Origin of the sequence: Bradyrhizobium aeschynomenes (assembly GCF_013178945.1) — a bacterium.
Taxonomy (GTDB): Bacteria; Pseudomonadota; Alphaproteobacteria; order Rhizobiales; family Xanthobacteraceae; genus Bradyrhizobium; species Bradyrhizobium aeschynomenes.
Window position 1 is genome coordinate 227661 of sequence record NZ_JABFDM010000008.1, and the last position, 88850, is coordinate 316510.

The 88850-nt window shown below is 65.8% G+C and carries 81 protein-coding genes and 1 tRNA gene; 49 read left to right on the forward strand and 33 right to left on the reverse strand.

Annotated features, from left to right (window positions below):
- Nucleotides 1–219 precede the first annotated feature (219 nt).
- The 11 genes from rpoZ to HL666_RS23520 all read left to right on the forward strand — a co-directional run bounded on the left by rpoZ (nt 220) and on the right by HL666_RS23520 (nt 10129).
- Nucleotides 220–612 (forward strand): DNA-directed RNA polymerase subunit omega, encoded by a 393-nt coding sequence (gene rpoZ, locus HL666_RS23470; protein WP_006612728.1) that lies wholly within the window; start codon nt 220–222, stop codon nt 610–612.
- 168 nt (nt 613–780) lie between these two features.
- On the forward strand, nt 781–3087 hold the full coding sequence (locus tag HL666_RS23475; protein ID WP_172183873.1) for a RelA/SpoT family protein: 2307 nt from the start codon (nt 781–783) through the stop codon (nt 3085–3087).
- Nucleotides 3088–3169: 82 nt separating this feature from the next.
- Nucleotides 3170–3937, forward strand: coding sequence for a pyridoxine 5'-phosphate synthase (locus tag HL666_RS23480; RefSeq protein WP_172132730.1), 768 nt, complete (start codon nt 3170–3172; stop codon nt 3935–3937).
- Entirely contained in the window at nt 3934–4353 is a 420-nt protein-coding gene (gene acpS, locus HL666_RS23485) for a holo-ACP synthase (RefSeq protein WP_172132729.1), read from the forward strand. Before HL666_RS23480 ends, acpS begins: the two co-directional genes overlap by 4 nt.
- A gap of 285 nt (nt 4354–4638) precedes the next feature.
- Nucleotides 4639–5400 (forward strand): signal peptidase I, encoded by a 762-nt coding sequence (lepB, locus tag HL666_RS23490; protein WP_172114035.1) that lies wholly within the window; start codon nt 4639–4641, stop codon nt 5398–5400.
- Nucleotides 5397–6503 (forward strand): ribonuclease III, encoded by a 1107-nt coding sequence (rnc, locus tag HL666_RS23495; protein WP_172183875.1) that lies wholly within the window; start codon nt 5397–5399, stop codon nt 6501–6503. Before lepB ends, rnc begins: the two co-directional genes overlap by 4 nt.
- Nucleotides 6493–7419, forward strand: coding sequence for a GTPase Era (era, locus tag HL666_RS23500; RefSeq protein ID WP_172114037.1), 927 nt, complete (start codon nt 6493–6495; stop codon nt 7417–7419). The genes rnc and era overlap by 11 nt, the downstream gene beginning before the upstream one ends.
- 2 nt (nt 7420–7421) lie before the next feature.
- A complete protein-coding gene (locus HL666_RS23505; protein ID WP_172183877.1) occupies nt 7422–7802 on the forward strand; it encodes a hypothetical protein in 381 nt (126 codons plus the stop codon).
- A 152-nt stretch (nt 7803–7954) separates the two neighbouring features.
- Complete coding sequence (gene recO / locus HL666_RS23510) at nt 7955–8701, forward strand: DNA repair protein RecO (RefSeq protein WP_172183879.1); 747 nt, start codon at nt 7955–7957, stop codon at nt 8699–8701.
- Between the two features lie 19 nt (nt 8702–8720).
- Nucleotides 8721–9707 carry a glutathione S-transferase family protein gene (locus tag HL666_RS23515; RefSeq protein ID WP_172183881.1) on the forward strand — a complete coding sequence of 329 codons (987 nt, stop codon included), beginning with the start codon at nt 8721–8723 and terminating at the stop codon, nt 9705–9707.
- A gap of 17 nt (nt 9708–9724) precedes the next feature.
- The gene (locus HL666_RS23520; RefSeq protein ID WP_172183883.1) at nt 9725–10129 is read left to right on the forward strand and encodes an ACT domain-containing protein; all 405 of its coding nucleotides are present in this window, start codon (nt 9725–9727) and stop codon (nt 10127–10129) included.
- A gap of 23 nt (nt 10130–10152) precedes the next feature.
- Here HL666_RS23520 and HL666_RS23525 read toward each other — a convergent pair whose 3' ends face one another.
- The gene (locus HL666_RS23525; RefSeq protein WP_172183885.1) at nt 10153–11199 is read right to left on the reverse strand and encodes a LysR family transcriptional regulator; all 1047 of its coding nucleotides are present in this window, start codon (nt 11197–11199) and stop codon (nt 10153–10155) included.
- Nucleotides 11200–11350: 151 nt separating this feature from the next.
- Here HL666_RS23525 and HL666_RS23530 point away from each other — a divergent pair, with 151 nt between their 5' ends.
- The 3 genes from HL666_RS23530 to HL666_RS23540 all read left to right on the forward strand — a co-directional run bounded on the left by HL666_RS23530 (nt 11351) and on the right by HL666_RS23540 (nt 15557).
- A complete protein-coding gene (locus tag HL666_RS23530) occupies nt 11351–13012 on the forward strand; it encodes an acetolactate synthase large subunit (protein WP_172183887.1) in 1662 nt (553 codons plus the stop codon).
- Nucleotides 13009–14610, forward strand: coding sequence for an FAD-binding protein (locus HL666_RS23535; protein WP_172183888.1), 1602 nt, complete (start codon nt 13009–13011; stop codon nt 14608–14610). The genes HL666_RS23530 and HL666_RS23535 overlap by 4 nt, the downstream gene beginning before the upstream one ends.
- A gap of 323 nt (nt 14611–14933) precedes the next feature.
- Nucleotides 14934–15557: a glutathione S-transferase family protein gene (locus HL666_RS23540; protein WP_172114045.1), complete on the forward strand. Its 624-nt coding sequence runs from the start codon at nt 14934–14936 to the stop codon at nt 15555–15557.
- Here the strand turns inward: HL666_RS23540 and HL666_RS23545 are convergent, their stop codons facing one another.
- From HL666_RS23545 to HL666_RS34010, 6 genes are all read right to left on the reverse strand, one after another.
- On the reverse strand, nt 15558–16346 hold the full coding sequence (locus tag HL666_RS23545; RefSeq protein ID WP_172114046.1) for an IclR family transcriptional regulator: 789 nt from the start codon (nt 16344–16346) through the stop codon (nt 15558–15560).
- Nucleotides 16347–16377: 31 nt separating this feature from the next.
- Entirely contained in the window at nt 16378–17139 is a 762-nt protein-coding gene (locus tag HL666_RS23550; RefSeq protein WP_172114047.1) for an SDR family NAD(P)-dependent oxidoreductase, read from the reverse strand.
- Nucleotides 17136–18869 carry an FAD-dependent oxidoreductase gene (locus HL666_RS23555; protein WP_172183890.1) on the reverse strand — a complete coding sequence of 578 codons (1734 nt, stop codon included), beginning with the start codon at nt 18867–18869 and terminating at the stop codon, nt 17136–17138. Before HL666_RS23555 ends, HL666_RS23550 begins: the two co-directional genes overlap by 4 nt.
- A gap of 10 nt (nt 18870–18879) precedes the next feature.
- The gene (locus HL666_RS23560) at nt 18880–20091 is read right to left on the reverse strand and encodes an ABC transporter substrate-binding protein (protein WP_172183891.1); all 1212 of its coding nucleotides are present in this window, start codon (nt 20089–20091) and stop codon (nt 18880–18882) included.
- A gap of 317 nt (nt 20092–20408) precedes the next feature.
- Nucleotides 20409–20627, reverse strand: coding sequence for a hypothetical protein (locus HL666_RS23565; protein ID WP_172114050.1), 219 nt, complete (start codon nt 20625–20627; stop codon nt 20409–20411).
- A gap of 218 nt (nt 20628–20845) precedes the next feature.
- On the reverse strand, nt 20846–20989 hold the full coding sequence (locus HL666_RS34010; protein WP_210262053.1) for a hypothetical protein: 144 nt from the start codon (nt 20987–20989) through the stop codon (nt 20846–20848).
- Nucleotides 20990–21926: 937 nt separating this feature from the next.
- Between HL666_RS34010 and parC the strand changes: the two genes are divergently transcribed.
- Both parC and HL666_RS23575 read left to right on the forward strand, forming a co-directional pair.
- The gene (gene parC, locus HL666_RS23570) at nt 21927–24179 is read left to right on the forward strand and encodes a DNA topoisomerase IV subunit A (protein ID WP_172109738.1); all 2253 of its coding nucleotides are present in this window, start codon (nt 21927–21929) and stop codon (nt 24177–24179) included.
- An 81-nt stretch (nt 24180–24260) separates the two neighbouring features.
- Nucleotides 24261–25217 carry a cation diffusion facilitator family transporter gene (locus tag HL666_RS23575; RefSeq protein WP_172132716.1) on the forward strand — a complete coding sequence of 319 codons (957 nt, stop codon included), beginning with the start codon at nt 24261–24263 and terminating at the stop codon, nt 25215–25217.
- Between the two features lie 12 nt (nt 25218–25229).
- Here the strand turns inward: HL666_RS23575 and chrA are convergent, their stop codons facing one another.
- Complete coding sequence (gene chrA / locus HL666_RS23580) at nt 25230–26621, reverse strand: chromate efflux transporter (RefSeq protein ID WP_172183893.1); 1392 nt, start codon at nt 26619–26621, stop codon at nt 25230–25232.
- Nucleotides 26618–27439 (reverse strand): chromate resistance protein ChrB domain-containing protein, encoded by an 822-nt coding sequence (locus tag HL666_RS23585; RefSeq protein WP_172183894.1) that lies wholly within the window; start codon nt 27437–27439, stop codon nt 26618–26620. The genes chrA and HL666_RS23585 overlap by 4 nt, the downstream gene beginning before the upstream one ends.
- A 211-nt stretch (nt 27440–27650) precedes the next feature.
- Here HL666_RS23585 and dmeF point away from each other — a divergent pair, with 211 nt between their 5' ends.
- The 4 genes from dmeF to HL666_RS23605 are packed head-to-tail and all read left to right on the forward strand — an operon-like array spanning nt 27651 to nt 30871.
- Entirely contained in the window at nt 27651–28640 is a 990-nt protein-coding gene (gene dmeF, locus HL666_RS23590; RefSeq protein ID WP_172183903.1) for a CDF family Co(II)/Ni(II) efflux transporter DmeF, read from the forward strand.
- A gap of 36 nt (nt 28641–28676) precedes the next feature.
- Nucleotides 28677–29081, forward strand: coding sequence for an arsenate reductase (glutaredoxin) (arsC, locus tag HL666_RS23595; protein ID WP_172132712.1), 405 nt, complete (start codon nt 28677–28679; stop codon nt 29079–29081).
- Nucleotides 29082–29101: 20 nt separating this feature from the next.
- Nucleotides 29102–30376, forward strand: coding sequence for an adenylate/guanylate cyclase domain-containing protein (locus tag HL666_RS23600; RefSeq protein WP_172109732.1), 1275 nt, complete (start codon nt 29102–29104; stop codon nt 30374–30376).
- A gap of 60 nt (nt 30377–30436) precedes the next feature.
- The gene (locus HL666_RS23605; protein ID WP_172109731.1) at nt 30437–30871 is read left to right on the forward strand and encodes a universal stress protein; all 435 of its coding nucleotides are present in this window, start codon (nt 30437–30439) and stop codon (nt 30869–30871) included.
- On the opposite strand, the gene HL666_RS23610 is transcribed toward HL666_RS23605, so the two are convergent.
- Nucleotides 30868–32094, reverse strand: coding sequence for an MFS transporter (locus HL666_RS23610; protein ID WP_172183905.1), 1227 nt, complete (start codon nt 32092–32094; stop codon nt 30868–30870). The two genes, HL666_RS23605 and HL666_RS23610, sit on opposite strands and share 4 nt — an antisense overlap.
- A 698-nt stretch (nt 32095–32792) precedes the next feature.
- Here HL666_RS23610 and HL666_RS23615 point away from each other — a divergent pair.
- Nucleotides 32793–34175, forward strand: a complete 1383-nt coding sequence (locus HL666_RS23615) for an Nramp family divalent metal transporter (protein ID WP_172109729.1) — start codon at nt 32793–32795, stop codon at nt 34173–34175.
- 85 nt (nt 34176–34260) lie between these two features.
- Here the strand turns inward: HL666_RS23615 and HL666_RS23620 are convergent, their stop codons facing one another.
- From HL666_RS23620 to hemB, 3 genes are all read right to left on the reverse strand, one after another.
- Nucleotides 34261–35037, reverse strand: a complete 777-nt coding sequence (locus tag HL666_RS23620) for an arginyltransferase (RefSeq protein WP_172109728.1) — start codon at nt 35035–35037, stop codon at nt 34261–34263.
- Between the two features lie 88 nt (nt 35038–35125).
- Nucleotides 35126–35674 carry an RDD family protein gene (locus HL666_RS23625; protein WP_172183907.1) on the reverse strand — a complete coding sequence of 183 codons (549 nt, stop codon included), beginning with the start codon at nt 35672–35674 and terminating at the stop codon, nt 35126–35128.
- Between the two features lie 162 nt (nt 35675–35836).
- Nucleotides 35837–36898 carry a porphobilinogen synthase gene (hemB, locus tag HL666_RS23630; protein ID WP_172109726.1) on the reverse strand — a complete coding sequence of 354 codons (1062 nt, stop codon included), beginning with the start codon at nt 36896–36898 and terminating at the stop codon, nt 35837–35839.
- A gap of 228 nt (nt 36899–37126) precedes the next feature.
- Between hemB and HL666_RS23635 the strand changes: the two genes are divergently transcribed.
- The 13 genes from HL666_RS23635 to HL666_RS23695 all read left to right on the forward strand — a co-directional run bounded on the left by HL666_RS23635 (nt 37127) and on the right by HL666_RS23695 (nt 48153).
- The gene (locus HL666_RS23635; RefSeq protein ID WP_172109725.1) at nt 37127–37594 is read left to right on the forward strand and encodes a DUF6163 family protein; all 468 of its coding nucleotides are present in this window, start codon (nt 37127–37129) and stop codon (nt 37592–37594) included.
- Nucleotides 37595–37953: 359 nt separating this feature from the next.
- A complete protein-coding gene (gene ldtR, locus HL666_RS23640) occupies nt 37954–38466 on the forward strand; it encodes a transcriptional regulator LdtR (RefSeq protein WP_008962376.1) in 513 nt (170 codons plus the stop codon).
- A 200-nt stretch (nt 38467–38666) separates the two neighbouring features.
- Nucleotides 38667–38891 (forward strand): hypothetical protein, encoded by a 225-nt coding sequence (locus HL666_RS23645; RefSeq protein ID WP_172183909.1) that lies wholly within the window; start codon nt 38667–38669, stop codon nt 38889–38891.
- 18 nt (nt 38892–38909) lie between these two features.
- Nucleotides 38910–39131: a hypothetical protein gene (locus tag HL666_RS23650; RefSeq protein ID WP_006612770.1), complete on the forward strand. Its 222-nt coding sequence runs from the start codon at nt 38910–38912 to the stop codon at nt 39129–39131.
- A 183-nt stretch (nt 39132–39314) separates the two neighbouring features.
- Entirely contained in the window at nt 39315–39719 is a 405-nt protein-coding gene (locus tag HL666_RS23655; protein ID WP_246741613.1) for a hypothetical protein, read from the forward strand.
- A gap of 185 nt (nt 39720–39904) precedes the next feature.
- Complete coding sequence (gene glyA, locus HL666_RS23660) at nt 39905–41209, forward strand: serine hydroxymethyltransferase (RefSeq protein WP_172109723.1); 1305 nt, start codon at nt 39905–39907, stop codon at nt 41207–41209.
- Between the two features lie 14 nt (nt 41210–41223).
- Entirely contained in the window at nt 41224–41709 is a 486-nt protein-coding gene (gene nrdR / locus HL666_RS23665; RefSeq protein ID WP_011927287.1) for a transcriptional regulator NrdR, read from the forward strand.
- Nucleotides 41706–42857 (forward strand): bifunctional diaminohydroxyphosphoribosylaminopyrimidine deaminase/5-amino-6-(5-phosphoribosylamino)uracil reductase RibD, encoded by a 1152-nt coding sequence (ribD, locus tag HL666_RS23670; protein WP_172183911.1) that lies wholly within the window; start codon nt 41706–41708, stop codon nt 42855–42857. Before nrdR ends, ribD begins: the two co-directional genes overlap by 4 nt.
- Nucleotides 42857–43465, forward strand: coding sequence for a riboflavin synthase (locus tag HL666_RS23675; protein ID WP_172183913.1), 609 nt, complete (start codon nt 42857–42859; stop codon nt 43463–43465). Before ribD ends, HL666_RS23675 begins: the two co-directional genes overlap by 1 nt.
- Before the next feature lie 184 nt (nt 43466–43649).
- A complete protein-coding gene (gene ribH / locus HL666_RS23680) occupies nt 43650–44141 on the forward strand; it encodes a 6,7-dimethyl-8-ribityllumazine synthase (protein ID WP_172109720.1) in 492 nt (163 codons plus the stop codon).
- A 1-nt stretch (nt 44142) separates the two neighbouring features.
- Nucleotides 44143–44652 carry a transcription antitermination factor NusB gene (gene nusB, locus HL666_RS23685; protein WP_172109719.1) on the forward strand — a complete coding sequence of 170 codons (510 nt, stop codon included), beginning with the start codon at nt 44143–44145 and terminating at the stop codon, nt 44650–44652.
- 185 nt (nt 44653–44837) lie between these two features.
- Nucleotides 44838–45830 carry a thiamine-phosphate kinase gene (gene thiL, locus HL666_RS23690; protein WP_172183915.1) on the forward strand — a complete coding sequence of 331 codons (993 nt, stop codon included), beginning with the start codon at nt 44838–44840 and terminating at the stop codon, nt 45828–45830.
- Nucleotides 45831–46032: 202 nt separating this feature from the next.
- Nucleotides 46033–48153, forward strand: coding sequence for a sodium-translocating pyrophosphatase (locus HL666_RS23695; RefSeq protein ID WP_172183917.1), 2121 nt, complete (start codon nt 46033–46035; stop codon nt 48151–48153).
- A 78-nt stretch (nt 48154–48231) separates the two neighbouring features.
- On the opposite strand, the gene HL666_RS23700 is transcribed toward HL666_RS23695, so the two are convergent.
- From HL666_RS23700 to HL666_RS23710, 3 genes are all read right to left on the reverse strand, one after another.
- Entirely contained in the window at nt 48232–49314 is a 1083-nt protein-coding gene (locus HL666_RS23700; protein ID WP_172183919.1) for a DUF2336 domain-containing protein, read from the reverse strand.
- Nucleotides 49315–49532: 218 nt separating this feature from the next.
- Nucleotides 49533–50540 (reverse strand): Bug family tripartite tricarboxylate transporter substrate binding protein, encoded by a 1008-nt coding sequence (locus HL666_RS23705; protein WP_172109715.1) that lies wholly within the window; start codon nt 50538–50540, stop codon nt 49533–49535.
- A gap of 156 nt (nt 50541–50696) precedes the next feature.
- Nucleotides 50697–51158, reverse strand: coding sequence for an outer membrane protein assembly factor BamE (locus tag HL666_RS23710; RefSeq protein ID WP_172109714.1), 462 nt, complete (start codon nt 51156–51158; stop codon nt 50697–50699).
- 130 nt (nt 51159–51288) lie between these two features.
- On the opposite strand from HL666_RS23710, the gene HL666_RS23715 reads away from it, so the two are divergent.
- From HL666_RS23715 to HL666_RS23745, 7 genes are all read left to right on the forward strand, one after another.
- Nucleotides 51289–51825: a ubiquinol-cytochrome C chaperone family protein gene (locus HL666_RS23715; RefSeq protein WP_172183921.1), complete on the forward strand. Its 537-nt coding sequence runs from the start codon at nt 51289–51291 to the stop codon at nt 51823–51825.
- A 5-nt stretch (nt 51826–51830) separates the two neighbouring features.
- On the forward strand, nt 51831–52454 hold the full coding sequence (locus HL666_RS23720) for a YceD family protein (RefSeq protein WP_172183923.1): 624 nt from the start codon (nt 51831–51833) through the stop codon (nt 52452–52454).
- 325 nt (nt 52455–52779) lie between these two features.
- Nucleotides 52780–53841 carry a phosphate acyltransferase PlsX gene (gene plsX / locus HL666_RS23725; protein WP_172183925.1) on the forward strand — a complete coding sequence of 354 codons (1062 nt, stop codon included), beginning with the start codon at nt 52780–52782 and terminating at the stop codon, nt 53839–53841.
- On the forward strand, nt 53838–54812 hold the full coding sequence (locus HL666_RS23730) for a beta-ketoacyl-ACP synthase III (protein ID WP_172183927.1): 975 nt from the start codon (nt 53838–53840) through the stop codon (nt 54810–54812). Before plsX ends, HL666_RS23730 begins: the two co-directional genes overlap by 4 nt.
- A 134-nt stretch (nt 54813–54946) precedes the next feature.
- Nucleotides 54947–55303: an integration host factor subunit alpha gene (locus tag HL666_RS23735; RefSeq protein ID WP_172109709.1), complete on the forward strand. Its 357-nt coding sequence runs from the start codon at nt 54947–54949 to the stop codon at nt 55301–55303.
- Nucleotides 55304–55417: 114 nt separating this feature from the next.
- Nucleotides 55418–55981 carry a MerR family transcriptional regulator gene (locus tag HL666_RS23740; protein ID WP_172109708.1) on the forward strand — a complete coding sequence of 188 codons (564 nt, stop codon included), beginning with the start codon at nt 55418–55420 and terminating at the stop codon, nt 55979–55981.
- 215 nt (nt 55982–56196) lie between these two features.
- Nucleotides 56197–56274, forward strand: a tRNA-Pro gene (locus tag HL666_RS23745).
- Nucleotides 56275–56298: 24 nt separating this feature from the next.
- Here HL666_RS23745 and HL666_RS23750 read toward each other — a convergent pair.
- Entirely contained in the window at nt 56299–56493 is a 195-nt protein-coding gene (locus tag HL666_RS23750; protein WP_172183929.1) for a hypothetical protein, read from the reverse strand.
- A gap of 205 nt (nt 56494–56698) precedes the next feature.
- Between HL666_RS23750 and HL666_RS23755 the strand changes: the two genes are divergently transcribed.
- On the forward strand, nt 56699–57574 hold the full coding sequence (locus tag HL666_RS23755) for a class I SAM-dependent methyltransferase (RefSeq protein WP_172183931.1): 876 nt from the start codon (nt 56699–56701) through the stop codon (nt 57572–57574).
- Nucleotides 57575–57684: 110 nt separating this feature from the next.
- Nucleotides 57685–58566 (forward strand): AraC family transcriptional regulator, encoded by an 882-nt coding sequence (locus tag HL666_RS23760; protein ID WP_172183933.1) that lies wholly within the window; start codon nt 57685–57687, stop codon nt 58564–58566.
- Between the two features lie 520 nt (nt 58567–59086).
- Here HL666_RS23760 and HL666_RS23765 read toward each other — a convergent pair.
- From HL666_RS23765 to HL666_RS23805, 9 genes are all read right to left on the reverse strand, one after another.
- A complete protein-coding gene (locus tag HL666_RS23765; RefSeq protein WP_172183935.1) occupies nt 59087–60646 on the reverse strand; it encodes an oleate hydratase in 1560 nt (519 codons plus the stop codon).
- 114 nt (nt 60647–60760) lie between these two features.
- Nucleotides 60761–62356 (reverse strand): oleate hydratase, encoded by a 1596-nt coding sequence (locus HL666_RS23770; protein WP_311976248.1) that lies wholly within the window; start codon nt 62354–62356, stop codon nt 60761–60763.
- Between the two features lie 149 nt (nt 62357–62505).
- A complete protein-coding gene (locus tag HL666_RS23775; RefSeq protein ID WP_172132695.1) occupies nt 62506–65952 on the reverse strand; it encodes a glycosyltransferase in 3447 nt (1148 codons plus the stop codon).
- A 246-nt stretch (nt 65953–66198) separates the two neighbouring features.
- Nucleotides 66199–67674: an ABC transporter ATP-binding protein gene (locus tag HL666_RS23780; protein WP_210262094.1), complete on the reverse strand. Its 1476-nt coding sequence runs from the start codon at nt 67672–67674 to the stop codon at nt 66199–66201.
- A 50-nt stretch (nt 67675–67724) separates the two neighbouring features.
- On the reverse strand, nt 67725–68408 hold the full coding sequence (biuH, locus tag HL666_RS23785; RefSeq protein ID WP_172109701.1) for a biuret amidohydrolase: 684 nt from the start codon (nt 68406–68408) through the stop codon (nt 67725–67727).
- Nucleotides 68409–68636: 228 nt separating this feature from the next.
- Nucleotides 68637–69563, reverse strand: coding sequence for an ABC transporter permease (locus HL666_RS23790; RefSeq protein WP_172132693.1), 927 nt, complete (start codon nt 69561–69563; stop codon nt 68637–68639).
- A 3-nt stretch (nt 69564–69566) separates the two neighbouring features.
- Nucleotides 69567–70676 (reverse strand): ABC transporter permease, encoded by a 1110-nt coding sequence (locus tag HL666_RS23795; protein WP_172109699.1) that lies wholly within the window; start codon nt 70674–70676, stop codon nt 69567–69569.
- The gene (locus HL666_RS23800) at nt 70673–71782 is read right to left on the reverse strand and encodes a BMP family ABC transporter substrate-binding protein (RefSeq protein WP_172109698.1); all 1110 of its coding nucleotides are present in this window, start codon (nt 71780–71782) and stop codon (nt 70673–70675) included. Before HL666_RS23800 ends, HL666_RS23795 begins: the two co-directional genes overlap by 4 nt.
- Nucleotides 71783–72270: 488 nt before the next feature.
- Nucleotides 72271–72426 carry a hypothetical protein gene (locus HL666_RS23805; protein WP_172109697.1) on the reverse strand — a complete coding sequence of 52 codons (156 nt, stop codon included), beginning with the start codon at nt 72424–72426 and terminating at the stop codon, nt 72271–72273.
- Nucleotides 72427–72644: 218 nt separating this feature from the next.
- Here HL666_RS23805 and HL666_RS23810 point away from each other — a divergent pair, with 218 nt between their 5' ends.
- Complete coding sequence (locus HL666_RS23810; protein WP_172132692.1) at nt 72645–73613, forward strand: SDR family NAD(P)-dependent oxidoreductase; 969 nt, start codon at nt 72645–72647, stop codon at nt 73611–73613.
- A 156-nt stretch (nt 73614–73769) separates the two neighbouring features.
- Nucleotides 73770–74159, forward strand: coding sequence for an endonuclease domain-containing protein (locus HL666_RS23815; RefSeq protein WP_246739084.1), 390 nt, complete (start codon nt 73770–73772; stop codon nt 74157–74159).
- Between the two features lie 23 nt (nt 74160–74182).
- Here the strand turns inward: HL666_RS23815 and HL666_RS23820 are convergent, their stop codons facing one another.
- From HL666_RS23820 to HL666_RS23830, 3 genes are all read right to left on the reverse strand, one after another.
- Nucleotides 74183–74662 (reverse strand): GcrA family cell cycle regulator, encoded by a 480-nt coding sequence (locus HL666_RS23820; protein WP_172183939.1) that lies wholly within the window; start codon nt 74660–74662, stop codon nt 74183–74185.
- 78 nt (nt 74663–74740) lie between these two features.
- Nucleotides 74741–74938 (reverse strand): hypothetical protein, encoded by a 198-nt coding sequence (locus HL666_RS23825; protein WP_006614936.1) that lies wholly within the window; start codon nt 74936–74938, stop codon nt 74741–74743.
- 1046 nt (nt 74939–75984) lie between these two features.
- Nucleotides 75985–76926, reverse strand: coding sequence for an acetamidase/formamidase family protein (locus HL666_RS23830; RefSeq protein ID WP_172183941.1), 942 nt, complete (start codon nt 76924–76926; stop codon nt 75985–75987).
- 130 nt (nt 76927–77056) lie between these two features.
- On the opposite strand from HL666_RS23830, the gene HL666_RS23835 reads away from it, so the two are divergent.
- The gene (locus HL666_RS23835) at nt 77057–77845 is read left to right on the forward strand and encodes a YdcF family protein (protein ID WP_172183943.1); all 789 of its coding nucleotides are present in this window, start codon (nt 77057–77059) and stop codon (nt 77843–77845) included.
- Here the strand turns inward: HL666_RS23835 and HL666_RS23840 are convergent.
- The gene (locus tag HL666_RS23840) at nt 77842–79689 is read right to left on the reverse strand and encodes a tetratricopeptide repeat protein (RefSeq protein ID WP_172183945.1); all 1848 of its coding nucleotides are present in this window, start codon (nt 79687–79689) and stop codon (nt 77842–77844) included. The genes HL666_RS23835 and HL666_RS23840 overlap by 4 nt on opposite strands.
- Before the next feature lie 186 nt (nt 79690–79875).
- On the opposite strand from HL666_RS23840, the gene HL666_RS23845 reads away from it, so the two are divergent.
- A complete protein-coding gene (locus tag HL666_RS23845; RefSeq protein WP_172183947.1) occupies nt 79876–80661 on the forward strand; it encodes a DUF169 domain-containing protein in 786 nt (261 codons plus the stop codon).
- 126 nt (nt 80662–80787) lie between these two features.
- Complete coding sequence (locus HL666_RS23850; protein WP_172183949.1) at nt 80788–81966, forward strand: saccharopine dehydrogenase family protein; 1179 nt, start codon at nt 80788–80790, stop codon at nt 81964–81966.
- Here HL666_RS23850 and HL666_RS23855 read toward each other — a convergent pair.
- From HL666_RS23855 to HL666_RS23865, 3 genes are all read right to left on the reverse strand, one after another.
- On the reverse strand, nt 81950–83233 hold the full coding sequence (locus tag HL666_RS23855) for an O-antigen ligase family protein (protein WP_172132685.1): 1284 nt from the start codon (nt 83231–83233) through the stop codon (nt 81950–81952). The two genes, HL666_RS23850 and HL666_RS23855, sit on opposite strands and share 17 nt — an antisense overlap.
- 87 nt (nt 83234–83320) lie before the next feature.
- On the reverse strand, nt 83321–84850 hold the full coding sequence (locus HL666_RS23860) for an undecaprenyl-phosphate glucose phosphotransferase (protein ID WP_172109687.1): 1530 nt from the start codon (nt 84848–84850) through the stop codon (nt 83321–83323).
- A gap of 153 nt (nt 84851–85003) precedes the next feature.
- Nucleotides 85004–86113, reverse strand: a complete 1110-nt coding sequence (locus tag HL666_RS23865; protein ID WP_210262055.1) for a glycosyltransferase family 4 protein — start codon at nt 86111–86113, stop codon at nt 85004–85006.
- Between the two features lie 385 nt (nt 86114–86498).
- On the opposite strand from HL666_RS23865, the gene HL666_RS23870 reads away from it, so the two are divergent.
- Complete coding sequence (locus HL666_RS23870; RefSeq protein ID WP_172183951.1) at nt 86499–88787, forward strand: GumC family protein; 2289 nt, start codon at nt 86499–86501, stop codon at nt 88785–88787.
- Nucleotides 88788–88850 lie beyond the last annotated feature (63 nt).

Below are 88850 nucleotides of genomic sequence, written 5' to 3' on the forward strand. Positions count from 1 at the left end.
GGGCAACAAAGGCGCAGTTGTGACGACGTAATGAAGCGTTTTCTTGTCCAAGGCCCGAATTCTGCGGGTCCGGACGGAGCGCCAGTCAAGGTTGCCGAAATCGGTACTCCTTGCACCTTGCCGGACCCTGACGCCAGTTTGGCCTTGCGAAAACCGGCCAGTCTCTATACCTAGCCCAGCATAATCAGCATATTAAGCACACAAAGGACCGGAGCGACAATGGCGCGCGTCACTGTGGAAGATTGTATTGATAAGGTCGACAACCGGTTCGACCTGGTCCTCCTGGCCGCGCATCGCGCGCGCATGATCTCGTCTGGATCACAACTTACAATTGACAGAGATAATGACAAGAATCCCGTTGTGGCACTCCGGGAAATTGCGGATTCGACCATTTCTCCCGAGGATCTGAAGGAAGAACTGGTGCATTCGCTGCAGAAGTTCGTCGAAGTGGACGAACCGGAGCCGGATACGGTGCCGTTGATCGGTTCGGCCGGTGCGAGCGTCGATGCCGACGACACCGAGGTCGCGGTCGAGCGCATGACCGAGGAAGAGCTGCTGAAGGGCCTCGAGGGGCTCGCTCCACCGGAAGAGCAGCCGGAAGAGGACGAGTGACGACGCGACCAGGTTCGCGCGGGCACCGATTAACTTGTGAGAATGTGAAGGCCCGGACCTCGTCCGGGCCTTTGCATTTGAACGTGATTCCGTGATTACCTCAGGGGCGCGGCGGGCGCCCGCGATCCGGCGGATTCGGTCACGAAGATAAAGGTTTAGTCATTTTCCATGGTGGTTGCAGGCCACACTCCTCAGCAGATGCAGGCGGCGGCCGAAACGGCCGCGTTGGCGCCTCCGCCGCCGGTCGAGCGGCCGCGTCCGCAGAAGCCGCGCTCGCGCATGATGCGGCAATACGATCTGGTGGAGCGGGTCCGCTCCTACAATCCAGATACTAACGAGGATCTCCTCAACCGGGCGTATGTGTACGCGATGAAGGCGCATGGGTCGCAAACCCGCGCGTCAGGCGACCCGTATTTCACCCATCCGCTCGAGGTCGCGGCCATTTTGACCGACCTCAAGCTCGATGATGCCACCATCGTCGCCGCGCTGCTTCACGACACGATCGAGGACACCGAGGCGACCCGGGCCGAGATCGACCGCTTCTTCGGGCCGGAGATCGGTGCGCTGGTCGAGGGTCTGACCAAGCTGAAGCGCCTGGAGCTCGTCTCGCGCGAAGCCAAGCAGGCCGAGAACCTGCGCAAGCTGCTGCTGGCGATCGCCGACGACGTGCGTGTATTGCTGGTGAAACTCGCGGATCGCTTGCACAACATGCGCACCCTCGAGTTCGTGCCCGAGGCCTCGCGCCGGCGCATTGCCGAGGAGACCCTCGACATCTATGCGCCGCTTGCCGGGCGCATGGGCATGCAGGAGATGCGCGAGGAGCTCGAGGATCTGTCGTTCCAATCGCTGGATCCCCAGGCCTACAGCGTCGTGAAGCAGCGGCTCGATGCCCTGGCGGATCGCAACCGCAACCTGATCGGCGAAATCGAGAGCCAGCTCGCGCGCAAGTTTCGCGATCATGGCCTGACCGCCCGCGTGTTCGGCCGTCGCAAGCGCCCATTCTCGATCTGGACCAAGATGGAGCGCAAATCGATCGGGTTCGAGCAGCTGTCCGACATCTTCGGATTTCGCGTCATCATGCCGGACCTGGAGTCCTGCTACCGCGCGCTCGGTATCGTGCATACGACGTGGCCGGTCGTGCCGGGCCGCTTCAAGGATTACATCTCGACCCCGAAGCAGAACGACTACCGCTCGATACACACGACCGTGATCGGTCCAGGCAAGCAGCGCGTCGAGCTGCAGATCCGCACCGAGGACATGGACCAGATCGCCGAGCTCGGCATCGCCGCCCATGCCTTCTACAAGGACGACATCGGCTCGCCGACGGAGCGGCTCAAGCGCGAATCGAACGCCTTCGCCTGGCTGCGCCACACCATCGGCATCCTCTCGGAGAGCGCCAATCCCGAGGAATTTCTCGAACACACCAAGCTCGAGCTGTTTCACGATCAGGTGTTCTGCTTCACTCCGAAGGGCAAGCTGATCGCGCTGCCGCGCCACGCAAACGTGATCGATTTCGCCTATGCCGTCCACACCGATGTCGGCAACAGCGCGGTCGGCTGCAAGATCAACGGCAAGTTCGCCGCGCTCTCCTCGGAGCTGCAGAATGGCGACGAGGTCGAGGTGCTGACCTCGGATGCGCAGTCGGCGCCGCCATCGGCCTGGGAGACGCTGGCCATCACCGGCAAGGCGCGGGCCGCGATCCGTCGCGCCACCCGCACCGCCGTGCGCGATCAGTATGCCGGTCTCGGCCGCCGCATCGTCGAACGCCTGTTCGAGCGCACCAAGCTCGAATATGCCGACGACAAGCTCAAGGGCGCGCTGCCGCGCCTGGCGCGCGCCTCGATCGAGGACGTGATGGCCGCGGTCGGCCGCGGTGAGATCAAGGCGTCCGACGTCGCCCGGGCCATGTATCCGGACTACAAGGAAGAGCGCGTCGTCCGCTACGGCGCGAAGAAGACGGCTGCGCCGGCCAGCGTGCCGAAGGCCGCGGCGGCGCCAACGGCGGAGCCCCATCGCGGTCCGTTCGCGATCCCGATCAGCGGGCTGAATTCCGGCCTGCCGGTGAAGTTCGCGCCCAATGGCGGCGCCGTGCCGGGCGATCGCATCGTCGGCATCGTGACGCCGGGCGAGGGGATCACGATCTATCCGATCCAATCGCCGGCGCTGAAGGATTTCGAGGACGAGCCGGAGCGCTGGCTCGATGTCCGCTGGGACGTCGACGAGACCACGCCGCAGCGTTTCCCGGCGCGCATCCGGGTCGAGAACGTCAACGAGCCCGGCAGCCTCGCCCAGGTCGCGACCGTCATCGCCGAGCATGACGGCAACATCGACAACATCAGCATGAGCCGGCGCTCGCCTGATTTCACCGAGCTGACGATCGACCTCGAGGTCTACGACCTCAAGCATCTCTCCGCCATCATCAACCAGCTGCGCGCCAAGACCATCGTCGCCAGGGTCGACCGGGTGAATGGCTAATCTGCGGGTTTGACCGCAGCGTTTCCTGCGGCGATGCGTTAAACCAGCAATCTCCGTTTCGAGAACTCTGCGAGCCCCGTCGATGTCCCATCCTCCGAAGCTGCGCCTCGGCGTCAATGTCGATCACATCGCGACGCTGCGAAATGCCCGCGGCGGGCGCATTCCGGATCCCGTGCGCGCGGCGCTGCTGGCCATCGAGGCGGGCGCGGACGGCATCACCGCGCATCTGCGCGAGGACCGGCGTCACATCCGCGACGACGACATGGCCCGTCTCAAGGCCGAAATCTCCAAGCCGCTGAATTTCGAGATGGCCGCCACCGAGGAGATGGTGCGGATCGCGCTGGCCACCCGGCCGCACGCGTGTTGCCTGGTGCCGGAGCGGCGCGAGGAGCTCACCACCGAGGGCGGCCTCGACGTCGTCGGCCAGCACAACGCGCTGGCGCCCGCGATCGCTCGACTGGGCGAGGCCGGCATCCGGGTGTCATTGTTCATCGCCGCCGACCCGGCTCAGATCGAGATGGCCGCACGCCTGCGGGCGCCCGTTATCGAGATCCACACCGGCGGCTGGTGCGACGCCATCACCGAGGGCCACGCCGACAAGGCGGCTGCAGAGTGGGAGCGGATCGTGGCTGGCGCCCGGCTGGCGCGGTCGGCCGGGCTGGAGGTGCATGCCGGCCACGGCCTGGACTATGCGACCGCCGAGCGGATTGCGGCGCTGCCGGAGATCGTCGAGCTCAACATCGGCTACTTCATGATGGGCGAGGCGCTGTTCGTGGGCCTCGCCGAGACGGTCCGGGCCATGCGCGCGGCCATGGATCGCGGCCGTGCGCGGCTGGGGACGGCAGCATGATCATCGGCATCGGCTCCGACCTTATCGACATCCGCCGCGTCGCCGAGGTGATGGAGCGGCACGGCGAGCGCTTCCTGAACCGGATCTTCACCGCGGCCGAGCGCGCCAAGGCCGAGCGGCGGGCCAAGAACGAGAAGATGGTGATCGCCACCTATGCCAAGCGCTTCGCCGCCAAGGAGGCCTGCGCCAAGGCGCTCGGCACCGGCATCCGCCAGGGCGTGTGGTGGCGCGACATGGGGGTGGTGAACCTGCCCGGCGGCCGGCCGACCATGCAGCTCACCGGAGGCGCCGCCGAGCGCCTGAAGGCGCTGACGCCGGCGGGACACGAGGCCCGCATCGATCTGTCGATCACCGACGACTGGCCGCTGGCGCAGGCTTTCGTCATCATCTCGGCGGTGCCCCAGGCAACGTCCTGAAGCCGCCCGGCGCGTGCCGAAAACAAAAATGCAATCGATTCCAGGGGCTTATGTAGTTTTGATGCGGCCCTTGATTGCGCGGCTGCGCGCAGTCGTCTAAAACCCCGCTCAAATCGAATGACTGCACCATGGGCGGATTCTGGGTCAAACCGGAGTTGGCCTTGACCACCAGAATCAGGACAGACTCCCTTAAGCCGCGGAACGATACGTTGTTCGCGGACGGAGGGGTGTTATGCAACGGCTGGCGAATCGTCGGACCATTCGCCCAGGGACAGTGAAAGAGCGATGAGCGTGACCTCCGGAACCAAGACTGAGAGCGGCCTCGGGGAAACCGTTCGGGTCGTCGTTCATGCCCTCCTGATCGCGCTGGTGATCCGCACCTTTCTGTTCCAGCCCTTCAACATCCCCTCCGGATCAATGAAGGCGACGCTGCTGGTCGGCGATTATCTGTTCGTCTCGAAATATTCGTACGGCTATAGCCATTTCTCGATCCCGCAGTCGCCGAACATCTTCTCCGGCCGCATCTTCGGCTCCGAGCCGAAGCGCGGTGACATCGTGGTGTTCCGGCTGCCGAAGGACACCGAGATCGACTACATCAAGCGCGTGATCGGTCTGCCCGGCGATCGCATCCAGATGCGTGACGGTCTGCTCTACATCAACGACGTGCCGGTCCAGCGCGAGCGCCTGAAGGATTTCGTCGGCGAGGACCCCTGCGGCACCGCCGATTCCATCGCGCGCGTGAAGGCCTGGAAGGAGACGCTGCCCAACGGTGTCAGCTACGAGACCTTGGATTGCTTCGATCACGGCCCTTACGATAATACGGACGTCTACACCGTGCCGCCCGGCAACTTCTTCATGATGGGCGACAACCGCGACAACTCGACCGACAGCCGCGTGCCGTTGGCGGTCGGCTACGTCCCGTTCGAAAACATCATCGGCCGCGCCCAGATGATCTTCTTCTCCATCAGGGAAGGCGAGCATGCCTGGGCGTTCTGGCGCTGGCCCATGTCCATCCGTTGGGAACGTCTGTTCAAAATCGTGCGATGATCGACGACTCACACGATATCCAGACCACGCAGGCCGCTGCGGCGAGCCCGCAAACCGGTGCGCGCGCCCTCGAAGCCGCGCCGAAGGCCGCGTCGCGGCCGAAGCCTGAGATGAAGGCAGAGCCCAAGAACGACGCCAAGAACGACGCCAAGCCTGACGCTAAGCCTGACGCCAAAGCTGAAACCAAGATCGAGCCGAAGCTGGAAGCCAAGGCGGAAGCGAAGACCGAGCCGAAGGTCGATGGCGGCGGCGAGCCGCCCGCCGGGATCATCCTGAGCGGATCGGACATCGCTGCACCGGCTGCGGAGACCGATCCCGAAACGGCGCCTCGCAGCAAGAAGGGCAGCCGCCGCGCCAAGAGCGCCGGAGCCGGGGCTGCGAAGAGCGCCAAGGCCGCCGAGAAGGCGGCCAATGCTGCGATCGAGGCACGCATCGGCCACCGCTTTTCGGACCCGTCGCTGCTCAGCACCGCCTTCACCCATGTCTCGGCGCTGAAATCCTCCAAGAAGCGCGGTGACAGCTACCAGCGGCTCGAGTTCCTCGGCGACCACGTGCTCGGTCTGATCGTCTCCGACATGCTGTATCGCTCGTTTCCCAGTGCCGACGAGGGCGAACTGTCGAAGCGGCTCGCCGACCTCGTGCGCAAGGAGAGCTGTGCCGACGTCGCCAAGTCGCTCGGTCTGCTCGACGACATCAAGCTCGGTGCGGTCGGCGCCGGCGCCGGGGCGCGGCTGCGCAAATCGGTGCTGGGCGATGTCTGCGAGGCGGTGATCGGCGCGATCTTCCTCGATGGCGGCTACACGGCCGCCGCAGGCTTCGTCGAGCGCAACTGGACCGAGCGCATGCACAAGCCGCGGCGTCCGCTGCGCGACCCGAAGACGGTGTTGCAGGAGTGGGCCCAGGGCAAGGGCCTGCCGACGCCCGTCTATCGCGAGGTCGAGCGCACCGGCCCTCATCATGATCCGCAGTTCCGGGTCGCCGTCGATCTGCCGGGCCTGGAGCCGGCCGAAGGCATCGGCGGCTCCAAGCGCGCGGCAGAAAAGGTAGCGGCATCCGTGATGATCGAACGTGAAGGCGTCAGCGGCGGCAGCAATGACGGCTGAGCAACAGGCCGTGCGGGGGGCCGATACCCGTTGCGGTTTCGTCGCGCTGATCGGCGCACCCAACGTCGGCAAATCGACCCTTGTCAATGCGCTGGTCGGATCCAAGGTCACGATCGTCTCGCGCAAGGTGCAGACGACGCGCGCGTTGATCCGCGGCATCGTCATCGAGGGCGCCTCGCAGATCATCCTGGTCGACACGCCCGGCATCTTCTCGCCCAAGCGAAGGCTCGACCGCGCGATGGTGACCACCGCCTGGAGCGGCGCGCATGATGCCGATCTCGTCTGCGTGCTGCTCGACGCCAAGAAGGGCATCGACGACGAGGCGCAGGCCATCATCGACAAGGCGGCTTCGGTCGCTCACGAGAAGATCCTGGTCGTCAACAAGGTCGACCTTGTGCCGCGCGAAAAGCTGCTGGCGCTGGTGGCCGCGGCCAACGAGAAGCTGTCTTTCGCGCGCACCTTCATGATCTCGGCAATCTCGGGCGACGGCGTCGACGATCTCAGGCGGGCGCTGGCGGAGATGGTGCCGCCCGGTCCGTTCCATTATCCCGAGGACCAGATGTCGGACGCGCCGATGCGTCACCTCGCGGCCGAGATCACCCGCGAGAAGATCTACTCGCATCTGCATCAGGAGCTGCCGTATCAGTCCACGGTCGAGACCGACAGCTGGACCGAGCGCAAGGACGGCTCGATCCGGATCGAGCAGACGATCTTCGTGGAGCGCGACAGCCAGCGCAAGATCGTGCTCGGCAAGGGCGGCGCGACGATCAAGTCGATCGGAGCGCAGTCGCGCAAGGAGATCGCCGAGATCACCGGCGTGCCGGTGCACCTGTTCCTGTTCGTGAAGGTGCGTGAGAACTGGGGCGACGATCCCGATCGTTACCGGGAAATGGGGCTCGAGTTCCCCAGGGAATGACGATGAGCGTGCCGCGCAACGTGTTGTGGTTCGAAGTGCTGCTCTACATCTCGCTGATGTTGGATTCGCTCTCGGTTGCCGTGTCGGACCGGACCCCGACCTTCGAGCGGACCGAGAGCATGATCACGACCGAGACCATTCTCAACGGCGTGGTGATCCTGCTGCTGTTCTATTTCGTCTATCTGGCGGCTCAGCGCCGCAAGAATTGGCCGCGCTGGGTGCTGCTGGCGGCGTTGGTTCTGTCGAGCATCTCGCTGGTGCAGGTCATCGGCCTGAAGGGCATGACGCTCGACGCCGGCATCGAGGTGATTTCCTGCGCGCTGACGACGATCGGGCTGTACTACTCGTTCACCGGCGACGCGCGCGGCTGGTTCGACGCCTGATGGCGGGAATGTAGGCAGGCCACGCGCAGCGTGTCCAGCTTCGCTCGCAAGGACGGGTGTTTGCGGAAGCATGGCGTGCAAGCTACGTTGTCCGCCGTCGCGCGATGGGCGCTTGGGTTTGAGCGCCCTGGATAGTAGAGACGACTTGCCCGATGGAATGGACCGATGACGGCATCGTGCTGGGCATCCGGCGGCACGGCGAATCCTCCGCCGTGCTGGAGCTGTTGACGCGCGAGCATGGCCGCCACCTCGGGCTCGTTCGCGGCGCCAGCGGCAAGCGCATGCGGCCGGTCCTGCAGCCCGGCAACACCGTGCGAGCGGTGTGGCGCGCGCGGCTCGACGAGCATCTCGGCATGTACGCGATCGACGGGCTGACCTTGCGCGCGGCTGAGCTGATGTCGGCGTCGCACGGCGCCTATGGTGTGACGCATCTGGCATCGCTTGCACGGCTGCTGCCCGAGCGCGATCCGCATGAGGACATGTATTTTCGGCTGGAACACGCGCTGAATGATTTCGACGACGCCGGCGGCGCCGCCGTCCACATCGTGCGGTTCGAACTCGCGATCCTGGCGGAGCTCGGTTTCGGGCTCGATCTGGAATCCTGCGCAGCAACCGGCGAGACCACGGACCTTGTCTATGTATCGCCGAAATCCGGCGGCGCCGTCTCGCGCAGCGCCGGGGCGCCCTGGGCCGACCGGTTGCTGCCGCTGCCGCCCTTCCTGCGTGAGAGCGAGGAAGACCATGGCTGGTCCGACCAGGACCTCGTCGACGGCTTCCGCCTGACCGGCCTGTTCCTGCTGCGCCACGTGCTGGAGCCGCGCGGGCAAGGCCACTCGGATGCCCGCGAGGGCTTCATCAATGCGGTCACGCGGGCCAGGGCGCGGCTGGCGCGGGCGTGAGCCCGGAGGAGAAAGCATCATGGGACTACTCGTCGACGGCGTGTGGCACGATGTCTGGTACGACACCGCAGCCTCCGGCGGCCGTTTCGTGCGCAAGGATTCCGCCTTCCGCAGCTTCGTCACCGCGGATGGACGTCCGGGGCCGAGCGGCAGCGGCGGCTTCAAGGCGGAGGCCGGGCGCTATCATCTCTATGTCAGCCTGGCCTGCCCATGGGCGCACCGCACCCTGATCATGCGCGCGCTGAAAGGCCTCGACGCCTTCATCTCGGTCTCGGTGGTGCACTGGCTGATGCGCGAGCAGGGCTGGACGTTTGCCGGCGGCCCCGGCGTCGTGGCCGATGACATCAATCACGCGCAGCTTCTCCATCAGGTCTACACCGCGGCCGATCCACGCTACTCCGGCCGCGTGACCGTGCCGGTGCTGTGGGACAAGGCGCAGCGGACGATCGTCAACAACGAATCGTCCGAGATCATCCGCATGCTCAATTCGGCCTTCGATGGTATCGGTGCCAAGCCCGGCGACTACTATCCGGAGGCGCTCCGCAGCGAGATCGACGCGATCAATGCGCGCATCTACGACACGCTCAACAACGGCGTCTACAAATGCGGCTTTGCCACCACGCAAGCCGCCTATGAGGAAGCAATCGGCCCGCTGTTCGCGACGCTCGACTGGCTCGAGCAGCGGCTGTCCACGCGCCGATTCCTGCTCGGCGATGCCGTGACCGAGGCCGACATCCGGCTGTTCACGACGCTGATCCGCTTCGACGCCGTCTATGTCGGCCACTTCAAGTGCAACATCCGCCGCATCGCCGACTATCCGCATTTGTCGGCCTACACGCGCGATCTCTATCAATGGCCCGGGATCGCGGCCACGGTGAGTTTCCAGCACATCAAGGGGCACTATTACGAGAGCCACCGCACCATCAATCCGACCGGCATCGTGCCGGTCGGACCGGAGCAGGATTTCGCCGCGCCGCATGGCCGCGAGCGGCTCGCCAAATCCTGACGGCCATGGCAGGCGAGATGGAAGGAGAGCGTCACCTCCGTGCATTGCTGCTGAACATGACGCCCGAGTTGCAGGATGGCGTCTTCGTGTTCTGCTGCCTCTCTCCCGGCGAGGCGCCTCCCGCGGCACTGACGCCGCTGATGCTGTTTCGGGAGCGCAAAGGCATCACGCTGATTGTACGGCGTGAGGAGGCCGAGCAGGCCGGGCTGTCCTATCAGTTCGCCGCCCGCCTGATCACGCTGTCAGTGCACTCCGCGCTCGACGCGGTGGGCTTCCTCGCCGCCGTGACCACGGCGCTGGCTGCCGCCGGCATCAGCGTCAATGCGGTCTCGGCCTTCCACCATGATCACCTGTTCGTACCGGAAGTTCAGGGAGAGCAGGCGCTGAGCGTTCTGCGGGAGATGTCCCATAGCCTCAAGTGATCTGCGCAGGGCCTGCGCGCCGGTCAGACTTTGCCCCTGCTGTGCTCACGTCTCGATGGAGGCGCCTTCTTGCGTGAGGGCGGCCGAGGTCGCTGCATGTTGCGTGCGGCGCGGGGGGCTGGCGGCCGGCGTGGTCCGGTCAGTGTTCGCGCGGCCTGCGCGCGCACCATGTCCATCAGCATCAGCGCCGCGGGCGACAGGGTCCGGCCCTTCAGGCGTAAGATGCCGAACTGTGCCAGCAGCAGGTCCGACGCGCGAGGCTCTTTCAGCTCGGCGACATTGAGCCGGACCAATTGACCGGAGGCAAGCTCGTGGGTGAGCACCGCATCTCCCGCGACGAGAACGATATCCGAACGGAATGCCATCTGCACCAGCAGACCCGCATTCTCGGATTCGAGTGCGACGTCGAAGCCGCGTCCGCCCGGTGCAGCGATCAGGTCGTCCAGTCGCCGGCTGAATTCCGGCGGCAGTGCGACGGAGGCGAAGTGCTGGCCGGCGAGATCGCGGGCGGAAAGCTCGCGCCGGCCTGCCAAGGGATGAGTTGGCCGACAGTAGAAGTGTCCGGGCAGACTTCCGAGCGGCTCGACGTCCAGGCTGTCGTCAGCGCGGATTTCGGTGATGTGCGCTAGAAAAAAGTCGAGCTTTCCCTGCTGCAGCACCTCCATCAGCATGCGCCAATTGTCCTGCACCAGTTTGATGCGCACGGACGGATGCTCGGAATACAGCCGTGCCATGGCGTCCGGCAGAAGGGTCAGGCCGGTGAACGCGCCCACGCCCACCGTCACCTGGCCGGCGTCTCCCGAGCGGAGCAGCCTGATCTCGCGGCCGAGATCGTCGGCGCCCGACAGCAGCGAACGGGCTCGCGCGACCAGCCGCTCGCCGACTGCGGTGATCTCCACCGAGCGCGAGCTGCGGTCGAACAGCCGCATTCCCGCGGCGTCCTCCAACGTCTGCAGGCTTCGGCTCAGGGCCGACTGGGTGACATGGGCGCGCTGGGCCGCCCGGGCGAAATGCCGCTCTTCCGCGAGATAGACCAGCTGCTGCAACTGACGCAACGTCGGCGTGTGCATTGATGATCCCAACTCATTGATCAAGCCATAACAATTCATTGGATTTCTGAGACGGTCAACCCCACAATGGTACAAACAATTGCGGGGAACGCCGGAGCGAGGCCGATCAGCTCGCGCTCGAGACAAGGCGTCGCCCTATAAGAGGCTTTTCATGCCCAACGGCGCGCAAGCTCTGCTACGGACCCTGGTCAATTCCGGCATTCGGGTCTGCTTCACCAATCCCGGCACGTCTGAGATGCATTTCGTTGCGGCGCTGGATTCCGCGCCGGAGATGCGCGCCGTGCTGTGCCTGTTCGAAGGCGTCGCGACGGGGGCGGCGGACGGCTACGCCCGCATGACCGGCATGCCTGCGGCCACGCTGCTGCATCTCGGCTGCGGGCTCGGCAACGGCCTCGCCAACCTGCACAATGCGCGCAAGGGCAAGGTGCCCCTGGTCAACATCGTCGGCGACCACGCCACCTATCACGTCCAGTATGACGCGCAGCTGCAGTCCGACATCGAGACCGTCGCGCGCAACGTCTCGCCCGGATTTGTCTGGACCTCGCAGGTCACCTCCGAGCTGTGCCGCGACGCGGTCGCCGCCGTGAAGGCGGCGTGCTCCTGGCCAGGGCAGGTCGCGACCCTGATCCTGCCGGCCGACGTGTCCTGGGGTGAGGGCGGCGTTGCCGAACCGGGACCGGTGATCGAGCCGCCGCCGGCGGCCGACGACGCCACGGTCCAGGCCGTCGCCGCGACGATCAAGGCCGGAGGCCGCAGCGCCATTCTGCTCGGTGGCACGGCGCTGCACGAGGATTCGCTGCTACCGGCTGCGCGCATTGCCGCGGCCTGCGGCGTCAAGATCTTCGCCGAGACGTTTCCGACGCGCATGCAGCGCGGCGCCGGCCTGCCGCCGGTCGAGCGCATCGCTTATCTCGCCGAGATGGTCTCGATCCAGCTCAAGGAGATCGATACGCTGATCCTGGTGGATGCCAAGGCGCCGGTGTCGTTCTTCGCCTATCCCGGCAAGAAGAGCTATCTGCCGCACGACGGCTGCCGGGTCATGACCTTGTCGACGCCGGCGCAGTGCGCCCCGGGCAGTCTGACCGCGCTTGCGGCGGCCCTCGGAGCCGAGACCGCCACGCCCCTGCTATCGGCTCCATGGCGTCCGGGACGTCCGCGCGGCAAGAAGCTCACGGCGGAAAAGGTCTGCAAGGCCGTCGGCCATCTGCTGCCCGAGAATGCCATCATCGTCGACGAGGCGATCAGCTCCGGTCTGATGCTGTCGAAGTTCACGGCGGGCGCGCCGCGGCATGACCTGATCACCTTGACCGGGGGCGCCATCGGGCAGGGACTGCCGAATGCCATCGGCGCCGCGATCGCCTGTCCGGACCGCCCGGTGATTGCGCTGATCGGTGACGGCAGCTCGATGTACACGATCCAGGCGCTGTGGACGATCGCGCGCGAGCGGCTCAACGTCACCGCCATCATCTTCAACAACGCCTCCTACTCGGTGCTCAATGTCGAGCTGGAGCGGGTCGGAGCCGAAGAGGTCGGACCGAAGGCCAAGGCGCAGCTCGACCTGCATGGGCCTGTCCTGAAGCTGGCGCAGATCGCCGACGGCATGGGCGTGCGGTCGACCCGTGTCAGCACGCCCGACGAATTCACCAATGCCTTGGAGGGGGCGCTGGCCCGGCCTGGTCCGCATCTGATCGAGGCCATGGTGCCGCCGGCCCTGAGCGGGCTCAAGCTGAAGCTGCTGCCGCATCTGCTCGGATCGCTCGACCGCATGCCGCTGTCGGTGGCGCGCATGCTCAAGCGCAAGATCGCGCCGTGAGCGCGATGCTGCAATCCGATGTCGTCATCGCCGGCGGCGGCCTCGCCGGCATCGTCACCGCGCTGGAGGCGCTGCGCGCCGGCAAATCGGTCGTGATCGTCGATCGCGACACGCCGGAACGTTTCGGCGGGCTGGCGCTGTGGGCGTTCGGCGGCATGGCGCTGGTCGGCACGCCCTTGCAGGCGCGCATGAAGATCCCGGATACGCCGGAGATCGCGCTGCGCGACTGGATCAGGTTCGGCGAGCTCGATGCGAGCGAGCACTGGCCGCTGCAATGGGCGCGCTATTACGTCGAGCATTCGCGTAGCCACGTCTATGACTGGCTCTCGTCGCACGGCGTGACCTTCATGCCGGCGGTGAACTGGGTCGAGCGCGGCCTTGTGGGCGACGGCAATGCGCTGCCGCGCTATCACATCGTCTGGGGCACCTCGCAGCGGCTGACGCGCGTGATGATCGATGCGATGCGCGCGGCGGACAGCGGCGGCCGGCTGACGGTGCTGCACCGGCACCGCGTCGTCAGCCTCGATCGCAATGGCGGCGCCGTGTCCGGTGTCATCGCCGTGAACGAGGAGACCGGCACCGAGATCCGCATCGCCGCGCCGCTGACGGTGCTGGCGATGGGCGGCATCAATGGCGGTCACGAACAGGCGCGTGCCAACTGGGTGCAGGGACGGCCGCTGCCGGCATCGATGCTCAACGGCGCGCATCCATTCGCGGACGGCAAGCTGCATCACCATGCGGCCGAGATGCTCGGTGCCGAGATTACTCACGCCGGCGAGATGTGGAACTACGCTGCCGGCATCCCGCATCCGTTTCCGCATTTCGACGGCCATGGCCTGTCGCTGGTGCCGTGCAAATCGGCGCTATGGCTCAACCATCGCGGCGAGCGCATCGGCCCGGCGCCGCTGGTCACCGGCTTCGACACCCATGATCTCTGTCAGCGCGTCGCGGCGCAGGAGAAGCCGTATACGTGGCATCTGCTGAACTGGCGCATCGCCGCCAAGGAGTTCGCCATCTCCGGCGCCGAGCACAACTTACGCATCCGCGAGCGGCAGATGCCGATGTTCCTCAAGGAGACGTTGCTCGGCAATCATCGTCTGGTCCGGCAGATGCAGCGGGAGAGCCGGCATTTCCTGGTCGACGAGACGCTGGCAGGTCTCGCCGCGAAGATGAACGCGCTGACCGGAACTGATGACGTGAAGCCAGAAGTGCTCCAGGCCACCGCCGACGCCTTCGACGCCAACTTCGCGAACGGCGACAAGCTCCACAACGACGATCAGATCCGCCGCATCCTGCACGCGCGACAATGGGGCCCGGACAAGCTCCGCACTTGCAAGCCCGCGCCGCTGCAGGCGCCTGGAGCAGGGCCGTACATCGCCATCCACATGCAACTCATCACCCGCAAGAGCCTCGGCGGCCTCAAGACCGATCTGCACAGCCGCGTGCTCGACGGGGCGGGCGCGCCGATCAGCGGCCTCTACGCCGTCGGCGAAGCGGCCGGCTTCGGCGGCGGCGGCGCCTCGGGCAAGCGCTCGCTGGAGGGAACATTCCTGCCGGGCTGCATTCTGACCGCGCGCGCCGCGGTGCGGGCCATGTGAGGAGCGCGGCAACGCCGGGCGATGTTCCGCAAGACAGGCGCGTCGCTCGTGAGCGGCTTGATCTCTCCACACGTCATTCCGGGGCGCCCGCAGGGCGAGCCCGGAATCCATACCCACAGGCTGTCGTTGCTTGGGCGAGATGGCCGTGGGCGTCTATCTCGGCTCCTCAATCACAGTCGTGGTTATGGATTCCGGGCTCGCGCTACGCGCGCCCCGGAATGACGACGGTGAGACAGTGTGCGTCATCACGATTTTTTCGCGAGCCCCTGTCGATCCGCCCCTCGCGCGTTCGTCTTCAAGGCATCAGCCATGGAGACCCCCTGATGAAGATCTACTGGATCAAGGCCCAGGCCCCGCGCCGCGTGCTGGCGCTGGTCAAGCATCTCGGCGTGCCGGCCGAGTTCATCGACATCACCCGCGGCCTGAAGACGCCGGAGTTCGCCGCGCTCAATCCCAACATGAAGGCACCCGTGCTGGTCGATGGAGACACCGTGCTGTGGGAGTCCACCGCCATCATGGCGCATCTCTGCGTCCGCGAGAGTTGCGACATGTGGCCGGCGCGCAATCCGCCGGAGCAGGTCGAGGTGCTGCGCTGGCTGGCGTGGACCGACAGCCATTGGAACCCGGCCGTCGCGCCGTTCTACTTCGAGCACATCGTGCGCAAGAACTTCGGTCTCGGCGCGCCGAACCGGGCCTCGCTGGTCGACAAGGTCGCGCCGCTGAAAACCTTCGCGTCCGTGCTCGATGCCCATCTGCGCGCACACAGCCACATCGCCTGCGACCGGCTGACCATCGCCGACTTCGCGGCGGCTTCGATGGCGACCGACTGGCGGGAGGCCGAGATGCCGCTGGAGACGTTTCCGAACGTGGTGCGCTGGCTCGACGGCCTGATGCGGTTGCCGGCCTGGGCCGAGCCGTGGCCCGAGAAGCAGCCGGCCGCCGCGTAGCTAGGGCTGCACCGTGCCGTGGCCGAGCTGCTTGGAGATCTCGGCCGCGCAGGCGCGCAGGCGGTTGGCGAGCGGCGATTGCCAACCGGCGTCGAAGGTGCCGGCCGGGCCCATCGCGGTGATGACCAGTGCGACGTGGCCGGCGTGATCGAACACCGGTGCGGCGAAGGCATTGACGCCGGGCAGCGGATCGCCGATGGCGCGCGCCAGGCCCTGTGCGCGCACCTCGGCCAGCATCTCCGCCACTTTCGGGCTCTTCGGCGCGCGCTTCGGATTGTAGCCGACACCGAGATGATCGAGGCCGGTGTCGAGCGCGGCCTTCACGGTCTTCGGCGGCAGGAACGCCGCGAACGCGCGGCCCGTCGCCGTCTCCAGCAGCGCCATGATCGAGCCGACGCGCATCACGATGTGCACCGGATGGCTCGGCTCCTCAAGCCGCACCACGGTTGGGCCGTTGGTGCCCCAGACCGCGAGCGACACCGCGTGATCGATCGCGCCGGCGAGCGCTGCGATCTTCGGGGTGGCGATCCGGACCGCCGACAGCCGCCGCAGGCTGATCAGGCCGAGCTCGAGCGCGAGCGGGCCGATCTCGTAGCGGCCGGTGGTTTCGTCCTGCTCGATCAAACCGATGCGCGAGAAGCTGACGAGGTAGGGATGTGCCTTGGCCGGCGGCAGCCCGGCCTCGCGCGCGAGGTCGCGCAGCATCATCGGCTCGCCGCTGCGCGCCAGTGCCTGCAGCAAGGTGCCGCCGACCTCGATCGACTGGATGCCGCGGCTCTCTCGTCCCATGTCTTGTTGTGCCCCTGGTCCGGCGCCGTGCCTACACCGCCAGGAAGCCGCCGTCGACCGGCAGCGTGACGCCGTTGACGTAGGACGCCATGTCGGAGACCAGGAACGCCACCGGGCCAGCGAGCTCCTCGGGCTGGCCGACGCGGCCGAGCGGCGTGCGGCTCATGAAGCCGGCGAGCCGCTCGGGATCGTTGCGGGTCGACTCCGTCATCGCGGTCGCGATCACGCCGGGCGCGATCGCGTTGACGCGGATGCCGTCGGCGGCGAGCTCGCGCGCCAGCGCCTGGGTGAGCGACTTCACGCCGCCTTTGGACGGCGAATAGCCGAGCGTGTTGCTGATGCCGATGAAGGAGGCGACGGAGGCGATGTTGACGATCGTGCCGCGCGTCTCGCGCAACGCGGCGAGCAACGCATAGGTGACGTTGAACACGCCATTGAGATTGACGTCGAGCACGCGCTGCCAATTCTCCGCGGCGCGGGGCGAGTCGATGTTCTCACGGATGATGATGCCGGCATTGTTGACGAGAATGGAGATCGCGCCGACCTCGGCGCGCAGCTGCGCCGCCAGCGCCTTGCAGCCGGCGGCGTCGGTGACGTCGAGCCGGTGCGCCCAGGCCTTGCGGCCGTGACCGCGGATCTCCGCGGCGCAGCGCTCGGCGCCCTCCAGGTCGATGTCGGTGATGACGACGTCGGCGCCGCGGCCGGCAAGACCCAGCGCAATCGCGCGGCCATTGCCATGCGCCGCGCCGGTGACCAGCGCGAGCTTCCCGGCCAACATCTGCTGGTCGCTCATGCGGCACTCCTTTGCTTGGCGCGTTCGGCGAGATGCCGGCCGGCAATATAGCCGAAGGTCAGCGCCGGTCCCAGCGTGATGCCTGCGCCCGGATAGTTGCCGCCCATGATGCTCGCCATGTCGTTGCCGGCAGCGTACAGCCCCTCGATCGGCTGGCCCTGCGCGTCGAGCGCGCGCGCATGTTCGTCGGTACGGATGCCGGCATAGGTGCCGAGATCGCCGATCACCATCTTGATGGCGTAGAACGGCCCGTCCTTGATCGGCGCGACGCAGGGGTTCGGCCCGTGCAGCGCATCGCCCTGGTAGCGGTTGTAGGCGCGCGAGCCCTTGCCGAAGCTCGGGTCCTGGCCGAGCGCAGCGTCGGCGTTGAACGCGGCGACGGTGGCTTCCAGCGACATCGCATCGATGCCGGTCACGCGCGCGAGCTCGGCGAGCGTCGCGCCGCGCTTGAGGTAGCCGCTGCTGAGATGATGCACGAGCGGCATCGGGAACGGCGGCACGCAGCCGAGGCCGTAGCGGCGCAAGCTGCGATGGTCGGTGATCAAGAAGGCCGCGATCTCCCGGCCGGGCTTGGCCGCCTTGACCATCGCCTGCACGAAGTCGTGGTAGGAATTGCCCTCGTTGGCAAAGCGCACGCCATCCGCGGTCACCGCGATCACGCCCGGCTTGGCGCGATCGATGAAGTGCGGCATCACGCCCTTGCTGCCGTCCTTGCGGGTGGTGACGGAGACCGGCACCCAGGCCGCCGCATGCGGCAGCCCGTCCTCGACACGGCCGCCGACGGCTTCCGCGAGCCGCAAGCCGTCTCCGGTGTTGCCGACAGGACCGGGCGAAAAATGCTCATGGCCAGTCGGCGCATGCGGAAACATCGCCTTGCGTCGTTCGACATCATGCGGAAATCCGCCGCAGGCCAGCACCACGCCGAGCCGCGCGTTGACCCGGACGCGCTTGTCCTGCCGCGTCACCACGGCGCCGCGCACGGCCTCGCCGTCGCGGATCAGCTCGGCCACCGGCGACGACAGCCACAGGGGAATGCCGAGATCGAAGGCCGATTTCGCCAGCCGCCCCGCCAGCGCATTGCCGTTGGTCAGCGTCATGCCGCGGCCATGGCGCAGCACGTCCATCGCATGCTTCGACAGCCGCCTGGCGACGTAGAATGCCGAGGTTAGCGACTTGGTCGCCCGCATGAAGTGGATGATCTCCTTGCCGGAGCCGAGCATCATGCCGAACACCGTGAGCTCGGGCAGGGGCTGGCCGAGATCCTTGATGTGGTCGCCCAGCTCGCGCCCGTCGAACGGCCGCGTCACCATCGAGCGGCCGCCCTGCGTGCCGCCCGGCGCCTCCGCGTGATAGTCCGGGAAGGTCAGCGGCATGTCGAACTTCAGCGCGGTCTTGGTGGTGAAGAAGTCGACCGCCTCCGGCCCCTTGGTCAGGAACGCGTCCACCCGCGCCGCATCAAAGCTGTTGCCGGCCTCGTGGCGCAGATAGGTGCGCGCCAGCTCCGGAGGCTCGTCGATGCCCCAGGCCTTGGCGAGCGACGTGCCGGGAATCCACAGCCAGCCGCCGGATCGCGCCGTGGTGCCGCCGAAGCGCGGCTCCTTCTCGGTGACGACGACCTTCAGCCCGGCATGGGCGGCGGTGACCGCCGCCGAAAGCCCGGCGCAGCCGGAGCCGACCACCAGCACGTCGCAATCATAGGTGTCGCCGTTGTTGGGACCAGCTCCGCTCATGCGCGTGCTCTCACTTCTTCAACAGCGGGCACTTGGATTCGGAGATCGGCCGGAACGCATCCTCGCCCTTCACTGTCTTGACGATTTCCAGATAGTCCCACGGCTCCTTCGATTCCGACGGCTTCTTGACGCGGGCGAGATACATGTCGCGGATGACGCGGCCGTCCTCGCGCAGCTTACCACCATGGACGAACGTATCCTCGATCGGCAGCTCGCGCATCTTCGCCATGACCGCCTTGGGATCGTCGGTCCCGGCCGCCTTGATCGCCTTGAGATAGTGCAGTACCGAGCCGTAGACGCCGGTCTGGATCATCGTCGGCATCACCTTGGTGCGGGCGAAGAACTTCTTCGACCAGGCGCGGGTGGCGTCGTCCATGTTCCAGTATGACGCCGTCGTCATGTAGGTGCCCTGCGCGGCCTCGAGCCCGATCGCATGCACGTCGGTGTCGAACATCAACAGGCCCACCAGCTTCTGCCCGCCCTTGACCAGGCCGAACTCGCCGGACTGCTTGATGGCGTTGTCGGTGTCCTGGCCGGCATTGGCAAAGGCGACGACGTCGGCCTTCGAGCTCTGTGCCTGCAAGGCGAACGAGGAGAAGTCGGCGGTGTTGGTCGGGTGCTTGACGCCGCCGAGGATGGTGCCGCCGAGTTCCTTGATGAAGCGCGTCGCGTCCTTCTCCAACTGCTGGCCGAACGCGTAGTCCGCGGTGATGAAGTACCAGGTCTTGCCGCCCTGGCCGATCACCGCCGACGTCGTCACCTTGGACAGCGCATAGGTGTCGTAAGTGAAGTGCACGGTGTTGGGGCTGCATAGCTCATCGGTCAGTGAGCTCGCACCTGGGCCCGACAGCAGCGCGATCTTGTTGCGCTCGCGCACCATGTTGTGCACGGCGATCGCGATGCCGGAATTGGGAATGTCGACCACGGCGTCGACCTTGCCGTTGTCGAACCAGTCGCGGGCGACCGTGGTGCCGACATCGGCCTTCATCTGGTGATCGGCGCTGATGATCTCGATCGGCTTGCCGAGCACGGTGGGGCCGAACTCCTCCACCGCCATCTTCGCCGCCTCGACCGAGCCCGGTCCGCTGTTGTCCCGCCCCCAGCTAGAGAGGTCGGTCAGCACGCCGATCCGCACCACGTCGTCGGAGACCTGAGCGACAGCGCTGGTCGCGATGAATGACGTCGTTGCCAGAAGCGCGCAGGCGAGCAGCTGCCGTCGCATGAAGATCCTCCCCGATTTGTCCGCTCTATCGGCGGCGATGGCAGGAAGTTAGGCAATAGCGAATAGATTTGTCAATGACGAATGAAACAGGCGCAGTGCACAACGACACCTGCGGTGTTGCGAGGCGTCCTGGCCGCGGCGCGACTTGGCCGCTTCTCGCGGTCATTCCGGGGCAAACGACAACGTGCGTCCGCGCGTTGACGATTGAACCCGGAATCCAGAGATGATGGCCGCCAGACAAGTTCGAGATTCCGGGTTCAAGGCCTGCGGCCTTGCCCCGGAATGACGGAGTGGGGCTGATAGTAAGGAAGTCCGTCCTACACGCGCGGCATGATCTGCAGTTCGAGCAGCGCCAGCCGTTGCATCACGGCGGGATCGCGTTCGCCGGTCTTGGCGGCGCGCAGCACGCATTCGGCGAGCAGGGTGACATGGGTCGAGCTGACCGGCTCGGGCAGGGCCGCGATCGCGCCGTCCAGTGCCTGCGTCATCAGCGCAATCACGTCAGGAGAAAAGGCAGCGTCGGAAAAGTCTTTCATCGGAGAATGTCCGTGCCAGAGGCTTCGGCTGGCAGCCGATCACGCGATACGCTGCAGGACGTGGACTGCTTGGCAGGTTGACGATCATTCAACGGGCCGACCGCAGCATGGTTCCGGCTCGCTCGTCTTTCGGATATGCGGAATCGTGTGCCCCCCATGCGCAAACTGCCCGTCGAGCCAATCTGCCGCAGCCTGCTTGACTTGTGTCGTCGGGCAAATCAGGCGGATGTTTCCGCGCATCCCGCCTCACTTCGGAGCGAACCGCTCGGGAATATCTGCCGTACTCCGAGTTTCCGAATGCAGCCGTCCACCTTGTCCTTGGCCACATCGATGCCGGCGACACCATTTGCGATCTGTGTCATCATCCACTCCCTTCCTTGCCTTGTATCGGCTCGAAGCCCTTGCAACTGTTCGGGTTGAGGAAGATCACCGGAGCTGTGCCTCGCTCTGATACAGGCTCTGCCGCGTTTGGGGCGTACCGGGCTCAGATCCAGCGACGGGCGGTTTTGCGAGAACCGCCCGTTCGCGCATTCTGGCAGATCTGGCATACACAAGGCGCGTAGCGCGCGATCGTCACGACACGCGAGGCGGGGTGCGGTGGCCTGTCGGGTCGCAACGTGCACTGCGCGTGGACGAACGATGCCGGCAGGACGATGAAATCGCAGCGTCCTGGCACCCCGATGCTGGTGTCAAGTTCGTGATGGATGCCGAACGCATCGCGCGGACGACGGTGGCTACAAGCCCGGACACCGGGGAGACTGCGTATAATTTGTAAGCCCATCGCGCAGGGAGGGCCGGGTCGTCCGGCTGACCTGTGGTTCCTGCCGCCTGCATTTTTCAGCAGGCGGGCCACGGGCCTCAGTCGAGGTCCGGCCTTCCCTGCGCCCTCTGTATTGGAGGAGGCTCCGATTTGATAGCTCGGGCGCGAAACGTGCCGCGAGACGACAAAGATGCGTCTGATGGTGAGGTCGATGTTGCGCAGCTCTCAACCGTCATCGTCCGCGCAGGCGGACGATCCAGTACGCCGCGGCCTAACGGCTCAATCAGGGGCTCCGGTGGATACTGGGTCGCCCGGTCAAGCCGGGCGACGACACGAGAGGGTGCTCCGCCCGCCTGCGCACCTGCGAGACTGCCCATTTCGTCAGCGATTCCCGGTTCCACGGCCCGATTCTCGCCGTTTTCCTCACGGAAGCGGGCCGCCGCGTCATTGCGCCATGCCGCATCATCGCATAAAGCGTGTTCCCAAATCGTTCACATCAGCTCAAGCCTTTGGGCTAACCCACTGAAAGCTCAACGCTAATGGGAAAATCACTGATTCCGCCGGAGCCGGCGGAGATTCACGAGGTCGCGTTGCGCGAGGCGCTGGAGGAGCGCTATCTCGCTTACGCGCTCTCGACCATCATGCATCGTGCGCTGCCCGACGCGCGCGATGGCCTCAAGCCGGTGCACCGGCGCATCCTCTACGGCATGCGGCTGCTGCGGCTCGATCCCGGCACGGCATTCAAGAAGTCCGCAAAGATCGTCGGCGACGTGATGGGCTCGTTCCATCCGCATGGCGACCAGGCGATCTACGACGCGATGGTGCGCCTCGCGCAGGATTTCTCCTCGCGTTATCCGCTGGTCGACGGCCAGGGCAATTTCGGCAACATCGATGGCGATAACGCCGCCGCCTATCGCTACACCGAAGCGCGCATGACCGATGTCGCGCGGCTGCTGCTCGAAGGCATCGACGAGGACGGCGTCGAGTTCCGCCCGAACTATGACGGCCAGTCGAAGGAGCCGGTGGTGCTGCCCGGCGGCTTCCCGAACCTGCTCGCCAACGGCGCGCAGGGCATCGCGGTGGGCATGGCGACCTCGATCCCGCCGCACAACGCCGCCGAGCTGTGCGACGCCGCGCTGCATCTGATCGAGAAGCCCGATGCCAAGTCGCGCGCGCTGCTGCGTTGGGTCAAAGGTCCGGATTTCCCGACCGGCGGCACCGTGATCGACTCCAAGGAATCGATCATCGAGGCCTACACCACCGGCCGCGGCTCGTTCCGGGTCCGCGCCAAGTGGAAGCAGGAGGAGGGCAACCGCGGCACCTGGGTGGTGGTCATCACCGAGATCCCGTATCTGGTGCAGAAGTCGCGGCTGGTCGAGAAGATCGCCGAGCTGCTCAACGAGAAGAAGCTGCCGCTTGTCGGCGATGTCCGCGATGAATCCGCCGAGGACGTGCGGCTGGTCATCGAGCCGAAGTCGAAGAACGTCGATCCCGCGCTGATGATGGAATCGCTGTTCCGGCTCACCGATCTCGAGAGCAAGATTCCGCTGAACCTCAACGTTCTGATCAAAGGCAAGATCCCGAAGGTGGTGGGTCTCGCCGAGTGCCTGCGCGAATGGCTCGACCATCTGCGCGACGTGCTGCTGCGCCGCTCGAACTACCGCAAGAAGCAGATCGAGAACCGGCTGGAGATCCTCGGCGGCTATTTGATCGCCTATCTCAACATCGACGAGGTGATCCGGATCATCCGCACCGAGGACGAGCCGAAGCCGGTCCTGATGAAGACCTTCAAGCTCACCGAGGTGCAGGCCGAAGCCATCCTCAACATGCGCCTGCGCTCACTGCGCAAGCTCGAAGAGATGGAGATCCGCACCGAGGACAAGAACCTCCGCAATGAGCTGAAGGGCATCAATTCACTGCTGGCGTCGGAGACCGAGCAGTGGGCCAAGGTCGGCGAGCAGGTCAAGACCGTGCGCGACCTGTTCGGGCCGAAGACGCCACTGGGCAAGCGCCGCACCAATTTCGCCGACGCGCCGGAGCACGATCTCGCTGCCATCGAGGAGGCCTTCATCGAGCGCGAGCCGGTCACGGTCGTCGTCTCCGACAAGGGCTGGGTGCGCACCTTGAAGGGCCACGTCGCCGACCTGTCGAACCTGCAATTCAAGACCGACGACCAGCTCGGCCAGGCGTTCTTTGCCGAGAACACCTCGAAGGTGCTGCTGTTCGCGACCAACGGCAAGTTCTACTCGCTCGACGTTGGCAAGCTGCCCGGCGGCCGCGGCCATGGCGAGCCGATCCGCATGTTCATCGACCTTGATCAGGACGCCTCGATCGTCTCGATGTTCGTCAGCAAGGGCGAGCGCAAGTTCCTTATTGCCGCCTCCGACGGTCAGGGCTTCGTCGTCAAGGAAGAGGATTGCGTCAGCAACACCCGGAAGGGCAAGCAGGTGCTGAACGTGACCGCGCCGGCCGAGGCGCGCGCGATCACGACGGTGCAGGGCGATCAGGTCGCGGTGATCGGCACCAACCACAAGATGGTGGTGTTCGGCCTCGACCAGGTGCCGGAGATGGCGCGCGGCCGCGGCGTCCGCCTGCAGAAATACACCAGCGCGCAACTCTCCGACGTCACGACGTTCGAGCAGAAGCAGGGCCTCGCCTGGAAGGACTCCGCCGGCCGCGACCAGGGCCTGAGCTGGAAGGAACTGGCCGACTACCGCGGCAACCGCGCCGACGCCGGCCGCATCGCGCAGGGCCTGCCGAAGTCGAACAAGTTCAACCGGCCGATCGAGTGAGGCGTAATAGTATCCGTCCAATGGCCGTCTATATGAGACAGCGGGCGATCGCAGCTTCTGCGATCGCCGGGGACCGGTTGGATGGCGCACTCGCACTCTCATCATGATGGTCATGACCATTCCCATGATCATGGCCACGCTCACAGCCATGCCGGTCACAGCCACGCGCCCGCCAGCTTCGGCGCAGCGTTCGCGATCGGGGTCTCGCTCAACACCGCCTTCGTCATCGCCGAGGTCGTGTTCGGCTACGCCGCCAACTCGCTGGCGCTGATCTCCGACGCGATCCACAATCTCTCCGATGTGATGTCGCTGTTGCTGGCCTGGGGCGCGCTGTGGCTGTCAGGCCGCCGTCCGACCGACCGCCACACCTACGGCTATCGCCGTGCCTCGATCCTGGCGGCGCTGATCAATGCCGGCCTGCTGCTGCTCGTCGTTGGTGGCATCGCGGTCGAAGCGTTCGACCGCCTGCGCAATCCGGGCGAGGTCGCCGGCGTCACCGTGCTGTGGGTCGCCGCGCTCGGCATCGTCATCAACGGCGCCACCGCCTTGCTGTTCATGCGCGGTCGCGACACCGACCTCAACATCCGCGGCGCCTATCTGCACATGGCGGCCGATGCCGCCGTGTCGTTCGGCGTCGTGGTGGCGGCGCTGGTGACGATCGGGACCGGCTGGCTGTGGGTCGATCCCGTCGTCAGCCTCGTCATCGCGCTCGTGGTGCTGCTCAGCGGCTGGGAGCTCGCCCGTGACAGCGTCAATCTCGCACTCGATGCCGTGCCGCGCGACATCGCGCTGCCGGAGGTGCGCGACTATCTCGCCTCGCTCGACGGCGTCAGCGAGGTGCACGATCTCCACATCTGGGCCATGAGCACCAACGAGACCGCACTGACCGCGCACTTGGTGTGCCCCGGCGGCACCGACGATGCATTCCTGCATCGTGTCTGCGCCGGGCTGTCCCACCGCTTCAACATCCAGCATCCGACACTGCAGATCGAAACCGACGGCTGCGCCTGTAAGCTGGCCCCGGCCGACGTGGTGTGAGCCGGGGATGCGTCAGCTCCACCCCGCCAGTCTGAGCAGCACACCGGCGGCACACGCGGCGGCGAGCACCGAGAGCATGCCGAGCTTGAGGCGGAGCACGCCGACAGCCGCAGCGAGCGAGAGGATGAGTGCGCCGCCGTCGACGCTCGAGAGCACCGGCGCATCGAAATCGAGGCCGAAGCCGCCGACGGCCACGGTCTGGCGAAACAGCGTATGCAGCGCAAACCAGATCGACAGGTTGAGGATCACGCCGACGACGGCCGCGGTGATCGCACCGAGCGCCCCCGCGAGCCCTTTGTTGCCGCGCAGCCGCTCGATATACGGCGCGCCGACGAAGATCCACAGGAAGCACGGCGCGAACGTCACCCAGGTGGCCAGCAGGCCGCCCAGCGTGCCGGCGATCAGCGGCGACAGCGATCCGGGATCGCGCGCGGCGGCGATGAAGCCGACGAATTGCAGCACCATGATCAGCGGCCCTGGCGTGGTCTCGGCCATGCCGAGCCCATCCAGCATCTCGGCAGGGGCGAGCCAATGATAGTGCTCGACCGCCTGCTGCCCGACATAGGCGAGCACCGCATAGGCGCCGCCGAACGTCACCATCGCCATCTTGCTGAAGAACAGTGCGATCTGGCTGAACGTATTGGCAGGGCCGAGCGCCGCCAGCAGTGCCGCGACTGGCCCGAGCCACAGCGCGAGCCAGACCAGCGCTGTGATGATCGTGCGCCGCGCATTCGGCTTGGCCTGCTCGGGCAGGACCTCGCCGAGCGCGCTGTCGCCATCGCCGTTGGAGCCGGCTCCATGTCCGGCTGCAGCGAACTCGGAGCGTCCAGCGCGCGCGCCGAGATAGCCGATCAAGCCGGCGGCGATGATGATCAGCGGAAACGGAACGGCGAAGAAGAAGATCGCGATGAACGCCGCGGCGGCGATGCCGATCATGACATTGTTGCGCAGCGCACGACGGCCGACGCGCACCACCGCCTGGATCACGATCGCGAGCACGGCCGCCTTCAGCCCGAAGAACAGTGCCTCGACGAACCAGACGTGGCCGAATGCGGCATAGATCCAGCTCAGCGCCATGATCGCGATGATGCCCGGCAGGATGAACAGCCCGCCGGCCATCAGGCCGCCCGCGGTCCGATGCATCAGCCAGCCGATATAGGTCGCGAGCTGCTGCGCCTCAGGGCCGGGCAGCAGCATGCAATAGTTGAGGGCGTGGAGGAAGCGGCTCTCGCTCACCCAGCGCTTCTCGTCGACGATGATCCTGTGCATCACGGCGATCTGGCCGGCCGGACCGCCGAACGACAGCAGGGCGACGCGCAGCCAGACCCTGAACGCCTCGGTGAAGCTGACGCCATGGATGGCGTCAGCCGCGGTGGGGCTCGGCGATGAGACCATGTCTGTCATGGCTTCACCTTGTTGGTCGGCCAGTTGTGCGTCTCGCTGGTCGCGTCGCGGCACCAACGATAGAAGGCGTCGTAGAGCCCGAGGCCTGCCTCGAGCTGGGTGAGATCGTCATCATGGATGCGCGACAGCCCGAGCGAGGCAGCGAGCAAGCCCGGCGCTTCGGGACTGAGATCGAGACGGGCGGTGTCGGCGGCGCGTACGATCGTGGCCAGCCGTTGCAGGGCCGGCGTGATCAAGCCGAATTCCTCGACCATGACGTCGAAGGTGCAGAGCTCGCCGCGATGACTCCAGAACGTGTTCTCGATGTCGAAGGGCATGGCCTTGAAGCGCTCCCCCACCGCGGTGACTTCGGAGGGCGCGACGTAGAGAAACACGGCCCGCGGGTCGACGAAGCGGCGGATCAGCCAGGGGCACGCAATGCGGTCGATCTTCGGCCGGGCGCGGGTCACCCAGACCGTGGGTCCTGCCGGGTCGTGCTGCTGCGGCAGCTTGTCGACGGGGACCAGCGGCAGACCTGCGGCCTTCCATGCCTCGAAGCCGCCCTCCAGCGACTCGGCCGGCGCGCCGGCGACGCGCAGCCATGCGGCGGCCCCGTGCGACAGCTTGGCGCCGCGCTGGCAGATGACGATCACGGCACGGCCGGTGAAGTCCTGGCTCCATTGCGGAGCGTCCTCGGCGCAGCGCCGGATGGAGCCGGGCACCAGCCGCGGATCTGCGGAGAAATCATCAGCTGTGCGAACGTCGATCAGCACCGGGCGATCCGGAGTTCCGATCAATCGGTTGAGCTTGTCAGGAGAAATCGATGCGAAGGATGACATGATGCGTCCTCGTGCCGGAATGGCGGGACGCGATACTTGGGCATGTCGCCTCGTGGGGAGATCGCGAAGTCCCCATGCGGAACATTACAGCGGAACCGGTTGGTCCTGTCAATCGCGGTGCAGGGCGGTCGCTTTGCTCTGTGGTAACGTGCGCATCGCGCCCTGCCGGGCGCGCCGAGGCGGATGCGGGTGAAGCGAGGAGAACGGGCCGATGTCATCGCAAGCGGACCATTGGGCGCATGATCACGTCTTCCTCGGCGCCGGGCACGAGCGCAACGAACGCCGGACATGGTTCGTCGTCGGCCTGACCCTGGTGATGATGGCCGGCGAGATCGCCGCCGGCTCGCTGTTCGGGTCGATGGCGCTGCTCGCCGATGGCTGGCACATGGGCACGCATGCGGCCGCGCTCGGGATTGCCGGGCTCGCTTATCTGTTTGCCCGCCGTCACGCCCGCAACCCGTCCTTCACTTTCGGCACCGGCAAGTTCGGCGAGCTCGCGGCGTTCTCGAGCGCTCTCATATTGCTGATCATTGCGATACAGGTGGCCTATGAGAGCGGCATCCGGCTGCTCAACCCGGAGCCGATCGCCTATGGCGAGGCGATCGCGGTTGCGGTCCTCGGTCTTCTGGTCAATCTCGTCAGCGCCTGGCTGCTGGCGGACTCCCACCAGCACCATCATCATGGCCGCCACCACGGCGGTCATCACCACGATGATCACGGCGAGCGCGATCACCACCATGGCCATCATCATCACCATGATCATGGTCATGGTCACCACGACAACAATCTGCGCGCAGCCTATCTGCACGTGCTGGCGGACGCCGCGACCTCGCTGCTCGCCATCGGCGCGCTTCTGATCGGCATGGGTCTCGGCTGGAGCTGGGCGGACGCCGCTGTCGGCCTCGTCGGCAGCGCCGTCATTGCGAGCTGGGCCTACGGCCTGATCCGCGACGCCGGTGCGGTGCTGCTCGATGCCAATGCCGACCGGCGGCTGGAGGCCACGATCCGGGCGCGGCTGGAAGCGGGCGGCGACCGCGTCACCGATCTGCATCTCTGGCAGGTCGGGCCCGGCCATCGAGCCGTCGTCGTGTCGATCGTCTCTCATGCTCCGCTGGCGCCGGCGATGTACAAGCAGCGGCTGAGGGACCTGCACGGGCTGAGCCATGTCACTGTCGAGGTGGAGCACGGCCTGCATGCTTGAATTACGCCCTGCGATCGAGATCGAGGAACTGCCCTGATGACCGTGACGATCTATCACAACCCCGCCTGCGGTACGTCGCGCAATACGCTGGCGATGATCCGCGCCTCGGGCGAGAAGCCGGATGTGATCGAGTATTTGAAGACGCCCCCCAGCCGCGAGCAGCTGATCGCGCTCATCAACGCCATGGGCGTCAAGGTGCGCGACGTCCTGCGTGAGAAGGGGACGCCTTATGCCGAGCTGGGTCTCGATGATCCCGAATGGAGCGACGACCAGCTGATCGAGGCGATGCTCGCGCATCCGATCCTGATCAACCGGCCGATCGTGGTGACCGGCAAGGGCGCGCGGCTGTGCCGACCGTCCGAGCTCGTGCTCGACCTGCTCGAGCATCCCGTCGCTTCCTTCACCAAGGAGGACGGCGAGGTGGTGAGCCGGCCGGCCTGACGCGTTGGTGAGTTGGAAGCATGGACATCACGGCCCGCCTTGATCTGACCAATTGGCTCGTCGCCCAGAGCCTGACGGGGTTGCCGGAGAACGACATTCTCCGTGGATTCTGCGAGCGCTGCCGCGAGGCCGGCCTGGAGCTGTCCCGCGGGCTCACCTTCATCGATACCCTGCACCCGATCTTCGAGGGGCGCGGCTTTCGCTGGAACGAGTCCGCGAGCAACGAGTCCGACAGCTTCGAATATGGCTCCAGCAATGACGGCGAGGCCGCGCAAAACTGGCGGCGCTCGGTGTTTCACCACATGCTGGAGAAGGGCCATGACGAGTTCAGCATCGACCTGACCGATTGCGCCCATCTCGACTTCACGATGATCCATGATCTGTCGGCCAAGGGGCACCGGCATTTCCTCGCCTTCGTCCACCAGTTCGGCGAGGCCGGCACGCTCGGCCAGATGGATTGCTTCTATTCGTACTGGCTGACGCGGCGCGACGGCGGTTTCACCGCGCCGCAAATGGCCGCCTTGCGCGATCTCATTCCGCTGCTCGCGCTTGCAATCAAATCGGCGCAGCAGGTCGACATCGTGCGCACCCTGGGGCGCGTTTATCTCGGCCGCGATGCGTCGGAGCAGGTGCTGCGCGGGCGCATCTCCCGCGGTGTCACCGAGCGCATCAATGCCGTGCTCTGGTTCTCCGACCTGCGTGGCTCGACGGCGATCTCCGAGAGCATCTCGCCGGACGAGATCATTCCGCTGCTCAACGACTATGCGGAGGCGTCGATCGACGCGATCTACGATTCCGGCGGTGACGTGCTGAAGCTGATCGGCGACGGCGTGCTGGCGATCTTCACCGGCGGGGACATGGGCGCGGCGCGCCAGGCTGCGCTGCGCGCGGAGCATCGCTTCCGCCTCAACATCGCCAAGCTCAATGCGCGGCGTGCCGGCGAGGGACGGCCGGTAACCTCGGCCTATGTCGGCCTGCATCTCGGCGAGGTGTTCTACGGCAATATCGGCAGCGATGACCGGCTCGATTTCACCGTGGTGGGCCCGGCGGTCAACGAGGTCAGCCGCATCGCCTCGATGTGCCGCTCGGTCGATCGCGAGCTGCTGGCCTCCTCGGAGTTCTGCGCGGGCCTCGACGAAGAGGGGCGCCGCTACCTGGTCTCGACGGGGCGCTACGCGCTGCGCGGCATCGGCCGTGCGCAGGATCTCTACACGCTCGATCCGGAGATCGCGGCGAGCCCGTCGGCGGCGCGGGCCTACGAGAGCTACCTCGCGGACGAGATGTCGCACCCTTGACCCACGTCAATGCCCGGAAGATGCGAGTCTGCCCCATCATCGGTCGGGGAGATGACGCTCATGTACACGCATATCTTGTTGCCGACGGATGGTTCGGACCTGTCGAAGGCCGCGATCAGGCACGGCGTCGCGCTGGCGAGGGCGACGGGCGCAAGGATCACGGCGCTGGTGGTGTCGACGCCGCTGCATTCGCTGGTCGTCGATCCGCACGCCGCCACCAAGGCACTGGCGCAGTACAAGTCGCTGGTGGCGGACCAGACCGCAAAGTATCTCGACCACGTGAAAGAGGATGCGGAGCAGGCCGGCGTTGCCTGCGCCACGCTCTGCGTCGAGCACGACAAGCCCTATGAGGCGATCGTCGAGACGGCGCGCAACGAGGGCTGCGATCTGGTGCTGATGGCTTCGCACGGGCTGCGCGGCGTCTCGGCCATCCTGGGCAGCGAGACGCTGAAGGTGCTGACGCATTCGAGCGTGCCCATTCTCGTCTATCGCTAGGCCGGCTGCGGCTCCGGCTGTCGCGCGATCGCGACGGCGGGCGAGGTCAGGATCACCAGCGCCTGCAGCCCGAAGATCGCGGCGACGAGATAGAGACAGACGTCGGCGCCGTAGCGCCCGCCGACGACGGCGCCGAGCAGCGAGCCCAGCGGTCGCGCGCCGTAGCTGAGGATGTTGATGGCCGAGACGCGCCCGAGCAGCCCGGCCGGTGTCACCGATTGCCGCAGCGTGGTGGTCGAGATCACCCAGAGGATCGGCCCGGCCCCGAGCATGAAGAAGCTCAGCGCCGCGAGCAGAGGAGAGGGGACGAACGTCGTCAGCGCCATGACCAGCGCAGCGGCGAAGCCGGTGACCGGACCGAGCCCGATCACGGTGCCGAACGGCAGACGCCGCAGGATCCGCGTTGCCAGCAGCGCGCCGCAGACCATGCCGATTCCGAACATCGACAGCACCGTGCCCACACCGCCCGCCGACAGGCCGAGCCGGTGCACTGCATAGGGCACGAACACGGCAAGCAGCAGGAAGTGCGCGGTGTTGAAGATGAACTGTGTCACGAACACCGGGCGCAGCAGCGCATGGTGAAGCACGAACGCCGCCCCCTCGCGGATGTCGGCGAGCGGATGGCGGCGGGGCACCGGCGCACGGCTGGGCTCGGCGATGCCGGCAAGGCAGAGTGCCGCGATCAGCGACAAGGCTGCGGCCACACCGAATGCCGGCGCGCCGCCGATCCAGCCGACCAGCATGCCGCCCAGTGCGGGGCCGCCGGCAAAGGCAACCGTGCGGGCGAGCTCGATCCGCGCATTCGCAGTGGCCAGCCGGGCCGGTACCACCAGGCTCGGCACCAGGGCCGGTGCCGCCACGCTGAAGACGACGGTGCCGCACACGGCCGCGAACCCGAGCGCAGCGAGCAGCGGCAGCGTGAGCACGCCGCTCGCAAACGCCACGAGGATCGCGAGCAGCGCGAGCGCGCGCAGCGCCTCCGCTGCGGCCATGAGCAGCCGCCGCGGCATACGGTCGGCGAGCAGGCCGGCAGGAATGGCGAACAGCACGAAAGGCGCGGTGAGGGCGGTCTGCAGCAGCCCGGTCTCGCCCTCGCCGACGCCGAGGGCAAGCACAGCGACGATCGGTGCCGCAGCCAGCGCGATCTGCTCGGCCGATTGCGCCGACAGGTTCGACCAGGCGAGGCGATGGAAGCTGGCGGGCAGGGCAGGTGGAGCGGGCATGGCGGAACCTGATGTGATGAGCCAGCATCATCGGCGCGAAGCATCCCGCGCGCCCACCCGCTTTCCGATCGCGCTGGAGGCCGCTTCCAGGCCGGTGGGCATGATCGGATCGTAGGGCGGCCTCGTTAATCCGTGGGGCCGCGGGCTGGTGCAGAGCACCTCGTTTACGGCCGCCGAAGTCGAGCACGCGCATGCCGGCTTCGCGCGGCGTCCAGAAGGGGACCACCGCCGCCGCATTGTCAGTGGGACGCTTGATCCGATAGTCTGGATCTACGGCTTCATGGCCATCGTTGTAGATGTGGGTCCTGAACTCCCCGATGTTCCAGTCGTTGAACGCGTCCGTGAACGGAACGCCGCAAGCTGCGCGGTGCTGATCATAGATCGGCACGCCGGACAGCGGAGCGCATGCGAGGGCTGGCAGGGCCGGTTCATGTCGACGACGCCGTAGCGATAGCCGGGACCGTCACAGATCTTGCAGGGCGCAGGTGAGTTTGAGACCGAGTTGGGCAGACAGTATGTTGGACCTCATCCGTGGGCAGGTGGCCTGTTCCCGATTCGCGTGCGTTGCAAACAGGCGACGAAGTCGCAGAGGCGGTCTCGCCCGATGATCAAACGGTATCCGAATAATTCCAAGATCCGCCACAATTCGCTCTTGCAAATAAGTTGCATTAAAGGTCGGTTTCGTTCAGGATGACGGCATGGACGCAAAATCGTCAGACCTTTCGCAGCTGCATGCCATGGTTCCGCCGAGCGACCGCCCGATGACGGGGGGATGGCGCGGCGAGCGCGGTGAGCCGTCTCTGGGCGACATGTTCGCGACGGTCCGCACCGCAACCAAGGGATCGCTCTGGCGAAAGCTGCTGGCGTTCCTCGGACCCGGCTATCTGGTCGCGGTCGGCTACATGGACCCCGGCAATTGGGCTACGTCACTCGCGGGCGGGTCCAAGTTCGGATACGTGCTGCTTTCGGTCGCGCTGCTGTCCAACCTGATGGCGATCGTGCTGCAGTCGCTGTGCACGCGGCTCGGCGTCGCCACCGGCCGCGACCTGGCCCAGGCCTGTCGCGACTCGACCCCGCGCTGGGTCTCGGTCCCGCTGTGGCTGTCGGCGGAGATCGCGATCACCGCGACCGACCTCGCCGAGGTCATCGGCACGGCGATTGGTCTCAGCCTGCTGTTCGGGCTGCCCCTGTCGATCGGGGTCTGTGTCACCGCCCTCGACGTCTTCCTGATCCTGGCGTTGCAGGCGTTCGGCTTTCGCTGGATCGAGGCGTTCGTGGTCGCGCTGCTCGGCATCATCGCGCTCTGCTTTGCGATCCAGATCGCCATGGCGCAGCCGGACTGGGCCCTGGTGATCAAGGGCTTCGTGCCGAGCAGCCAGCTGATTGCCAATCCGGAGATGCTCTATCTCGCGCTCGGCATTCTCGGCGCCACGGTAATGCCGCACAATCTGTACCTCCATTCGGGGCTGGTGCAGACCCGTGGCTATGGCGACAGTCCCGCGGAGAAGCGCGAGGCGATCACGCTTTCGACGATCGACTCCACGATCGCGCTGTGTCTGGCGTTGACCATCAATGCCTCCATTCTGATTCTGGCGGCGGCGACGTTCCACCGGACCGGGCAGCTCGACGTCGCCGAGCTCGATCAGGCGCATTCGTTCCTGGCTCCCTTGCTGGGATCGACGCTGGCTCCGACATTGTTTGCGATCGCGCTGCTGTGCTGCGGCCTCAATTCGACGATCACAGCGACCTTGTCAGGTCAGATCGTGATGGAAGGATTTCTCCATTGGCGCATCGCGCCGTGGCTGCGCCGCCTGATCACCCGCATGATCGCCATCGTGCCGGCCGTGGTGGTGACGATCTGGGCCGGCGAGAAGGCCACCGGGCAGCTGCTGATTCTCAGTCAGGTCGTGCTCAGCCTGCAGTTGCCGTTCGCGATCGTGCCGCTGGTCCTGCTCACCGCGAGCCAAGCGAAGATGGGACAATTCGTGGCGCCACGCTGGCTCACGGCGATTGCGACTCTGATCGCGGTCGTGATCATCGCCCTCAACGCCAAGCTGGTGTGGGATCTGGCCACGGGATGATGTGAGGCGAATGGCGAATAGGAGTAGCGGATAGGGGAAGTTGGAAGCGCGCTATCCGCTACTCCTATTCGTCATTCGCCCTCTTTCACTCCTGCGGCTCTGGCGCAGTGTCGCCTTCGGCGTCCACGCGGAGCCAGCCGGCCGCTGCAAGCCGCTGCTGCGGCAGATAGCGGCTCTTGTAGTCCATCTTCTTCGAGCCTTCGATCCAGTAGCCGAGATAGACGTAAGGCAGTCCCTGGCGCCGCGCCCGCGCGATGTGGTCGAGGATCATGAAGGTGCCGAGCGAGCGCGTGGTCTCGGACGGGTCGAAGAACGAGTACACCATCGAAAGGCCGTCGCTGAGCACGTCGGTCAGGGCGACCGCGACCAGCTCGCCGCCCCTGGCGTTCGGACCGTTGCTCAGGTTGCGGCGGCGGTACTCGATGATTCTCGTCTCGACATGGCTGTCCTCGACCATCATGGCGTAATCGAGCACCGTCATGTCGGCCATGCCGCCATGGCGATGGCGCTGATCGAGATAGCCGCGGAAGATCGAATATTGCTCGGACGTCGGTACCGCGCTGCGCTGCTCGCCGATCAGGTCGGAATTGCGCGCGAGCACCTTGCGGAAGTTACGCGAGGGACGGAATTCGTTGGCGATCACGCGGACCGACACGCAGGCCCGGCACTGATCGCAGGCCGGCCGGTAGGCGATCGACTGGCTGCGGCGGAAGCCGCCATGGGTGAGGAGGTCGTTGAGATCGGTCGCCTTGTCGCCGACCAGATGCGTGAACACCTTGCGTTCCTGCCGGCCCGGCAGATACGGGCAGGGCGACGGCGCGGTCAGGTAGAATTGCGGGGTGTCACGCGAGTGCTGGGTCAAGGAACGTCGTGAGCCTCCGAGGCGGTCAACAACAGAATTGCGCTCCGAAGCCGGCCGGTCAATCGGTTTTGATGGGTCACCTGCGGTCTCACCACGTCCGAGCCGGCTGGGCGGGTTGCGAGCGGACCGACGTATTGATGACGACCGTGCCGAGCACGTAATCGTGCAGCAGCCGGCGGCGTCCGTTGAACAATCCGATCAGCAGGATGAAGGGCGACAGCGCCGATACTGAGATCCAGAAGCACACCGCATGCACGGCACCGAGCACAAAGTAGCCGGGCGCGCCGTACCAGGTCCGCAGCTCCAGATCCATGACCCGCATGCCGATCGTTGCCGAGTTCGGCCCGCCGATGGTCGCGCCATAGTAGACGATCGCCCAGATCACCGAGGCTGGCGAGACCAGCCAGAACAGCGCCCAGCCGAGGCCGAGCGTGACCACGCCGAAGACGGCAATGAAGATGACAGCCAGGATAACGGGGACCGCGAGCACCAGGAGGTCGATCAAGAACGCAATCATCCGCCGCGTCAGCACGCCGCGAAACAGCTCCAGCTGCTGATGGGGATCATAGGCATGCGGCCGCGGACTCGTCCCGCCACTGGACCAGCCGTGGTCGTTGCCGGGGCTCGCAGACGCCATCGATGGACCCTCCCGAATTGGCAACCAGGACATGGGAACAGCACGCGCGCTTGCAAGAGGCGATCCTTGCAATGCGCGCGGCAAATTTCCGGCGTTTTCGCGATCTATTGCGCGGAGAGCCGCATGTCCGGGCGTCGAAACCGCACGGCGCGTCGGGTCCGCTCAGCCGTGGCGGCGCAGCCGCTCGGCGGCCTGAGGCGCGAAATAGGTCAGGACGCCGTCGGCGCCGGCGCGCTTGAAGGCGAGCAGGCTCTCCATCATCGCCCGGTCGCCGTCGATCCAGCCATTGTTGGCGGCCGCCGCGATCATCGCATATTCGCCCGACACCTGGTAGGCGAAGGTCGGCATGGCGAACGTGTCCTTCACCCGCCTGACGACGTCGAGATAGGGCATGCCCGGCTTGACCATCACCATGTCCGCGCCCTCGGCGATGTCGAGCTCGACCTCGCGCAGCGCCTCGTCGCTGTTGGCGCTGTCCATCTGATAGGTGCGCTTGTCGCCGGTCAGCGTCTTGGCCGAGCCGATCGCGTCACGGAACGGGCCATAGAAGGCTGAGGCGTATTTGGCCGCATAGGCCATGATCTGCACGTCGAGGAAGCCCGACTGGTCCAGCGCCTGGCGGATGGCGCCGACCCGGCCGTCCATCATGTCGGAGGGCGCGATGATGTCGCAGCCGGCTTCGGCCTGGACGAGGGCCTGACGCACCAGCACCGCGACGGTCTCGTCGTTGAGAATGCGGCCGTCCTTGAGCAGGCCATCATGGCCGTGGCTGGTGAATGGATCCAGCGCCACGTCGCAGAGCACGCCGATCTCCGGAAACTCCTTCTTGATGGCGCGCACGGCCTGGCAGACCAGATTGTCAGGGTTGCACGCCTCCGAGCCGTGCTCGTCGCGCAGCGACGGCTCGGTGTAGGGGAACAGCGCAATGCAGGGGATGTCCAGCTTGGCGGCGCGCTCGGCGTCGCGGACGATCTCGTCGACGCTCAGCCGCTCGACGCCCGGCATCGAGGCCACCGTGCTGCGGGTGCGGTCGCCTTGCACGACGAACAGCGGCCAGATCAGGTCGTCGGTCGTCAGCACGTTCTCGCGCACCATCCGGCGCGCCCATTCGGCCTTGCGGTTGCGCCGCGGCCGGATGGTCAGATCGAGCACCGGCGGTGCTCCCGCCGCCGGGTTACGCGCAACGTCGCGCAGGTCGATCGGGCGCCCGAATTTGATCGCCATGGGGTGCTGGCTCCTTGAGCTGGCCGGCGAGCCGGATTTGATTTGTTGGTATTCCAACAATCTGTAGCACTTCGCCCTCCGCCCGTCACTTGACCTGACGCAAGTGGTCCGGGTTGATTTCCGGCCGGGTTGATTTCACGGTGCGGGATGGCCAAGAACGGCCCAGAATCGCCATCCTCCTGGTCTTGAGAGGTCCTATGTTCCCCATGACGATCTGCCTGAGCCGCCATGCCTGAGATCCCCTCGGCGCGAGACCTGGCGCGCGACAATGCCGCCATGTCCATTGCCGCCATGTCCTCAGATCGGCGCGAGGGTGACGAGAACGTCTGGACGCGGCGGCTCGTGCTGTTCCTGCGCGTCATGGCGATGCTGTCGATCGTCAAGGGACTTTATCACTGGGCGCAGGTGACCGGCTTCATCGGCGGTGAGGACGATGCGTTCGAGAACCAGGCCATGGCCTGGCAGGCCGCTACCGTCTATTTCGCGGTGATCGAGCTGGTCGCCGCCGTGGGCCTGTGGCTGGCGACGCCGTGGGGAGCGGTGGTGTGGCTTACCACGGTGGTCTCGATGGCGGTGATCGAGCTGATGTTCCCGGGCATCTATGGTGGCAATCTGGTGGTGGTTGCCGGCGAGGCGGTCATGCTTGCCGCCTATCTCGTATTGGCCTGGATGGCTGCGCGCGAGCGACCACCCTAGGTGGTGCGTTCCAATCGTTGCCCGGCGTAAATCCTTTCAACGCATTGCGGGTAATGTTTCGAACACCTTAAGAGCGTTTGCCACAGCTGTTACAGACACCTTAGCGTGCAAGCCGTAGCTGTTTTGGAATGCGACAGCGGGATGAAACGAACCGCGAACATCGCCTCTCGACCGTCAACGGACTCTTGCAAAAGCCTCTGTAATTACTGAGTTAAAAGACGATTCACTCTCCGCGATTCATTCTCTCTTTATGCTCTTATTTAAGGCGATCTTCAAAGCACGCCCCTTAAGTTCGCTCTATCAGACGGGACACAAGTTTCGTCGAATAAGTCGACAAAAACGACGACAGGGGAAGTGTCATGATGAAAGCCGTTGCGACGGCCGTGGAGACTGCTGCGCCGGGTCAGGGCGGCACCGTCCAGTCGCTCTATCTGGAAGCCCTGACGCTGGTGGAGCGGCTGCATCGCCGCCTGCTCGACGTCATCAAGGACGAGTTCGATCGTCGCGGTCGTTCCGACATCAACTCGGTCCAGGCGCTCTTGCTCTATAACATCGGCGACAAGGAGCTGACCGCGGGCGAGCTGCGCACGCGCGGTTACTATCTCGGCTCCAACGTCTCCTACAACCTGAAGAAGCTGGTCGAGCTCGGTTTCCTCGATCACCAGCGCTCGCGCGTCGATCGCCGCTCGGTCCGCATCCGCCTCACGCCGCAGGGGCAGGAGATCCGCCGCATCGTCGACTCGCTGTATCAGAAGCACGTCAAGACCGTGGAGCAGGTCGGCGGCATTTCGAGCGAGGAGTTCTCCACGCTGAACAAGTCGCTGCATCGCCTCGAGCGGTTCTGGACCGACCAGATCCTGTATCGGCTCTGACACGCGCACATCGTTTCGGTTGAGCCGGCCTCCCATCGCGGAGATTCAAGACCGGACAGCCGTCTGAGTTCGACCTTGCGTCGGTCCCGCTGGGGCCGGCGCTTTTTCTTTTGGTATTTCTATTCGCTGTTGCGAGAAACTTTCGCTCTGAACTGGAACCAACCAGGCTGCCACGACTTGTCCCCGCCGGAGGTTGGATCATGCTGCACGATCGCGGAATGCAGGTGATGAACGTGGAGGTGGTCGCCGACTCCTACGCGATCGCGGCAAACTATCTGCGCCTGTCAGGTGCGCTGCCGGACACGATCACGCCGAACGAGCAGCTCGTCGACATCATCGTGCAGCTGATCCACCGCGGAGAATTCAACAAGCTCAGGCTCGCGAACAAGGCGATCTCGATGTTCGAGATGGCGCACTCGGCCTGACGATCAAGAGGGGATGATATGGAAGCCGCCATCGATCGCATCATGCACACATACGACCTGCTGGCGAACCGCACCGCTGCAGCCAGCGAGGAAGCGCGGCGCAAGGTCAGCGCCTACATCCAGACCTTGTTCGAAGCCGGCGAGCGTGACCCGCATCGTCTCACCGTGTGCGGCCTGACCTATCTGCGCCAGCTCGACGGTCGCGTTGATCCGGTGAAGGCGGGCTACACTGGCCTCTGATGTCTTCGGCGCGCGATGACTCGCGCGACGCTTGCCTCATAATACCGACAACCTGTATGAGACCGTCCGGTTTCATGCAGGTTGTTTATTTTTGGGGGATCGATGCGTTTGGTGTCCCGAGTTATTGCGACAGCGGCAATCTTGGCCTTCGCGTGCGGAGTGCTGGCTCTGCCTACGAGGAGCATGGCTGAGACGGTCTGGCCCCAGAAGGGACTGAACAGTCGAGAAGCACTGGCCAGAATAGGCGCCTGCGTAGAGACGACGATCACGAAAATTGCTGGTCGGTTCGATGAGCCGCTGTCGCCGACCCCGTTCAAGCTCGGCGAGAAGCTCGACGAGTATGGTGAGCCCATGATGGATCAGGGCGTCCACGTGCTGTACCAGAACGGCGCCGAGCAGATCGACTCGGCATGGAATGCCGCCGTCGCGCATTCCAAACTGGGCGATCCCGTGCGGCTCTGCACCGTCTGGAAGCCGAAGAAATGCCCGCCCGGCGATGACCGGGGACGAATCTACAAGGCGACCAACCTGCGGACCAAGAAAACCTGGAAGATGTCGGAAAGCTGGCACTCCTGCCGCGGGGCCTAAGCAGGGGCTTGTTCCAGCGGCCGTCCACCATATCTGGCGCAAATAGCCGGTTTGACCCGCAACCGCTTGGCCTGTCCCTTGGCCTGCCGCCGCCCGTATGGTAAGGGCAGGGGTCTTTTCCGACCGCCTTCACTGAACCGACCGCCGGCCGCCTAAGGCCTTGCGGACGTGGAGATATTCCGCCGATGACCGCTTCAAGCGCCAAGCCCGCCTCGTCAGTCGATTCCTTCTTCTCCGCCACCCTGGCCGAGGCCGATCCCGAGATCGCCGCCGCCATCAAGGGTGAGCTCGGTCGGCAACGGCACGAGATCGAGCTGATCGCCTCGGAAAACATCGTCAGCCGGGCGGTCCTGGAGGCCCAGGGCTCGGTCATGACCAACAAATACGCCGAGGGCTATCCGGGCGCGCGCTACTATGGCGGTTGCGAATGGGTCGACGTCGCCGAGAACCTCGCGATCGACCGCGCCAAGAAGCTGTTCGGCGCCAATTTCGCCAACGTCCAGCCGAACTCCGGCAGCCAGATGAACCAGGCCGTGTTCCTGGCGCTCCTGCAGCCGGGCGACACCTTCATGGGTCTCGATCTCGCCGCCGGCGGCCATCTGACCCACGGCTCGCCGGTCAACATGTCCGGCAAGTGGTTCAAGGCCGCGCACTACACGGTGCGCCGCGACGATCACCTGATCGACATGGATGCGGTGGCGAAACAGGCCGAGGAAGTGAAGCCGAAGCTGATCATCGCCGGCGGCAGCGCCTATTCGCGTCCGTGGGACTTCAAGCGCTTCCGCGAGATCGCCGACAGCGTCGGCGCCTACCTCCTGGTCGACATGGCCCACTTCGCCGGCCTCGTCGCCGGCGGCGCTCATGCCTCGCCGGTGCCGCATGCTCACATCGTCACAACCACGACCCACAAATCGCTGCGCGGCCCGCGCGGCGGCCTGATCCTTTGGAACGACGAGCAGTTCACCAAGAAGCTGAACTCGGCGATCTTCCCCGGACTGCAGGGCGGCCCGCTGATGCACGTCATCGCGGCCAAGGCGGTGGCGTTCGCAGAGGCGCTGCGGCCGGAGTTCAAGGTCTACGCGAAGAACATCGTCGAGAATGCGAAGGCGCTGGCGGAATCGCTGCGCGCCCAGGGTTTTGACATCGTCTCCGGCGGCACCGACAACCACCTGATGCTGGTCGACCTTCGGCCGAAGGGGCTGAAGGGCAACGTCTCGGAGAAGGCGCTGGTTCGCGCCGGCATCACCTGCAACAAGAACGGCATCCCGTTCGACCCCGAGAAGCCGTTCGTCACCTCGGGCCTTCGTCTCGGCACCCCGGCGGCGACCACCCGCGGCTTCGGCGTCGCGGAATTCCAGCAGGTCGGCAGCCTGATCGCCGAGGTGCTGAACGCGATTGCGCAGTCCTCGGAAGGCAGTGCGCCGCTGGTGGAAGCCGCGGTCAAGGACAAGGTGAAGGCGCTGACCGACCGGTTCCCGATCTATCAGTAAGGCTTGAAGCCACAATGCGCTGCCCGAGCTGCAACAGCCTCGATACGCAGGTGAAGGACTCCCGCCCCACCGAGGACTCCTCGGTGATCCGGCGGCGGCGGGTCTGCGTCACCTGCAACTTCCGCTTCACGACCTTCGAGCGGGTGCAGCTGCGCGAACTCACCGTGATCAAGCGCAACGGCCGCCGTGTGCCGTTCGATCGCGACAAGCTGATGCGCTCGGTGCAGATCTCGCTGCGCAAGCGCTCGGTCGATCCGGAGCGGGTCGAGAAGATGGTGTCGGCGATCGTGCGCGAGCTGGAGAGCGGCGGCGAATCGGAAGTGTCCTCGGAGGCGATCGGCGAGATCGTGATGGAGCATCTGCGCGATCTCGATGACGTCGCCTATGTCCGCTTCGCCTCGGTCTATCGCAATTTCCGCGAGGCCAAGGATTTCGAGGCCGTGCTCGGCGAGCTCTCGGCCGAGGACGAGACGCCGCGGCTGGCGCCGGTCCGCAAATGATCTTTCGGGTCCTGGTCGATCAGGTCGGCGAGAAGCTGAAGGCGCAAAAGGACGCCGACCGCCGCTTCATGCAGCTGGCGCTGGCGATTGGCCGGCGTGGGCAGGGGCGGACCTGGCCGAACCCGGCTGTCGGCGCAGTGGTGGTCAAGGATGGCATCATCGTCGGCCGTGGCTGGACCCAGCCGGGCGGGCGTCCGCATGCCGAGCCGGAGGCGCTCCGGCGGGCGGGCGAGGCGGCCAAGGGTGCCACGCTCTACGTGACGCTCGAGCCGTGCTCGCATTTCGGCAAGTCGCCGCCTTGCGTCGACGCGGTGATCGCCGCCGGCATCAGCCGCGTCGTGTCCGCGATCGAGGACCCCAATCCCGAGGTCGCGGGGCAGGGGCATGCGAAGCTGCGTGCCGCCGGCGTCCAGGTCGAGGTCGGTCTCTGTTCGGCCGACGCCAAGCGCGACCATGCCGGCCATTTCCGGCGTATCCGTGATGGCCGGCCGCATGTGATCCTCAAGCTCGCCGTCTCGGCGGACGACAAGATCGCAGCCGGCGGCAGCAAGCCGGTGGCGATCACTGGCGAGACCGCGCGGACGCGCGTGCATCTGCTGCGTGCCCAGAGCGACGCGATCCTGATCGGCGTGCGTACGGCGATCGCCGACGATCCGCTGCTGACCTGCCGGCTGCCGGGGATGGAGTCCCGCTCGCCGGTGCGCGTCGTGCTCGATCCAATGCTGCGGCTTCCCATGACGAGCCGGCTGGTGCAATCAGCGCGAACCACGCCGCTCTGGATGGTCGCATCCGCGCTAGCGGAGCCCGCGGCGGCAACCAAGCTCGGTGCTGCCGGTGCCCAGGTCATCCGTGTGCCGCCGCAGGCCGAGCCATCGGCGCTGGAGCCGCCCGCGGTGCTCAAGGCGCTCGCCGAGAAGGGCATCACCCGCCTGATGATCGAGGGCGGCAGCCGCATCGCATCATCCTTCATGGCGAGCGGCTTCGTCGACGAGATCTGGCTCCTGCGCGGTCCCGGCACGATCGGCGCCGACGGGATTGCTGCGCTGGATGCATTGCCGCTGACCGCAATCACGCAGTCGCAGGCCTATCGCGTTCGTGCTAGCGAGACGCTCGATCCCGACACCCTTACGATTTACGAGCGCGTGTAATGTTCACCGGTATCGTCACCGACATCGGCGAGATCGTCAGCCTGACGCCGCGGACCGAGGGCAAGCTGCACCGGCTGCGGATCGCCTGCAGCTATGATCAGGCTACGATTGCCGATGGCGCGTCGATCGCCAACAACGGCGTCTGCCTCACGGTTGTGCAGTCGGGTGTCGCCGACGGGAAGACCTGGTTCGAGGTCGATGCTGCGGCGGAGACGCTGGCGCTGACGACCGCCAGGCACTGGCGCGTCGGCTCGAAGCTCAACCTGGAGCGGGCGCTGAAGATCGGCGACGAGTTGGGCGGTCACATTGTCTCCGGCCATGTCGACGGCATCGCCACCATCGTCAGCCGCGAGAACCTGCCGGACATGGCGCGGTTCGTGTTCAAGACCACGCGCGAGCTGGCACCCTTCATCGCCACCAAGGGCTCGATCACCCTCGATGGCGTGTCGCTGACGGTCAACACCGTGGACGATCTGACCTTCTCGGTCCTGATCATTCCGCATACGCTCGCGGTCACCACGCTGTCATCCTGGCAGGCCGGCAGCGAGGTCAATATCGAGGTCGACCTGATGGCGCGCTATGCGGCGCGCCTCACGGAAATGAAGTAGCCTCCAAGCGAGGCTTTCCGTCTTGGCTTTGCCGGCGCTCGCGCCTACAAGGCCAGCCCTCATGGCGAGGCGGCGCTGATGCGCCGGTTCGCAGCACGAGGCCAATTTCATCTCGTCCTTCGCGATGCGGCCCATTGGCCGCTCCCTCAAGGGCGAGGCAGCTGAAGACAATGGAAACCGAACCATGGCAGACGCACGGCGCGCGCCGCTGAAAGACCAGACCGACATCTCCGGCGCCCGGGCGCTGATCGTGGAAGCCCGCTTCTACGACGACATCCAGGACGCCATGCTGGAGGGCGCCACCGCCGAGTTGAAGGCGGCCGGTGTGAGCTACGACGTCCTCACCGTAACCGGCTCGCTGGAGATCCCGGCGACGATCGCGATCGCGCTGGATGCGGCGGCCAAGACTGGCAAGCCCTATGATCTCGCGATCGCGCTCGGCTGCGTCATCCGGGGCGACACCATCCATTTCGAGATCGTCTCGCAGGAATCCTCGCGGGCGCTGATGGACCTCTCGGTCGCCCGCGGCCTGCCGCTCGGCAACGGCATCCTGACGGTCAACAATGAGGACCAGGCGTGGGCGCGCGCCCGCGTGTCCGAGATGAACAAGGGCGGCGATGCCGCGCGGGCTGCGCTGGCCGTGCTGCGCATCAAACGCCGCCTGGCGCGAGGCTGACATGGCCGAAAGCAGCAACAGACCCTTCAAAGGCCCGGTCCGCGCCAACGACCGTAAGGCCAACCGCCGCGGGGCCGCGCGCCTCGCCGCCGTTCAGGCGCTCTACCAGATGGACATCGCCGGCGCGGGGATCAACGACGTCCTGGCCGAATTCGAGAGCCACTGGCTCGGCAACGAGGTCGAGGGTGAACAGTATCTGCCCGCCGAGGCCGCGTTCTTCCGCGACATCGTCTCCGGCGTGGTGCGCGACCAGACCAAGATCGATCCGGTGCTCGATACCGCGCTGGAGCGCGGCTGGCCGCTGCAGCGGATCGACGCGATCCTGCGCGCGGTGCTGCGCGCCGGCGCCTATGAGCTGGAGCGGCGCAAGGACATTCCGGCCCGCGTCGTGGTGTCCGAATATGTCGACATCGCCCATGCCTTCGTCGAGCGCGATGAGACCGGCATGGTCAACGCCGTGCTCGAGCAACTCGCCCGCCAGTATCGCGGCGACGAGATGGGGCCGAAGTAGGTGATGGCGGCGGGCGCAGCATTTCTGCGGACCGACGCCGTGCCAACGTGTTTGCTCCGCCGTCATCACCCGCGAAGGCTGGTGATCCAGTATTCCAGAGACGTTCGATGGATACGGAGGGGCCGCGGCGTACTGGATCGCCCGGTCAAGCCGGGCGCTGACGGCGGAGACTGGGGAGGGCGCCGATGACCCGAACTCCGTCCGGCGAAGACTCCCTCATCGCCCGCTACTTCAAGCCGCTGGCCACCGACCCCGGTGCTTTCGGCCTCGTCGACGACGCCGCCATCATCCCGGCCTCGGGCGACGACCTCGTCGTCAACACCGACGCCATCGTCGAAGGCGTCCACTATCTTCCCGACGACCCGCCCGGCACGATCGCCCGCAAGGCGCTGCGGGTGAACCTGTCCGATCTCGCCGCCAAAGGCGCGGTGCCCGCCGGCTTCCTGCTGACGCTCGCGCTGCGGCAGAAAGATGAGGCCTGGCTCGCGGCCTTTGCGGCCGGCCTCGGCGAGGACGCCGCGGCCTTCGGCTGTCCATTGCTCGGAGGCGACACCGTGTCGACGCCGGGGCCCGTCATGGTCTCGGTCACGGCTTGGGGCCGTGTCCCCCGGGGACGGATGGTGCACCGCTTCGGAGCGCACCCCGGCGACCGGGTGATGGTCACAGGCACGATCGGCGATGCGGCGCTCGGCCTGCGTATCCTGACGGGCAAGGCGGAGACGGCTGCGCTGGACGCCGATCCCGCCGCGCGGGATATGCTGATCGGCCGCTATCGCGTGCCGCAGCCGCGCTGCGGATTGGCGGCTGCCGTGAGGGACTACGCGACGGCCGCGATGGACGTCTCTGATGGCCTCGCCGGCGACCTGACCAAGCTTTGTGCTGCCTCCTCCGTGAGCGCCGACATTGCTCTGTCACGTGTCCCGACCTCATCAGCAGCGGCAAGGCTGCTTGCTGCGGGATCGGTCGAACTGGAAACTTTGATCTCGGGCGGCGACGACTACGAGATCCTTTGCACAGTTCCCGCAGCGCAATGCGAAGCATTCCGCGCTGCGGCTGAGACGGCCCGGGTAGCCCTGACCGATCTCGGCACCATCGTCGAAGGCGCGCACCCGCCGCGCTTCCTGGACGGGCAGGGCCGTCCAGCTGCGCTGACGCGCTTATCTTACAGCCACTTCTGACATCTGTTCGCAACCGCACATTGCGACCAAAGAAGCGTCTGAATTTGGAGCGGTTCAGGCGTCGCGGCGTTGCGTCATCATGGCGATTTTGGCAAGGTCCATGACGTTCGAGGCGGCTCCGCCCGGAGCGGCCTGACAGGGGGCGTGCGTCGCACCATCGCGGCGTGACGTAGTTAGAAAAGCAAAGAGCCGAGGAAACTAAATGTCAGCTTTATGGGTGATCGTGCTCTGCGGAGCGCTGTCGATCGTCTACGCGATCTGGGCCACACAATCGGTGCTCAGCGCGGACGCCGGCAATGCGCGGATGCAGGAAATCGCGGCGGCCGTGGCCGAGGGCGCTCAGGCCTATCTCCGCCGCCAATACACGACGATCGGAATCGTCGGCGTCGTGATCTTCGTGCTCCTTGCGTATTTCCTCGGCATGCTCGTCGCGATCGGCTTTGCGATCGGCGCGATCCTCTCCGGCGCCGCCGGCTTCATCGGCATGAACGTGTCGGTGCGCGCCAACGTCCGCACCGCGCAGGCCGCCATCACCTCGCTCGCCGGCGGCCTCGAACTCGCCTTCAAGGCCGGCGCCATCACCGGCCTGCTCGTCGCGGGTCTGGCGCTGCTCGGCGTCACCATCTACTTCGGCATCCTCACCGGCTTCATGAAGCTCGCGCCCGACAGCCGCACCGTGATCGATGCGCTGGTCGCGCTCGGCTTCGGCGCCTCGCTGATCTCGATCTTCGCCCGTCTCGGCGGCGGCATCTTCACCAAGGGCGCCGACGTCGGCGGTGACCTCGTCGGCAAGGTCGAGGCCGGCATCCCCGAGGATGATCCGCGCAACCCCGCGACCATCGCCGACAACGTCGGCGACAATGTCGGCGACTGCGCCGGCATGGCCGCCGACCTGTTCGAAACCTACGCGGTGACCGCGGTCGCCACCATGGTGCTGGCCGCTATCTTCTTCGCCAAGTCGTCGCTGCTCGCCAACATGATGACCCTGCCGCTCGCCATCGGCGGCATCTGCATCATCACCTCGATCGCCGGCACGTTCTTCGTCAAGCTCGGCGCCAGCCAGTCGATCATGGGCGCGCTCTACAAGGGCCTGATCGCGACTGGCGTGCTGTCGCTCGCCGGTGTCGCGATTGCGATCGGGTGGCTGATCGGCTTCGGCAAGCTCGACGGCGTCGACTACACCGGCACCGCGCTGTTCGTCTGCGGCGTCGTCGGCCTGGTCGTCACCGGCCTGATCATCTGGATCACCGAATACTACACCGGCACCGACTTCCGCCCGGTGAAGTCGATCGCGGCCGCCTCGGTGACCGGTCACGGCACCAACGTGATCCAGGGCCTCGCCATCTCGATGGAATCGACCGCGCTGCCCGCGATCGTCATCATCGCCGGCATCCTGGTCACCTACAGTCTCGCCGGCCTGTTCGGCATCGCGATCGCCACCACGACGATGCTGGCGCTGGCCGGCATGATCGTCGCCCTCGACGCCTTCGGCCCGGTGACGGACAACGCCGGCGGCATTGCCGAAATGGCCGGCCTGCCCAAGGAGGTCCGCAAGTCGACCGACGCGCTCGATGCGGTCGGCAACACCACCAAGGCCGTCACCAAGGGCTATGCGATCGGCTCGGCCGGTCTCGGCGCGCTGGTGCTGTTCGCGGCCTATAACCAAGACCTGCAGTTCTTCATCGCGGATTCGGCGCACCATCCCTATTTCGCGGGGATCAAGCCGGACTTCTCGCTGAACAACCCGTATGTCGTGGTTGGTCTGCTGTTCGGCGGCCTGCTGCCGTATCTATTCGGCGCGATGGGCATGACCGCGGTCGGCCGCGCCGCCGGCGCGATCGTCGAGGAGGTGCGCCGGCAGTTCCGCGAGAAGCCGGGCATCATGCAGGGCACGGACAAGCCGGATTACGGCAAGGCCGTCGACCTGCTGACCAAGGCGGCGATCAAGGAGATGATCATTCCCTCGCTGCTGCCGGTGCTGTCGCCGATCGTCGTCTACTTCCTGATCTACGCGATCGCGGGCGGTGGCGCGGCTGGCAAATCGGCGGCGTTCTCGGCCGTCGGTGCCATGCTGCTCGGCGTCATCGTCACCGGCCTGTTCGTTGCGATCTCGATGACCTCCGGCGGCGGGGCCTGGGACAATGCCAAGAAGTACATCGAGGACGGCCATTTCGGCGGCAAGGGCTCGGATGCGCACAAGGCGGCCGTCACGGGTGACACCGTCGGCGATCCCTACAAGGACACGGCGGGCCCGGCGGTGAACCCGATGATCAAGATCACCAACATCGTGGCCCTGCTGCTGCTGGCGATCCTGGCGCACTGAGTAGCGTGGTCCGAAAACAAAGCCCCGCGGTGCGAGCCGCGGGGCTTTGATTTGAACTCGGTTCGTTGTTGAGAAAGATTACTCCGCCGCCCGCTGCCGTGTCCGATAGCTTTGCAGCATGCTCTGCGCCATGCGCGGCTGCATTTGCGTGAAGCTCGCCAGGTGCTGATCGAGCTGCGGGCGCGCGCTGCCGCTGACATGCGCCTGCATGAACAGGAGCGTCGTCGTGGTGACCCAGGACAGATCGAGCGCCTTGGCAAGCACCAGCAGCTGATCCGGCTGCTTGCGCACGAAGGCGCGCTCGACCATGTCGAGCGGCAGCTTGCACATCAAGGACAGCGCCAGCGTGACCTTGTCGAAGCTGCCTTCCTTGGCGAAGCCGTGGAGCTGCGCCTCGTGCAGTTGGCCGGTGGCGTAGAGCTGCTCGACATAGGCCTTGGCATTGTCAAAGTCGTTCGAGCGCGTCCGCGCCGCGGCCTGCAGATGGCCCGACGCTTGGGCGACGGCAAGCTCGACGATCTCTGACCGGGCGCTGTCGGCCGAGGCGAGCTGGTTGCGCACGGCATCAGAGGCCTCGACGAACAGGCGGACCAGCACTTCGCGCGGGCTGTCGGGGCGGCTCCAGAGCCTCAGCGCCAGGCCCGGATCATCGGAGGCCTTGGTCACGAGGCCGGAGAAGCCGTGATTTGAGAAACGGGCGCCGTCATTGTTCGCGGTGTTCGAAACAACGGCTTGGTCGCCGCGATCGACCAGCACGTCGGTGACGGATTCGGTCAGGATCTTGCGGCCCGAGATGGCAAGCAGATGCTCCTGGCCACGGGTCTGTGCGGCCGCGACCAGCGTATTCTCATCAAGCCGGTCGCTCTGGCGCAGCACCGGACCGGCGACTGCAATCGTTTCATCCACGGCCAGGTGCTTGATCAGGCGCGGCGGCGCATCGGGAAGCACCGCGAGCCGGCTGCCGAGCTCCGCGCGCGCGGCGATCGCCACGTTGTCGAGCAGCTTGAACAGCACGTGGTCGAACAGATCGACATGCTCTTCGTTGAACTTGCCCGAGCCGACCACGAACAGGTCGGTCACGCGTTCCAGGATTTCTGCGCGCCGCGAGACGTAGCGGCTGGCAAGAATGTCTTCGAGCTGATGCAGGACGCTATTTGGCAAGACGCGGGCTCATGCGATGGACATTGCCGGCGCCTGCCCTTCGGACGGTGACCGGGCCGCCTCTTGGAGGGAAGAGGCCCGGCATCCACCGACGGTATCCCAAGACCAGATCAAAGACACGCGGCCGCCATCTATCGCACCGCCTCGCTTAAGGTGCCGTTACACCCATGAACTGTATCTGGATACCGTGTGATGGATCGCAGGCTCCGGCGTGCCGGTCATTGCGCGTCCATCTGCAGGCCTTCCTTTTGGATGATGGACGCGAATTTGCTCGTCTCTGCCTGCACGAAGTCGCCAAATTGCTGCGCCGTGCCGTAGTCGGCCCGCGCACCCATGGCCGCGATATTCTTGCGGATGTCCTCGCGCTCCAGCATCGCCTTGACCTGCAAGTTCAGCGCGGTGACGATCTCGGGCGGGCAGGCCTTGGGCAGGAAGACGCCGAACCAGGACGAGACGTCGAACTTGGCCAGCTCCGGCGCGCTCTCGCGCATGGTCGGCAGGTCAGGTGCATTGGCGCTGCGCTCCGGCGTCGTCACGCAGAGCCCGGTCAGCTTGCCGTCCTGGATCTGCGGGAGCGATGGAAACAGATTGTCGAACAGGATCTGAATGTCTCCGGCGAGCGCGGCCTGGAGCGCCGGGCCGGCGCCGCGGAACGGGATGTGCGTCATCTTTAATCCCGTGAGCTGGAGGAACCAGGCGCCGGTGAGATGCGGGCTCTGGCCGACGCCGGAGGAGCCGTAGTTCAGCTTGTCGGGATTGGCTTTGAGATAGGCGATCAGCTCGGGAATCGACTTGATGCCGGTGGAGGGATGCGCCGAGACGATGTTTGGGATGCGGATCATGTTGGAGACCGCCTGCAGCTGATCCGGCTTGTAGGCGAGGTTGCGGAAGATCGAATAGGCGATCGCATTCGGGCCGGGATTGCCGATGAGGATGGTGGAGCCGTCGCCCTTGGTGTTGCGTGCGACCTCGGCGGTGCCAATGGTGCCGCCGCCGCCGGAGCGATTCTCGACCACGGCCGATTGCCCCCACGCCGTCTGCAGATGCGCCGCGAGCAGCCGGCCCATCACGTCGGTGCTGCCGCCGGGCGCTGCCGGAACGATCAGCTTCACCGTCTCGGTGGGGCGCCAGTCGGCGAGACTCGTGCGCGGCAGAATGGCGGCGGTCGAGAGCGCGGCGGCGCCCGTGAGAAGCTTGCGGCGCGATAGCGCGGTGCGATGAGCCAATGATTCCTCCCTGCTGTTGTTTTGTCGCAGGGTAGGGAAGGTTGCAGCGCCAGCGCAAGCGCATGGATCACGCGCATGCTGCGCCAATCAGCGCAGCGAGCGCACTTTGTGCCGTGGCCCGGAATCATATTCCGGACGACGGCGATAAGCTCTGAATCAGTTGAAGCTGAGCAGCTTGAACAGCGGCGTCAGGTAGCTGAGCTCCTGGCCGGAGGTCGCCGTGGTGCGGCTGACGAAGTCGAAGATCTTGCCATCCTTCATGCCGTAATTGGCGAGCCGGCGGACCTGGCGGTTCTTGTCGAAATAGACCGCGATCACGCGCTGATCGACCACCTTCTGGTTCATGAAGGCGACGGGGCGCTCGGCGCGCTGCGAGATGTAGTAGAACACCTCACCGTCGAGCGTGGCGACGGTCGATGGCGTGCCCATCACGATCAGGACCTGGTCCTGGCTCGCCCCGATCGGGATCTGCTCCAGCGCGCCGGGCGGCATGATGTAGCCCTTCTGGAACTGCTCGCCGGTGCAGGCGGCGAGCGCCAGACAGGTCAGCGCGATGGCGCCGGCGGTGCGCAGACGGGTGCGGAGGCCACGGGTGAGCAGGCTGGCAGTCGTTCGCATTGTCTGGGTCATCTTCTCAAGATCGGATCCCGTCCCCTTGCGTCGGGCAGGGCGTTGACGTACCGGGCAAACTTGCGGATTGCAACATGCCGTCCGAACCGGGTCGGGAAAACTCAGCCGCGGAACCTTCATGCTCTGGCCATTCAACCATCTCAGGAAATTGCGACCGTCCCCGCGCGGGACCATCGAGCCGATCTATGGCACGATCGTGGCGCAAACCCGAGAACCGTTGTTTTATAGACACTTAAATGTCCCCGACACGGTCGAGGGACGGTTCGATCTGCTGATTCTGCACCTCTGGCTGGTGCTGCGCCGGCTGCGCGGGGTCGGTGCGGACCTGTCGCAGGCGCTGTTCGACCGGTTCTGCGCCGACATGGACGACAATCTGCGCGAGATGGGGGTTGGCGACCTCACCGTGCCCAAGCGCATGCAGAAATTCGGCGAGGCGTTCTACGGCCGCACTGCCGCCTATGATCTCGCCTGGTCGGAGAGCGAGGCCCGGCTGGCAGATGCGCTGCAGAAGAATATCTTGAATGGAGAGCATCCGGACAGCGCGGCGGAACTTGCCGCCTATGCGGGACGGGTGGCAGCGCACCTCGCCACCCTCGACGACAACAAGCTGCTCGGCGCGACCTGGAGCTTCCCGCGCCCGGTGCAGCAGGACTGAACGACATGAGCAGAGACAGAGACATTTCCCGCGACCCCGGCCGCGATCCGACAAAAGATCCCTGGCGGGCCGCGCCGGTGATCGTGGCGCAGATCCCGGACGCCGGGCTTCATCGCGAGATCGAGGCGGACGCGGCCACACGAAGCGCGCTCGCGGTCATGGGCGAGCTGCGCGAGGTGATGTCGGCGCACGCCGCCTTCGATGTGGTCCAGAAGCGCGACGGCAAGGTGCACGTCGAGGGACGGGTGCGCGCCCGGATCGGCCAGACCTGTGTGGTGACGCTCGATCCGATCGAGACCGAGATCGACGAACCGATCGACCAGATGTTCGCACCGCCGGAAGACATTCCGGAATTGGCCGAGTTCGTCGAGGACGACCCGAACAGCGAGGTCGATACGGCCGATCCGCCCGAGCCGATCGTCAATGGCCAGATCGATCTCGGGCGGCTGGCCGCCGATGCGCTGTTCCTGGCGATTGACCCCTATCCGCGCAAGCCGGGCGTGGCGTTCGAGCAGCCGGCCGAGGCCGCCGCCCCGGAGGATCACCCCTTCGCGGTGCTGAAGGCGCTGAAATCCGCCGGCGGCGCAACGTCCGGCGCGGCCAAAGTGAAGAAAACGGGTGAGGATTGATGTCTGAATGTGCAGGCGGGCAGCGCTCCCGTTCTGTCACGAAACCTCCTGAATTCAGCTCAAGTTGCTGATTTCGATGGTAAAGACCGATCCGTCTCCCGCCCCTTGCATCACCGCGGCCGCAAAATCCATCGCCTCCGGGAGGTTGTTTCGACACGGAGAGACGCTATTGTCGCGCCGGGTCGGGGTGCGACGAAAATGCTCGGCGGCTGTGGGATCGTGCCTCAACTGTCCCCTGGCCGTGCAGTGCCTCTGAACGACCACCAAAACACGGCTAAGCAAGGCCAAGACGAGATCAAGCTCGAGATCAGGTTTCCGGGACGTCATGCCTCAAAAGGTTCGAATCGCGCTGGACGCCATGGGCGGGGATTTCGGCGCGGCCGTCGTCATTCCCGGAGCTGCGATTGCGCTGGGCCGCCATCCGGACGCGGAGTTTCTGCTGTTTGGTGACAGTGCCAAGATTGCTCCCGAGCTCGACAGGCATCCGCGGCTGAAGGCGGTGTCGCGCATCGTTCACACCGACGTCGCCGTCAGCATGGAGGACAAGCCCAGCCAGGCGCTGCGCCGTGGCCGGAAGACCTCCTCGATGTGGATGGCGATCGAGGCCGTCAAGAAGGGCGAGGCGGACGTCGCGATCTCCGCCGGCAATACCGGCGCGCTGGTGGCGATGGCGCGGTTCTGCCTGCGGACGCTCGACGGCATCGACCGGCCGGCGCTGGCGGCGATCTGGCCGACGATGCGCGGCGAATCGGTCGTGCTCGACCTCGGCGCGACGATCGGCGGCGACGCCCGGCATCTGGTGGCGCTGTCGGTGATGGGCGGCGCATTGGCGAGCGTGCTGTTCAACAAGCCCAGGCCGACCGTCGGCCTGCTCAACATCGGCGTCGAGGAGATCAAGGGCCACGAGGAGATCCGCGAGGCGGCCGAGCAGCTGCGCGCGATGAATCTGCCGCAGCTCGATTATATCGGCTTCGTCGAGGGCGACGGCATCGGCAAGGGCGCGGCCGACGTGGTCGTCACCGAAGGTTTCAGCGGCAACATCGCGCTGAAGGCGGCCGAGGGGACGGCGCGGCAGGTCGCGGAATTCCTGCGTGGCGCCATCCAGGCCAGCCTTTTGGCCCGGATCGGCTATCTTTTCGCGCGCGGCGCCTTTGCCGCGCTGCGCGCCCGGCTCGACCCGCGCAAGTCCAATGGCAGCGTGGTGCTCGGGCTCAAGGGCATCGTGGTCAAGAGCCATGGCGGAACCGATGCCGAGGGCTTTGCCTCGGCCGTGCGGGTTGGCTATGAGATGGCCCGCTACGATCTCCTGACCAAGATCACTCAAACACTCAATCGCGACGGCGGCGCATTGGCGACCGAGCCGGTCGCCCAGGAGGCTGTCTCGTGACAATTCGTTCGGTCGTGCTCGGCTGTGGCTCCTATCTCCCGCAGCGGGTCGTGACCAATGCCGAGCTGGCAAACCGCATCGAGACCTCCGACGAGTGGATCGTCCAGCGCACCGGCATCCGTGAGCGCCATGTCGCAGCCGACGGCGAGTTCACGTCGCATCTCGCGATCAATGCGGCCCGCGCTGCGCTCGCCGCAGCCGACGTCGATCCGCAGTCGATCGACCTCATCGTGCTGGGCACCTCGACCCCGGACAATACCTTTCCGGCCACCGCGGTGGCGGTGCAGAACGGGCTCGGCATCAATCATGGTGCGGCTTTCGACCTGCAGGCGGTGTGCTCCGGCTTCGTCTACGCGCTGGCGACGGCCGATAATTTCCTGCGCAGCGGATCGTTCAAGCGGGCGCTGGTGATCGGTGCCGAGACGTTCTCGCGCATCCTCGACTGGAACGACCGCACCACCTGCGTGCTGTTCGGCGACGGCGCCGGCGCGCTGGTGCTGGACGCGCAGCAGCAGGGCGAGGGCGCTGCCGGCCGCGGCGTGCTGACCACCCATCTGCGCTCCGACGGCCGCCACAAATCCAAGCTCTATGTCGACGGCGGCCCGTCCTCGACCCAGACGGTCGGCCATCTCCGGATGGAAGGCCGCGAAGTGTTCAAGCATGCCGTCGGCATGATCACCGACGTGATCGTCGATGCCTTCGAGGCCACCGGCCAGTCGGCCGAGACCATCGACTGGTTCGTGCCGCACCAGGCCAACAAGCGAATCATCGACGCCTCCGCGCACAAGCTGCACATCGCCCCCGAAAAGGTGGTCCTGACGGTCGATCGGCACGGAAATACCTCGGCTGCCTCGATTCCGCTGGCGCTCGACGTCGCCGTCAAGGACGGCCGCATCAAGAAGGGCGACCTCGTTCTGCTCGAGGCCATGGGCGGCGGCTTCACCTGGGGCTCGGCGCTGGTGCGCTGGTGAGCCATTCCGCCGGACGAGATGGCTTGGGACGACCTGCGCTGCGGCATGCAGTTCCGTTCACGCTGCTGTTGACCATCGCCGCTTAACCTCTTAATTTCCGGGCCGAATTATTCGCCGTGAGTGTGGGGCAGGCGATGGCGGGAACCGGAAAAACAGTTACACGCGTCGATCTCTGCGAGGCCGTCTACCAAAAGGTCGGACTGTCGCGGACGGAGTCGTCTGCGTTCGTCGAGCTGGTCTTGAAGGAGATCACCGACTGTCTGGAGCGCGGCGAGACGGTGAAGCTGTCGTCGTTCGGGTCGTTCATGGTGCGCAAGAAGGGGCAGCGCATCGGACGTAACCCCAAGACCGGCACCGAGGTGCCGATCTCGCCCCGGCGGGTCATGGTCTTCAAGCCGTCGGCGATCTTGAAGCAGCGCATCAACGGCCAGCCGGCCTCCGGCAAGATGAACGGCGAGGCCAGCGCCGAGTTCGGCGCCGAGCCGGAATAGGGCCGTTCGGCGGGACCTGACGGCCCAAGTCGGCGTCGCATGCGTTCAATTCGTCCAATACATTCAGCGTAATCGTCGCGTTTCTTGGCAGCACGATCGAAGGGGAACGGGCATTTGGACAAGGCGCCGGATGCGTTTCGGACGATCAGCGAGGTCGCGCAGGAGCTCGACATCCCGCAGCACGTGCTGCGGTTTTGGGAGACGCGGTTCGCCCAGATCAAGCCGATGAAGCGGAGCGGCGGCCGGCGCTATTACCGGCCCGACGACGTCGACCTCCTCAAGGGCATCCGCCGTCTGCTCTACAGCGAAGGCTACACGATCAAGGGCGTGCAGCGCATCCTGAAGGAGCATGGCGTCAAGTCGGTCCAGGGGCTGGCGGACAGCTCCGCCGCCGTCTCGTTCGGCGCCCTGGAGGAGACCCTCGGCCAGGCCCTCATGGAGGAGGAGCCGGTCGGCGAGGCCGAGGTCGAATCGGAGGACGAAGAGGAGGAGGCCTCCGAGGAGGAGGGCATCGATTTCCGCTTCGTCGACACCGAGGACGACATTCTCGACACCTTCCGTGTCGGCCCGCCGACCCGTGCCGGCATGAAGCCGGAGGAGCGCGAAAAGCTCGAAGGCGTGCTCAAGGAGCTCGTCGACTGCCGCGCGCTGCTCGACCGCGCGATGAAGGACGTCTGAGGGCGCCTGCTGCCCTAGACTCACGCCAAGCGGACGGTGGCAGTCCTTTGCCAGTTCGGAGCCGCAGCGGCGCCCCGATTCGGCTGCGCTTCCCTTCTCCTTGGGGGGGGACGGTGGTGGGGCTCCCCGGCCTCCGCCCCGATCCCCATCGCCCCCATGAAACCCGCCCGCCGTACCTTGCATCCCATCCCGATCACGGCTACAGGATCGGCCATCGGAGCGTGGCGCAGCCCGGTTAGCGCACTAGTCTGGGGGACTAGGGGTCGTGGGTTCGAATCCCGCCGCTCCGACCATTTTTCGAGATGCGATCTGGCTCGTTAGAGTTCGCATTGCCCCAGCGCCCTCAGCAGGTTGACGGTTTCGAGCAAACCATCGGCCTCCATTTCCAGAAGCAGCGTTTCCGCAGTCTTCTCGTGCCGCTTGAGTCTGCCTTCATCTGCCGGATCGCCGCGACAGCGGAAGCCGGTTGAGCCGACCAAGCCTGTCTGGTCGGGCTGATTGGACGTGATCACGGCGTAGAGAGAAGCCGCTTGGCAAGACGATCTCGCGTGACAGCAGCAGGACGCCAAACTCGTTGGAGCGATCAACTCGGGCATGCTCCCAGCGACACTGGCTTTTCAACGTGATGACGGCTGCTTAAACTCCGCGCCGAGGCTCCCGGTGCGCTGGCGCGCGCCAGAGGCCATTTTCGTTTCTGTCATTGCTGTCGAGTTCCTCATGGACGCCGCCGTCGTCGATACCTCCTTTGGCCATTTCGAGAACGCCGAGCAGATCGCCTTCTGGAACGGTGCGGGCGGCGAGCGCTGGGTGGCGCGGCGGGCGGAGCTGGATGCGATGCTGGCGCCGGTGCAGGACGCGCTGCTGGAGCGGGCGGCCATTCAGCCGAACGAGCGGGTGCTCGACATCGGCTGCGGCTGCGGCGCCACGCTGATCGCCGCGGCGGACAAGGTCGGCCCGGGCGGCAGCGTGCTCGGCCTCGACGTCTCCGCCGCCATGTTGACCGCGGCTCATGAGCAGGCGCCGGCCGAGGCGCCCGTCAGCTTCGTGCAGGCCGATGCCATGGTGCATCACTTCAAGGCCGCGAGCGCCGATCTGGTGATCTCGCGTCTCGGCGTGATGTATTTCGCCGATCCCGTGCGCGCCGTGCTGAACATTCGCACGGCGCTGCGCTCCGAAGGGCGGGTCGCATTCGCCTGCTGGGGTGAGCTGCGCGACAACCCATGGGCGCTGGAGCCGCTGCAGGCGGCCTATGATCACGTGCCGAAGCTGCCGGGTCTGCGGCCGCACGCGCCGGACGATTTTGCGTTCGGCGCGGCCGAGTGGGTGGAGAAGGTGCTGACCGACGCGGGGCTGCGCCGCGTCCGCCTCGAGCGCTGCGACGTCGCGTTGGATCTCGGCGCCGGCGGCGGTCTCGATGCCGCCGTGCAGACGGCGCTCGCGATCGGGCCCGCCGGCCGGGCCGTCGCCGGGCAACCGACCGAGGCGGCGGAGGCCGCGACATCGGCGGTGAGAAAGGCGCTCGGGCGGTACGCCAAGGCGCACGGCGTGATGGTGCCCGCTTCGTTCTGGACCGTGACCGCCGTCGATCCCTGACACGGGCCGGAGACCACCAGCGCGCTCTGCACCCTCGACAACGCCGCAAGATCGGTCGAGCGCGCGATATCCGGGCGCGATTAGCTTGTGCTGCCACGGAGCTCGGAACGATGAAGGCGGCGCTGCGAAACCACCATGCCCGGATGCAACGGGTGCTCGATCACATTGACCGGCACCTCGACGATGATCTGGATCTCGATACGCTGAGCGGCATCGCGGCCTACTCGAAATATCACTTCCACCGGCAGTTCACCGCGACCTTCGGTCTGTCCGTGCATCGCTACATCCAGCTCGCCCGCATGAAGCGTGCGTCCTACCAGCTGGCCTACAGCGATGCCCAGAGCGTCACCGATGTCGCGATGGATGCCGGCTACGACGCACCAGATGCCTTCGCCCGCGCCTTTCGGCAGCGGTTCGGGCAGACGCCGTCGTCGTTTCGGAAGTCTCCCGACTGGGAGCCGTGGCTTGCGGCCTTCGGGCCTTTCGACGATGCGAGGAGCAAGCTGATGCAGAAAACCTTCACCGCCCACGACGTCACGGTGCGCGACGTGCCTGCCACGCGCGTGGCCATCATCGAGCACCGCGGCGATCCGGCGACGCTCGGCGCCACGATCCAGCGCTTCATCGCGTGGCGCAAGACGGCCGGCCTGCACCCCAGGACCAGCCCGACCTTCAATGTCTGGCGCTCCGAGCGTCGTCCGGCATCGCCTGCGGATTACAGCGTCGACCTCTGTGTCGGGACGGACCAGCCGATCGCGGCGCATGGCGAGGACGTCAAGGCCGGCGAGATCCCCGGCGGACGCTGCGCCGTGCTTCGCGTCGTCGGCAACACCCACAATCTGGAGCCGGCCGCCCTCTTTCTCTATCGCGACTGGCTTCCGGCCAGCGGCGAGGAGGCCCGTGACTTCCCGATCTATTGCCAGCGGCTGAGCTTCTTCCCGGAGGTTCCAGAGCACGAGACGGTGGCTGACCTGTTCCTACCGCTGAAATAGCGTTCGAGGCGGCCCGTCCGTCTGAAGACCGGCGGCGGGCCTCTTTCGTCGATCCGTTTCGACCAGTGCCGGCGCACTTTTGAAAGGTTCCAGTTCCATCCGCGGAACCGGGGCCGGTGCCTTCGCGTTGATGCGCCGGAGAAGCCGGGGCCCACACCCTGGCATTGAACCTTTGCGCGCACGCGCGCACCAACCTGGTGTTCGACTCGCCGCAGAGTCGGGTTTTCAGGAAATTTCAGACGGACGTCGGGGTTCACCTCGATGTGCTGCTCATTGTCGTTCAAGGAGGCGCGTATGGTCCTCAGGACTTTGAAAGTTTCGCTGTCCGTTTTCGCCGCTGCAACGTCGGTGGTGTCGCTATTCGCCGTCGGCTGGGTGGGTCTCGCGCTGCTCGGCTACTGATAAGTTCACGGAATGATGCATAGAGACGCACCGGCGTCTCATGTCCTGCAAAGCGCGCCCGGATCAAGCCTGATCCGGGCGCGCTTGTTTTTGCGGATGCGAGAGGAGCGTTTCGGCTCTACGCGAACGCCTTCTCCACGGTCTCGATCAGCACGCGGAACGATTTGTCATGGCGCGTGATCGGCGGAATCGCCCGGGTGATGCCGAGCAGCTGATAGACCGCCATCTGCGCAGCGCGCACCGAATATTCCACCGTGAACACGACGTCGTCGGGGATCTCGACGAACTGGCTGACGAAAGCGAGGTTCTTCGAATTCGCCGGCACCGGCAGCGGACGATCGCTCCTGCTTCGCGGCATGAACATGCTGGTGATGTAGGGCAGGCGGCAGGGCACGCAGGTCGCCGCTTCGAACACCGCCAGATCGAAGTTGAGGTGACCGCAGAGCTCCTTGAGAATGTCGGCGCCGCCGCAATCGGCCATCGCCTTCCCAACGAAATTGCCGATGCGGTCGGGATGCAGCGCATAGCCCCAGAACACCTGCACATCGTCAGGTTGACCGGCGAAATGCGGCTGGTGATACAGCACGACCGACATCAGCCAGTTGGACTCGGTGAAGGTGACGAGCCCGCCGGTGCCGGCCGCGTTGCCGCTGAACGTCTCCATCGCGTCGAAGAAGCGCGGATTGCGGCAGGTAACGGTGAAGGACTCCCAGCAGGATTCCGGGATCGATGAGTTGAACGCGGCGGGATTGCCGAACTCCGGACGCCCCCTCGCGATCTTCTCCCACAGCGCCCAGCCCTGGCTGTCCTGCTTGCTGAGCCGCGGCGGCGGCGCATCCTGGGTGCCGAGGCTGGTCGCGTCCGTCATCGAGCCGTTCTGCAGGAAGACCAGGTCGTCGCTCGAAAGCGCGATCGTCTCCGGCCTGCCGCTGCGATCGAGCACAAGGCGCTTCACGACGTGCTTGCCGCCCTCCGTCTCGATCGCGATGTCGGTGACATCCACACCGCCGGCGAAATGGACGCCGTGACCCTCGAGCCATTTGACGAGCGGCACCACGATCGCATCGTACTGATTGAACACGGTGCGCTTGACGCCGGCCAAGGTCTCGATGCGCGGAAACTCGTTCATGAAGCGATGCAGATAGCGCTTGAATTCGACCGCGCTGTGCCACGGCTGGAACGCAAACGTCGTCTGCCACATGTACCAGAAGTTCGTGGTGAAGAACGGCGGCGACAGCCAGTCGGTGATGCGGGACTTGCCGAGCTTCTCCTCCGACGCTTCCGTCAGCCTGACCAGCTCGAGCCGGTCCTGCATCGAGAATCCCATCGTGGACACGTCGATCTTGTGCCGGTTGCGATCGACGAGGCGGGCCTGCGAATGCGCGACGTGGTCCTTGTTGAAGGCGATGGTCTCATCGCGCACGGTGCGGTTGGGATCGCTCGCGCCGGGGATGGTCGAGAGCAGGTCCCACGTGCATTCGTAGTGGTCGGTCGTCAGCATGCGACCGCCGCGCAGCGAGAACGAGCCGTCCGGCAGTTGCGTGCCGTCGAGGCTGCCGCCGAACGGCAGGTTCTTTTCAAAGATCGTGATATCGTGTCCCGCGACGCCGCCGTCGCGGATCAGGAACGCCGCGCCGGCCAGCGCGCCGATCCCACTGCCGATGAAATAAGCCTTCATGATGGATCACCCGGATCGTCTGTACCGATCCGGGATTAGCGGCCGTGTGTCGCGACGGAACTGATTCAGATCAACCGCGGCGAGCCACTGACGATCACGATCTCGCGCGCGGGGTCAGGCGAAGGATTTCACGGCGGCCTGCGCCAGCACCTTCAGCGATTTGTCCCACGGCGTGACCGGCGGGATGGCGCGATCGATCTTCATGAGCTGATACACCGCGTGCATGGCCCCGCGCACCGAATATTCGATGGTGAACACGGCATCCTCCGGCAGCTCGACGAACTGGCCGATGAAGGCGAGGTTCTGCGAACTGGCCGGCACCGGCAGCGGCCGGTCGCCCATGCTGCGCGGCATGAACTCGCTCATGATGTAGGGCATCCAGCACGGCACGCAGGTGGCCTCGTCGAACACGGTGAGCGGGAAGCGCAGATGCCCGCACAGCTCCTTCAGGATCTCGGCGCCTGTGCATTCCGACATCGGCTTGGGCACGAAATTGCCGACGCGGTCGGGGTAGAGTCCATAGCCCCAGAAGATCTGGATGCCCTCCGGCTGGTCCGGAAAATAGGGCTGAGTGTACAGCACGATCGACATCAGCCAGTTGGAGTCGGTGAAGGACACGAGGGCGCCGGTGCCGGCGACATTGCCGCTGAAATTCTGCATCGCATCGAAGAAGCGCGGATTGCGGCAGGTGACCGTGAAGGATTCGAAGCTGGATTCCGGGATGTTGGAGTTGAAGATCGCGGGATTGCCGAACTCGGGCCGGTCGGCGGCGAGCTTCTCCCACAGCGCCCAGCCGCGGCTGTCCTCCTTGGTCAATTGCTTCGGCGCGCTGTCATGGCTGCCGAGGCTGGTCGCATCGGTCATCGAGCCCGCCGTGTAGAACACGAGATCGTCGGGGGCGAGTTCGATGCTGCGGCTGGCGCCGTTCTGCGTCAGGTCGAGCCGCGTGGCGCGATGCCTGCCGTTCTCCGTCGAGAGCGCGATGTCGGTGACATCGGCGCCGCCGACGAAGTTGACGCCGTGGTCCTCGAGCCAGCGCATCAGCGGCTTCACGATCGAGTCGTTCTGATTGTAGACCGTGCGCTTGACGCCGCCGAGCGTATTCATCGTCGGGAATTCGTTCATGAAGCGGCGCATGTAGCGCCTGAACTCGACCGCGCTGTGCCACGGCTGGAACGCGAACGCCGTCTGCCACATCAGCCAGAAATTCGTCGTGAAGAACGGCGGCGACAGCCAGTCGGAGATCAGCGAGTTGCCGAGCTTGTCCTCCGGGGTTTCGGTGAGCCTGGTCATCTCGATGCGGTCCTGCATCGAGAAGCCCATGGTGGAGACGTCGACCTTGTGCCGGTTGCGGTCGACCAGCCGCGCCTGCGCATGCGTGACGTGCAGCTTGTTGAACATCTCGGTTTCGCTGAGGATGTTCTCGGACGGCTGCGAAGCGCTCGGGATCGTCGACAGCAGGTCCCAGGTGCACTCGTATTGCTCTGTTGTCAGCATGCGCCCGCCGCGCATCGAGTAGGAGCCGTCCGGAAGCCTGGCGCCGTCGAGACTGCCGCCATAGGGCAGGCGTTTCTCGAACAAAGTGATGTCCCGCCCGGCCACGCCGCCGTCGCGGATCATGAACGCTGCGCCTGAGAGTGAGCCGATGCCACCGCCGATGAAATAGGCCTTCATGATGTCGACCTGCTGTTTAAAGGTTTGAAGGAAAATAGAAAAATGCCGGCGGGCGCGGTAGATCACTGGCCAAACAAAGCCCGCCGGAGCGCAATTTACCGCAGCGGGATGAATTAGTCGTCAACACGCTGAGGTCGTTTGCCCGGGTGCGGCGCAATGTCCCGGCTCGTGGCGCAGCCTTTCGATCATCTCTTTACGAGTGTGGACAGAAGAGCTTGCACCGAACTTCTCCATGTCAGGCGATGGCGCATTGCGCCGAGCAATTCGAACGCATCGCGGAATGATGCTTCACGGTTGCGCAGCGTGGCCTCGATGGCATTCGCCCATTGATCGACGTCGGGATCGGGGTTGGCGTCGTTTCCCGTCATCTCGACGCTCACGCGAGCGGCCACCTCGGCGGCCAACTGCTCTTTCAAGAGTTCGGCGAGTCCGCTCTGACTGCTAAGCAGGATAGGGTGGCCCGACACGATCGCCTCGAGCCCAACAAGACCAAATCCCTCGCTCCGCGATGGCATCAGCACAAGACTCGATGAGCGCAGGTCCCGATCCAGGGTCTCCGGATCGGTCGAGTAGTTGCGGACCGTGATGAGTAGACCCGGTGCTGCCGCCCATTCCGACAATCTGGTCTGCAGGCCATCTGCATCTGCAGGTTTTGCCCCGCGAACGACGAGTTCGATTCCCGGCAACCCGTGGGGGCGACGCTTGAAGACCCGGCCGATCGCAGCCGCAGCGATATCCAGGCCTTTGAGCTTTTCATCCTCGGCCCGGCCCAACAGAAGAATCTTCCAGGGCGCACCAGGCGGTGGCGTTCGGGCCGAGCTCACCGCCGAATCAAAGCCCGGGTCGAAGCGCAGAGGCTCCGGCGTGCCGAATGGATGCAGGTCGCGCAGAAAGCGGTTGCAAAGCCGCGGTCCCACGGCGACCGCCCGATGGGCCGTGTGTGCGAGGTCGAGCTCGAGTTTCGTGCGGTCTTCCGCGCGTTGTCCGGCAGGCAGCTCGCGGTCGAACTTGTGCCATTCGATCTCGTCCGGTGCCATGTGCAGAAAATGCAGACGCTTTGCTCCCGGAAAGACATCCTCTGCCAGTCGCAGAGCTGCCGGCCCGGTGATCCGGCCGTGACCGATCACGTAGTCCGGCTTGTAGTCCAGACCGAGATCAGAGGGGCGGCGCGCGAGCCATTCCCGCTCATCCACACCAGGCGTGGCGCGGGCCGCGACGAGCCGCACCCCCAACGATGCGGCCTCGTCGATGTCCTTCTGGGCAGGAGCGATGGCAAGGCAGCTGACATCGGCACCCGACGCGGAAAGCGCGATGCAGAGTTGCCGGTTGAAGGTGCTGAGGCCGCCCTGACCCGAAGCCCATTCCGTCCCGACGGCGAGGATTCGTATCCGGTCAGCCTGCACCACCTGCGCGACGTCTGCGCCGGTCCGGTGTTGCGGCAGGACAGGCGTACCGTGCTGGGGACGGATGACCGGGGCCGAAAGCCCTGACATGCTCGGCGGCAGGACTGGGAATTCGAGCGCCGGGTTCGGCTCCGAGAGCGTGGCGACGCGCGTATCCCACTCTCGGATCAATGCGCGCTCGATGGTTGCAGCGTCCCGCGGCAATGGTCCGTCGATGTAAAGTTCGGCAAGCGCGTGGCCGCGAGCGAGATCGCCCGTCCTGAGGGCTATCAAGGCTGCCAACCAAGTATTGCTCGCTCGTGCTCTGTAGGTCCAGTTGATTGGAAATCTGTCGAGAGCCATTTGGGCCTCTTCCGGCTGTTCTGCTCCCAGCCAACAGAAGGCATCATGGAGCGCCAGATGCAGATAATTCGGAAATCTCCGTCTTGCGATCTGCGCCCGCTCGGCTCCACCCCGCCATTCTCCCGCACGCTCGTTGAGAATGACGTTTGCCAGGGCCACTTCTTGTTCAAGGTCACCTGCCGCTTCAGCCCAGTCCCTGACACGCGTCAGATCTGCAGCAGTCGGCATTGCGGCAGCACATGCCAGTGCCTGACCGACTAGGCGGGCCTTGATATGGCGTTCTACTAACAGTGCCCCCTCACGCAGCGCTTCGATCGCCTCCACATCGCGTCCAACATGATTCAACGCGAAGCCATAAACCTGATAGACGGAGTAGAGGTTCTTCGCCGGGTGCACCGCTGCAGCGGCTTCAGGCCCAAGCGCAATTGCCGCCTCCGGTCCGTGCACGAGCTCAGTGAGCTGCATTCGCAGAACCCATGGAGTGCTGAAATCCTGGCCGACCGTCGCGCGGGCCGCATGACCGAGCGCTCGCACCATATCATCGCGTTCACCGCGCAGCTCCAACCGACGGGCAAGATGGAATTCCGCAGCAGCCGGTCCCGGCTGCTCGAGAATGAGTTCGAGCAGTGAAATCTGAGCATCCCGCTCCGCCTCGGTCGATGGCATGCGAGCGCTCCAGTCGAACCTGCGCTCGATATACGGGCGGACGACTTTGACCGCCTCCAGCAGGGCATCACGGGCCTCAGCCGCCAGCAAGTGATGACGCACGGCGCCAAGGTGCTTCGCGATCGCCGCATCATCGCTCCTCGCGACCGCCTCGCCCAGCTGCGCTGCATGCCAGCGACCCACGCGCAGGTTTGCGACGCAGAACGCAGCCTTGTCGCGTGTCAGGCGCGGCAGCTCGACCTCGCGGACCAGTGGGTGTGCAAGGCGAAGCGACTTCCGCTGGTCAACGAGAAATCGCTTCTGCAATTCGGCAAGTAGTGTCTGCACGTTGCCCAGATGCGCGCCCAACGCTCCGAGCAGGCCGATGGGCGCGGGTTCCAACAGGATGGAGAGATCGCGCAGGAATTCGCCGGCGGCGTTGGACAGACCTTCTTTTGCCCGATCGAGCAGACTGCGCTCGATCTGGTCGGACAGCTCCTCGAGGGCCAATCCCTCCTGAACGGCCTGAGGCTGTCCGATCAGTTCTTCCAATGCATAGCTGCGCATCAGATTGCCCAGCAGCCGTAGGGCTCGTGGATTGCGCCCGAACCGCGAGGCAATCTCGGCGTGGCGGCTTGCGGGGAGGCGTTCGGCCGCATCCGCCGTCCCCAGCGCTTCGACCACGATCCGCACCACGTCAGCCGTGTCGTCGGGGGGCTCGAGCACTGCCGTGTGGAATGGCTCGCTCCACACGGGGTCGACGTTCCGGTTCGTGAGCAGCCAAAGGCAACCGCCATCTGGCGGCCGACGTGCGAGTTTCTGCAGCTGCTCCGCGTATGGCTCTGGGGGAATGCCGCCCGGGACCTGCAAGAGGCGTTGAAACTCGTCGATCACGACGAGGCCGCCAGCGCGAAGCACGTGCCGCACGCCGCTCACAAAACTCGGCTCCCTCGCCACCTGGCCCGCGAGGTCGAGCGCAGCTGTATCCCGCAGAGCCTCGGTGAGAACCCCGAGCAATTCCTGATCGAGTTGCGTCGGACGTGCCGGCACATCGAAATGCACGGCCGGGAAGCCCTCGGCACGGGCAGACCCGACGAGAGGCAGGGCAACTCTTTCAGATTTCCCGGTTCCGGAAAATCCGACCAGGATCGCCGCCGGGCGACGACGCTCGCGGAAGGTTGCCCACAAGTCCGCGGCGACAGCCTGACGCCGCACTCCCGATAGTCCCTGAAGTTCGTTCAACGCTGCCCCCAGACCGAGCACGGGCAAGATTGGCCGAGCAATCAAAGATTTAATGCAAGGCCGGCCGGCAATGAAGATGTTTGTCGCTGGAGTGCTGGCGCCTTGAACAGCTGTTTTCGCTCGGTCGCTTTATCGCAGTGCAACCTGCACCTGTGTCGGGCGTGTCGCCCGAATTTGGCCGCTGCCTGGGAATGACGGGGCAGGATACTCGCGACTGCGAAACCGACAAGGTTTTGCTGGTCCCCCTCAATGCCCCGCCATATGGCGGCCGATCTCGGTGAGGTCGGCGTCGCTCGCCCGGGTCTCGTAGACCAGCTGGCCGTGAAACATCACCAGCAGGCGGTCCGACAGCTCGAGCAGTTCGTCGAGATCCTCGCTGACCAGCAGCACCGCGGCGCCGCGGTTGCGGGCGGCCATGATCTCGGCGTGGATCTGCGCGACGGCCGCGAAGTCGAGGCCGAAGCAGGGATTGGCGGCGATCAGCACCTCGACGTCGTGGCCAAGCTCGCGCGCCAGCACCGCGCGCTGCACGTTGCCGCCCGACAGCGCCGAGATCGGCGTGTCCGGGGTGCGGGTCTTGATCTTGTAGCGGTTGATCTTTGTCGTCGCGTCCTTGCGGAAGGCCGACTTGTTGAGCCACCAGCCGCCGCGGGCGAACGGCGCGCGGTCGAACTCGCGCAGCGCGATGTTGTCGGCGACGCTCATGCCGCCGACACAGGCATTCTTCAAGGGCTCCTCGGGCAGCAGCGACATCTTGTGCCGGCGCATCTCCTCGCGGCTCGCGGAATAGGGCGCGCCCGTCACTTTGACGGCGCCGCTCTCGGCCTCGCGCTGGCCGGCGAGCACCTCGACCAGCTGGCGCTGGCCGTTGCCGGAGACGCCGGCGATGCCGACGATCTCGCCGGCGCGCACGGTGAGCGAAAGATCGTGCACCGCGAGGCCGCCGGCATCGTCGCGCGCCACCAGCTTCTCGACCTCGAGCCTCACCGTGCCGGCCTCTCCGGTGCGCGACGGCTGCACGGTGAGCTGCTCGGCGCCGATCATCATCCGCGCCATGTCATCAGGCGTCAGCTCGGAGACCTTGCCGCGCCCGGCGAGCTTGCCACGGCGCAGGATCGTCACCTCGTCGGCGAACGCCATCACCTCGCGGAATTTGTGGGTGATCATCAGGATGGTCAGCTCGCCGGCCTCGACCATTTTGCGCAGCATGCCGAGCACCTCGTCGGCCTCGCCGGGCGTCAGCACCGAGGTCGGCTCGTCCAGGATCAGGAAGCGGCGCTTGAGATAGAGCTGCTTGAGGATCTCGCATTTCTGCCGCTCGCCGGCCGAGATATCCGAGACCTTGGCGTCCAGCGGCACGCGGAACGGCATGCGCGCCAGGAAGGCCTCCAGCTCCTGCTTTTCCCTGAGCCAGTTGACCACCGCCGGCACATCATCGCGCGCCAGCACCAGGTTCTCGGCAACGGTCATCGCCGGCACCAAAGTGAAGTGCTGATAGACCATGCCCAGCCCGAGCGCGTGGGCGTCCTTCGGATTGCTGATCGCGCGCTCGCGCTCGGCGATCAGCACGTCGCCCTCGGTCGGGCGGTAGTAGCCCATGATGCATTTGACCAGCGTCGACTTGCCGGCGCCGTTCTCGCCGAGCAGCGCGTGGAACGAGCCGGGGCGGACCTTCAGCTCGACATTGTCGAGCGCGGTGAACGCGCCGAAGCGCATCGTCATGGCGATGGCTTCGACGCCGAAGGCGGCCGAGGGAATCGGATCGTCGCCGATCACGACAGCGCCTCGATCAAAGCGGACGACGTCGCGACGGCGCCGAACACGCCGCCCTGCATCTTGATCATCTTCAGCGCGTGGTCGTGATTGCCCTTGTCGGTGGCGCCGCAGCAGTCGGACAGCAGCACGCATTCGAAGCCGCGGTCGTTGCCCTCACGCATCGTGGTGTGGACGCAGACGTCGGTGGTGATGCCGGTCAGCACGATGTTCTGGATGCCCTTGAGGCGCAAGATCAGCTCGAGATCGGTGGCGCAGAACGAGCCCTTGCCGGGCTTGTCGATGATGATCTCGCCGGGCAGCGGCGCCAGATCCGGGATGATCTCCCAGCCGGGCTCGCCGCGCACCAGGATGCGGCCGCACGGCCCGGGATCGCCGATCCCGGCGCCGATCTGCTGCGAGCGCCAGCGCTTGTTGGCGGGCAGGTCGGAGAGATCGGTGCGATGGCCCTCGCGGGTGTGGATGATCAGGAAGCCCTGCGCGCGCATGACGGCGAGCAGCTTCTTGATCGGCTCGATGGGGGCGCGGGTCAGCGAGAGGTCATAGCCCATCTTGTCGACATAGCCGCCGACGCCGCAGAAATCGGTCTGCATGTCGATGACGATGAGGGCCGTGTTCTCAGGACGCAGATCGCCGTTGTAGGGCCAAGCATAGGGCTCGGAGCGGATGGTGCGGGTAGTCATATCAGTCTCCCGTAGTACTTGGGGCCGTGAGCACTTGATGACGTTGCGGCGCCAACTGGGGCCTCATGGTTCGAGACGCGTCGCAAGGGCGACGCTCCTCACCATGAGGGGAAGCGTTGCCGCCGCGGAAATAGTCCTCATCCTGAGGAGGCCGCCGCAGGCGGCCGTCTCGAAGGATGGCCGCACAAAGATTGTCTGCTTCAACGTGCATCGCATCGCCGGCTCGCATCACCGCGTGATCGACAGCTCGGCCGGCGCGCCGCTCAAGGTGCGTTTCGGCGAGCAGGTGATGATCATGATCAGCAAGGTCAGGATGTAGGGCGCGGCGTTGAACAGGTGATAGCCGGAGGTGACGCCGACCGATTGTAGCGCAGGCCCGAGCGCGGCGGCGCCGCCGAAGGCGAGCGAGGCCCACAGGCACAGCATCGGGTCCCAGCGCGCAAAGATGACGAGCGCGACCGCGGTGATGCCTTGTCCTGATGACAGGCCCTCGTTCCAGCTGCCGGGATAGAACAGCGACAGGAACGAGCCGCCGATGCCGGCGAGGAAGCCGCCCGCCATTGTGGCGCGCAGCCGGATCGCCAGCACCGAATGCCCCATCGCGCGCGCCGCGTCCGCGCTTTCGCCGGCGGTGCGGATCAGGAGGCCCCAGCGCGTCGTCTTGAACGCCCAGAACAGGATCGGCGCGAGCGCCACGCCGAGCAGGAACAGCACGTTGATGCGCAGCGCGGCGCGGACCTGCGGCACGTCGCTCCACCAGCCGAAATCGATCGCCGGCAATCGCGCGGCCGTGGGCTCGATCAGCGGCTTGCCGAGGAAGAAGGCGAGCCCGGTACCGAACAGCATCAAGGAGATTCCCACCGCGACGTCGTTGACGCGCGGCAGCGAGCAGATGCCGGCGTGCAATGCGCCGAGCAGCGCGCCGGTGAGGCCGGCGGCGAGCACGCCCAGCCATGGCGAGCCGGAGAGATAGGAGATGCCGTAGGCGCTCATCGCGCCCATCACCAGCGTGCCCTCGAGGCCGAGATTGATGCGGCCGGACCGCTCGGTGATGCATTCGCCGAGGCTGACGAACAAAAACGGCGTGGAGACGCGGATGGCGCCGCCGAGCACCGCGAGCGGGACGGTCCAGAGTCCGATGTTGCCGTCAGCCATGGCTCAGGACTTTCCCTTCAGAAACCCGATGCGCCCGTAGAGCGCGTCGCTCGCCAGCACGGAGATGAAGATGATGCCCTGCAGCACCAGCACCGAGGCGTCGGGCAGGCCGAGCCGGCGCTGCAACAGCCCGCCTGACGCGTTGATGCCGCCGAGCAGGATCGCCACGGGGATGATCGCCAGCGGATTCTGCCGCGCCAGGAACGCGACGAGAATGCCGGTGAAGCCGTAGCCGACGGCGAGGTTCGCATTGGTGCGGCCCTGAACGGCGGCGACTTCGACCATGCCGGCGAGCCCGGCGCAGGCGCCGGCGAGGAAGCAGACGGTGAGGATCAATTTGCCGACCGACAGGCCGACGATCTTGGCCGCGCGGATGTTGCCGCCGGCGACGCGCGCGGCGAAGCCGAAGGTGGTGTGATAGATCAGGATGTAGGACGCGACCGCCAGGATCAGTCCGAACACCAGGCCCCAATGCACGTCGGTGCCGGGGATGGTGCCGATCATGTTGGCAGCGCCGATTTCGCGCGTCGACGGCTTGTTGAGGCTCGCCGGATCGCGCATCACGCCTTCGACGAGATGGTTGAGGATGGCGAGCGCGATGTAGACCAGCAGCAGGCTGGAGATGGTCTCGTTGACTCCGCGATACTGCCTGAGACCACCCGACAGCAGGATCCACAATCCTCCACCCGTCATCCCGGCGATCACCATCGCGACCTGCACGACGAGCGGCGGCATCCCCTGCAGCGCGAGCGCCGCTGACGTTGCCGAGAGCGCCCCGATCAACAGCGCGCCTTCGCCGCCGATGATGACCATGCCCAATTGCGCGGGCAAAGCGGTGCACAGCGCGGTGAGGATCAGCGGCGCGGCACGGCTCAGCGTGTTCTGCCAGGAGAACCAGGTGCCGAACGCGCCGTAATACATGTACCAATAGAGGTCGAGCGGGTTCTTGCCGAACAGCGCGACGAAGATGCCGAACACCAGGAGCGCGACGACCAGCGCCGCGCCCGGAATCAGGATGTACTCGATTTCAGTGCCCCAGCGTTGCAGGAAGCCTGCATCGGCGGCCGGCGCGATGGCGGCCGCATCAACCGGATCGGCCGCCTCCGTGGTCACGACGTCGCTCCGATCACGCCCTCGACCAGATAGTCCATCTTCTCGAGCTCGGGATCCTTCTGGCCGCGCTCGGTGCCGGCGGTGATCACGGTGTTGCCCTTGTTGTCCTTCAGCGGGCCCTTGAAGATGGTGTAGCCGTCGCCGAGAAACTTGGCCTTGATCTCGTCGGCATGCTTGCGCGCCGGCTCGGACACGGCCTCGCCATAGGGCGACACCTTGACCAGCTCTTCCTTGAGGCCGCCGCGATAGAAGTTCGGAATGCTCTCGCCGGCGGCCAGCATCTTGACGAACTTCGGATAAAGCGCCTCCCAATTCCACTCGGCGCCGGTGAGATACGCCTTCGGCGCCAGCGGCGACTGGTTGACGTGATACCCGGTGACGAAGGCGCCGCGGCGCGCCGCGTTCTCGACCATCGTCTTCGGACCGTCGACATGGCATGTCAGCACGTCCACGCCCTGGTCGATCAGGCTGTTGGTGGCCTCGGCCTCCTTGACCGGCATCGACCAGTCGCCGGTGAAGATCACCTGCGTGGTCGCCTTGGGGTTGGCGAGCCGCGCGCCGAGCGTGAAGGCGTTGATGTTGCGCAGCACCTGCGGGATCGGCTTGGCGGCGACGAAGCCGAGCTTGCCGCTCTTGCTCGTATAGCCGGCGACGATGCCGGCGATGTACTGGGCCTCGTCGATGTAGCCGAAATAGGAGCCGGCGTTCTTCGGATCCTTCTCGCTCCACAGGCCGCCGCAGTGCTCGAAGCGCAGCTTCGGGTACTTCGCCGCCATCTTGATCATGTGCGGATTGTAGTAGCCGAACGAGGTCGGGAAGAGCAGCGTGGCGCCGTCGAGATTGATCATCGATTCAATCGTCTTCTCGACCGCGTCGGTCTCGGGCACCTTCTCCTCTTCAATGACCTTCAGCCCGGGCAGCTTCTTCAGCGCCGCCGCACCCTGCGCATGCGCCTGGTTGTAGCCGTAGTCGTCGCGCGAGCCGACATAGATGAAGCCGATCGTCGTCTCCGCCGCGAAGGCCGGCCGCAGGCCTGCGGCTGCGCCGAGCGTCAGCGCTGCGCCACCCTGCAACAGATGCCGTCGTGAAATCCTGCCAAAGTCCATTGGTGTGCTCCCTCGGCGAGCTATCGTGCCCGCGCCTCTCGGCTTCGCCGGCACGGCGCAGCCTCGGCGGGGATCGCAAGCTTCGTGCCAGGGGCTTTTGGCCCGGCAGGAAAGCTAAGCCACTGACGGACCACTGCTTTGTGATTGGCTGCGAATTGGGCAACGATTGCTGCCAACGAAATGTGGCCTATTTTTTAATCAATCGACTTCAATTGTATGCAACAAGTTCGGCAGAGCGAGACTTCCGTAGCGAGACCTCTGCGGTCAGCGCGCGTTCTGAAACGCGGTTGTGGTCCGGAGACGGGAAACGGGTCTACTCTCTCCACGTCATTGCGAGGAGCGCAGCGACGAAGCAATCCAGAGTCCCGTCAAGAGCCCTGGATTGCTTCGCTGCGCTCGCAATGACGGAGGAGACAGCGGCGCGCACGTGTACACACGCACGCTTGGCGAGGCCTTCTGTCACGTCGTGACGATGCGCCTCGCGCCGGTCAGATACCGAGCAGCCAGACCGCGACGATGGTGCCGATCACGGCGAGTCCGGAAATCGTCCAGCCCGTGACATAGGCGCCGTCGCCCGATCCCGCCGGATCGACCATCGTGTCGCGCCAGCTCTCGTCCTGCCAGTGCCCCTGTTGGTACGCCATGCGAACCTCCTCGAGCCTGCCTCCCCACGGAATAAGTCGGAGGCCCGGCCTGTGGGTTCAACCCCGAGGTGAAATTGTCTGTTCGTGCACTGCAATAGAGGTCGTTGACATCGGGTCTGGTCAGGTGCGCCAAACATCCTAAGCTGACGCCCGCGTTCCGAGAAGAGAACGAGCAAGTCGCCGGCGCCCGTCGCGTCGGCAGCAGGGAAGGACGACCGATGAAGGATTTTGCCGGCAGGATCGCCGTGATCACCGGAGGCGGCACGGGCATGGGCCGCGAGCTCGCCCGCCAGCTCGTCGCCGAGGGCTGCAACGTCGCGATGTGCGACGTCTCGACCGAGGCGATGGCCGAGACCAAGCGGCTGTGCGAGTCGGAGGGACTGCCGCAGGGCCTGCGCGTCACCACCCACGTCGCCGACGTCTCGATCGAGGCGCAGCTGCAGCGCTTTCGCGATGAGCTGATCGAGCAGCAGGCCACCGACAAGATCCACCTGCTGTTCAACAATGCCGGCATCGGCGGCGGCGGCAGCCTGTTCAGCAACTCGCGGGAGCAATGGGAGCGCACCTTCAACATCTGCTGGGGCGGCGTCTATCTCGGTGTCCGCACCTTCCTGCCGCTGCTGCTCAAGGCCGACGAAGCGCACATCGTCAACACCTCCAGCGTCAACGGCTTCTGGGCCTCGGTCGGCATGGGCGTCTCGCACACCGCCTACAGCGCCGCAAAATTCGCCGTGAAGGGTTTTACCGAAGCGCTGATCAACGACCTCCGCCTCAACGCTCCGCACATCAAATGCTCGGTGGTGATGCCCGGCCATATCGGCACCTCGATCGTCTCGAACTCCCGCAAGATGCAGAGCGGCACGGAGTCGGACGAGTTGAATGAGACCGAGATCGCCCAGGCCCGCCAGCGCATGAAGGGCATGGGCATCGACGTCGCCGCCATGAGCGACCAGGACATCCAGAACGCCGCCCGTGAGCGCGCCCGCAGCTTCCTCGAGGACGCCCCGACGACGGCGGCGCAGGCCGCCAAGATCATCCTCGACGGCGTGAAAGCCGAGCAATGGCGCATCCTCGTCGGCGAGGACGCCAAGCTGCTCGACATGCGCGTGCGCCAGACGCCGGAGCACGCCTATGAGCCGGAGTTCTTCCAGCGTTTTGCACAGGAGGCCGGGTGGAAGCTGGGGTAGGGGATTGCTGTTAGTTGTGGCTGGGCCTCGCGCCGCGATGGCGGTGAGCTCCCCTCCCCCTTGCGGGGAGGGGTCGGGGGTGGGGGTCCACGAGTCCCTCTGCCAATGATGAGATCGAACGCCATGGACGACAGCCGACGATCATTCGCCCGCCGCATGCGCGCCGAGCCGACCGAGGCCGAACGCGTCCTCTGGCAACGCCTTCGTCACGACATCAAGTTGGCTGGCTCTCATTTCCGCCGTCAGGCTCAGATCGGACCGTTCATCGTCGACTTCGTCAGCCGCAGAGCCAAATTGGTCATCGAAGTCGATGGCGGCCAGCATGATTGGAAGCAGGCGGAAGACGCCGCCCGTACAAAAGAAATCGAGGCGCTCGGATATCGCGTTCTTCGCTTCTGGAACAACGAGGTGCTGGGAAATATCGAAGGTGTACTCCACGACATTCAGCGCGCGTGGACCCCCACCCCCGACCCCTCCCCGCAAGGGGGAGGGGAGACGAGACCGCCGCGCCGTCCCCGCAGAACGCGGCGACCGAGCAAGGCTTGAGCGCGGCTTCAAAACGCCATTGCCTACCGCGACGACGCCACGCGATACGCCATCCGCGTATGGCTCGGGCAATAGGGCAGGCCGTCGATCGGCTTCGAGCCGCAGAAGCAGAAATCGTCTGCGCCGGGGGTCGAGATCGGCCAGCGGCAGCGTTCCTTGGAGAGTTCGAACAGCGAGCAGCCGTTCTCGACGGGGCCGGCGGGCGGCTCCTCGATCATGATCGGCGGCGGATCGTTGCTGACGCTGCGCAGGATGCGGCGGCGCAGTTTCGGCACCGGGCGGCGCGCGCCGTCGCGGGTGGTCTCGGCGCGCACCACGCGCCGGCTGTCGCCGCCATTGTCGCGCGTCAGCGCGAGGCGGGAGATCTTGCCGATCACGGCATTGCGGCTGACGCCGAGCTCGGCGGCGATCTCGCGGCAGGTCAGCCCGGCTTCAAAGTGCTGCTTCAGGGCCCGGAGGCGTTCCTCGGTCCAGGTGGGTTGGGTCTGTCGTTCGGCGGGCATTGTTGTCGCTTCCAAGTTTGATCCGTCCTGGATCGTCCTGGCCGACGGTCGTCCGAAACTGTCCGCTGATGTCCCTCGTTACGCCCGTCCGTTGTCGCGAATCGACAGCAGCCCGTCCTTGATGGCGAGCCGGATGCCTTCTTCAATCAACGTTCTGCAGACACCCGGAACGCTGGTGCCGTGGGTGCCCTGTTTCACGAGCTTTTCGAGATAGCCAATGGTTGCCAGGGCCAGGGTTACGGGGATGCGGTCAGTTTCGGCTTTTTCCGTCGCCATGCCTAAAAGCTAGTCCGTAACCGGTGTACAGAAAAGTAACTTTTTAGACTCTATTAGGAATCCAATAGGTTGTACAGCGTCCTGGGGATAAGTGGTTAAACTATTGAATTTTATAGAAATCTGACGAATCGGATCGGTCGCGGCGGTGACTCTCCGCGCGCTCGGCGAGTCCGGGTCCGGAATGGTACGGTGCACGAGCGGGTGGAGCGGATTCGCGGCGCAACCGACTGAACTTCGTCATGCGTCGGTCTCCCCGGCCGATCGGGTGTTCGCCCCGGTCGGCCTCGGCACGGCGAGTCGGGAACCGCGTCGAGCGGGGACGCGCTCGGCGATTTCTATAATCCAGAAAATAGTGCTTTCGCTTTTCCGGAAATCATGCTCTATTGCACGCATCCCGCCTCACTCGGAAGGGGCGTTGCGCGCGATCGTCACGACACGCGAGGCGGGGATGCGATGGCCGCGAGGAGCCGCAGCGTGTCCCTGGGATGCTCCTTGGGATGCGCGGACGAACGGCTCGGCGCGGACGCAAAAGCGTGTGGTCCTGGCGCCCCGAAGCTGGCGCCAAGTCCGCGGGTGATGATGATCCCGCTGACGACGGTGGCTATCAAGCCGGACACCGGGGAGAGCGCGCCATAAGCGTGAAAACCGTCGCGCAGGGAAGGCCGGGCGTTCTCGGCTGCACCTGTGGTACCTGCCGCCTGCATTTTTCTCGCAGGCGGGCCGCAGGCGTCAGCCGACGCCTGGCCTTCCCTGCGCCCTCCGATGTGTGAGGGTGAGATGTTGCAGCATGACTCGGACAGGATTGTCGCGAGACCGCGAACGTGTGGTCGCGCGTGTCTCCACTCGTGTCGATGAGTTGCTCCGCTCGCGCCTCACTCTCCGCCGTCGTCCCGGGCTTGACCCGGGACCCATAACCCCAGAGAGCAGTTGGCTTGCGCAGGTCCAACCACCTCGTGTCACCACGTCAGCCGGTGGTTATGGATCCCGGGTCAAGCCCGGGACGACGGCGGTGGGAGGGGCGCCAGCGTACGCTCCTGACTCCAATATCACCCGTGCACGACCGCCTTCGCGATCATGCAATGAATGCCCTTGGAGCCGTTGACCGTCTGCGTCACCCGCAGATCCGCTGCGAGGCTGCACAGCGTATAGGCGTCCTCGCGCGACAGATTGCGCTTCTCGCCCAGCAGCACGATCATGTCGCGCAGCGCCTTCACCACGCATTGGTCGAGATCCGGGTCCATCGCCATCGTCATGTAGTGCGTGGGCGTCTCGGCGCGCGGATAGTCGAAGCTCAGATCCTTGCGCACGGTGAGCCGGAAGCGGCCTTGGAGGGCGGTCTCGATCGCGGTGACGCAGACCTCGCCATCGCCCTGCACGCCATGGCCGTCGCCGCAGGAGAACAGCGCGCCCGGCACGAACACCGGCAGATAGAGCTTCGCGCCGGGCCTAAGCTCCTTGTTGTCGAGATTGCCGCCCATCGCGCGCGGGATCAGCGAGGTGATGCGGCCCCAGGCCGGCGGCGGCGCTACGCCCATCACGCCGAAGAACGGCGCCAGCGGCAGCTCCAGCCCCCAGGGCAGCCTGCCCACCATCCGCTCCTTGTCGAGCGGGATGTTCATCAGCCGGCTCTCGTGGAAATCGTCGGGCAGGGTGCCGGCCAGCGGACGGATGAAATTGTAGCCCCAGTCCTGGCGCAGCTGCACGTCGAGGATGTCGACCTCCAAGACGTCGCCGACCTCGGCGCCATGGACCGCGATCGGCCCCGTCAGGATGTGGCCGGGCACCATGCGCTCACTGCGCGCGTGAACGTCGAACAGTTCCGGCGGCACGTGGAATTTGCTGGTATCGGGCACCACGTCGGGCCCGCCGCTGATCGAGTCGATCGTGACCTCGTCACCGCTGTCGACCGTGAGCACCGGCTTCAGCCGGGATTCGAAGAAGCCCCAATGGCAGGTCTCGGGGCTGGCGTGCAGATGGTGATGGGCCATGGTCCTCTCATTCTCTCCGGTTCGGCCACGACCATAGCGCATTCAAAGCCCGCCGCAGAGAGATGGCGATGCATGGCGGCTGTCGTGTATGAGGACGGCCGTGGCATCTCACCCCGCGCCGGAGCTCGCAATGTTCTTTGTGCTGTCGAAGACGCTCGGCCTGCTGGCACTGCCGACCAATTTCATGATTGCGCTGGGCCTCGTCGGCGCCATCCTGATGTTGACGCGGTTCACCGTGCTCGGGCGCAGGCTGGTCGTCACAGCCATGCTGCTGCTGGCGATCGTCGGCCTGACGCCGCTCGGCAGCCTGATGCTCTCTCCGCTGGAGAGCCGGTTTCCGAAATGGGACCCGGCGAAGGGCGCGCCGGACGGCATCATCGTGCTCGGTGGTCCCGTCGATTCCGACCTCTCGGTGATGTACGGCATGCCGGTGACGGTGGCGGGCGCCGACCGGGTGATCCAGGCCGCGGTGCTGGCGCGGCGCTATCCGAATGCGCGCGTGCTGTTCACGGGCGGCAGCGCCAACCTGATCGCGACCGAGGCCAAGGAGGCCGACGTCGGCGCAGAAATCCTGGAGAGCCTCGGCGTGCCCAAGGAGCGCCTGCTGCTGGAGCGGCAATCGCGCAACACCTACGAGAATGCGATCTTCTCCAAGGCGATGATTGCGCCGAAGCCGGGCGAGCGCTGGCTGCTGGTGACCTCGGCCTATCACATGCCGCGCTCGGTCGGGCTGTTCCGGAAAGCGGGCTTTCCGGTCGAGCCCTATCCGGTCGACTGGCGCGTCGGCCGCGTGCTCGAATTCGACGGCATCTCGCTGCTCGGCCTGCGGCGCGCCGACATCGCCGTGCGCGAATGGGTCGGGCTCTTGGCCTACCGCCTGCGCGGTCGCACCGACGATCTGTTTCCGGGACCGACCTAGGCCGTCGTCGTGTTGAAGCCGGCGATCATCGCCGCCAGCTCGGTGCACACGGCTTGCACGACCGGCTCGAAGCGGCGACCGGCGTCCTGGCGGAACAGCCGCGCGCTCGGATACCACGGGCTGTCGTGGCGATCCCTGAGCCAGCGCCAGTCGGCGAGGTGCGGCAGCATGATCCAGGTCGGCCGTCCGAGCGTCGCGGCGAGATGCGCGGTGCTGGTGCAGACGGTGACGACCACGTCGAGACAGGACATCAGGGCCGCCGTTTCGGCAAAGTCGGCCAGATCAGCCGTGAGGTCGCGGATGCGGCTCTGCTGCGCGAGCAGCGCCCGGTCCGCTGGCCGCAGCTCTTTTTGCAGGCTGATGAAATCGGCGGCGACATCGAGCAGCGGCAGCAGCGTCGACAGCGGCATCGAGCGGTTGCCGTCGTTGGCCTGGTGCGGATTGCCGGACCAGACGAGGCCGACGCGCAGCCGGTCGTGCCCACCGAGCCGCTGCTCCCAGGCGGCGACGCGATCGGCCGGCGGCGGGGGCAGATAGTTGGCCGGTGGGATGGTGTCGAGCGTGGTGCCGAAGGCGAGCGGCAGGCTCATGATCGGACAATGCATGTCGAAGGCCGGCCGCTGCAGGTCCGGCGTGAAGGCGAGGCACTGCGACACGCCGTCGATGCCGGCCATCAGCCGCCGCAGCGGCTCGCGTACGACCAGGATCACCTTGGCGCCGCGCGCCGCGACCATCGGCAGATAGCGCGCGAACTGGATGTTGTCGCCGAAGCCTTCGTCCTCCTCGACCAGGATGGTCTTGCCGGAGATATCCTCCTGGCCCAACCATTTTGGCTGCGTGAAGCGCGGATAGTCGGGCGAGAAATCCGGCATGTTCCAGCGTGCCTCGCGGTGCGCCCAGCCGGCGGCATAGTCGCCGCATTGCAACTCGATATGGGCGAGCTGCCATTCTGCTTTGGCGTTGTCCGGTTCGAGCGCAAGGATCTTGCGGTAGACCGCGATCGCCTCCTCGAAACGCAGTGCTTGCAGCAGCGCGAAGCCCTTGTTGTGCAGTACGTCGACGAAGTCCGGTCGCAGCGCCAATGCCCTGTCGAACCAGACCAGCGCCTCGTCGATCCGGCGCAGGCAGACGAGGGCATCGCCGAGATTGTTGCAGACGAGCGCATCGTCGGGCGCCAGCGCCTGCGCGCGCTCGCAATCCGCCAAATAGTCGTCGTAGCGCTTCAGCTCGCGGACGCATCTGGCACGCATCTGCAGCGATTGCAGGTCGTTCGGCTGCTGCGCCAGGCACACCGTGAAGGCCTGCGCGGCCTCGTCATGGCGCTGCTGCTGATGCAGCAGCAGGCCGCTCTGGAATGCGGACTCCCGATGCGCGGGATCGATGGTGAGGGCATGCTGATAGCTCAACAGCGCCTCGGCGCCGCGATCCAGCGCCAGCAGCACGCCGCCCATGTGCTTCCACAATTCGGCGTCGGCGGGCCTGAGCTGGATCGCCTTGTCGAACACCGCGAGCGCATCGTCGAGCCGGCCCATCTGCTTGAGTGTGAAGCCGAGGCTGGTGAGATAGTCGATCTTCGGGCTCTGCCGGATGGCGCGCGAGAACCAGGCCACGGCGTGGTCGTGCTGCCCGGTCTGCAGCGCGATGATGCCCATCAGCGCAAGGCTGTCGGCGTGGGTCGGCTCGGCCGCCAGCGCCTGCTCGCAGCAAACCTGCGCGTCGAGCAGACGGCCGGCGCCGAGGTGGTGCAAGCCCGCCTCGTACAGGGCGGCCGGCGACAGAACGTTCGTTCCGCCCGGGCCGGCCGTTGCGCTCCTGGCGCCCTTCTTCCGGTCACTGCGGCTCATCGCGTCGTCCTGTCCAAGGATCGAAAATTCATAAGTGATTCCCGATGCATCGAGAAGGATCATAGTATGGCACGCGAGCCGGCGGGGCGGATTTGCTGGCATCATCAGGTGCGAGGGTCTAACAAGCGCTCCGAAGTCGAACCACGCAATGCACGGGCAGACGGTGCGGCAGGGAGGAAACGCCACATGCAACAGCCGAACGCGGCAGACAGGCTGGACCTGGCGGCCATGGTGGCCGATCTCAACAGCCTGCTGCGGCTGAAGACGACGGTGATCGGCATCAAGATGTTCGCCCGCGTCGAGGACATGGAAGCGATCGAGAGGATCCGCCGTCCCAACGCGGTGCACACCACAGACCAGATCGTCAGCATGGCGTCGCGGCTGGGCTGGACCGTCGGCATCACCGGCGATGACCTCGTTGGCGCGCAGTGCCGCGCGGTGGTCGGGCTCGGCCCGCAGGACGAGGCCTGGCTCGAGGGCGCGAACTATGTCGGAGTCTGGCACGGCACCGCGGAGGACGCCCGCAAGCGGCAGCAGGCGCTGGATGTCGTGCCGTTCGGGCAGTATCAGGCGATGGCGGTCAGCCCGCTGGCGAGCGGCCGGCTGGATCCGCCGAATGTCTGCCTCGTGTACGCGACGCCGGGACAGATGATCATCCTGATCAACGGCCTGCAATATGTCGGCTACAAGAAGTTCGAATGGGGCGTCGTCGGCGAGACCGCCTGCGCCGATTCCTGGGGCCGCGCGCTGAAGACCGGCGAGCCCAGCCTGTCGCTGCCGTGCTTCGCCGAGCGCCGCTACGGCGGCGTGCCCGATGAAGAAATGTTGATGGCGCTCAAGCCGGCCGATCTTGCCAAGGCGATCGCCGGCATGAAACAGCTGGCCAGGAACGGCCTGCGCTATCCGATCGCGCCCTACGGCATCCAGAACGACGTCCGCGCGGGAATGAATGTGTCTTACGGGAAGAAATGACATGCGCCGTCATTGCGAGTGCAGCGAAGCAATCCAGGGCTGTGGACGGCACTCTGGATTGCTTCGTCGCGGCGCTCCTCGCAATGACGGGGCATTGAAATCGCAGCTGATCGCTAGGGAACAAGAATGACGTCATCCAAATTCGACCTCGTCGTCTACGGCGCCACCGGCTTCACGGGCAAGCTCGTCGCCGAATATCTCGCCACGCATTATCGCGGCGACAGCTCGCTGCGCTGGGCGATGGCCGGCCGCAGCCTGGACAAGCTCGCGGCCGTCCGCGACGAGATCGGCGCGCCCGGCGACACGCCGCTGATTGCGGCTGATGCGTCCGATCCGGAGTCGCTGAAAGCCATGGTGGCGCAGACCAAGCTGGTACTGACCACCGTCGGTCCCTATCAGCTCTACGGCAACGAGCTGGTCGCCGCCTGCGCCGAGACCGGCACCGACTACGTCGACCTGTGCGGCGAGCCGGTGTGGATGCGGCAGATGATCGACAAGCATCAGGCCGCCGCGGAGAAGAGCGGCGCGCGCATCGTGTTCTCCTGCGGCTTCGATTCGGTGCCGTTCGAGCTCGGCGTCTACTTCGTGCAGCAGCAGGCCAAGAAGGTGCTCGGCGCAGCGGCGTCGCGCGTGAAGGGCCGCGTCCGCGGCATGAGCGGCACCTTGTCGGGCGGCACCGCCGCCAGCGCCAAGGCGACGTTCGATGCGGTGGCCAAGGATCTCAGCCTGGTATCGGTCCTCAAGGATTCGTTCGCGCTGACGCCGGGCTTCAAGGGTCCGAAGCAGCCCTCCGGCAACAAGCCCGCCTATGAGGAGGATCTGCAGTCCTGGACGGCGCCGTTCATGATGGCTCTGATCAACACCCGCAACGTCCACCGCTCCAACATGCTGATGGGTTTTCCGTACGGCCAGGACTTCGTCTATGACGAGATGGTGCTGACGGGACCCGGCGAGAAGGGTGAGGCCAACGCCAAGAAGGTGATGGCGGCCAACGCCGAGAAGACCGGCCCGAACGCGCCGAAGCCGGGCGAGGGGCCATCGAAAGAGGAGCGCGACAACGGCTACTACAACCTGCTCTTCGTCGCGATTGGCCCCGACGGCCGCCAGGTCCGCGCCACCGTCAAGGGCGATCGCGACCCCGGCTACGGCTCGACCTCGAAGATGATCAGCGAATGCGCCGTCGGCCTGCTGCGCGACGGCGCCAGTGTGAAGGGCGGCTTCTGGACCCCGGGCGCGGCGCTCCGGGACAGCCTGATCAAGCGGCTGGTCGACAAGGCCGGGCTGACGTTCACGGTGGAGGATTGATCGACAGCAGAGGCGAGCCGATCCCTGCGGATCGGCTCGCGGCCTGATGCGCGCGGGTGGCGGCGATCATGCCCCACATCGTGCCGAGCATCAGGAAGAAATGCCGCCAATGGTCGGTGTCGATGATGAAGCTCTCGCCGACGGTGCCGAGAAAGGCCGCGAACACGGCGATGTAGGTCCGCTGCCACGGCACGCGCACGAACAGATAGCGGAAGCCGAGAATGACGGTGGTGAACACCAGAGCAGGATAGCAGATGCCGGACAGCCAGCCGCCCGACATGAAGGCGTTCAGATAGGAATTGTGGGTGTCCTCGGGGAAGTAGTTGTGGAACTGCAGCGGCCCGATCCCGAACGGCAGATCGAGCGCCATGTCGGCGCCGAGGATGTGGCGTCCGAAGCGTCCGAAGCGGCCCTCGTCATAGCTCTGGTCGAAGCTCGCCCGTTGCTTGAACATGTCGGCGATGGAGTCGATGGAGAGCAACACGCCGATCAGGACGACGCCGGCGGCGGCCGCGGCGAGCGTCATGAGGATGATGCGGGAGCGCTCTCGTGGCGATGTGCTGGTCAGCACCATCAGCACGAGCATGAAGGCGGCGGTCAGCACCAGGCCGCCCCAGGCTGCGCGCGAGAATGCGAGCAGGATGCCGAGCGCGATGATGCCGAACGCGAAGCTGGCACGCAGCGTTGCGGCGAGGCGTGCCGTGACCACGTTCTGCAATGCGAGCAGCGCGGGCAGGATCAGGAACGCGCCGAGCACGTTCGGGTCCTTGAAGGTGCCGCGCGCGCGGCCGTAGAGAGTGAGCAGGTCGTAGCCGCCGGGCACCAGGTGGAAATAGCCGGCGACGCCCGCGAGCGCCGCGATCGCGCCCCCGATGACGAGGCCGCGCCGGAGCATGTCGAGGCGCGCCGCGGTGTCATCAGAGGTTGCCAAGGCGAGGAACAGCGCCGTGAAGGCCATGTACCAGGAGGTCGCGATCCAGGTTGCGATCTTGGAGTCATCGAGCAGCGGAACGGCGCTGATCGTGTATCCCAGATTGACCAGGAACAGCAGCAGGAGAAGAGGCAGGAAGACCAGCCGCAGTCGCATCCCGGTCGCGATGAAGACCGCCGCGGAAGCAAGCGTCACGACCTCATAGGGACTGGGCTCGATGAACACGATCGCGCCGGACGCGCCGGCCAGCCAGAGGAGCCCGCGCTGCAGAGCGACCACGCCCGGAGGGGCGATGGATCTCGACGAAAAGTCTCCGGCTGCCGCCGTCATGGCCATCGCGAACTCACACTCATACGCAACGCGCGGCGGGACCGACCTGACACAAGCACGAAGCGGACTGGCTGCCGCTCCGGATCCCGGAATTTAGTAAGCGTTCTCGCTCTTGGTCATCAGCGCCAGCGGCGTCTTGAGCAGGATGTAGAGGTCGAACAGCACGGACCAGTTCTCGATGTAATACAGGTCGAACTCGACGCGCTTCTGGATCTTCTCCTGGTTGTCGATCTCGCCGCGCCAGCCGTTGATCTGCGCCCAGCCGGTGATTCCCGGCTTCACGCGATGGCGGGCGAAATAGCCATCGACGGCCTCGTCGAACATCCGGTTCTGCAGCTTGCCCTGCACCGCATGCGGCCTGGGGCCGACGAGCGAGAGGTTGCCCTTGAATACCACGTTGAAAAGCTGCGGAAGCTCGTCGAGGCTGGTCTTGCGGATGAAGCGGCCGACGCGGGTGACGCGCGGGTCGTTCTTGGTGACGACCTTGGACGCAGTGGGATCGGCCTGGTGGTGGTACAGCGAGCGGAACTTGAAGACGTCGATGCGTTCGTTGTTGAAGCCGAACCGCTTCTGCCGGAACAGCACCGGGCCGGGGCTGTCGAGCTTGATCGCGAGCGCGACGAGGGCCATCACCGGAAGCGCCAGCAGCAGGATCAGCCCGCCGACCAGCCGGTCGAACAGCTGCTTCATCACCAGATCCCAGTCGGTGATGGGAGCCTCGAACACGTCGAGAGTAGGGACTGCGCCGAGATAGGAATAGGAGCGCGGCCGGAAGCGCAGCTTGTTGGTGTGGGCCGACAGACGGATGTCGACCGGCAACACCCACAGCTTCTTCAGCATGTCGAGGATGCGGGTCTCCGCCGAGATCGGCAGCGCGAACAGCACGAGGTCCACGCGGGTGCGGCGGGCGAATTCGACGATGTCGTCGACCTTGCCGAGCTTCGGCGCGCCGGCGCAGGTCTCGAGCGATCGCGAGTCGTTGCGATCATCGAATACGCCGAGGATTTCGATCTCGGAATCGTCTTGTGCCTTCAGCGCGCGCACCAGGTCCTCGCCGCTCTGGTCGGCGCCGACGATGATGGTCCGGCGGTCGAGGCGGCCATGCTTGGCCCAGCTGCGAATGAGATTGCGCAGCACGACGCGGCTCGCGATCAGCGCGCCGAGCCCGACGAAGAAGAAGGCGGCAAGCCAAAGCCGGGAGACCTCGCTGCCGATCTTGGCGAAGAAGGAGAGGCCTATGAACAGCAGGAAGACGAAGCAGTAGGAGGAGATCATCCGGGTCATCTGCCGCACCTGGGCGCGGAAGACCTGGATCTGATAGATGTCCGCTGCCTGGAAGCAGACCACGGCGCTCACCGCGAGCCCGATGATCGCCGCGAGGTACTCCCAATGGAAGCCGCTGAGCGGAACGACGTAGCCGAAGTAAACGATGCTGCCGACGACGCTCAGCAGCACGAAATCGGTGATGCGGACGATGCCGGCGAGGACGATCGGAGAATAGGCGCGGTGAACTTTCTCATTGGCGACGGCCAGCGCAGCAGGCGACAGGCGTCGGCGCCGTTCAACGGCCGGCTGTCCGGCCCCGGCGGTCGATGCGGCCGTGGCCGCAGCAGCATCCAGCATCGAGCGAGCGTTGATCGGTTCCACAGTCGTACAAGCCCGGATTATGTCTGTTAGTATTTGTGGTCATGTAAGCGCTGATAGCGCCGGGGGAAATTCCCCACCGGCGGGATTAAAGGGCAAATCGGAAGAAACGGTTAGCGATGGTAAATGGGGTCAGGTCTTGGTAAATGCTTCGCGGTAGCTGTCGAGCACGCCCTCGACCATTGCCTTCTGCGAAAAGTGCTGGAAGACGCGTTCGCGCAGAGCTCTTGCACGAAGCTGCGCGGTAGCGGGATCGTCGAGCGCGGCTGCGATCGCGTCCGCAAGGGCGTGAACGTTGCTCGGCGTGAACAGCGCCTCGCTGTGCGGGCCGAAGATCTCCGGAATGCCGCCGGTCCTGGCGGCGATCATCGGAACACCGGCCGCGCCAGCTTCGATGACGACGTAAGGCATGGAATCGCCGCGCGAGGGGACGACGAGCAGACGTCCCTTGGAGAAGCCATCGCGGGCCCGGACATGTCCGATGAAGCGGACCGAGGACGTCAGACCAAGACGGTCCACCTGCGCCTTGAGGCGGGGCATCTCCTCGCCGTCGCCGCCCAGCGTGAGCGTCAGCGCCCTCCCGCCCGCGCGCAATTGGGCCACGGCGTCAATCAGGAGATCCGCACCCTTGATGTGCCGGAACTCGCCGACATAGGCGAGGTCGGTTTGATCGGCGGCCGGCGTCACGGGGTCGAATTCGCCAGCCGTCACGCCGTTGAAAACGCAATGAACGAGGCCCTGGGGATGGCCGATCATGCGCTCATAGGTGTCGCGAGCGAAGACGCTCTCGAACAGGAACAGGTCGGTCCTGTTCATCAGCGCCCGTTCCAGGCGTCCGTAAAGCGCGCCCTTGAGCGTGTCGCGCGGGTAATGCAGGGAGCCGCCATGCGGAGTGTAGATGCGGATCGTGCCGGGCCGATGCGGAAGCAGGCGGACGAACGCACCCGCCTTCGCGCCATGGCCGTGCAGGACGTCCGGGCCGAGCGTGCGCGCCAGCCGATAGAACCGGCTCAGTGCCATGACGTCGGTCGGCCAGGGCTCGCGATGAATCGGAACGCGATGGACGCCGAGCGTCAATCGGGGCGCAATCTGCGCCAGCGCCGCATCCGCGCGCGCTCCGCCCGTCAGGCTGTCCGCGACGATGCCGACATCGTGGCCGCGATCGACCTGGCCGTTGGCAAGGTCGAGGATGTGTCGAAAGATGCCGCCGACCGGAGCTCTCACCGCATGAAGGATCTTCAAGGGCCTGTCCACTGACGGCGCCGTGCCGCGCTGGTCCGCGCCGTCGGCCGGCACGTGCCTTTGCCAGGCGCCGCTGCGCGAGCTGATCGGACGGCTGGCGGATAGAGGAAGCACGGGCGCCTCTCGTCGCAATTCCTGGGACGTGTCTCTAGTCTGAATAGATCGTTGATGGTTAACAAAGCCTCACTCGACATCAAGCGAAGTTGGTCCGTTGCCGTCGTTGTGACGATCTGGCGCAACGCTCTCTCAAGGATGATGTGACGTACGATGACGATTATCCTGCAATGGCCGGCTTACGCCGGTCCGATTAACCCGTCAGCAACCTTAATAGAGTGTAATCGTACCACGTAGGGTAGCAGCGTGGCGTAGGTCGCGGGAGTGGATGATGCGGTTGGCGTTCTGGCGTGCCGACAAGAAGGTTCGGGCTGACGAGGCGTCCGTTCCACCGCGGACGAACGAGCCTGCATCGGTGGAGCCCGTTTCATCCGGCGATCTCGACATCCGTCTGGTCGGCCGGGCGCTGGCGCGAAAGCGTGGCTTCATACTGCTGCCGACGCTGCTCGCATTGGCCTTGGCGGTCACCGCGGTCAACATGATCACGCCGCGCTACAAGTCGGAGGCGCGCATCCTGATCGACGGCCGCGAGAACGAGTTCTTGCGAACCCGAAGCGAGCGGCTCGAAGAGCGGACTGCGCTCGATGCCGAGGCGGTGACGAGCCAGGTGCAACTGGTGCTGTCGCGCGATCTGGCTCGCGACATCATCAAGCAGAACAAGCTCGGCGAGCTGCCGGAGTTCGATCCCGTGCTGCGCGGTGTCTCGCCGCTGAAGTCGATCGCCGCGATGATCGGGCTGGTCAAGGATCCTCTGGCGATGACGCCGGATGAGCGGGTCATGGATGCCTACTATGAACGCTTGACCGTCTATGCCGTGGACAAGTCGCGTGTGCTCGTCGTCGAGTTCCAGTCGCAGGATCCGACGCTCGCGGCTCAGGTCGCCAACTCCATCGCCGACGGCTATCTGGTCGTCCAGCAGAACGCACGTCAGGCGCAGGCGAAGTCCGCGAGCCAATGGCTGGCCGGTGAGATCCAGGGCCTGCGCAAGAAGGTCGAGGACGCGGAAGCAAGGGTCGAGGCGTTCCGCGCCAAGGGCAATTCGTTCACGGGCACCAACAATACATCGCTGTCCAACCAGCAGATGGGTGAGACCAACACCCAGCTCAACAACGCGCGCACGCGCAAGTCCGACGCCGAAGCTAAGGCGCGGCTGATCCGGGAGATGCTGCAGGGCGGCCAGCCGATCGAGGCCTCCGAGGTGCTCAACTCTGAAACGATGCGGGTGCTGCAGGACCGGCGCGTCGCCCTGCGGGCACAGCTTGCCGAACAGTCCTCGACCTTGCTCGATGCCCATCCGCGCATCAAGGAGCTGAAGGCGCAGATTGCCGAGGTCGATCGTAACATCCGCGACGAGGCCGGCAAGATTTCCCGCTCGCTCGACAATGATGCGCGGCTCGCCGGCGCGCAGGTCGATTCGTTGAACGCGAGCCTGGAGCAGGCAAAGAAGCAGGCGTCCTCGACCAATGACCAGGACGTCAAGCTGCGGGCGCTGGAGCGCGAGGCGAAGTCGCAACGCGATCTGCTGGAGGCCTACCTTGCCAAATACCGCGAGGCCGATACCCGCGTTTCGCTCGACACCCCGGCCGCGGAAGGACGGATCATCTCGCGGGCGGTGGTCTCGAACACGCCGGCGTATCCGAAGAAGCTGCCGATCGTGCTGATCGCGACGCTGGCGACCTTGATGCTGACGTCGGGAGTCGTCATCACCGGTGAGCTGCTGCGTCTCACGGCGCCGCGCGCGTCGAGCCCCGCGCCGGCAATGGGCAACATGGCCGACGTCATGGTGCTCGCCGCGCGCGTCGAGCCGATGATCGCCACGCGGACGGTCGCCGCCCCTCTGGCCGTTTCGCCGCCCCCGACGCCAACCGCGGTCGAGCTTGCGCGTCCGTCTCCGATCCCGTCTCCGGCACCGGCCGAGATGCCGGCGCCCGAACCGGCCGAGGCGACGCCGCGGCCATCGAGCGAGCTCGAGCTGTTGACATCGGAGCTGCTCGCGGCAGGCGGGAGCGCGCGCAAGATCACCGTGCTGGGCACCGCCGGCAGCCAGGCCGTGACCGCCACCGCGCTGTCGATCGCGCGCATGCTGGCGGTGCAGGCTCGCGTGGTGCTCGTCGACCTCGCGGGCAGCCCCCAGATGCTCGCCGGCCTCTCGGTCGATCCGGCCGCGCCCGGCCTGATCGAGCTGATGCTGGGCGAGGCGTCGTTCGCCTCGATCATTACCAAGGACCAGGCTTCGCGGTTGCACATCGTCAATGCCGGTCGGCCGGGCGCCGACCGCAATCAGCTGCAGTCGCCTCGACTGGCGCTCGCCATCGACGCGCTGCTGCGAGTCTATGACCACGTGCTGCTCGACGCCGGCAACGCCTCCGACCTGCCGGCAGAGCTGCTGACCGCAGGCGCGCGCGCCGTCGTCGTGCCCGATCCCAACATGTCCGCCGAGGCGCGTAGCCAGATGACCGAGCAGCTGCGCGAGGTCGGCTTCGGTGCGGTCACCATGCTCAGGGCGCCGGCCTTGGACGCCAACCATAGTCAGCCGGGACGTCGCGGCGTCGCCGCCTAGGATCTGTACTCATAAATGGATTCCGTTAGCTGACGAACGGTGATTCACTCCCCTTAGGTGATT

Coding starts and splice junctions, on each gene's coding strand:
- HL666_RS23845 (WP_172183947.1), top strand. CDS start 79,876: ATGCAACAGCCGAACGCGGCAGACAGGCTGGACCTGGCGGCCATGGTG.
- HL666_RS23810 (WP_172132692.1), top strand. CDS start 72,645: ATGAAGGATTTTGCCGGCAGGATCGCCGTGATCACCGGAGGCGGCACG.
- chrA (WP_172183893.1), bottom strand. CDS start 26,621: ATGACAGACATGGTCTCATCGCCGAGCCCCACCGCGGCTGACGCCATC.
- biuH (WP_172109701.1), bottom strand. CDS start 68,408: ATGACTACCCGCACCATCCGCTCCGAGCCCTATGCTTGGCCCTACAAC.
- HL666_RS23605 (WP_172109731.1), top strand. CDS start 30,437: ATGTACACGCATATCTTGTTGCCGACGGATGGTTCGGACCTGTCGAAG.
- HL666_RS23760 (WP_172183933.1), top strand. CDS start 57,685: ATGAAGGCGGCGCTGCGAAACCACCATGCCCGGATGCAACGGGTGCTC.
- ldtR (WP_008962376.1), top strand. CDS start 37,954: ATGATGAAAGCCGTTGCGACGGCCGTGGAGACTGCTGCGCCGGGTCAG.
- era (WP_172114037.1), top strand. CDS start 6,493: ATGACGGCTGAGCAACAGGCCGTGCGGGGGGCCGATACCCGTTGCGGT.
- HL666_RS23720 (WP_172183923.1), top strand. CDS start 51,831: ATGAGCAGAGACAGAGACATTTCCCGCGACCCCGGCCGCGATCCGACA.
- HL666_RS23675 (WP_172183913.1), top strand. CDS start 42,857: ATGTTCACCGGTATCGTCACCGACATCGGCGAGATCGTCAGCCTGACG.
- HL666_RS23780 (WP_210262094.1), bottom strand. CDS start 67,674: ATGACGATGCGCTTCGGCGCGTTCACCGCGCTCGACAATGTCGAGCTG.
- HL666_RS23530 (WP_172183887.1), top strand. CDS start 11,351: ATGCCCAACGGCGCGCAAGCTCTGCTACGGACCCTGGTCAATTCCGGC.
- HL666_RS23830 (WP_172183941.1), bottom strand. CDS start 76,926: ATGGCCCATCACCATCTGCACGCCAGCCCCGAGACCTGCCATTGGGGC.
- HL666_RS23820 (WP_172183939.1), bottom strand. CDS start 74,662: ATGCCCGCCGAACGACAGACCCAACCCACCTGGACCGAGGAACGCCTC.
- HL666_RS23635 (WP_172109725.1), top strand. CDS start 37,127: ATGCCTGAGATCCCCTCGGCGCGAGACCTGGCGCGCGACAATGCCGCC.
- HL666_RS23860 (WP_172109687.1), bottom strand. CDS start 84,850: ATGCTGGATGCTGCTGCGGCCACGGCCGCATCGACCGCCGGGGCCGGA.
- rpoZ (WP_006612728.1), top strand. CDS start 220: ATGGCGCGCGTCACTGTGGAAGATTGTATTGATAAGGTCGACAACCGG.
- parC (WP_172109738.1), top strand. CDS start 21,927: ATGGGAAAATCACTGATTCCGCCGGAGCCGGCGGAGATTCACGAGGTC.
- HL666_RS23715 (WP_172183921.1), top strand. CDS start 51,289: ATGCTCTGGCCATTCAACCATCTCAGGAAATTGCGACCGTCCCCGCGC.
- HL666_RS23755 (WP_172183931.1), top strand. CDS start 56,699: ATGGACGCCGCCGTCGTCGATACCTCCTTTGGCCATTTCGAGAACGCC.
- nusB (WP_172109719.1), top strand. CDS start 44,143: ATGGCCGAAAGCAGCAACAGACCCTTCAAAGGCCCGGTCCGCGCCAAC.
- glyA (WP_172109723.1), top strand. CDS start 39,905: ATGACCGCTTCAAGCGCCAAGCCCGCCTCGTCAGTCGATTCCTTCTTC.
- HL666_RS23710 (WP_172109714.1), bottom strand. CDS start 51,158: ATGCGAACGACTGCCAGCCTGCTCACCCGTGGCCTCCGCACCCGTCTG.
- plsX (WP_172183925.1), top strand. CDS start 52,780: ATGCCTCAAAAGGTTCGAATCGCGCTGGACGCCATGGGCGGGGATTTC.
- HL666_RS23585 (WP_172183894.1), bottom strand. CDS start 27,439: ATGTCATCCTTCGCATCGATTTCTCCTGACAAGCTCAACCGATTGATC.
- thiL (WP_172183915.1), top strand. CDS start 44,838: ATGACCCGAACTCCGTCCGGCGAAGACTCCCTCATCGCCCGCTACTTC.
- rnc (WP_172183875.1), top strand. CDS start 5,397: ATGATCGACGACTCACACGATATCCAGACCACGCAGGCCGCTGCGGCG.
- HL666_RS23615 (WP_172109729.1), top strand. CDS start 32,793: ATGGACGCAAAATCGTCAGACCTTTCGCAGCTGCATGCCATGGTTCCG.
- HL666_RS23515 (WP_172183881.1), top strand. CDS start 8,721: ATGGGACTACTCGTCGACGGCGTGTGGCACGATGTCTGGTACGACACC.
- HL666_RS23870 (WP_172183951.1), top strand. CDS start 86,499: ATGCGGTTGGCGTTCTGGCGTGCCGACAAGAAGGTTCGGGCTGACGAG.
- nrdR (WP_011927287.1), top strand. CDS start 41,224: ATGCGCTGCCCGAGCTGCAACAGCCTCGATACGCAGGTGAAGGACTCC.
- HL666_RS23655 (WP_246741613.1), top strand. CDS start 39,315: ATGGCTGAGACGGTCTGGCCCCAGAAGGGACTGAACAGTCGAGAAGCA.
- recO (WP_172183879.1), top strand. CDS start 7,955: ATGGAATGGACCGATGACGGCATCGTGCTGGGCATCCGGCGGCACGGC.
- HL666_RS23835 (WP_172183943.1), top strand. CDS start 77,057: ATGTTCTTTGTGCTGTCGAAGACGCTCGGCCTGCTGGCACTGCCGACC.
- HL666_RS23765 (WP_172183935.1), bottom strand. CDS start 60,646: ATGAAGGCTTATTTCATCGGCAGTGGGATCGGCGCGCTGGCCGGCGCG.
- HL666_RS23625 (WP_172183907.1), bottom strand. CDS start 35,674: ATGGCGTCTGCGAGCCCCGGCAACGACCACGGCTGGTCCAGTGGCGGG.
- HL666_RS23650 (WP_006612770.1), top strand. CDS start 38,910: ATGGAAGCCGCCATCGATCGCATCATGCACACATACGACCTGCTGGCG.
- HL666_RS23550 (WP_172114047.1), bottom strand. CDS start 17,139: ATGAGCGACCAGCAGATGTTGGCCGGGAAGCTCGCGCTGGTCACCGGC.
- HL666_RS23540 (WP_172114045.1), top strand. CDS start 14,934: ATGAAGATCTACTGGATCAAGGCCCAGGCCCCGCGCCGCGTGCTGGCG.
- HL666_RS23790 (WP_172132693.1), bottom strand. CDS start 69,563: ATGGCTGACGGCAACATCGGACTCTGGACCGTCCCGCTCGCGGTGCTC.
- HL666_RS23855 (WP_172132685.1), bottom strand. CDS start 83,233: ATGGCCATGACGGCGGCAGCCGGAGACTTTTCGTCGAGATCCATCGCC.
- HL666_RS23560 (WP_172183891.1), bottom strand. CDS start 20,091: ATGCGACGGCAGCTGCTCGCCTGCGCGCTTCTGGCAACGACGTCATTC.
- HL666_RS23600 (WP_172109732.1), top strand. CDS start 29,102: ATGGACATCACGGCCCGCCTTGATCTGACCAATTGGCTCGTCGCCCAG.
- HL666_RS23520 (WP_172183883.1), top strand. CDS start 9,725: ATGGAAGGAGAGCGTCACCTCCGTGCATTGCTGCTGAACATGACGCCC.
- HL666_RS23805 (WP_172109697.1), bottom strand. CDS start 72,426: ATGGCGTACCAACAGGGGCACTGGCAGGACGAGAGCTGGCGCGACACG.
- HL666_RS23840 (WP_172183945.1), bottom strand. CDS start 79,689: ATGAGCCGCAGTGACCGGAAGAAGGGCGCCAGGAGCGCAACGGCCGGC.
- HL666_RS23815 (WP_246739084.1), top strand. CDS start 73,770: ATGCGCGCCGAGCCGACCGAGGCCGAACGCGTCCTCTGGCAACGCCTT.
- HL666_RS23505 (WP_172183877.1), top strand. CDS start 7,422: ATGAGCGTGCCGCGCAACGTGTTGTGGTTCGAAGTGCTGCTCTACATC.
- HL666_RS23610 (WP_172183905.1), bottom strand. CDS start 32,094: ATGCCCGCTCCACCTGCCCTGCCCGCCAGCTTCCATCGCCTCGCCTGG.
- ribD (WP_172183911.1), top strand. CDS start 41,706: ATGATCTTTCGGGTCCTGGTCGATCAGGTCGGCGAGAAGCTGAAGGCG.
- HL666_RS23850 (WP_172183949.1), top strand. CDS start 80,788: ATGACGTCATCCAAATTCGACCTCGTCGTCTACGGCGCCACCGGCTTC.
- HL666_RS23475 (WP_172183873.1), top strand. CDS start 781: ATGGTGGTTGCAGGCCACACTCCTCAGCAGATGCAGGCGGCGGCCGAA.
- HL666_RS23565 (WP_172114050.1), bottom strand. CDS start 20,627: ATGAAAGACTTTTCCGACGCTGCCTTTTCTCCTGACGTGATTGCGCTG.
- arsC (WP_172132712.1), top strand. CDS start 28,677: ATGACCGTGACGATCTATCACAACCCCGCCTGCGGTACGTCGCGCAAT.
- HL666_RS23525 (WP_172183885.1), bottom strand. CDS start 11,199: ATGCACACGCCGACGTTGCGTCAGTTGCAGCAGCTGGTCTATCTCGCG.
- HL666_RS23735 (WP_172109709.1), top strand. CDS start 54,947: ATGGCGGGAACCGGAAAAACAGTTACACGCGTCGATCTCTGCGAGGCC.
- HL666_RS23555 (WP_172183890.1), bottom strand. CDS start 18,869: ATGAGCGGAGCTGGTCCCAACAACGGCGACACCTATGATTGCGACGTG.
- ribH (WP_172109720.1), top strand. CDS start 43,650: ATGGCAGACGCACGGCGCGCGCCGCTGAAAGACCAGACCGACATCTCC.
- hemB (WP_172109726.1), bottom strand. CDS start 36,898: ATGGCGATCAAATTCGGGCGCCCGATCGACCTGCGCGACGTTGCGCGT.
- lepB (WP_172114035.1), top strand. CDS start 4,639: ATGAGCGTGACCTCCGGAACCAAGACTGAGAGCGGCCTCGGGGAAACC.
- dmeF (WP_172183903.1), top strand. CDS start 27,651: ATGTCATCGCAAGCGGACCATTGGGCGCATGATCACGTCTTCCTCGGC.
- HL666_RS23575 (WP_172132716.1), top strand. CDS start 24,261: ATGGCGCACTCGCACTCTCATCATGATGGTCATGACCATTCCCATGAT.
- HL666_RS34010 (WP_210262053.1), bottom strand. CDS start 20,989: ATGACACAGATCGCAAATGGTGTCGCCGGCATCGATGTGGCCAAGGAC.
- acpS (WP_172132729.1), top strand. CDS start 3,934: ATGATCATCGGCATCGGCTCCGACCTTATCGACATCCGCCGCGTCGCC.
- HL666_RS23695 (WP_172183917.1), top strand. CDS start 46,033: ATGTCAGCTTTATGGGTGATCGTGCTCTGCGGAGCGCTGTCGATCGTC.
- HL666_RS23480 (WP_172132730.1), top strand. CDS start 3,170: ATGTCCCATCCTCCGAAGCTGCGCCTCGGCGTCAATGTCGATCACATC.
- HL666_RS23825 (WP_006614936.1), bottom strand. CDS start 74,938: ATGGCGACGGAAAAAGCCGAAACTGACCGCATCCCCGTAACCCTGGCC.
- HL666_RS23645 (WP_172183909.1), top strand. CDS start 38,667: ATGCTGCACGATCGCGGAATGCAGGTGATGAACGTGGAGGTGGTCGCC.
- HL666_RS23545 (WP_172114046.1), bottom strand. CDS start 16,346: ATGGGACGAGAGAGCCGCGGCATCCAGTCGATCGAGGTCGGCGGCACC.
- HL666_RS23800 (WP_172109698.1), bottom strand. CDS start 71,782: ATGGACTTTGGCAGGATTTCACGACGGCATCTGTTGCAGGGTGGCGCA.